This is a genomic window from Flavobacterium frigidum (genome assembly GCF_048286795.2).
On the sequence record NZ_JBLVPT020000008.1, the window covers coordinates 1 to 115343 of the forward strand.

The 115343-nt window shown below is 33.5% G+C and carries 115 protein-coding genes, 1 tRNA gene and 1 pseudogene (1 of these 117 running past the window's edge); 47 read left to right on the plus strand and 70 right to left on the minus strand.

Translation table 11 applies throughout. The features are described from left to right. Positions 1–147: 147 nt before the first annotated feature. The 9 genes from ACNQGB_RS09535 to ACNQGB_RS09575 all read left to right on the plus strand — a co-directional run bounded on the left by ACNQGB_RS09535 (position 148) and on the right by ACNQGB_RS09575 (position 7477). A complete protein-coding gene (locus ACNQGB_RS09535; protein ID WP_417946525.1) occupies positions 148–633 on the plus strand; it encodes a hypothetical protein in 486 nt (161 codons plus the stop codon). 237 nt (positions 634–870) lie between these two features. Then, positions 871–1470 (plus strand): REP-associated tyrosine transposase, encoded by a 600-nt coding sequence (locus ACNQGB_RS09540; RefSeq protein ID WP_417946523.1) that lies wholly within the window; start codon positions 871–873, stop codon positions 1468–1470. Positions 1471–1812: 342 nt separating this feature from the next. Beyond that, on the plus strand, positions 1813–2586 hold the full coding sequence (locus tag ACNQGB_RS09545; protein WP_417946522.1) for a DUF3667 domain-containing protein: 774 nt from the start codon (positions 1813–1815) through the stop codon (positions 2584–2586). 284 nt (positions 2587–2870) lie between these two features. Then, the gene (locus ACNQGB_RS09550) at positions 2871–3425 is read left to right on the plus strand and encodes an REP-associated tyrosine transposase (RefSeq protein ID WP_417946528.1); all 555 of its coding nucleotides are present in this window, start codon (positions 2871–2873) and stop codon (positions 3423–3425) included. Between the two features lie 458 nt (positions 3426–3883). Beyond that, positions 3884–4672 (plus strand): TlpA family protein disulfide reductase, encoded by a 789-nt coding sequence (locus ACNQGB_RS09555; RefSeq protein WP_417946520.1) that lies wholly within the window; start codon positions 3884–3886, stop codon positions 4670–4672. A 248-nt stretch (positions 4673–4920) separates the two neighbouring features. Continuing rightward, the gene (locus ACNQGB_RS09560) at positions 4921–5121 is read left to right on the plus strand and encodes a hypothetical protein (RefSeq protein ID WP_417946518.1); all 201 of its coding nucleotides are present in this window, start codon (positions 4921–4923) and stop codon (positions 5119–5121) included. Further along, on the plus strand, positions 5118–5585 hold the full coding sequence (locus ACNQGB_RS09565) for a DUF6624 domain-containing protein (protein WP_417946516.1): 468 nt from the start codon (positions 5118–5120) through the stop codon (positions 5583–5585). Before ACNQGB_RS09560 ends, ACNQGB_RS09565 begins: the two co-directional genes overlap by 4 nt. Before the next feature lie 200 nt (positions 5586–5785). Then, positions 5786–6244, plus strand: coding sequence for a DUF4440 domain-containing protein (locus tag ACNQGB_RS09570; RefSeq protein WP_417946514.1), 459 nt, complete (start codon positions 5786–5788; stop codon positions 6242–6244). A gap of 252 nt (positions 6245–6496) precedes the next feature. Continuing rightward, complete coding sequence (locus tag ACNQGB_RS09575) at positions 6497–7477, plus strand: endo alpha-1,4 polygalactosaminidase (protein WP_417946512.1); 981 nt, start codon at positions 6497–6499, stop codon at positions 7475–7477. 121 nt (positions 7478–7598) lie between these two features. On the opposite strand, the gene ACNQGB_RS09580 is transcribed toward ACNQGB_RS09575, so the two are convergent. Next, positions 7599–8066: a hypothetical protein gene (locus ACNQGB_RS09580; protein WP_417946511.1), complete on the minus strand. Its 468-nt coding sequence runs from the start codon at positions 8064–8066 to the stop codon at positions 7599–7601. A gap of 298 nt (positions 8067–8364) precedes the next feature. On the opposite strand from ACNQGB_RS09580, the gene ACNQGB_RS09585 reads away from it, so the two are divergent. Then, positions 8365–11616, plus strand: coding sequence for a S41 family peptidase (locus tag ACNQGB_RS09585; protein ID WP_417946510.1), 3252 nt, complete (start codon positions 8365–8367; stop codon positions 11614–11616). A gap of 314 nt (positions 11617–11930) precedes the next feature. Here ACNQGB_RS09585 and ACNQGB_RS09590 read toward each other — a convergent pair whose 3' ends face one another. Then, on the minus strand, positions 11931–12206 hold the full coding sequence (locus ACNQGB_RS09590; protein WP_417946508.1) for a hypothetical protein: 276 nt from the start codon (positions 12204–12206) through the stop codon (positions 11931–11933). Here ACNQGB_RS09590 and ACNQGB_RS09595 point away from each other — a divergent pair. The 3 genes from ACNQGB_RS09595 (at position 12199) to ACNQGB_RS09605 (ending at position 13842) form a co-directional block, all read left to right on the plus strand. Next, a complete protein-coding gene (locus tag ACNQGB_RS09595) occupies positions 12199–12474 on the plus strand; it encodes a hypothetical protein (RefSeq protein WP_417946506.1) in 276 nt (91 codons plus the stop codon). The two genes, ACNQGB_RS09590 and ACNQGB_RS09595, sit on opposite strands and share 8 nt — an antisense overlap. Before the next feature lie 376 nt (positions 12475–12850). Next, positions 12851–13051, plus strand: coding sequence for a DUF4177 domain-containing protein (locus ACNQGB_RS09600; protein ID WP_417946504.1), 201 nt, complete (start codon positions 12851–12853; stop codon positions 13049–13051). Positions 13052–13128: 77 nt separating this feature from the next. Beyond that, entirely contained in the window at positions 13129–13842 is a 714-nt protein-coding gene (locus ACNQGB_RS09605; protein ID WP_417946502.1) for a hypothetical protein, read from the plus strand. Positions 13843–14275: 433 nt separating this feature from the next. Here ACNQGB_RS09605 and ACNQGB_RS09610 read toward each other — a convergent pair whose 3' ends face one another. Continuing rightward, on the minus strand, positions 14276–15820 hold the full coding sequence (locus ACNQGB_RS09610; RefSeq protein ID WP_417946500.1) for a DUF2254 family protein: 1545 nt from the start codon (positions 15818–15820) through the stop codon (positions 14276–14278). A gap of 542 nt (positions 15821–16362) precedes the next feature. Here ACNQGB_RS09610 and ACNQGB_RS09615 point away from each other — a divergent pair. Next, positions 16363–17655, plus strand: a complete 1293-nt coding sequence (locus ACNQGB_RS09615; protein WP_417946498.1) for a M20/M25/M40 family metallo-hydrolase — start codon at positions 16363–16365, stop codon at positions 17653–17655. 185 nt (positions 17656–17840) lie between these two features. Further along, entirely contained in the window at positions 17841–18233 is a 393-nt protein-coding gene (locus tag ACNQGB_RS09620; RefSeq protein ID WP_417946496.1) for a DUF2721 domain-containing protein, read from the plus strand. A gap of 67 nt (positions 18234–18300) precedes the next feature. Here ACNQGB_RS09620 and ACNQGB_RS09625 read toward each other — a convergent pair whose 3' ends face one another. Then, entirely contained in the window at positions 18301–20418 is a 2118-nt protein-coding gene (locus tag ACNQGB_RS09625) for a TonB-dependent receptor domain-containing protein (RefSeq protein WP_417946494.1), read from the minus strand. Positions 20419–20565: 147 nt separating this feature from the next. On the opposite strand from ACNQGB_RS09625, the gene ACNQGB_RS09630 reads away from it, so the two are divergent. The 11 genes from ACNQGB_RS09630 to ACNQGB_RS09680 all read left to right on the plus strand — a co-directional run bounded on the left by ACNQGB_RS09630 (position 20566) and on the right by ACNQGB_RS09680 (position 30600). After that, positions 20566–21954, plus strand: coding sequence for a DUF1800 domain-containing protein (locus ACNQGB_RS09630; protein WP_417946492.1), 1389 nt, complete (start codon positions 20566–20568; stop codon positions 21952–21954). A 10-nt stretch (positions 21955–21964) separates the two neighbouring features. After that, the gene (locus ACNQGB_RS09635) at positions 21965–23134 is read left to right on the plus strand and encodes a DUF1501 domain-containing protein (RefSeq protein WP_417946490.1); all 1170 of its coding nucleotides are present in this window, start codon (positions 21965–21967) and stop codon (positions 23132–23134) included. 56 nt (positions 23135–23190) lie between these two features. Further along, complete coding sequence (locus ACNQGB_RS09640) at positions 23191–24087, plus strand: DMT family transporter (RefSeq protein WP_417983952.1); 897 nt, start codon at positions 23191–23193, stop codon at positions 24085–24087. A 67-nt stretch (positions 24088–24154) separates the two neighbouring features. Next, positions 24155–24508 carry a DoxX family protein gene (locus ACNQGB_RS09645; RefSeq protein WP_417946751.1) on the plus strand — a complete coding sequence of 118 codons (354 nt, stop codon included), beginning with the start codon at positions 24155–24157 and terminating at the stop codon, positions 24506–24508. 4 nt (positions 24509–24512) lie between these two features. Continuing rightward, complete coding sequence (locus ACNQGB_RS09650; RefSeq protein ID WP_417946749.1) at positions 24513–25121, plus strand: alpha-ketoglutarate-dependent dioxygenase AlkB family protein; 609 nt, start codon at positions 24513–24515, stop codon at positions 25119–25121. A gap of 44 nt (positions 25122–25165) precedes the next feature. Then, a complete protein-coding gene (locus tag ACNQGB_RS09655; RefSeq protein WP_417946747.1) occupies positions 25166–25993 on the plus strand; it encodes a sterol desaturase family protein in 828 nt (275 codons plus the stop codon). Positions 25994–26109: 116 nt separating this feature from the next. Beyond that, the gene (locus tag ACNQGB_RS09660; protein WP_417946745.1) at positions 26110–26388 is read left to right on the plus strand and encodes a DUF2805 domain-containing protein; all 279 of its coding nucleotides are present in this window, start codon (positions 26110–26112) and stop codon (positions 26386–26388) included. A 61-nt stretch (positions 26389–26449) separates the two neighbouring features. Next, the gene (locus ACNQGB_RS09665) at positions 26450–26794 is read left to right on the plus strand and encodes a hypothetical protein (protein ID WP_417946744.1); all 345 of its coding nucleotides are present in this window, start codon (positions 26450–26452) and stop codon (positions 26792–26794) included. 1 nt (position 26795) lies between these two features. Further along, on the plus strand, positions 26796–27737 hold the full coding sequence (locus ACNQGB_RS09670) for an alpha/beta hydrolase (RefSeq protein WP_417946743.1): 942 nt from the start codon (positions 26796–26798) through the stop codon (positions 27735–27737). Between the two features lie 53 nt (positions 27738–27790). After that, positions 27791–29659, plus strand: a complete 1869-nt coding sequence (locus tag ACNQGB_RS09675) for a M61 family metallopeptidase (RefSeq protein ID WP_417946742.1) — start codon at positions 27791–27793, stop codon at positions 29657–29659. Positions 29660–29889: 230 nt separating this feature from the next. Then, positions 29890–30600, plus strand: a complete 711-nt coding sequence (locus ACNQGB_RS09680; protein WP_417946740.1) for a DUF4369 domain-containing protein — start codon at positions 29890–29892, stop codon at positions 30598–30600. Positions 30601–30733: 133 nt separating this feature from the next. Here ACNQGB_RS09680 and ACNQGB_RS09685 read toward each other — a convergent pair whose 3' ends face one another. The 7 genes from ACNQGB_RS09685 to idi form a co-directional block, all read right to left on the minus strand. After that, the gene (locus ACNQGB_RS09685) at positions 30734–31198 is read right to left on the minus strand and encodes a hypothetical protein (protein WP_417946738.1); all 465 of its coding nucleotides are present in this window, start codon (positions 31196–31198) and stop codon (positions 30734–30736) included. 125 nt (positions 31199–31323) lie between these two features. Continuing rightward, positions 31324–31397: transfer RNA gene (locus ACNQGB_RS09690), tRNA-Thr, on the minus strand. A 78-nt stretch (positions 31398–31475) separates the two neighbouring features. Further along, the gene (locus ACNQGB_RS09695; protein WP_099713324.1) at positions 31476–31742 is read right to left on the minus strand and encodes a hypothetical protein; all 267 of its coding nucleotides are present in this window, start codon (positions 31740–31742) and stop codon (positions 31476–31478) included. A 68-nt stretch (positions 31743–31810) separates the two neighbouring features. Further along, entirely contained in the window at positions 31811–32773 is a 963-nt protein-coding gene (locus ACNQGB_RS09700) for a type I phosphomannose isomerase catalytic subunit (protein WP_417946736.1), read from the minus strand. Positions 32774–32924: 151 nt separating this feature from the next. Further along, positions 32925–33383 carry a peroxiredoxin gene (locus ACNQGB_RS09705; RefSeq protein ID WP_417946734.1) on the minus strand — a complete coding sequence of 153 codons (459 nt, stop codon included), beginning with the start codon at positions 33381–33383 and terminating at the stop codon, positions 32925–32927. Further along, a complete protein-coding gene (locus ACNQGB_RS09710; protein ID WP_309757837.1) occupies positions 33380–33790 on the minus strand; it encodes a 6-pyruvoyl trahydropterin synthase family protein in 411 nt (136 codons plus the stop codon). The genes ACNQGB_RS09705 and ACNQGB_RS09710 overlap by 4 nt, the downstream gene beginning before the upstream one ends. 75 nt (positions 33791–33865) lie before the next feature. Beyond that, a complete protein-coding gene (idi, locus tag ACNQGB_RS09715; protein WP_417946732.1) occupies positions 33866–34393 on the minus strand; it encodes an isopentenyl-diphosphate Delta-isomerase in 528 nt (175 codons plus the stop codon). A gap of 168 nt (positions 34394–34561) precedes the next feature. Here idi and ACNQGB_RS09720 point away from each other — a divergent pair, with 168 nt between their 5' ends. The 5 genes from ACNQGB_RS09720 (at position 34562) to ACNQGB_RS09740 (ending at position 38581) form a co-directional block, all read left to right on the plus strand. Next, positions 34562–35023 (plus strand): GNAT family N-acetyltransferase, encoded by a 462-nt coding sequence (locus ACNQGB_RS09720; RefSeq protein WP_417946731.1) that lies wholly within the window; start codon positions 34562–34564, stop codon positions 35021–35023. 149 nt (positions 35024–35172) lie between these two features. Next, positions 35173–35733 carry a peptide-methionine (R)-S-oxide reductase MsrB gene (msrB, locus tag ACNQGB_RS09725; RefSeq protein ID WP_417946729.1) on the plus strand — a complete coding sequence of 187 codons (561 nt, stop codon included), beginning with the start codon at positions 35173–35175 and terminating at the stop codon, positions 35731–35733. Position 35734: 1 nt separating this feature from the next. Continuing rightward, the gene (gene msrA / locus ACNQGB_RS09730) at positions 35735–36346 is read left to right on the plus strand and encodes a peptide-methionine (S)-S-oxide reductase MsrA (protein ID WP_417946728.1); all 612 of its coding nucleotides are present in this window, start codon (positions 35735–35737) and stop codon (positions 36344–36346) included. Between the two features lie 200 nt (positions 36347–36546). After that, positions 36547–37854, plus strand: coding sequence for an amidohydrolase (locus ACNQGB_RS09735; protein WP_417946727.1), 1308 nt, complete (start codon positions 36547–36549; stop codon positions 37852–37854). A gap of 238 nt (positions 37855–38092) precedes the next feature. Continuing rightward, positions 38093–38581, plus strand: coding sequence for a nuclear transport factor 2 family protein (locus ACNQGB_RS09740; RefSeq protein ID WP_417946726.1), 489 nt, complete (start codon positions 38093–38095; stop codon positions 38579–38581). A gap of 132 nt (positions 38582–38713) precedes the next feature. Here ACNQGB_RS09740 and ACNQGB_RS09745 read toward each other — a convergent pair whose 3' ends face one another. Beyond that, on the minus strand, positions 38714–40276 hold the full coding sequence (locus ACNQGB_RS09745; RefSeq protein WP_417946724.1) for an NAD(P)/FAD-dependent oxidoreductase: 1563 nt from the start codon (positions 40274–40276) through the stop codon (positions 38714–38716). A gap of 70 nt (positions 40277–40346) precedes the next feature. Between ACNQGB_RS09745 and ACNQGB_RS09750 the strand changes: the two genes are divergently transcribed. Next, entirely contained in the window at positions 40347–40586 is a 240-nt protein-coding gene (locus ACNQGB_RS09750; protein ID WP_417946723.1) for a hypothetical protein, read from the plus strand. Between the two features lie 6 nt (positions 40587–40592). Here ACNQGB_RS09750 and ACNQGB_RS09755 read toward each other — a convergent pair whose 3' ends face one another. Next, positions 40593–41411: a purine-nucleoside phosphorylase gene (locus tag ACNQGB_RS09755; protein WP_417946722.1), complete on the minus strand. Its 819-nt coding sequence runs from the start codon at positions 41409–41411 to the stop codon at positions 40593–40595. Positions 41412–41472: 61 nt separating this feature from the next. Here ACNQGB_RS09755 and ACNQGB_RS09760 point away from each other — a divergent pair, with 61 nt between their 5' ends. From ACNQGB_RS09760 to ACNQGB_RS09785, 6 genes are all read left to right on the plus strand, one after another. Next, on the plus strand, positions 41473–42219 hold the full coding sequence (locus ACNQGB_RS09760) for a DUF547 domain-containing protein (protein WP_417946720.1): 747 nt from the start codon (positions 41473–41475) through the stop codon (positions 42217–42219). Between the two features lie 8 nt (positions 42220–42227). Next, entirely contained in the window at positions 42228–42563 is a 336-nt protein-coding gene (locus tag ACNQGB_RS09765) for an arsenosugar biosynthesis-associated peroxidase-like protein (RefSeq protein WP_309757859.1), read from the plus strand. A 14-nt stretch (positions 42564–42577) separates the two neighbouring features. Then, positions 42578–43627 carry an arsenosugar biosynthesis radical SAM (seleno)protein ArsS gene (gene arsS, locus ACNQGB_RS09770; protein WP_417947306.1) on the plus strand — a complete coding sequence of 350 codons (1050 nt, stop codon included), beginning with the start codon at positions 42578–42580 and terminating at the stop codon, positions 43625–43627. A 108-nt stretch (positions 43628–43735) separates the two neighbouring features. After that, positions 43736–44707 (plus strand): arsenosugar biosynthesis arsenite methyltransferase ArsM, encoded by a 972-nt coding sequence (gene arsM, locus ACNQGB_RS09775; protein WP_417947302.1) that lies wholly within the window; start codon positions 43736–43738, stop codon positions 44705–44707. A gap of 53 nt (positions 44708–44760) precedes the next feature. Next, positions 44761–45354, plus strand: a complete 594-nt coding sequence (locus ACNQGB_RS09780; protein WP_417947303.1) for a TIGR04282 family arsenosugar biosynthesis glycosyltransferase — start codon at positions 44761–44763, stop codon at positions 45352–45354. A gap of 66 nt (positions 45355–45420) precedes the next feature. Beyond that, on the plus strand, positions 45421–46314 hold the full coding sequence (locus ACNQGB_RS09785; protein ID WP_417947304.1) for a 1-acyl-sn-glycerol-3-phosphate acyltransferase: 894 nt from the start codon (positions 45421–45423) through the stop codon (positions 46312–46314). 1 nt (position 46315) lies between these two features. On the opposite strand, the gene ACNQGB_RS09790 is transcribed toward ACNQGB_RS09785, so the two are convergent. Genes ACNQGB_RS09790 through recQ form a run of 4 tightly spaced genes read right to left on the minus strand, consistent with a single transcriptional unit; the run spans position 46316 to position 51087 of the window. Then, positions 46316–47344, minus strand: coding sequence for a VOC family protein (locus ACNQGB_RS09790; RefSeq protein WP_417947305.1), 1029 nt, complete (start codon positions 47342–47344; stop codon positions 46316–46318). A gap of 12 nt (positions 47345–47356) precedes the next feature. Then, positions 47357–48148, minus strand: a complete 792-nt coding sequence (locus ACNQGB_RS09795; RefSeq protein ID WP_417947833.1) for an SDR family oxidoreductase — start codon at positions 48146–48148, stop codon at positions 47357–47359. Then, a complete protein-coding gene (locus ACNQGB_RS09800) occupies positions 48138–48842 on the minus strand; it encodes a TIGR04283 family arsenosugar biosynthesis glycosyltransferase (protein WP_417947832.1) in 705 nt (234 codons plus the stop codon). Before ACNQGB_RS09800 ends, ACNQGB_RS09795 begins: the two co-directional genes overlap by 11 nt. 49 nt (positions 48843–48891) lie before the next feature. Further along, positions 48892–51087: a DNA helicase RecQ gene (gene recQ, locus ACNQGB_RS09805; RefSeq protein ID WP_472777104.1), complete on the minus strand. Its 2196-nt coding sequence runs from the start codon at positions 51085–51087 to the stop codon at positions 48892–48894. 85 nt (positions 51088–51172) lie between these two features. Between recQ and ACNQGB_RS09810 the strand changes: the two genes are divergently transcribed. From ACNQGB_RS09810 to ACNQGB_RS09835, 6 genes and pseudogenes are all read left to right on the plus strand, one after another. Then, positions 51173–52138: a KpsF/GutQ family sugar-phosphate isomerase gene (locus ACNQGB_RS09810; RefSeq protein ID WP_417946578.1), complete on the plus strand. Its 966-nt coding sequence runs from the start codon at positions 51173–51175 to the stop codon at positions 52136–52138. Then, a complete protein-coding gene (gene tatC / locus ACNQGB_RS09815; protein WP_417946576.1) occupies positions 52138–52953 on the plus strand; it encodes a twin-arginine translocase subunit TatC in 816 nt (271 codons plus the stop codon). The genes ACNQGB_RS09810 and tatC overlap by 1 nt, the downstream gene beginning before the upstream one ends. Next, complete coding sequence (locus ACNQGB_RS09820) at positions 52946–53299, plus strand: carboxymuconolactone decarboxylase family protein (protein WP_417946575.1); 354 nt, start codon at positions 52946–52948, stop codon at positions 53297–53299. Before tatC ends, ACNQGB_RS09820 begins: the two co-directional genes overlap by 8 nt. Positions 53300–53403: 104 nt before the next feature. Next, entirely contained in the window at positions 53404–54144 is a 741-nt protein-coding gene (gene lptB, locus ACNQGB_RS09825; protein ID WP_417946574.1) for an LPS export ABC transporter ATP-binding protein, read from the plus strand. A 95-nt stretch (positions 54145–54239) separates the two neighbouring features. Continuing rightward, positions 54240–54539: a nucleotidyltransferase family protein gene (locus ACNQGB_RS09830; protein ID WP_309755252.1), complete on the plus strand. Its 300-nt coding sequence runs from the start codon at positions 54240–54242 to the stop codon at positions 54537–54539. After that, a pseudogene (locus ACNQGB_RS09835) lies at positions 54532–54879 on the plus strand (HepT-like ribonuclease domain-containing protein). The gene ACNQGB_RS09830 and the pseudogene ACNQGB_RS09835 overlap by 8 nt, the downstream one beginning before the upstream one ends. Positions 54880–54883: 4 nt before the next feature. Here the strand turns inward: ACNQGB_RS09835 and ACNQGB_RS09840 are convergent. Continuing rightward, entirely contained in the window at positions 54884–55747 is an 864-nt protein-coding gene (locus ACNQGB_RS09840; RefSeq protein WP_417946572.1) for a glycoside hydrolase family 25 protein, read from the minus strand. A 10-nt stretch (positions 55748–55757) separates the two neighbouring features. After that, positions 55758–56474, minus strand: coding sequence for a CDP-alcohol phosphatidyltransferase family protein (locus ACNQGB_RS09845; RefSeq protein ID WP_417946570.1), 717 nt, complete (start codon positions 56472–56474; stop codon positions 55758–55760). Positions 56475–56758: 284 nt separating this feature from the next. On the opposite strand from ACNQGB_RS09845, the gene ACNQGB_RS09850 reads away from it, so the two are divergent. Together ACNQGB_RS09850 and ACNQGB_RS09855 are read left to right on the plus strand one after the other, a co-directional pair. Then, positions 56759–57829, plus strand: a complete 1071-nt coding sequence (locus ACNQGB_RS09850) for a putative type IX sorting system protein PorV2 (RefSeq protein WP_472777105.1) — start codon at positions 56759–56761, stop codon at positions 57827–57829. Between the two features lie 24 nt (positions 57830–57853). Next, entirely contained in the window at positions 57854–58993 is a 1140-nt protein-coding gene (locus tag ACNQGB_RS09855) for a lipoprotein N-acyltransferase Lnb domain-containing protein (protein ID WP_417946569.1), read from the plus strand. Positions 58994–59090: 97 nt separating this feature from the next. On the opposite strand, the gene ACNQGB_RS09860 is transcribed toward ACNQGB_RS09855, so the two are convergent. From ACNQGB_RS09860 to ACNQGB_RS09990, 27 genes are all read right to left on the minus strand, one after another. Further along, positions 59091–60485, minus strand: a complete 1395-nt coding sequence (locus ACNQGB_RS09860; RefSeq protein ID WP_417946568.1) for an exopolysaccharide biosynthesis polyprenyl glycosylphosphotransferase — start codon at positions 60483–60485, stop codon at positions 59091–59093. Between the two features lie 201 nt (positions 60486–60686). Then, positions 60687–62030, minus strand: coding sequence for an O-antigen ligase family protein (locus ACNQGB_RS09865; protein ID WP_417946566.1), 1344 nt, complete (start codon positions 62028–62030; stop codon positions 60687–60689). A gap of 3 nt (positions 62031–62033) precedes the next feature. After that, positions 62034–63113 (minus strand): glycosyltransferase, encoded by a 1080-nt coding sequence (locus tag ACNQGB_RS09870; RefSeq protein ID WP_417946565.1) that lies wholly within the window; start codon positions 63111–63113, stop codon positions 62034–62036. Next, positions 63113–64228, minus strand: coding sequence for a glycosyltransferase (locus ACNQGB_RS09875; protein WP_417946564.1), 1116 nt, complete (start codon positions 64226–64228; stop codon positions 63113–63115). The genes ACNQGB_RS09870 and ACNQGB_RS09875 overlap by 1 nt, the downstream gene beginning before the upstream one ends. Next, positions 64228–65229, minus strand: coding sequence for a glycosyltransferase family 2 protein (locus ACNQGB_RS09880; RefSeq protein WP_417946580.1), 1002 nt, complete (start codon positions 65227–65229; stop codon positions 64228–64230). The genes ACNQGB_RS09875 and ACNQGB_RS09880 overlap by 1 nt, the downstream gene beginning before the upstream one ends. A 2-nt stretch (positions 65230–65231) precedes the next feature. Beyond that, positions 65232–66776, minus strand: a complete 1545-nt coding sequence (locus ACNQGB_RS09885; RefSeq protein ID WP_417946563.1) for a glycosyltransferase family 2 protein — start codon at positions 66774–66776, stop codon at positions 65232–65234. A 50-nt stretch (positions 66777–66826) separates the two neighbouring features. After that, on the minus strand, positions 66827–67987 hold the full coding sequence (locus ACNQGB_RS09890; RefSeq protein ID WP_417946562.1) for a glycosyltransferase family 4 protein: 1161 nt from the start codon (positions 67985–67987) through the stop codon (positions 66827–66829). 90 nt (positions 67988–68077) lie between these two features. Further along, positions 68078–68956: a hypothetical protein gene (locus ACNQGB_RS09895; protein ID WP_417946561.1), complete on the minus strand. Its 879-nt coding sequence runs from the start codon at positions 68954–68956 to the stop codon at positions 68078–68080. Next, on the minus strand, positions 68956–70389 hold the full coding sequence (locus tag ACNQGB_RS09900) for an MBOAT family O-acyltransferase (RefSeq protein ID WP_417946560.1): 1434 nt from the start codon (positions 70387–70389) through the stop codon (positions 68956–68958). The genes ACNQGB_RS09895 and ACNQGB_RS09900 overlap by 1 nt, the downstream gene beginning before the upstream one ends. A gap of 22 nt (positions 70390–70411) precedes the next feature. Further along, positions 70412–71488 (minus strand): glycosyltransferase family 4 protein, encoded by a 1077-nt coding sequence (locus tag ACNQGB_RS09905; RefSeq protein ID WP_417946558.1) that lies wholly within the window; start codon positions 71486–71488, stop codon positions 70412–70414. Next, positions 71479–72870: a hypothetical protein gene (locus ACNQGB_RS09910; protein WP_417946557.1), complete on the minus strand. Its 1392-nt coding sequence runs from the start codon at positions 72868–72870 to the stop codon at positions 71479–71481. The genes ACNQGB_RS09905 and ACNQGB_RS09910 overlap by 10 nt, the downstream gene beginning before the upstream one ends. 154 nt (positions 72871–73024) lie before the next feature. Further along, on the minus strand, positions 73025–74149 hold the full coding sequence (gene neuC, locus ACNQGB_RS09915; protein WP_472777106.1) for a UDP-N-acetylglucosamine 2-epimerase: 1125 nt from the start codon (positions 74147–74149) through the stop codon (positions 73025–73027). A gap of 760 nt (positions 74150–74909) precedes the next feature. Next, a complete protein-coding gene (locus tag ACNQGB_RS09920; protein WP_417947594.1) occupies positions 74910–75950 on the minus strand; it encodes an N-acetylneuraminate synthase family protein in 1041 nt (346 codons plus the stop codon). Between the two features lie 40 nt (positions 75951–75990). Beyond that, complete coding sequence (locus ACNQGB_RS09925) at positions 75991–76680, minus strand: acylneuraminate cytidylyltransferase family protein (RefSeq protein ID WP_417947592.1); 690 nt, start codon at positions 76678–76680, stop codon at positions 75991–75993. Positions 76681–76688: 8 nt separating this feature from the next. Then, positions 76689–77336, minus strand: coding sequence for a methyltransferase domain-containing protein (locus ACNQGB_RS09930; protein WP_472777107.1), 648 nt, complete (start codon positions 77334–77336; stop codon positions 76689–76691). After that, on the minus strand, positions 77320–78246 hold the full coding sequence (locus ACNQGB_RS09935; protein WP_417945899.1) for a glycosyltransferase family 2 protein: 927 nt from the start codon (positions 78244–78246) through the stop codon (positions 77320–77322). Before ACNQGB_RS09935 ends, ACNQGB_RS09930 begins: the two co-directional genes overlap by 17 nt. After that, positions 78230–79228 (minus strand): glycosyltransferase family A protein, encoded by a 999-nt coding sequence (locus ACNQGB_RS09940; RefSeq protein ID WP_417945897.1) that lies wholly within the window; start codon positions 79226–79228, stop codon positions 78230–78232. The genes ACNQGB_RS09935 and ACNQGB_RS09940 overlap by 17 nt, the downstream gene beginning before the upstream one ends. Before the next feature lie 49 nt (positions 79229–79277). Then, positions 79278–80480 (minus strand): hypothetical protein, encoded by a 1203-nt coding sequence (locus tag ACNQGB_RS09945; RefSeq protein WP_417945896.1) that lies wholly within the window; start codon positions 80478–80480, stop codon positions 79278–79280. Then, positions 80477–81388, minus strand: a complete 912-nt coding sequence (locus ACNQGB_RS09950) for a glycosyltransferase (RefSeq protein WP_417945894.1) — start codon at positions 81386–81388, stop codon at positions 80477–80479. Before ACNQGB_RS09950 ends, ACNQGB_RS09945 begins: the two co-directional genes overlap by 4 nt. A gap of 8 nt (positions 81389–81396) precedes the next feature. Next, positions 81397–82305, minus strand: coding sequence for a glycosyltransferase family 2 protein (locus ACNQGB_RS09955; protein WP_417945892.1), 909 nt, complete (start codon positions 82303–82305; stop codon positions 81397–81399). Positions 82306–82308: 3 nt separating this feature from the next. Then, complete coding sequence (locus ACNQGB_RS09960) at positions 82309–83448, minus strand: glycosyltransferase WbsX family protein (RefSeq protein ID WP_417945890.1); 1140 nt, start codon at positions 83446–83448, stop codon at positions 82309–82311. Beyond that, positions 83441–84313 (minus strand): glycosyltransferase family 2 protein, encoded by an 873-nt coding sequence (locus tag ACNQGB_RS09965; protein WP_417945888.1) that lies wholly within the window; start codon positions 84311–84313, stop codon positions 83441–83443. The genes ACNQGB_RS09960 and ACNQGB_RS09965 overlap by 8 nt, the downstream gene beginning before the upstream one ends. A 3-nt stretch (positions 84314–84316) precedes the next feature. Further along, on the minus strand, positions 84317–85216 hold the full coding sequence (locus ACNQGB_RS09970) for a glycosyltransferase family 2 protein (protein ID WP_417945886.1): 900 nt from the start codon (positions 85214–85216) through the stop codon (positions 84317–84319). Positions 85217–85239: 23 nt separating this feature from the next. Then, positions 85240–86430, minus strand: a complete 1191-nt coding sequence (locus ACNQGB_RS09975) for an ATP-binding protein (RefSeq protein WP_417945884.1) — start codon at positions 86428–86430, stop codon at positions 85240–85242. A gap of 247 nt (positions 86431–86677) precedes the next feature. Next, complete coding sequence (locus ACNQGB_RS09980; RefSeq protein ID WP_417945882.1) at positions 86678–87520, minus strand: class I SAM-dependent methyltransferase; 843 nt, start codon at positions 87518–87520, stop codon at positions 86678–86680. Positions 87521–87524: 4 nt separating this feature from the next. Beyond that, a complete protein-coding gene (locus tag ACNQGB_RS09985) occupies positions 87525–88814 on the minus strand; it encodes an ABC transporter ATP-binding protein (RefSeq protein ID WP_417945880.1) in 1290 nt (429 codons plus the stop codon). Positions 88815–89035: 221 nt separating this feature from the next. Further along, positions 89036–89905 (minus strand): ABC transporter permease, encoded by an 870-nt coding sequence (locus tag ACNQGB_RS09990; RefSeq protein WP_417945878.1) that lies wholly within the window; start codon positions 89903–89905, stop codon positions 89036–89038. 481 nt (positions 89906–90386) lie between these two features. Here ACNQGB_RS09990 and ACNQGB_RS09995 point away from each other — a divergent pair, with 481 nt between their 5' ends. Next, the gene (locus ACNQGB_RS09995) at positions 90387–91124 is read left to right on the plus strand and encodes a tyrosine-protein phosphatase (RefSeq protein ID WP_417945877.1); all 738 of its coding nucleotides are present in this window, start codon (positions 90387–90389) and stop codon (positions 91122–91124) included. A 73-nt stretch (positions 91125–91197) separates the two neighbouring features. Here ACNQGB_RS09995 and ACNQGB_RS10000 read toward each other — a convergent pair whose 3' ends face one another. The 24 genes from ACNQGB_RS10000 to ACNQGB_RS10115 form a co-directional block, all read right to left on the minus strand. Beyond that, positions 91198–93165, minus strand: coding sequence for a polysaccharide biosynthesis protein (locus ACNQGB_RS10000; RefSeq protein WP_417945875.1), 1968 nt, complete (start codon positions 93163–93165; stop codon positions 91198–91200). Between the two features lie 518 nt (positions 93166–93683). Beyond that, on the minus strand, positions 93684–94553 hold the full coding sequence (gene rfbA, locus ACNQGB_RS10005) for a glucose-1-phosphate thymidylyltransferase RfbA (RefSeq protein ID WP_417945874.1): 870 nt from the start codon (positions 94551–94553) through the stop codon (positions 93684–93686). A gap of 121 nt (positions 94554–94674) precedes the next feature. After that, positions 94675–95034 (minus strand): four helix bundle protein, encoded by a 360-nt coding sequence (locus ACNQGB_RS10010; protein WP_417945873.1) that lies wholly within the window; start codon positions 95032–95034, stop codon positions 94675–94677. 217 nt (positions 95035–95251) lie between these two features. Beyond that, positions 95252–96298: a dTDP-glucose 4,6-dehydratase gene (gene rfbB / locus ACNQGB_RS10015; protein ID WP_417945871.1), complete on the minus strand. Its 1047-nt coding sequence runs from the start codon at positions 96296–96298 to the stop codon at positions 95252–95254. Positions 96299–96416: 118 nt separating this feature from the next. Continuing rightward, positions 96417–96812, minus strand: a complete 396-nt coding sequence (locus tag ACNQGB_RS10020; RefSeq protein WP_417945870.1) for an endonuclease domain-containing protein — start codon at positions 96810–96812, stop codon at positions 96417–96419. A gap of 77 nt (positions 96813–96889) precedes the next feature. Beyond that, positions 96890–97744, minus strand: a complete 855-nt coding sequence (rfbD, locus tag ACNQGB_RS10025; protein WP_417945869.1) for a dTDP-4-dehydrorhamnose reductase — start codon at positions 97742–97744, stop codon at positions 96890–96892. 74 nt (positions 97745–97818) lie between these two features. After that, positions 97819–99015: an ATP-binding protein gene (locus ACNQGB_RS10030; RefSeq protein WP_309755982.1), complete on the minus strand. Its 1197-nt coding sequence runs from the start codon at positions 99013–99015 to the stop codon at positions 97819–97821. A 310-nt stretch (positions 99016–99325) separates the two neighbouring features. Next, positions 99326–99640, minus strand: coding sequence for a nucleotidyltransferase domain-containing protein (locus ACNQGB_RS10035; RefSeq protein ID WP_417945867.1), 315 nt, complete (start codon positions 99638–99640; stop codon positions 99326–99328). A 1-nt stretch (position 99641) separates the two neighbouring features. Further along, on the minus strand, positions 99642–100037 hold the full coding sequence (locus tag ACNQGB_RS10040; RefSeq protein WP_417945865.1) for a nucleotidyltransferase substrate binding protein: 396 nt from the start codon (positions 100035–100037) through the stop codon (positions 99642–99644). A gap of 176 nt (positions 100038–100213) precedes the next feature. After that, positions 100214–100762, minus strand: coding sequence for a dTDP-4-dehydrorhamnose 3,5-epimerase (gene rfbC, locus ACNQGB_RS10045; protein WP_417945863.1), 549 nt, complete (start codon positions 100760–100762; stop codon positions 100214–100216). A 53-nt stretch (positions 100763–100815) separates the two neighbouring features. Then, on the minus strand, positions 100816–101964 hold the full coding sequence (locus ACNQGB_RS10050; protein WP_417945861.1) for a DegT/DnrJ/EryC1/StrS family aminotransferase: 1149 nt from the start codon (positions 101962–101964) through the stop codon (positions 100816–100818). Then, positions 101957–102571: an acetyltransferase gene (locus ACNQGB_RS10055; RefSeq protein WP_417945859.1), complete on the minus strand. Its 615-nt coding sequence runs from the start codon at positions 102569–102571 to the stop codon at positions 101957–101959. The genes ACNQGB_RS10050 and ACNQGB_RS10055 overlap by 8 nt, the downstream gene beginning before the upstream one ends. Position 102572: 1 nt before the next feature. Continuing rightward, positions 102573–103175 carry a sugar transferase gene (locus ACNQGB_RS10060; RefSeq protein ID WP_417945857.1) on the minus strand — a complete coding sequence of 201 codons (603 nt, stop codon included), beginning with the start codon at positions 103173–103175 and terminating at the stop codon, positions 102573–102575. Beyond that, positions 103168–104331 carry a glycosyltransferase family 4 protein gene (locus ACNQGB_RS10065; RefSeq protein WP_417945855.1) on the minus strand — a complete coding sequence of 388 codons (1164 nt, stop codon included), beginning with the start codon at positions 104329–104331 and terminating at the stop codon, positions 103168–103170. The genes ACNQGB_RS10060 and ACNQGB_RS10065 overlap by 8 nt, the downstream gene beginning before the upstream one ends. Next, positions 104321–106198, minus strand: a complete 1878-nt coding sequence (gene asnB / locus ACNQGB_RS10070) for an asparagine synthase (glutamine-hydrolyzing) (RefSeq protein WP_417945854.1) — start codon at positions 106196–106198, stop codon at positions 104321–104323. Before asnB ends, ACNQGB_RS10065 begins: the two co-directional genes overlap by 11 nt. Then, positions 106198–107268 carry a glycosyltransferase family 4 protein gene (locus tag ACNQGB_RS10075; protein ID WP_417945853.1) on the minus strand — a complete coding sequence of 357 codons (1071 nt, stop codon included), beginning with the start codon at positions 107266–107268 and terminating at the stop codon, positions 106198–106200. Before ACNQGB_RS10075 ends, asnB begins: the two co-directional genes overlap by 1 nt. Further along, positions 107268–108536: an O-antigen ligase family protein gene (locus ACNQGB_RS10080; RefSeq protein ID WP_417945852.1), complete on the minus strand. Its 1269-nt coding sequence runs from the start codon at positions 108534–108536 to the stop codon at positions 107268–107270. The genes ACNQGB_RS10075 and ACNQGB_RS10080 overlap by 1 nt, the downstream gene beginning before the upstream one ends. A gap of 341 nt (positions 108537–108877) precedes the next feature. Continuing rightward, a complete protein-coding gene (locus ACNQGB_RS10085; protein WP_417945850.1) occupies positions 108878–109774 on the minus strand; it encodes a glycosyltransferase in 897 nt (298 codons plus the stop codon). A gap of 34 nt (positions 109775–109808) precedes the next feature. After that, positions 109809–111074 (minus strand): oligosaccharide flippase family protein, encoded by a 1266-nt coding sequence (locus tag ACNQGB_RS10090; protein ID WP_417945849.1) that lies wholly within the window; start codon positions 111072–111074, stop codon positions 109809–109811. Positions 111075–111112: 38 nt separating this feature from the next. Then, positions 111113–112390 (minus strand): nucleotide sugar dehydrogenase, encoded by a 1278-nt coding sequence (locus ACNQGB_RS10095; protein ID WP_472777108.1) that lies wholly within the window; start codon positions 112388–112390, stop codon positions 111113–111115. A 58-nt stretch (positions 112391–112448) separates the two neighbouring features. Then, positions 112449–113414, minus strand: coding sequence for an SDR family oxidoreductase (locus tag ACNQGB_RS10100; RefSeq protein ID WP_417946946.1), 966 nt, complete (start codon positions 113412–113414; stop codon positions 112449–112451). Between the two features lie 28 nt (positions 113415–113442). Next, on the minus strand, positions 113443–113865 hold the full coding sequence (locus ACNQGB_RS10105) for an adenylyltransferase/cytidyltransferase family protein (protein WP_417946952.1): 423 nt from the start codon (positions 113863–113865) through the stop codon (positions 113443–113445). Positions 113866–113882: 17 nt separating this feature from the next. Next, positions 113883–114947, minus strand: a complete 1065-nt coding sequence (locus ACNQGB_RS10110; RefSeq protein WP_417946944.1) for a Wzz/FepE/Etk N-terminal domain-containing protein — start codon at positions 114945–114947, stop codon at positions 113883–113885. Between the two features lie 154 nt (positions 114948–115101). Next, positions 115102–115343, minus strand: the end of a protein-coding gene (locus tag ACNQGB_RS10115) for an SLBB domain-containing protein (RefSeq protein ID WP_417946942.1). The gene runs 2173 nt beyond the window's last position; only the last 242 of its 2415 coding nucleotides appear in the window; its start codon lies off the right edge, out of view; its stop codon occupies positions 115102–115104.

Here is a 115343-nt window from a genome sequence, read left to right on the forward strand (position 1 = left end):
AAGTACCTATGATGTGTTGCATGCTTAAAAATACGAAAAATCTTCTTTTAATACAAGTTTTTTAGTATATTTGAGCATAATAAAACGGGAGTTTTTTCACAGACTGACGTTATGCCTCAGTTTAGAGAACCGAAATACATTGAATATATGAACCGTAATTTAAAGAAACATAATTTATTGAAATTGCTATCTGAACAATCTAATAAGTTTGATAACAAAACCAGTCTTGAATATAGTGTTTCTTGTGATTTAATCCATAGTAAATTAAATATTGACAAATCAAATCTATATTACTTGATTTCAGAACTAACTTCAAGTAAAGAAATTGATTATTTTTTTTGGAACGACGAAGATAAAAAAGGATTATTTGCAACGCCAGAAGGCGTTTCTTCTTATTCTAAAAATAAATACAAAAATATATTTTACTCAAATTTAAAGAATAATTTAAAGGATTTTGTACAAATAGTAATTCCTGTTTTATCTTTAATTATTGCTTATTTAGCAATTCAACTAAAAATATCAGAAGTCAACAATTACAACCAAAAGCAAATCGATACTTTACGAAAAGAGATAAAAATATTAAAAGCAAATAATCTAAAATCTCAAACACAAACCAAAGCGTCTGAAAAATAAAGTCTATAGTTTTTCTTGAAATAATAAATAATTTTAAAATACTTCCGCCTTTTAAAACGGTGCCGAAGCGAAACTGAAAATTGGAATAAATAAAAACCCAGCTGCTCGAAGTGTTAAAAAAAAATTCTTACAAACTGCAGGCTGCTGTGCGAATGTCTCCGACTTCGCACCCAATCCAATAGTCAACAAACACAATTTTTTACTTGTAAGATAAATAATTATATTTGATATAAAGAAATGTCAGAAGGATATAAAATAAGAGACCACACTTTACCGCATTGTATAACTATTACCGTTGTCGATTGGATTGATATTTTTACAAGACAAACTTATAAAGATGTGATAATTGAAAGTTTAGATTATTGCATCCAGAATAAAGGAATGATTTTGTTCGGATATGTCATAATGAGTAATCATATCCACATGATAATACAATCACAAGAAGCAACACTATCTGACTTGATTAGAGATTTCAAAAAATTTACAGCCAAATCAATTTTAGAAAAAATTCAAAATAGTCCTGAAAGCAGAAGAAAATGGATGTTGGAACGCTTTAAATTGGCAACCGAAAGTCATTCCAGAAACAAAAATTATCATTTTTGGCAATATGGCAATCATCCTGAAGAAGTTTACAGCAACAAGTTTATGTGGACAAAGCTAGATTATATTCATCTGAATCCTGTTAGGGCTGGAATTGTCGAGAAAGCTTCTCATTATGTTTATTCCAGTGCCAGCAATTATGTCTCTGATTCAGGATTGTTGAAAATAGAAAAAGCAGCCACTCCAATTGTTGATGTTATGAATTTGAATAATTTTACCAAATACAATAAATATTGAGTTTGATAAAGTTGGAACGGTAAATAGGAACGGGTGCGAAGTCAGAGACATTCGCACAGCAACTAGTTCTAATAACATTTTGTGCTAAAAAGGAAGACTTCGGGGAGCGGGTTAGAAGTCTATTTCGTTGATTTTTAAATGATTTATTGTTTTGGCAATTACTGCTCTTTGTTGATGATATCCTATAACTGTTCTTTTTATGTCACGCTATTTCAGGACTAGACAAAATAATTTTAATAAAGCTTTCAGATAATATTCTTGAAAGCTTTTTTATTTAGAGACAATAAATTATTACTTTTACTTACAAAATATAACCTATTCTAAAAAGCAAAATAGTAACCCATGGAGAACAAACAATGCCTAAACTGTGAACAAGATGTTTCTGGTAATTATTGTCAGAATTGCGGTCAAAAAAGCAATACACACGCCATAACCTTAAAGCATTTTTTTGCCCACGATATCATACACGGTGTGTTCCATATGGAAAAAGGAATCTTATTTACTTTAAAAGAAACATTTACAAGACCTGGGCAAGCAGCTTTAGATTACATTCATGGCAAAAGAGTAAACTACTATAATGTTTTTGCACTCTCTTTAATAATAATCGCTTTGAATATTCTAACGGTGCATTATTATCATGACCTGAATCCTCCATCAGTTTCTAAAAATACAAATGAGGGAATACAATTAATGAACTTCTTATCGAATAATGTAAAATTAATTCTATTTGGATTAGTTCCGTTATTTGCGGTAAATGCTTTTCTGATTTTCAAAAGATTGAAAATCAACCTAGCGGAGCATTTCATCATTGCCGGAATAAATTTGTTGGGAATCTTGGTTTTGTGTTTATTTGTCAACTTATTGTCACTTTTGAGAGTATTTGAGGAAATTAAATCCTTTTTAGGTATTTTAACAATCATTTATTTCTTCTTGATTGTATTGTTTCCTTTTTGGGTCTATTTTAATGCGACCTATAAAAAGTATTCCATGACAGGGTTTATATGGAGAATAATTGTGTTTTATACACTTCTGTTTTTTGAAATTGTAGTTATAATGTCACTTATTGCAAAAATCGTTACTAATACTACATCCATTAAATTACACTTCAATGCATAAAATTATTTCTGCTCTTGTTCTAAAAAGGAAGTCTTCAAGGAGTGTAGCAGATTTACGTTTATCTTTTGCAATAATATTCTAATAATAGAAAATATCCCAGCTGCTCGAAGTATTATTAAAAAAAACGTTATTTAAATTCTGGGCTGCTATGCGAATGTCTCTGACTTCGCACCTACTCCAATAGGCAACAAACACAATTTTTTACTTATACGATAAATAATTACATTTGATAAAAAGTAATGTCAGAAGGATATAAAATAAGAGCCCAAACTTAACCGCATTTTATTACTTTCACCGTTGTAGATTGGATTGATGTTTTTACAAGACAAACTTATAAAGATGTAATAATTAAAAGTTTAGATTATTGTATCCACAATAAAGGAATGATTTTGTACGGATATGTTATAATGAGTAATCATATCCACATGATAATACAATCACAAGAAGCAACACTATCTGACTTGATTAGAGATTTCAAAAAATTTACAGCGAAATCAATTTTAGAGAAAATTCAAAATAGCCCTGAAAGCAGAAGAGAATGGATGTTGGAACGCTTTAAATTGGCAACCGAAAGTCATTCCAGAAATAAAAATTATCAGTTTTGGCAATATGGCAATCATCCTGAAGAAGTTTACAGCAACAAGTTTATGTGGACAAAGCTAGATTATATTCATCTGAATCCTGTTAGGGCTGGAATTGTCGAGAAAGCTTCGCATTATATTTATTCCAGTGCCAGCAATTATGTTTCTGATTCAGGATTGTTGAAAATAGAAAAAGCAGATACTCCATTTGTTGATGTTATAAATTTGAATAATTTTACCAAATACAATGAATATTGAGTTTGATAAAATTGGAACGGCATATAGGAATTGGTGCGAAGTCAGAGACATTCGCACAGCAAATAGTTCTAATAACATTTTGTGCTAAAAAGGAAGACTTCAGGGAGCGGGGCTATTTGAGACGGATAATTTTTTCGAGATAACACGTATTAAAACTATAACTCTGTTTGGACATCAGCATAAAGCACATATTTAAAAAGCAGAACTAATTTGAGCTACATAAAAAGAATTATTGGGTCATAATAGTAGTAAAACTACCGAAATTTATACCCACGTAAGTACGAAAAGTTTGCAACCAATAAAAAGTCCGTTTGATGATTTATAAAATAAATATACTACATTTGAAAATAAATAAAACTGACTCTTGTCAGACAAAACCACCTAAAATTGGGGTGATAGGTCTGATTTTGTCAGACGTATTTACAAGTTAGCAGATATTTTACCTAAAAACACGAAAAATGAAATCAAAAAACATAATTGTATTTTTTATAATTCTTTTATTTAGTAACATAGTAATTAGTCAAGAAAAGAAATTTACTATTGAAGAATGTAAAAAAATAGACAGAAATGAGTTTATTGAAATTCAGAAAGAAAATCCGAAAATCATAATCAAGTCTATATTCGAAAATGGTAAGCCATACACGAAAAAAGAAAATGATTCTTTAATAAAAAACTCAAAAATTTTTAATTATACGCAAATACTTTTAAAAGATACAATAAGTAATGAACTTGTAATTTTGAATAAAGAATTAAGTAAAGAAGAAATCAAGAATAAAAAGACAGACATTAAAAATAAACTTAAAGCTGAAAAAGATTTTAGAAATGAATTAGATGGTTCAAAAATTGGTGAACTAAATCTTGAAGATTTAAATGGGGAAAAATTTAATCTTGAAAATCTTAAAGGAAAAATAATCGTTTTAAATTTTTGGTTTACTCGATGTAAACCTTGTGTCGCTGAGTTTCCTGAATTGAACAATTTAAAACAAAAATACATAAATCAAGAAGTAGAATTTTTCGCTGTAACTTGGAATAACACAGAAATAATAAACAAATTTTTAATAAATCATAAATTAGATTTTACAATAGTTCCAAACGGAAAAACAATCATTGATCAATTTAAAATTCCGCATTATCCTTATAATATCATAATAGATAAAGATGGAAAAATTGAATATATAAATGACGTTCTGACATTTAACGTACTAAAAAAATTAGAAAATAAAATAAATGAACTACTAAAAAAGTAAAAAAACATCTGCTAACAGATAAGGTTTCGTTGCGGCTGCAAGCCGAACAATGAAACCTGTGTTGAACGGAACCGATTACATGCCGTCAACACTTATGGAGTTATCCCCCGCTGCTCGAAGTGTTAAAAAAAACGTCCTTTAAATCTTGAGCTGCTGTGCGAATGTCTCGAGCTAGACTAGTTAGTGTTTGGGAAGTTTTTTTACTTACATACAATTTATAGACCATGTTACCAAAAAAATCGAAATAGATGAATAAATCATTATTTTTTTTAATTTTAGTTATAATTAGTTGTAATTCAACTAAAGAAATATCGAATTCTGATAAAGAAAAAATAACTTCCGAACTGGATTACATATTTACTATTGACCAAAAATATAGTTTTGCAACTCCTTCTGAAGACCTCATTAAAAATTTGGAAAAAATGAAGCTTGGAAAATTTTTGAAATGAAAAGAGATAGTGTTGGTATTGATAATCAAAAAAAAATTAAAAAAATATATTCAGAATATGGTTATTTGGGATATAATAAGATTGGTCAAGAAAGCTCGAAAAAATTCTGGATTACTATTCAACATGCGGACAATGATATTAAGTTCCAACAGAAAATGCTTAAAGCATTAGAAAAAGAAATCGAGAAAAATAATGCCGAAAAATCTAATTATGCAATGCTTGAGGACAGAATTGCAATTAACCTAAACCAAAAGCAGAGATTTGGTTCGCAAGTTACATACAATAAAGTAGGACAAGCAATTCCAAAAAACGGATTACTTGATTCATTAAATATTGATAATCTGAGATTAAAATATAATTTATCTTCATTTAAAGAATATTATAATGAAATGACGACAAGTCACTTTGAAATGAATAAAAATTATTATGTAAAACAAGGAATGACAGCTCCAAAACTATATTAATAAAACTCACCAGCTAATTTGAAGTGTTTTTGAGAAAACGCTCTTAAAAAATCCCTTTGACTCTCATTTGCTTTAAGTGCTTACTTACTTTATAAAAAATTAATATCACCTTCTTTCTGGCAAACTATAAAAATTGCAGAAACCTGAAAAAACAACTACATTTAAATCATCAACTGATATTTAATTTACTCTCAACAACAATGAAAACACGTAACACCATAATTTTGATGCTGTTTTTTAATTCGATAGCATTCGGTCAAGTTTCAAAAGAAACACACAAAAAACAGATTGAAAAACTAGTACTCAAATCGTTTGATGAAATATGGTCCAAATTAGAACCTAAAAACATTGAGAAATATTACACCAAAGATTTCCTGCTGTTAGAACACGGCGAAGTGTGGAATAACGATATTATTGCAAAGTATTTGAATACAGCCAAACTCAATTTACCCATCCCAAAACGAGTAAACACCATTCAAATTATAGACATCAAAGTTACCAACAAAACCGCTTGGGTTGCCTACCACAACTATGCAACTATTTCTGTTGATGATAAAATTATTAGAAAAGCACATTGGCTAGAAAGCGCCACGGCAATTTTAACCCTTAAAGGTTGGAAGTTTGATATGCTGCATTCTACAAGAGTAAAAAGTGAATAAAAAAAATGCTATTAAACACTATATTTGTAGTTGAACCAAAAATCCTATTAGTGCCTTACTTTATTACAGACCCAAAAGATTGAAAATATAGTTCTGCCAGAAAGTATGGATATAGCAATTAAACGATTTTAGTGATTAATTTGAATTGATAAAGATTATGAGCATGAGCTAAACACATAACGCTACCCATACGTTCAAGACGGCGAGAGTAATTTTACATAACCGCTCGTCCTAAAAAAAGATAAGATACATATGAAATTCAAGACATTTATTTTAGCAACATTAATATTTTCATTTTCATCTTGTAGTAAAGATGATAATAATCTTGACAACGAAACCGAATTCAAACAAAAAATGAGAGAGTTTGTAATCGGGATCAGTCAATACTCGAAAGCAATAAAACCAAATTTCCTTATTGTTCCACAAAACGGAATAGAGTTAGTAAGTAGCAATGGTCAAATATCAGGACAACCTCATACAGATTACCTAAAGGCAATAGATGCTAATGGGCAAGAAGACTTGTTTTATGGTTATGACAATGACGACCAAGCAACCTCTTCAATAGATAATAATTACTTGAGAGAACTATTAAATATTTCAAAAAACGCAGGCAAAACCATTTTAGTAACTGACTATTGTTCTACTCAATCAAAAATGACAAATTCTTATCTTGAAAACTTTAATGCGGGATATATATCTTTTTCAGCAAATCAGAGAGAACTAACTAACATACCATTCTTTCCCAATCCATTATATCAAGAAAACAATGTAGTAGTCAATAATTTATCTCAAGTAAAAAATTTCTTGTATCTAATCAATCCTACAAATTTCACATCAAAAAGTGAATTTATTACAGCTGTTACATCAACCAACTATGATTTACTCATAATGGACTTGTTTTTTAAAGACAATACACAATTTACAAGTTCAGAAATTACACAATTAAAAAACAAAGCTAATGGTGGAAAAAGATTAATCCTTTCTTATATGTCTATTGGCGAAGCAGAAAATTATAGATATTATTGGCAACCGCGTTGGAATACATATAAACCAAGTTGGTTAGATACCGAAAACCCAAATTGGGCAGGAAATTATAAAGTAAAATATTGGAATACAGAATGGCAGAACATTATTTATGGTAACAACAACTCTTACCTAAAAAAAATAATAGATTCAAATTTTGACGGAGTGTATTTAGACATAATTGACGCTTTTGAATACTATGAACAATAAAACTATCATTAACAGCTAGAGTTTTTTGCGTATACAGCACGAACAATAAAAACCTGATGTCAAACAAATAAAGCCGTTCTTCCTCAACGAGAAAAAACGGCTTTTTCTATAGTTCAATATATTAAAAAAGGCCTAATCGTAAGCTATGAGCACGCACTCCTATTTGTGTACGTACTGAAGTAGTGCTTGGTCTTCTTTGATAATTTTTTTGATCGTATTCATAATAATAAAATCCTGCATGTCCATAAAAGGCATCGCTGTGTTGACAATGGGAATCACAATGAGAATGATGCGTTGTGTAAACATCTTCCTTGCTGGCAATATAGGCCTGATACGCTTTTCTATTTTTTTTCTTTAACTCCTTTTCGTACTCTTTTTGCTCTTTCCAGAAAGCCTTTTCTTCGGCTTTAGTTTGAGCCGTAAAGGTCAACTCATAAGTGGCATCTTCTCTGCCCCTTTGCTGATAATACGTAATTTTATCCGTATTGACATTTATGTTTGTTTCACTTTTCACACTAGCTTCTTGTGCATGTGCTGTTGCTATTATTCCCAAAAAAAGTAGGATCAGTAAAGATTTAATTGTTTTCATGATTAGAATTTTTTGTTATAGTTACTATCTTTTTTATTTCTAACTTCAATAGTAAGACAACTAGAAAGTACTTTACCCTACCTAAGAATAATATTATTTCAAAAAATTATTAAAAAACTGCACGGTAATCCATCACTTTTAAGCATATGCTAATTTGCAATGCTTGCCAATGAACGAGACTTGAACATAAAAAAAGTCTTCTCCTTTTTTGCTTTTTCAAATCTCAAAAAAACAAAGTAAACCTGTAACAAAATCTCAAAATAAGCTACTAAATGAAGAACCAAACTCTTAATTAATTATGAATTTAAAATCATCTCTATATTGTGGCTTATTGTTAGTAGCAAGCACAGTATCATTCGCACAAGATGCCCTCTGGTTGCGCCATCCCGCGCTATCGCCTGATGGCAAAAACATTGCTTTTGGCTACAAAGGCGATATCTATGTAGTCAATGCCCGAGGTGGCACTGCAGTTCCTATTACCATTCATGAAGGACACGACATGATGCCTGTGTGGAGTAAAGATGGCAAGCAAATTGCTTTTGCTAGTGACCGCTACGGAAATTTTGATGTGTTTACGCTACCCGTAACCGGAGGAACTCCTACCCGATTAACGTTTAACTCAGCGGCTGATTATCCGTATGATTTTTCACCTGATAGTAAAAATGTATTATTTGGTTCTAGCCGTCAAACGAGCAGCAATAATATTCATTTTTACTCGCCTCGTTTGTTCCAAAACCTTTATACAGTTGCAGCAACTGGCGGAAAACCGGTGTTGGTTACTGAGGGCGGAATAGAATATGCTCGCTACAACGCAGCAGGAAATCAAATTGTTTTTCAAGACCGCAAAGGGTATGAAGATGTCTTACGTAAACACCACACCAGCAGCGTAACGCGTGATATTTGGGTATTTGACGTCAATAAAAAAACCTACACACAATTAAGCACTTACGAAGGTGAAGACCGCGAGCCGGTATACAGCAACGACAACCAACATATTTTCTTTTTGAGCGAAGCAGACGGCAGCAATCAAAACATTTTCAAGCAAAACCTATCTGCTAAAACAGCAACGGCCTTAACTACTTTTAAGAACAACCCAGTAAGACATTTAAGTGTTGCACAAGACAACACCATGTGCTTTTCGCAAGACGGTGAAATTTATACTTTGAAGGAAGGTCAAAGCCCACAAAAAGTAAAAATTACGATCCAAAATGATGGTAAAGGCAATGTAGAGAAAAACGTACCTATTGCAGGTTCCATTTCAGAGTTTGTGCCAAGTCCAAACGGAAAAGAAATTGCAATTGTTTCTAGAGGCGAAATTTTTGTTACCAATGCCGACGGTGGAAGTACTAAAAGAATTACTAACACACCAGAGCAAGAGCGCCATGTGCAATGGTCACCGGACAGTAAAACGCTTATTTATGCTTCAGAGCGAGGAGAAAGTTGGGATCTTTATACCGCTAAAGTAGAACGAAAAGAGGAAGCTTATTTTTACTCAGCTACCTTAATTAAAGAGGAAAAACTAATTCCTTCTGACAAGGAAGAGTTTATGCCTAAATTTAGCCCTGACGGCAAAGAAATAGCTTTTGTTGAAGATCGCAATATTGTTCGTGTGTACAATTTGGCGACCAAAAATACAAGAACCATTTTACCCGAAGGTAGAAATCACAGTTATTCTGATGGCGATTTTGGTTTCAACTGGAGTGATGATAGCAAATGGCTTTTTGTAGATGATAGTATGGGGAATTTTAATGCAACCCATACCGCGATGATCAAAGCTGATGGTTCTGAAACTAAATACCCAATTATGAGTGGTTTTGGCGAAGATGCGGCCAAACAACAAATGAAAGGAAAAGCGCTTGCGTGGTTGAGCAGCAAAGAAGGTCGAAAATCACTAGCCAATCAGGGCAGTAGAGAACTCGATGTGTACGCCGTATTTTTCGATAAAAAAGACTTTGAAAATTTTAAATTATCCAAAGAAGAAGCTGCACTTGCAAAAGAAATAAAAGACAAAGAGAAAGAAGCCGATGACAAAAAAACTGCTGCTAGCACTGATAAAAATAAAAAAGAAACCCCTAAAAAAGAGGAAGTAGTAATTTGGAATCCAGATTTAACCGATCTTGAAACCAGAAAAGTACGTGTAACCATCAACAGCTCTTCTATTGCTGATTTTGTGTTTAATGATGACGGAAGCAAACTGTTCTATTTAGCTTCTTTTGAAAAAGGATTCGACCTTTGGGTAACCGATACCAAAACGAAGGAAACTAAGATTTTAGCCAAACTAGGATCATCCCCAAGTACTTTATTTTTGAGTAAGGACAACAAAACATTGTTTGCACGAAACGAAGGAGGCTTATCTAAAATTGAAACTGAAAGCGGGAAAATTATCGGAATCAGTGTATCGGCAGAGATGGTTTTAAACACCGAAGCAGAGCGCAACTACATTTTCAATCACATGTGGAGACAAACCGCTAAGAAATTTTACGACCCAAAATTACATGGCGTGGATTGGAAAATGTATAAAGAAACTTATGCTAAATTTTTACCACACATCAATAACAACTATGATTTTCAAGAATTATTGAGTGAAATTTTAGGAGAGCTCAACGCATCACACACCGGAGGGCGCTACAGCACTAATTTTCCTAATATGGATGCAACCGCTTGTTTGGGTTTGCTATACGATGAAAAAAATGCCACTGACGGTTTAAAAGTTACTGAGGTTATCGTAGGCGGGCCTTTTGATAAAACAGGCTTAAAGCTTAAAGCAGGCGCCACTATCAACAAAATTGACAATGAGCAAATTACTGCAAATACGGATTGGGCTAAGTTTTTGAACAGAAAAACGGGTAAATTAATCCTAATTTCTGGAGTTGATGCTACTGGTGTGGCGTTTCAAGAATCGGTGAAGCCGATTTCATTTGGTGAAGAATCGGGTTTAATGTACAATCGTTGGATTAGAAAAATGAATCAAATTACTGAAAAATTGAGTAACGGTAAAGTAGGCTACGTGCATGTACAAGGTATGAACGACGGTAGTTTTAGAGAAGTTTTTGACCAAGTAATGGGTAAGAATTTCGAAAAAGAAGCTTTGATTGTAGATACTCGTTTTAATGGTGGTGGCTGGTTACACGATGATTTGAATACGTTATTGAGTGGCAAACGCTACCTTGAATTTGCCCCACAAGGCAACCGATTAAAAGATGCAGAACCATTAGGTAGATGGACCAAACCAAGTTGTGTATTAATGAGCGAAGGCAATTATTCAGATGCATTTATTTTCCCATATGTGTACAAGCAAAACGGGATTGGAAAATTAATTGGAATGGGCGTACCCGGAACAGGAACCGCTGTCTGGTGGGAAACCCAAATTGATCCTACTTTAGTTTTCGGAATTCCAATGGTAGCTACTATCGGAAAAGAAAACAGACCTACTGAAAACTTACAAGTAAATCCAGATATTCCAGTTGCATTAAAATACGAAGATTATTTGAACGGACAAGACAAACAATTAGAAAGAGCTGTTGAAGAAATGCTAAAAACCATTAAATAAGATGCTCATTTTAGATTGCTCAATTAAAATTTAGGCAACGCTGAGTGAACTAAAATAAAAAGAGGCTGTTCCAAATAATTTTGGACAGCCTCTTTTTTTGGTTTACTTATTGTACAATTCTATAAAAACATACGCCAATCGTGCAAATTTACAATCCGTGCTCGCATGGTATATCGGACAAAAGAAATCCTCAATTTAAAATTAAAAAAAAGAGTCCTAAACCATTGACCATTGGAATACGCATGGATTACAAATTCCTCTGACGGTTTCCAAATAACACAAGAATCTTCAATCGCAAACTTGCAGGTTTTTTTTTATGCTATTTCATTTCCAATGTTATAAATAGTTTCGTCTACAGTTTTGAAGGCTTTTAGATATTCAATCGCCTCAATTTCAGCTCTTGTAATTTCGTTATTATCCGAATAATGATTGTTTTCATAGTGTTTCAGAATGCCTTTTAACTCTAAAGTTTTTATTTGTTGTTTCGCCTTCTGATTAAAATTATCCAATTCAACTTCAATAGTATTGAGTTTTTCCTTTGAGATTTTCAGATTCCCGTTTTCATAATTCGATAAATTGTAAATGGTCATCTACCTCGCTCTGAAAGAGCTCGTGTGGCAATATGGCAATCATCCTGAAGTAGTTTACAGCAACAAGTTTATGTGGACAAAGCTAGATTATATTCATCTGAATCCTGTTAGGGCTGGAATTGTCGAGAAAGCTTCTCATTATGTTTATTCCAGTGCCAACAATTATGTTTCAGATTCAGGATTATTGAAAATAGAAAAAGCTGACACTATAATTGTTGATGTTCTGAATTTAAATAATTTTACCAAATACAATGAATATTGGGTTTGATAAAGTTGGAACGGCATATAGGAATGGGTGCGAAGTCAGAGACATTCGCACACCAACTAGTTCTAATAACATTTTGTGCTAAAAAGGAAGACATCGTAGAGCGGGGGACATTCGCACAGCAGCTAGTTCTAATAACATTTTGTTCTAAAAAGGAAGACTTCGGGAAGCAGGGTTCTCACTGCTATCGGGGCTATGTGAGACGGATAATTTTTACAAACTCGTATTTCAAAATTACAATTTGTAAGATTATTTTAATATATTTGAGCAATGCATAAGATGAAATAAAAACGCTTTAATCCGGCTAGATTGGCTGGTGCTAGTTTATTGTGCTTGTTTACAACTTGGCAAAAATTTTAAAAACTAGAACCATAAAACAATGAAAGACTACAAAGTAGAAACCTTAATTTATTATTCAAAATTTTCTTTTGACAAAAATCACATTGTAATAAAATCCAAACAAGAAATTCAAGAAAAACTTAATGAATATTCTAAAAATGGATATAGATTAGTTACAACAAATTCAATAAATTTTGGATTAGCAATTTATATTTTTTTGTATTTTGAAAAAGATGTTTAATATACAATTCTTATTGGCAGAAAGTTTTAAAAACAAAATTTTAAATGTAAATAACTTATTTAAAGTAAAACAATTATATGGAAGTACATCACCACGGACATCATGAAGGAAAAAAAACTTGGAAATCTTATATTCGGGAATTTTTAATGTTATTTTTTGCTGTTTTTTGCGGATTTCTCGCAGAATGGAGACTTGAAGTCATGATAGAAAATCATAGAGAGGATGAGTATATTCATTCTATTGTCGAGGATATCTCTGCTGATGTTAAGCAAACTGAAAATTTACAAATCGATTTAAGAAATAGAATAACTTTAATAAATGCTTTATTAAAAGAAATAACTTCTAAAAACATTCAAGAAAATTCAAATAAAGCTAATAAATTATGGTTATCCACTCTTGGATTTCCTGATTTTGTTCAGAATGACCGAACAATTCAACAACTAAAAAGTAGTGGTTCTTTAAGAATTATAAGAAATAAAAAAGTTTCTGATAAAATTATGGAATACGACCAAACTGTAAGATTGCTCTATATTACTCAAACGAACATGAATACGATTGCTTCAAACAATACTTTATATGGTCAGTTTTTTGATTTAATAAAACTCCAAAACGAAAATTCTATAGCTATTCCTATAACAGAAAACGGGAAAAATTTATTAAATGAAGCTTACTCAAGTAGGTTTTTTTGGAGGATTAACCTACTAAGTTTAAACAAACGTCTGATTACATTAAATAAAAAAGGAAAAGAGGTAAGAGAAATAATTACTGAAGAATATAAATTACGTAAATAAACTAAAACTGCCACTAATAGCTAGCGATTCGTTTCCTGCGCAGCACGAACAATGAAACTTCGGTTGAATAGCTTGTCCCGTTCTTATGGGAGATCCAGTCATTGGCAGGTACTATGGAATTATCAGAAAGTTTTAATAAAGAATATCAATAGGATTGAGTGTTCTCTTTTATTTTGAGAAGCAATTTTGTGTTTGCTATTGTGTTTCCACGCTCATGCGGATTTGACATTTTTTACACAGCCATTACCAATCGTGCAAATTTACAATCCGTGCTCGCATGGTATATCGGACAAAAGAAATCCTCAATTTAAAATTTCAAAAAAGCGTCTTAAGTCATTGACCATTGGAATACGCATAGATTGCAAATCCTCTGACGGTTTCCAAATAAGACAAGAACCTTCAAACGCAAACTTGCAGGTTTTTTTTATGTTATTTAATTTCCATTGTTATAAATAGTTTCGTCTACAGTTTTGAAGGCTTTTAGATATTCAATCGCCTCAATTTCAGCTCTTGTAATTTCGTTATTATCCGAATAATGGTTGTTTTCATAGTGTTTCAGAATGCCTTTTGACTCTAAAGTCTTTATTTGTTGTTTCGCTTTCTGATTAAAATTAGCCAACTCGACTTCAATAGTATTGAGTTTTTCCTTCGAGATTTTTAAATTCCCGTTTTCATAATTCGACAAATTGTAGATGGTCATCAGCTCCATTTCGACTACTTGTTGGATTAAAATCTTTAAATGAAAAGGATTTTGTACTAAAGGCAGTATGATTCTAATTGATCTAAGAATACGCTTGACCACAGTTGGATCACCCTTGCCCCACTGAAAAATTTGGTCGTAGCAAAAATCGATAAACTCTTCAAAACTAAATTCGTTGACTTGTATATTTTTAGACTCGACAGCTCTAGAATCTATTGATGGAAATTCTTTCAGTGCTAATTCTTTGGCTATTTCGCCTATTTGATCAATACAATTCAAACAAGTCGTAGGATCATTAACTGCAGGCGAAATTGCTTTGATGGCAATATCAACCAATTTGCGTACGCCAAAATTTATGTCCTGTGTATGACTCCTAAATTGCTCTACCTTAAACGCATCACGTACAATACTATTTACTTGTTGTCGTAATTCGGCTATTTGGTTGGATGAAATTTCCTGATTAAAAACCAATGCCAAAAGTACGGTTGTGTCTTTCATTATAAATTCGCCAACGATTGGTTTTTGATACGCATTTTCAAAATAAGGCGCCATTGCTGAACGTGAAATATAAGTTGATACTCTTTCTAATTTTTTATAATTTACACTGTCTAAATACCCTGATTCAAACGGACTCACAATCTGGATTTTGAACTTATTAGGATCAATGAGAGAACGTTTGTTCAAGAGATTTTTACCCACACACCAGGTGTCAGGATACAAAATATTGATTTCCTCAACCATATCAATCTTAATGCGATTTGTAATGCTGGCCACGTTCATATTAATGCTCAAATAGGTAATCATCCTAGGATAAGACCAAGCCAAACCATAAAAAGCAAAAAGGGAACCCACATAAAGTGTTAAAAGAAACGGAGTTTGAGGGAAAAACACCGATACTAATTGCGGCAAAACACATAGCGATATGGTACCCACAAATAAGCCCACAAACTTTTGCATTTTAAAATCATTTACTAAAAAATGCCTCAAAATTCTGGGAGAAAATTGCGACGAAGCCAATTGCATTACCACAAATATCACTGAAAATGTAGTAAGTGAAATCCCAATAAGAATAGATATCAAGATATTAGCTACCCCTACTAAGCGCGTGTAAGTTTCTAATTTGTTTATTTGAAACAACGATCCAAAATCAACGTGGTATTCTAGAAACATCAAAGCCGTTCCAATAAAAAGGGCATAAACAGCACTTAAAAAGGTCCCGAGATCTTTCAATCGGTGAATGAATATTTTTTTAAGCGTGTATTTCAGTTTTTGTCTCATGATCTATCTATAAAAAGTAAAACTACTAAAAATCAATTTACAAACGCTGATAAACTTTCGATACAAAAACAACATTCCTTTAAAATGAACATTTCAAAATTATGTCTCCAAGTAGGGCTTTTTACTATAATCTTATTTACTTTTGAAGGCAATAAACCAGCAAAATAGAGTTCTATTTTTTATCTATATTCATGATAAAATGTATTTACCGATCTCGGATTTACAAACCGTGCACACAAAGTTGAGCAAACAATACCAGTAAAAAGTTATAATTCTTAAAACTACGAAAATTATTTTAAGTTAAGATTAGGAGCATTCTTGTTTGGTTAAAACATGGCGTTTTTTTGTTGCCAATTGGAGTGATACAACATAAACAAAAGCGATAGCGAACTGAAGAAGTATTTCTGCGCTACTTGAGTTTTCTTATTTGGAAAATGAAATAGAATTTTTTGATTAGATTTGTTTTAACCTGACGTCTTTGTGGCTGTGAATTGCAAGTTCTCAAAAACAGAAGGATAATTAGAATTTTAAAATGTACCATAATGAAGAAAATACTCCTATCACTTTGTTTTTTAATTGCTTTTATCAATGGCAAAGCACAAAATTTATCTAATACAGAAAAAAAAATCGTTGCCTATGTCAATGAGCATTTGCCAGAAACTAAAGATTTACTTGTAAAAACAGTCAACATCAATAGTGGAACATTAAATATTGAAGGTGTAAAAAAAGTAGGCGCCATTTACAGTGCCGAGCTTGAAAAAGCTGGACTTAAAAGCGAATGGATAAACTTACCAGATAGTTTGCAACGAGCTGGTCATTTAGTGGCCACCAAAAAAGGAACTAAGGGAAAACGTATCTTTATTATTGGGCATTTAGATACGGTTTTTGAACCAAATATGCCTGCCAATAATTGGACAATGTTAAATGACTCAACAGCCACAGGGCAAGGTGCTATTGATATGAAAGGGGGTGATGTAGTAGTTATTGCAGCATTGCAAGCCTTAAAAAATTTAGGCTTATTAGACAACGCATCAATAATAGTTTATTTTACAGGAGATGAAGAAAGAGCTGGTCTACCCATTAGCGTAAGCCGAAAAGATTTTATAACACGAGCTCAGCAATGTGATGTAGCATTAGGTTTTGAAACAGCCATCGGTTTCAACACGGTTACAACAGCTCGTCGTGGAGCTAGCAGCTGGACATTAAATGTGAATGCCAAAACTGGCCACTCTCAGGGTATTTTCAGTAGTAATTCTGGCTATGGTGCTATTTATGAATCTGCAAGAATTCTAAATGATTTTCGTTTGCAATTGAGTCAAGAAAAGTATTTGACCTTTAATCCAGGATTGATAGTTGGCGGCTCAGAAATGAATTATGATGCTGATAAAGCCAAAGGTGATGCAATAGGTAAAACAAATATCATTTCGCCTACAGTTACCGTTGTTGGTGATTTACGTTTCTTGACCGATGAACAAAAAGAAACAGCCAGAGAAAAAATGAAAGCTATTGTAGCCAATAATCTAAATGGCACAAAGGCTACAATTAGTTTTAGCGATGGTATACCTGAAATGGCTCCAAAAGAAGGTAATAATCGCTTACTTGCTACTATTGATAGTATTTCTCAAGACATGGGAATAGGTAAAACAGTTGCCGGAGACCCTGGTTCTAGAGGTGCTGGTGATATTTCGTATATAGCTAAATATGTAGATTGTATAGATGGTTTAGGTTCTTCTGGCAAGGGTGCCCATGCTGCTGTTGAAACTATTAACCTAAAAGAATTTCCGTATTTAATTCAACGAGCTGCGATTTTAATTTACAGATTAACGCAAAATTAAAAGACATTTACAGCTTTCTCCAGGAGTATGAGTTTACAATTGTATGGAATTGAATTCCATTTAAGAATAAACAAGCCTACTTTAGAAAACGCTCAATGTAAAGCAATTAACAACTTTTGTACACAAGAAAGTAGTTATCCCAATTTGTTTATCGAAATTTGCATCTTCAATTCAAACGATCAAAAATGATATTACAAATAGAAACTCCTGCCCTACTTTTTGGTGCTACTTCATTAATATTACTAGCCTACACAAATAGGTTCTTGACAATTGCTACTATTGTACGTGGGCTGAAAAAAACATATAAAGAAAAAGCAAACGACCTGATTTTATTAGAAATCAAAAATCTAAACTTGCGCTTAACCCTTATTCGAAATATGCAATTAGCGGGCGTATTGAGTTTGTTTCTATCTGTTTTTGCGATGCTACTCTTATTTTTGGAGCAACAAACCGCTGGTGTTTATCTTTTTGGGATGAGTTTATTGGGATTATTGATTTCCTTGGGATTATCATTTTGGGAAATCAGTATTTCTGTGAATGCCTTACGTTTGCATTTAAGTGACTTGATGCATAAATAAGCACCTAATTTTACAAAAAAGAGCTGTAAAATAATCTTACAGCTCTTTTAAAAATTATTGTAAAATGTTATTGCGTTATAATTCCTTCTTCTTCTTTCTTCTCTTTGTTTAATAAATTCGGGGTTTCTTTGGCCAATTTATTTTTCGTTGGAATTTTATAATTTAAGCTAAAGCCAAATTTCCTAGTGTCTTGTTTGCTGCTAATTAACAAAGGTGTTTCAAAAGCGTTGAAAGCATTCCTATTGGTATTCAAAACATCATCGGCAAAAACAGAAAGTGTCAATTGGTCTTTCAAAAACTTTTTAGAAAAGGTTAAATCCAATGAATTTCTTAGCGGTTCTACTGCGATAAAATAAAAATAGTTTCCTTTTGGCACAACGTAATTATAGTTGGCTACAAACTTTATCTTTTTTGGAAGTACTATTTGCGACATGAAGTTAAACATCCAAAAACCATTGGTATCAACGTTGGGAATTTGGTGGTATTGATAACCTGTATACACGTATAAAAAGTTCATGGTATCTGGATTCACATTCATTTTCATAGTTTCAGCGAAGCCTTTAGTAAACAACATATACGGAATTGGCATGCCCACACTAAAATTATGAATCTTCACTTCGGGAATATTCTCATTTGTATTGCTCGCTACATCATTATTAAGCGTCACTCTATTGATCACTTGGTTCTTTGCCGAACTGATGTTGTAACTAATAAAAGCATAATCAAAGGCGCTTAACTTTACTTCGTAATTATCAAAAATCGTAGGCTGCAGGTTCGGATTACCAGAATAATCTACATTTGGGTTTTGATAATTGGTATTGTTTGGGTTCAAAGCAGAAGTGCTTGGTAAGGTGATTTTTTTATTATAATTCACATTAAAATTAACGGATGTACTAAAATTGTACTGCGCACTTGCATTAGGAAAAAAGCGAAACTGTTTGAATGAACTCAAAACAGCCACGTCAGTTTTACCTGTTATGTTGTAATCTTCTGCACGACCACCAACAATAAAATTTATTTTGTCAAACTTAGTCTGGAATTCTAGATACGATGCGGTCGTTCTACGTTTGTATTCCAAGTTAGTGGTTTCCATACTCTTTGCATCAAAAAGCAACTCTTCGTATAATGCTCCAAAACTAATTTTCCCTTCATCCGAAAACTTCATAGGTTGAGAATAATCAAACTTAGCGTTGTATAAATTTTGATTTGATGAATTATCTAACGTGGACGTTGAACTTCCCACTGGATTCAATTGAAAATCATTCGTGTTGTTGTTGTAATTGAATTTAAATTCCAACTTTTTAGCAGATTCTTTAAATTTTTTCTGATAGGTCACGACAGCATCTTGGCGCAAGCCCGTACTTTGAGAAGCATCATTGGTGCTAAATCCTGGTCCGCTTCCTAATGTATTGCTATCATTATTGTTGTGCGTCACATCATAATTAAGCAACAAACGATCTTTCCTAATATCAAATGTAAGCGCCGATTTGATAAAATTATTTCTCCCTGTACGATCGGCATCCGTTTTAGAAAGTAAGGAATTCATGCCATTTTCCTGTTTTTGAAGAGAAGACCACACGGCGCTTTCTCTATAATTTTGGCCAAGATTTAACTGCCATCCAAAATATTTATTCTTGGCACTCAACAAAAGACTGTTGTTCATTCTCAACCGCACATCATCATAACTCGTAAAACTTGTACTGTTGGTATAGGTTGCACTCAGGTAGTTTTTTGCATTTTTATTGGTAATAATATTTAAAATTGCACCACCAGAAGTGGCAGGAAACTCTGCTCCTGGTTGTGTAATAATTTCAATTTTTTCAATTGCATTAGCTGGCATCCCTTCTAGAAAAGCGTTCAACTCATTCGTAGAAATATTCAATGGTCGGCCGTCCATAAAAACGTCCAATTGTTTTCCTTGGTACATCATTCCAGCAATATCTGAAGCGATTAAACCAGATAATTTTTTGATCCCTTCTAGCACAGAACCAGTATTTAAATTGGGCTGATCGGCAAAGTTAAATATCGTACGATCTGCTTTTTGCTCTATCGCTTTTTTAGTTTTTATAATAGTAACCTCGTTTAATTCGGTTGTTTTTTCAGGAGCTTTTTCGGGAGTAGTTTGAGCCGAAAGGGTATAAAAACTGGTAAGACTCAACAAGGCAATCAATTGTATTTTTTTCATGATTTTTATATAGATATCCCATAAGTCCACGTTTTAACTGATATGTTACAAAAAGAATGAAAAAATATGAACAGCAAAACACCAATCAAGCTGTGGATTAAACCCTAGAACACGTTTTAAGTCTAACTCGTATAGCACTTTACGATTATGAACAATCACTCCCTTTGGTCTTTACGACTCGGATATTCAGCGCAACAAGCGTCGACCATCAAAAAATTAGGTTTAAAAACCTCCTTGGAGCAATCCTTTGCTACTCCATTTGATGCAAAACTTCCTGATTTTTTAGAAAATAGTCCAAAAACTATCAGTGAATATAAAGAACTCCGAAATAAGCTAAAAAACGCTAGTCCAGAGCAAGTAAAGGAAATTCGCAAACAAGAAGGACAATCTACCCTTGCCATGAAAGCATGGTGGATTGAAAAAATGTATCACAATGAGTTGCCATTGCGTGAAAAAATGACTTGTTTTTGGCACAATCATTTTGTCGCCACCTCCCAAAAAGTAAAAGTGAATTACTGGATTTTTCAGCACAACCAAATTTTACGCGAACATGCTTTTGGCAATTTCAAAACCTTGACCAAAGCGATTATTCAAAGCAATGCAATGGTGTGTTATCTGGATAATGTGGACAATCGAAAAGGAAAACTGAACGAAAATTTAAGTAGGGAATTATTGGAACTTTTTACGCTTGGAATAGGAAATTACTCGGAGGAAGATATAAAAAATGGCGCTAAAGGTTTGGCAGGACCCGGTATTGGTGAAGACAACGCGGTTTATCGTAAATTTTTTGAAGAGCAAGAAAACTTTGTTTACTTGGGCAAGAAAGGAAATTTCAAGCTGAACGAAATGGTGGATATTATTTTTGAACAACCCAATATTCCCTATTTGATTACTCGAAAAATTTTGCAATGGTTTATTTACGATCGTCCAAAAGAAGATTTGGTGCGCTATTATGGGGACTATTTTAAAAAGATGAACTTTGAAATCAAGCCGCTTTTAGAAAAAATTTTTACCGAAGAGTTTGCTAAAAACACTGCTGGTTCTAAAATTAAAAACCCTTTAGAATACAGTTTGCAGATCATGAACGAACTACAAATTGTTAATCCGAATACCAAACTAATTGCCTTTTTCATCAAACAGCAAGGGATGGATTTATTTGATCAACCCAACGTGAAAGGCTGGGACGGTGGGAATTCTTGGTTGACATCACAGATCTTTCTGCAACGAAATAACGCGGCCGATTTACTTTGCAATGGTAAAAGTTTGAACCGTGATGCTAAAAATGAAGACACTATGATGCGACAAAATCCCAAAAAGCTTCTTTCTGTGCAATTAAATTGGAACAAGACTGGCACTAACAAGGAAATCATAAACGAACTTAAAGACCGATTGCTGTTTCAAACAGACGATTACAGTCAAACCGATTTTGAAAAAATATTGAAATATGATTTTGATCCTAAAACAGCAGGTTCCGAAAATGCTGTGATGCGCTTGTTCAATTACATGATTAAAACACCTGAATTCCAACTCATTTAGAACTACAATTATGAACAGAAGACATTTTTTGACACTGACCGGAACCTTTACAGGAGGTTCACTTCTATTGCCTGATTTTCTGTATTCTTTTGGTTCGCAAAACAATCTAGTAATCGGCGAACAATGTGTTGTTTTTGTACAATTAAATGGTGGAAATGACGGATTAAATACATTCATTCCATTTGAAGATGGACTCTATTATGACTTGCGTCCAAAAATTGCACTCACCAAAGATGAAGTACTAAATGCAGCTAAAGGAATGGCGTTTCACCCTGCTTTGAAGGGATTTGCGCGTATGCAGCAAAACGGAGATCTTTCGGTTATTCAAAATGTGGGCTATCCCAATCCTGCACGTTCTCATTTTCGAAGTCAAGAAATTTGGCAAACTGCTCCCACTAATCAAGAGTATTTAAATGATGGTTGGTTGGGTCGCTACTTGGATTTACAATGCAAAGAACACCAATCTACAGCGGGTATAAATATTGACAGTATCGATAATTTGGCACTCAAAGGCGAAGAACCCAACTCGATTACTGTTAAAAATCCCAACCGATTTGTTACTAAAAACAAACTGGAAAATGACAGCCAATTATCGAATAACCCACAGTTAGATTTTGTTCGAAAAATAGCCAATTCTGTTGTCGAAGGCTCGGATGACATTCAGAAAGCCATAACAAAATCAGTACCCTCGGATGTAGTGTATCCAAAAACAGGATTATCAAAAAATCTCGAATGGATTGCCAAACTAATCAAAGGCAACTTAAATTCAAAAGTGTATTATACTTCGTTGGGAGGTTTTGACACGCACGACAACCAACTCGACATTCATAAAAACAAGCTCACAGAACTAAACGATGCTATTTTTAATTTTTATGAAGATTTAAAAAAAGCACAGCTGTTGCAAAATGTAACCATTGTAGTGTTTTCAGAGTTTGGTCGCCGCGTTAGAGATAACGGAAAAGGAACCGATCACGGAACAGCCGCTCCAATGTTCATCATTGGTGGAAACAACCAAGGAAAAATAATAGGTCGAAACCCTGATCTTGCTGATTTAGATCAAAGTGATTTAAAACATGATATTGATTTTAGAAGTGTATATGCCTCTATTTTGAGAAATAAATTGGACTTTGATCCTACTCGAATTGGTATACAAAACCCTATTTTGAAAGGACTTTTTTAAGTTTGCCACGAATCACTTTAAAAACCTATCTTTGCCCGCTTTTTAAAATTGAAAAAATGACAAAGAATAGTGTATTAAAAGGAGTTTTTTTAGTAGGTCTTGGAGCAACCAGTTATGGTATGCTAGCGACTTTTGTAAAAATAGCCTACGGCGAGGGGTTTACTACACCCGAAGTTACGATAGCCCAATTTGTATATGGCATCTTAGGAATGCTGCTCATTAATTTGTTTCAAAAAGCAAAAAAGGGTAATGACGTTGTAAAAGCATCTAAGAAAAACATTTCTCAATTGATGCTTGCAGGTACTTCGCTGGGAATGACGAGTATTTTTTATTATTTGGCTGTTAAGTACATTCCCGTTTCGATTGCTATCGTTTTATTGATGCAAACCGTTTGGATGGGCGTTTTATTCGAAATGATTTTAGAAAAGAAAAGACCTTCTACCCAAAAAATAATTTCTGTTATCATCGTTTTAACAGGAACGGCGTTTGCTACGAATTTGATCCAAAGCAATGTAGAATTGGACTGGCGCGGTATCGTTTTAGGACTTTTGGCGGCAACATCTTTTACCACAACCATGTTTACCGCTAATCGGGTGGCGACAAATATTTCATCGGCACAAAGAAGTTTGTATATGCTCTTGGGCGGTGCTGTGATTGTTACCGGTTTTGCTATTGCTACACAAACAGCTCCTTTTAATTTTGAAATTTTCATGAAATGGGGAATCATCCTAGCATTGTTTGGAACTATAATTCCGCCTTTATTGTTTAATGCGGGTTTCCCACTAACAGGAATTGGCCTTGGGAGTATCGTTTCGGCATTAGAATTACCCGTTTCAGTATTAATGGCTTATTTTTTATTGAATGAAAAGGTAATTCTGATTCAATGGATTGGAATTATTCTAATCATTTTGGCAATTATAATAATGAACGTAAATTTTAAGAAAAAAGGGTAATTTCTATTTAAAACATTTGTGCTAATTTCATTTAAATTTTTATAAATTCGTGATAAATAACTTTATTATGAATTTACCTTGGCATTTGTATGTGATGGCTTTTATTTACTTTATTGCGGGCTTGAATCATTTTAGAAACCCTAGATTGTATCTGAAAATCATTCCGCCTTATTTCCCGAATCCAAAATTACTAAATCACATCAGCGGTTTAGCCGAAATCATTTTGGCCATTGCCTTATGTATTCCTGCGCTGTCTCACTATGGCGCTTGGGGAGTAATTGCTTTGCTGATTGCTATTTTTCCAACTCATTTATATATGTATTTTAATGAAAAGGCGCGTATGGGCTTGCCAAAATGGGTGTTACTCTTGCGCATGCCGTTGCAATTATTACTAATTTTTTGGGCGTACCAATATACATAATCCCGTGCAATCACTTTTTGAATCCCGATCAGAACCACTCATTCTTGACTTGCCAGACGCTGAGATAATTTATTATTCTCAATTTTTTGATACAGAATTGGCTGACAGTATTTTTGCTCAACTCACCCATGATATTCCTTGGCAGCAAGATGATATTAGAGTATTTGGAAAAATTCATCCGCAACCTCGTTTGACCGCTTTATTTGGAAATGAAGGAAAACCGTATTCGTATTCAAATATTACGATGCAACCGCATCCATGGAATTTGCTGTTGCAAAAGCTAAAAACACAAATAGAAGCTGTCGCACAAACTACTTTTACAACCGTATTACTTAATCAATATCGCGACGGGAAAGACAGCAATGGTTGGCATGCTGACAACGAAAAAGAATTAGGTATAAATCCAATAATTGCCTCCGTAAGTTTTGGTGCAGAGCGAACGTTTCAACTAAAGCATAATACTATAAAGGACCTAAAAAAAAGCATTGTACTGCAACACGGAAGTTTACTATTAATGAAAGGTACTACACAGCATTTCTGGAAACACCAAATACCAAAAACCGCAAAGCCTATTGGTCACAGAATTAATGGTACTTTTCGGGTAATCAAATAATTATCTTAATAAAAAGCATTAAATTTGAAATAAATATTTTTTTTATGAATGACATCATAGCTTATTTTTCCACTATTCCCTCTTCCCATAGAAGCTTAATTTTAGTAGGTGGTATCACTTTTTTTTGGTTGATTGAAAATGCGTATCCACTTTTTAATTTCACGTATAAAAAATGGCATCATGCAAGCATTAACATCTTCATGACGATTACCACCATTATTGTCAACTTTTGTTTGGCTTTTATATTATTACAAACCGCTGATTGGACGATTGCTCATAATTTTGGAATTTTGCAGTGGCTGCCAGCGGTCCCCATTTGGTTGTACGCTTTAATTGGGTTGTTATTGTTGGATTTAATTGGAGCCTATTTAGTGCATTTAGTCGAGCATAAAACCAAAGTCTTGTGGCGTTTTCATTTGATTCATCATACAGATACTTGGATTGATACCACAACTGCTAACAGACATCATCCTGGAGAAAGTGTTATTCGGTTTACATTTACCGCATTAGGAGTTTTACTTATTGGAAGTCCGATGTGGTTGGTTTTCCTCTATCAAACGCTATCAGTAGTGGCTACACAATTTAACCATGCTAATATTTCACTTCCAAAAAAAGTAGATACTATTTTGAGTTATTTCATTGTCTCACCAGACATGCACAAAGTGCACCATCATTATGTATTGCCGTATACCGATAGTAATTATGGCAATATATTCTCTATTTGGGATAGGCTTTTTGGAACTTTTATGACTCTTCCAAAAGAGAAAATTATCTATGGAATAGATACCCATCAGAATCCAGAAGAGCACAACGAGCTTAAAAATTTATTAAAAATACCGTTTCAAAAACAAACTCCTAAAAAAGTGAATTAAACAATAAAAAAAAGTGTATTTTACTGATAAAGTAAAACTTATTTTTCTTAATATTGAAAGTAATTAAAATGCAATTTATTAATCAATAACAACATACTAGAATTAATTTTCACCCGATGAAAAAGAGTAACCGAAAAGAATTGAACTGGGAACAAACAGAAAAACTTGTTACGATGGCTTTAGAAGAAAAAAATCCTTTTGAAATCATCAAAAAAGAATATGGTTTAGCCGAGAAGGAAGTTCTCGAAATTATGAAAAAGAAAATGCCCGCAGAAAAATTTGAAATGTGGAAGAAAAAAGCAACAGCGAATAAACCCAAACCAAAACCCGTTAAGATTGATAATTTTGATGAAGATTTAGATGGGAAATATTATATAAAAAACAAATTAGATTAAGCACAAAACTCCTGATATTTAGGAGTTTTTTCGTTTTTTTAAAATAAATATCAAATTTATTATGGTTTCAATAATAGATACCGAAAACAAATTTATTTTTGACATCTTGGGCAGTCATAAATTTTGGGCTTTCGAAAATACAATTAGAGTACCCAAAAATAAAGTCGTCAAAGCGTACCAAAACCCTAATGAGTTTACTTTTTGGATAGGTTGGAAAATACCGGGAACTCAAGTGCCTTGGGTGATTACAGCAGGAACGTATATAAAAAAAGGAAAACGCAATTTTTGGGACGTTTGCAATAAAAAAAATGCAATTATTGTTGAACTAACTGATTCCTATTACCACAAATTGATTATTGAAGTTGAAAATCCAGAACTCGTGATACAACAGCTTAACGCTAAATAATATGAAAAAAATACTAATCCTTTTACCGCTACTTTTTGTAACAGTAGGATATTCACAAACCAATACTGAAATTTTCAAAAAGGAAGAAATTAGCATCAGTACATTACTGAAAGGCTCGTTGTACACTCCTTTAAAAAATTCGAAAAAAGAAACTCTAGTCATTTTGATTGCAGGTTCCGGACCAACTGATAGAGATGGAAATCAAAAGAATTTAATCAACAACTCGCTAAAATACCTTTGTGAAGGCTTAACGCAAAATGATATTGCTGCATTTAGTTACGATAAACGTATGTTTGCTCAATTCTCCCAAGGAACTCTTAACGAGGCTACACTTTCATTTGAAGATTTTATCAATGATGCAAAAGAGGTCTTTACTTATTTCAAAAACCAAAAAAAATACAATAAAATAATCATTGCTGGTCATAGCGAAGGATCACTTCTAGGAATGGTTGCTGCCAATAACAATGCTGATGCCTTTATTTCTATTGCAGGAGCAGGAAGATCGATTGACGCTGTAATTGTCGAACAAATAGAGAAACAAGCTCCCTTTTTAAAGGAAGAGGTTCTGAAAAATTTTGAAATTCTAAAAAGCGGTAAAACTTTTGAATTGAAAAATGAAATGCTTGCTTCGCTTTTTAGAACAAGTGTGCAGCCTTATATGATTTCATGGCTCAAATACAATCCACAAGACGAAATCAAAAAACTTAAAATTCCAACTTTACTTCTTAATGGAACGAAAGATTTGCAAGTAAGCGTTAGTGACGCCGAACTTTTAAAAAAAGCGCTTCCTTCTGCCGAGCTGATGATCATAGAATCAATGAATCACGTTTTCAAAGAAATCAAAGGCGATACCACTGAAAATATGAAATCATACAACGATCCTAATCTACCAATTTCGGCTCAATTACTAAATACAATAACGCGTTTTATAAAAGCGTTATAACTGTAACAAATTAGCGCGTTGTGCGACTTATTTTCGAAATAAAACAAATTAAAATGAAAAGAATATTTTTAACACTTGCATTTGCTACAGTACTGTGGAGTTGCAAAACGGCTAGTGCTGCGACGAATGACTCTAAAACTGACACTAATCTAGTACGAGTTTCCATCAATTTGAATGATGTAACAGAAGACAGAGTATTGGTTACAATTACTGCCCCAAAAATAACCACCGATGAAGTAACGTATAGCATTCCTAAGATTGTCCCTGGAACGTATTCTATTGATGATTACGGGAAATATATCGAAGAATTTAAAGCATTTGATAGTAAAGGGATAGCATTAATAGTAACCAAAACAGATGACAATACCTGGAATATCAAGAATGCAAAATCATTGGCAAAAATTACCTACCTAGTAAACGATACCTTTGATACAGAAAAAGGTGGAGGATTTGGTCAAAATGATATTTTTTCACCAGCAGGAACCAACATTGATGCCGGAAAAAACTTCATGTTGAATATGCATGGTTTTGCTGGTTATTTTCAAGATAAAAAAGATCTTCCGTACCGCGTGACTGTCCTGCATCCAGACACATTATGGGGCGCGACTTCCATGACAGATCTAGATGCCAGCGCAACAATGGATGTGTTTACCACCCCTCGATACGCTGCGTTAGTAGAAAATCCAATCATGTATTCAAAACCAGACTATACCACTTTTACTGTTGATGGAATGGAAATTTTGATTGGTGTTTACTCTCCGTCTGGAAAAGTGACAGCTGAAAGTATCACTCCAGAAATGAAAACAATGATGATCGCCCAAAAAACCTTTTTAGGAAAAATAAATGCGACTAAAAAATATACCGTGTTACTCTACCTTTCAAGCATGTCGCCAACCGATGCGAAAGGATTTGGTGCCTTAGAACACCCAACGGCAACTACGGTGGTTTTACCTGAAATGATGCCTCGAGAGGAATTAGTTAAATCAATGAAGGATGTCGTATCACATGAATTTTTTCATATCGTTACACCATTGACCATTCATTCTAAAGAAATACATTATTTTGATTACAATTCACCAAAAATGTCAGAACATTTATGGATGTACGAAGGTGTAACAGAATATTTTGCCAATCTTTTTCAAATCAATCAAGGGTTAATCCCTGAAGAAGAATTCTATTCGCGCCTAGCAGAAAAAATTGAAAATGCAAATGCGATGAATGATACAATGCCATTCACGACGATGAGTGCTAATGTATTGACAGAACCGTGTAAAGCACAATACTTGAATGTCTACGAAAAAGGCGCACTTATTGGTATGTGTATCGATATCATTATCCGAGAAAAAAGTAATGGTACAAGAGGAATATTAGATTTGATGCAAAAATTATCAAATGAGTATGGAGTAGCTAAACCATTTGATGATGCTGACCTTTTTGCAAAAATAACTTCCTTTACCTATCCTGAAGTAGGTGTGTTTTTGGCCACTTATGTATCCGGATCAACTCCAATTCCGTACCAAACCTATTTGTCTAAAGTTGGTGTTACAAAATCAATCGAAAAAGTACCTGGAAATGTATTTCTAAAAGGACAAACACCATATATTACAGTCAATCAAGCGACCAAAGAAATTATCGTTCTTCCAAATATAGAGTTGAATGTTTTCTATACCAACCTAGGATTGAAAGGTGGAGATATTGTAGTATCCATCAATGAAAAACCGTATTCATTAGATACTATCTATGAAATGATCACGGAAAGCACCAATTGGAAAGAAAATGATGCGATTACTGTGAAAATAAAACGCGATGGTAAAGAACAAATTATTACTGGAACAGTTAAGTTCCCGTATGAGGAGAAAGAAGGTCTCAAGGCTACAGATGCAACCAAAAAAACTTTAAAAGAAGCTTGGTTGAAATCTTAATTTCAAAAATTGTTTAAAGAAATACCAATTTTAGACTGCCCCCAAAAAGTTAGACACTATTTGGGGGTATTTTTTTTGAAAATTGAACGCATTAGCAAAATCATTCCAACAATTTTCTTTATTTTGCACCACAATATGAATTACTAAGAAATAATAGCGATGGAATCGCAAAATTTAAATTAATCAAAAAAAATAGCGAAACCTTTGCTTCACAAACAAATTAACTTCACATGAAAAAATCGATTATTGCATTTGTCACACTTATTATTCTGGCCTCTTGCAACAACAATACATCAAAAACCAACTTACTTATTACTGGAAATATTAAAGGTCTAAAAAAAGGTACTTTGTATATCCAGAGAATTCTTGATAATAAATTAGTAGCGATTGACACTATTAAAATGGATGGCAACTCCTCTTTTGAAAGCAGTTTAGACCTTAAATCTCCAGAAATGCTCTATTTATTTTTAGATAGAGGCGTAACCAATTCCTTAGACAATAACTTACCATTTTTTGCTGAACCAGGGAACATTACTATTGAAACCAGTTTAGACCGGTATTTATCTGATGCAAAAATCAAAGGATCAAAAAATCAGGAAATATACGAAGAGTATAAAAAAATCAATTCCCGTTACACAGACGAAAATCTTTCTTTAATTGAGCAAAAATTCAATGCCATAAAAAGTAAAAACACGAAAAAAATTGATAGTATCATCATAAGACAAGATTCAAACATTAGAAGAAAGTATCTATTTGCCACTAATTTTGCGCTAAATAATAGGAAGTTCGAAGTAGCACCTTTTATAGCACTTTCAGAAATATACGATATCAATATCAAATATTTAGATACAATACAAAAATCAATGTCTCCTGAAGTAGCAAAATCATTATATGGAAAAAAGCTAACACAATATATTGCAACTATTAAAAGTCAAAAATAGAAAGCGCTGTCTGACTATTACTTTTCCTTATTTAAAACAAAAAATCATCTTGATTTCACAAGATGATTTTTTTTGTTTTAAAACCCAAGCAATACTTAAAGCACAATAAAACAGAATTAGATATAAATACAAATTACATGCTACCCATTGCTAAACCACCAATTAAAGCAACAATCATCATTAAAAAGTATAAAGAAAAAATAACTATGGTCATGATGCCAATAAACTTGTAATGTGATTTTAAGTATTGAAATGAAAGCGTCAATTTTTCGGAATCGTTTGTTGCACATGCGATTTTAGCATTTGAAGCAAACTTGTTTAAATAATATACTGGAAAAAAATAAAGAGCGGCTATGAGTACATAAACGACAGCCATTATTATTCCAAAAGAGCTACCCATATTACTCATGGTAAGATTTATTTTCCCCATGGCAGAGAATAGTGTACCTGCAAATAAACCTGCAAGAACTATGAAACCAATTCCTACATACCCCAAAATGGATAAAAAATAAGCCCATTTCGCGGTCTCTTTCAAAAAGTCTTTTGCAGACTCGTTTAGTTTCATTTCTAAATTCTCAGTAATTGAATGCTCTTCCATAATTTCTTTTTTTAGTTAGTCAACAAATTTAACATAAAAAATAGGACATCCAAATAAAAAGAATTTTATTCATGTAGTGCTAAAAACAAAAAACCATCCCGGATGAAAGGGATGGTTTTATTAAGAGCCGGCGGAGGGACTCGAACCCACGACCTGCTGATTACAAATCAGCTGCTCTAGCCAACTGAGCTACGCTGGCGACTCATTACGGGTGCAAATATAAGTCTGAATTTCTATTTTGCAAAACAAATTCAAACTTTTTTTGCTTTTTTTTTGACTACAATTCGTTGATTTTAGCAATCAATTGATTAGCAGTTTGTTCCAATTCAACATTGATTTGTTTGAAATGTGCTTTTTTATTTTCAACTTTTTTTGCATTCACTTTTGTGATTAAAGCATCAAAAGCAGCGATAGCTTCATCAATTAAATCATTAGTTTCAGTTGTTGGTTTTCCTGTTGTAGAAATTTCGAACAAGTAAACTGCTTCAATAATATCTCCTAAAACGTAGTTGATGTCTTTTTTTAAATTTTTAACGTTTGCCATTTTTATTTTTTTAAAATTTGAATTTTAATTTGCGTCTGCAAAAGTACACATAATCTTTCTATTACCGACTATGAAATGTAAATTTCTAAAATGGAAGCTTTTCCACTGAGAATGAACGCATTCATTGCCGCAGGAATCAAAACAGTATCTCCTTTTTTATATTGCGTTTTTGAGTTACTATATTCCAGTTCAAATGCCCCTTCTGTACACATATAAACCGTAAAGGATTTAGCAGATTTAGAAATAGAAATCTGTCCGTCTAACGGAATAAAATTAGTCGTAAAATAAGGACACTCAACAATTTCGTTTGAACTATTTATTTTCTTAGTATACTCTCTCTTCGTTTCGACTTTATCATAATTGATAGCTTCCAAAGCTAAATCAACATGTAATTCCCTTGTATTACCATTGGCATCTAGCCTGTCAAAATCATAGAGACGGTATGTAATATCCGAAGTTTGTTGTATTTCAGCAACCACTAATCCAGCACCAATAGCGTGAACGGTTCCCGTTTCTAAGAAGAAAACATCACCTGATTTCACTTTTATATCGTCCAGAATAGAAAGTAAGGTTTTGTTTTTTAGATTTTCTAAATACTCACTGGCATTCGATTTTTCTTTGAAGCCCACAATTATTCGGGCTTCATCATCAGCTTGCATAATGTACCACATTTCTGTTTTACCAAAAGAATGATGTCTTTTTTTAGCCAACTCATCATTTGGATGTACTTGTATGGACAAATCTTCGCGAGCATCTAGATATTTGAAAAGCAACGGAAATTGTTTTCCAAATCTAGTATAAACTTCTGTTCCTAAAATTTCGATCGGTGCATCATCAATAATAGCAGTCAATGATTTGCCTTTCCATGCTCCGTTTGCTACAACACTTACATCACCTTCAACAGTAGACAACTCCCAACTTTCTCCGGTAATTGTTGATGATATTGGTTTTTTAAGTATTGTTTTTAATTTTTCGCCGCCCCAAATTCTTTCTTTAAAAATGGGATCAAATTGTAAAGGATAAAGTTTCATTCAGATGATTATTTTGAATTTGTAAGATACAAAAAATCCATATTAACTGCGAGAATATAGATTCTCTTTTTACAGAAATCAATAAATGACCAAAAACACGGCATAAATTGAAATCCATCAGAATAGCCTTCAAGTAGATTTTTACTATAAATTACACTAATTTTTTAATAGCTTCCAGCGCTTTGGGAATATGTTTTGTAGCCAGCATACTGTCAAAGATCATTTGAACCACTCCATTTTTATCAGTGACATAGGTAACTCTTCCCGGCAGTAAACCGAACATTCCCGTGGGAACACCAAAAAGTTTTCTAATTTTTTTATCTGAATCTGACAAAAGAATAAAAGGTAGTTTGAATTGTTTAGCAAATTTTTGATGTGAGCTAACACTATCACTGCTAATTCCTATCACTTCCGCGCCAAAATCCTTAAAATCTTCATATGAATCTCTAAAACTACAGGCTTCAGTAGTACATCCTGATGTATTATCTTTTGGATAAAAATAAATCACAAGCGGCTTTGTACCTACTAGAGTTTTACTATCAAATTCATTCCCTGCAGCATCTGTAGCAATAAAATGGGGAATGGTATCCCCTACTTTTAGTTCTTTCATTCTCCTTTATACGTTACAAAATTTCTAGGGGTTTCATATAGAACCACTTCTAGTTCAAATTCTGGTTTGATTCTTTTTCTGATTTTATTCCAAATAACGACTACTATATTTTCGGCAGTTGGATTCAAATCCTGAAACTCTGGCACATCCAAATTTAGATTTTTATGATCAAATTGATTCTCTACATCTTCTTTGATAATATCGCTTAAAAACTTTACATCCATAACATATCCTGTTTCAGGATCAATCTGGCCCGTTACACTAACTATAAGTTCATAGTTATGACCATGAAAATTGGGATTATTACACTTCCCAAAAATCGCATCGTTTTGTTCCCATGTCCAATCCTTGCGGTGTAATCTGTGAGCCGCATTAAAATGGGCTTTGCGCGAAATAGTAACTTTCATGATATATAATTTAAGATTGCGATGCGTTAGAAAATCTATTTGTAATGTTCTGTTATTGATTTTTTAGCGACAGCGCTATATTTTGTGGTCTTCTAGAAAATGATAAAACTCATCGAAAATAATTTTGAACCAAACCGTATACAAAGCCGGATGCATTTCCATGTCTGATTTTACATCTTCAATTTTCATCCATTTCCAGTCTTCTACTTCCTCCCAATTTATATTTGGTGCATCGTCATAATACCCAATCATAACGTGATCAAGCTCATGCTCTGTTAAACCATTATCAAAAGGAGCTTTATAAATAAAATGAAAAAGCTCTTTGAGTTCTGTATTAAAACCCATTTCTTCAAATAAACGACGACTTCCTGCTTGAATATTAGTTTCTCCATCGCGCTGGTGACTGCAACAGGTGTTGGTCCATAGCAATGGCGAATGGTATTTTTGACTGGCGCGCTGCTGCAACATAATTTCATTTTTGCTGTTTAAAACAAAAACTGAAAAAGCACGATGTAAAACTGCTTTTTCATGTGCTTCAAGTTTAGGCATCAATCCGATTTGCTCATCGTTGTGATTAACTAATATTACGTTTTCTTCTACCATAGTATTCTTTTGCTGATCAAAAATACAAAAAAGATTATTAGAGACGGGGGCTTTAACGTTCTGTTTCGAATTGTTGAAGTGAATTTATTTTGTTGCTAATCTAAGCAAATTCAATGTTTACTTTCAAAAGTTTTTTTTGTAATTTTAAATACTATAACAATCAATAAGATGCACCAAATAATCATTCGAAAAGCACATCCAAACGATTTAGAAAAACTCCTTGAATTTGAACAAGCAATTATTACTGCCGAACGTCCTTTTGACCCCACTCTAAAAGCAGAAAAGATACATTATTATGATATCGAAAAAATGATTTCAGCACCACATATAGAAGTATTGGTAGCCGAAATTGATTTGGAAATCATAGGATCAGGATATGCGCGAATAGAGGTAGCGAAGCCTTATTTGAATCATCTGAACTATGCCTATTTTGGATTTATGTACACAGTTGCTAATCACAGAGGAAAAGGAGTAAACGCTAAAATTATTGAAGCGCTCAAAAATTGGCGCATCCTTCAGGATGTATTCGAAATGAGACTGGATGTATACAACGACAATACCTCAGCAATAAAAGCCTATGAGAAAGTAGGCTTCAAAAAACACCTTATCAACATGCGAATGATTGTATAATTATAATGCTTTGTTAATTCTAAATCCAGAACTGTATTTTACCCGTAACTAACGTTAGTCAAAACTTACTTAAATAACTATTAATTTGCAAAGTAGGCGACATTTTTTGTTTCAAAATCGCTTTACATTTGTAGTATAAAAAGAAAATTATGAAAACAGCAAGATATTTTTTAAGCCTATTATTTTTACTTCCTTTATTCATGTTCACTGCCTGTGGACAAACGAAAAATAAAAAGGACAGTACAGAAAAATCGATAGCAATGGGAAATTCAATCAACAAACCAGGGAATCCATATTATTCTAATACAGACACTAAAAAAATAAAGGTTAGTGATGCCGAGTGGAAAAAGATTTTACCCGAAGATGTTTATGAAGTATCCCGTAACGCAGATACCGAAAGACCTTTTACAGGAAAATATTGGGACACCGATGAAAAAGGAACGTATTACTGCGCCGCTTGTGGAAATAAACTTTTTCGCTCAGGGGCAAAATTTTCGAGCAATTGCGGCTGGCCAAGTTTTTTTGAACAAGACAGTAAAAGCAGCGTGGTGTACAAAACGGATAACTCTCTTGGAATGGAAAGAATCGAAGCCCTTTGCGGAAGATGCGATGGGCATCTAGGACATCTTTTTGATGATGGACCTGCGCCAACTGGCAAAAGATACTGCATGAATTCTATCGCACTTGACTTTATACCAGATACCAAATAAAATGAAAAAAGTATTCCTACTGTGTATAATAGCCGCTACTAGTTTATTTGCACAAAAACCTGCAAACAAACAACCCAATTTTGAAACCATTACGCTAGCGGGAGGTTGCTATTGGTGTGTTGAAGCCGTTTATGAAAATTTAATTGGAGTAAAATCAGCCGTGTCTGGTTACGCTGGAGGTAAAAATGCTAATCCTAGTTACGAAGATGTTTCTACAGGAAGATCGGGCTATGCCGAAGTAGTGCAAATAACCTATGATAAAAACGTCACAAATCTTGATGAAATTTTTAAAGTGTTTTTCACAGTACATGATCCAACTACACTAAACCGACAAGGTGCTGATGTTGGAACACAATACCGTTCTGCTATTTTTTTTAAAAATGAGATTCAAAAAAAAGCTGCTCAATCGGTAATTACCGCGATGAAAAAAGCAAAAATTTATGACAATGCAATCGTAACCACATTAGAACCACTTACTAAATTTTACAAAGCGGAAGACTACCATCAAAATTACTATGTAAACAATAAAAGTCAACCGTATTGCCAAATGGTAATCCAACCTAAAATGGAAAAGTTTGAAAAACTTTTTAAAAGCCGATTGAAAAAAAAATAAAACACCAAACCAACGCCTTGTCCTTTAAAACATGGCGTTTTTTTTTGCTCATAAAAAAATTAAATTACAGTAATCTTTCATGCGACTGAAAACTTTAAAATTTTGTTATATTTGTTTAAATCGAAGTCAATTGACAGCCCTTCAAACTGAATTTCAGTAATGTAAATTGACATTAACCAACCAAAACCACCTTTCAATTCATGAAAAAAATCATTCTTTTCACAAGCATATCGTTATTCTCCGTTATTGCATCTGCGCAAAACACAGCGCTCAAATCTAAAATTGACACAAAAGCAGCATCATTAGAATCCAAAGTTATTTCTTGGAGAAGAGACTTTCATCAAAATCCTGAATTAGGAAATCGCGAATTTAAAACGGCCGAAAAAATTGCTGCACATTTGCGCAGTTTAGGTATCGAAGTACAAACCGGAATCGCAAAAACAGGCGTTGTAGGTATTTTAAGAGGAAGCAAACCAGGACCTATTATTGCTCTTCGAGCAGATATTGATGCGTTGCCCGTAAAAGAGCGAACAGCAATTCCATTCGCTTCCAAAGTAGAAGGAGAATACAACGGAAAAACAGTTCCTGTAATGCATGCTTGTGGTCATGATACCCATACTGCAATACTCATGGGAACTGCAGAAATTTTAGCTTCTATAAAAAGCGAATTAAAAGGGACTGTGAAATTTATTTTTCAACCAGCCGAAGAAGGTCCTCCCGAAGGTGAAGAAGGAGGAGCAAAATTGATGGTTAAAGAAGGCGTTTTGGAAAACCCTAAAGTCGAGGCCATTTTTGGTTTGCACATTAACGCTCAAACCGAAGTAGGCAAAATAAAATACCGTTCACGTGGTACTATGGCGGCTTCGGACTGGTTTACCATAAAAATAAATGGAAAACAAACGCATGGCGCCTATCCATGGTTGGGTATTGACCCTATTGCTACAGCAGCACAAATCATCATGGGAATTCAAACTATTGTTAGCCGAAATATAAATCTTGCAGAATCTCCAGCAGTGATCAGTGTCGGACAAATAAACGCTGGAGTAAGAAGTAATGTGATTCCCGAAGAACTAATTATGACTGGAACCATTCGTTCTCTTGATGTTAAAGTTCAGGAAATGTTGCATTCTAGATTAAAAAAAGTAGTAACGTCTATCGCTGAAAGTGCGGGAGCAACTGCCGAAGTTAACATAACAAACCAAACACTTATTACATACAATGATCCCACATTGACGGAAAAAATGATCCCTACACTTGAAGCTACAGCCGGAAAGGAAAATGTTTCAATTACTCCTGCTGTAACTGGTGCTGAGGACTTTTCTTATTATCAGGAAAAAATTCCAGGTTTGTACTTTTTTCTTGGTGGTGCCCCAAAAGGCAAACCAATATCAGAGACAGCACCGCATCATACACCTGATTTTTACATCGATGAAAGCGGTTTTCTGTTAGGAATGAAAGTATTATCCAACTTAACAATTGACTATATGGAAATGCAATCCAAAAAATAACAACTAGCAATATTTAGAACTATTGATATTAAAAACAAAATAGTTACATCGACATTTCGAGCGTAATAGAGAACGATGAATCTATCTAGACTTATCTTAGATTTAGCACAGCCAAAAACTAGTTTTAAATATTTTTAAATACAAAGGAGTAAAATTATTTGATAATATGTTACTCTCAATTGGTACTTTTTGAACCTTATATTTTTTGCCATCTACCATTTTCATAAAAAAGTGAACTATGACACAGATTAGATCTTTCTTTAAACACAAAATACTTTTTACACTAGCGTTACTTTTCATTCAAAGTATAGCAACCGCTCAAGAAAAGAAAGTTGCCCCTACATCTAATGAACTGTATCGAGAAATAGAAAAAATGGACGAGATTATGTTCAATGCCTTTAATGAAAAAGATTTTGAAAAATTTAAATCTTTATTCACCAATGACTTAGAGTGGTTTCAAGACAATGGCGGATTATTAAACTATGAAAAAGTTTTTACTAATTTTTCCAATATGTTTAAAAATGAAAATAGACTAACGCGAAAACTTGTCAAAGGAACACTCGAAGTGCATCCAATAAAAGACTACGGCGCAATTGAAACAGGAATACACGAGTTCCGTCATATGGAAAACGGAAAGGAAGAAATTGGAACCTTCAAATTTCTTATGATTTGGCAAAAAAAAGACAACAAATGGAAGATTTCTAGAGTGGTGAGTTACGATCATTAGCGTAAAAACCAACTTATTATGCAACTCTCAAACTGAGGTTTTAATATTCAAAAATACTTGGGAAATCAATCCATAAGCGTTACAAAACAGGATATTTTGCAAGTTAATTTAAATTAGTTGCAACAAACTTTTTTATTGATTCAAAATGGCGCCAATCATCAGTGCACATTTTTCTCCATCAATAGCAGCCGAAATTATTCCACCTGCATAACCCGCTCCTTCTCCACAGGGATAAAGCCCTTTTATTTGAACATGTTCATACGTTAATGGATCTCTTGGAATTCGCACCGGTGATGAAGTTCTAGATTCTGGTGCATGAAGTATGGCTTCATTTGTCAAATAGCCACGCATGGATTTCCCGAATTCTGTAAAACCTTCACGTAATATGTTTGTTAAAAATTCGGGGAAAACCGCTCCCATTTCAACTGAAGTGGTTCCGGGCACGTAAGACGTTTTAGGAATATCTGAGGAAACTCTCTTTTGTGTAAAATCGATCATACGCTGTGCTGGCACTTTTTGACTTTCCCCAGCCAAATGCCATGCATTTTGTTCAATACTTTTTTGAAATTCCATTCCAGCCAAAGCACCAAATTTGGCAAAAGGTTTGAAATCTTCTAACTGTAGCTCAATGACGATTCCAGAATTAGCGGTAGCCTGATCCCTTTTAGACGGTGACCAACCATTGGTCACCACTTCTCCGGGACTTGTTGCACAAGGTGCAATCACGCCGCCTGGACACATACAAAACGAATACATTCCCCTACCTCCTACTTGCTTCACGATTGAATATGGTGCTGGTGGCAAATAATCGCCCCGATAATCACAACTGTACTGAATGCTATCTATCAACGTTTGTGGATGCTCTGCTCGTACGCCCAAGGCAAAAGGTTTGGCCTCAATAAAAATTTGTTTTCGATCTAATAATTCAAAAATATCACGAGCTGAATGTCCAGTGGCTAAAATCAGTTTATTGGCCAGAATTGTTTCTCCTTTATGCGTAACAATACCCTGTACCTCATTGTTTTTTACTAAAATATCGGTCAAACGTGTTTCAAATAAAACCTGTCCGCCACATTCAATAATTTTCTCTCGAATATCTTGAATGATTTGTGGTAATTTATTGGTTCCAATATGCGGATGTGCCTCAATCAAGATATCTGGCGAAGCGCCAAAAGCAACAAACAGTTCTAAAACCCGCGTAACATCGCCTCTTTTTTTAGAACGTGTGTATAATTTTCCATCAGAATACGTTCCTGCGCCGCCTTCGCCAAAACAATAATTAGAATCTTCGTTTACAAGATGATCTACGTTAATCGCTTTCAAATCTCTACGACGTCCACGTACGTCCTTTCCACGTTCAACCACAATTGGTTTTAAACCCAATTCGATCAATTGTAAGGCTGCAAATAATCCTGCAGGACCAGCGCCTACAACAAGTACTTCTTGCGCATTTGATACGTTTTTATACTCTGGTATATTTATTTTTTCTTGAATTACTGCTTCTCCAATAAAATATACATCTGCTTTTATATTGAACTTTATCGCTTTTTGACGGGCATCAATAGAGCGTTTTAAAACTATAACTTTTTGAATTTCCTGTACAGAGGTATTGAAAAACTTTGCAACGTGATCATTCAATAATGATTCATTATGAGCTACTTCTGGTGATACTTGAGTTTGGATTTCGCGAGGCATAGTAAGATTTTTTGCAAAAATAGTAATTTGGAAATTGTTATTGTAATTTTGCTATTCAACACCAACAATTATGTCCAGAAAGATTAAATTAATTTGGGATTTCCGTGGACCAGCCTCGGCGAAAACAGCAGAACACCACGAAATTCATTTGAAAGAATATATTTCCATTGAAAAATTGCCATTGAACATCACCGGTTTTGAAACGCAAGGAGAAATGCAGGCCATTGCTTTCATGGTGGTAACTGATGATCATATGATTCAAGTTCGCGATGCCTTAAAACCACATCGGGGCGAATTGTATCAGGAATAAATTGTTTTATAGCTTTTGAATAGTTTCAAAAAACAATTGACTCAATTTGGCATCAGCCATCCCAGCAACTTTTATTATTTCAGGGATATTAACGGGTTTTAAATTATCTGGATCACATTCATCTGTAATCACACTTATCGCTGCACATGGCAATCCTAGTTGATTCGCCACAATAACCTCTGGTGTGGTACTCATTCCTACCATATCTGCGCCTATAAAACCCAAATACCTGTATTCTGCTCTAGTTTCTAATTGAGGTCCAAAAACAGAAGCATACACTCCTTTTTTAAGATTTACGTCTAAGTTTACTGCTTGCTCTATCAAAATACCATTCAATCGGGCATTGTATGGCGCACTCATATCTGGAAAAATACCACCGTATTCAAAACTATTCAAGCCAGAAAGCGGACTGCCTCCTTGTAAATTGATGTGATCATCTAGCAATATTAAATCTCCTTTTTTGAAGCTTTTATTGATTCCACCAGCCGCATTACTCAAAAATAATTGCTGAATTCCTAATTTTTGCAAAACGCGAATAGGAAACGTTATTTGTTGCAAACTGTACCCTTCGTAAAGATGGAATCTACCTTGCATCACAATAACTTTTTTAGAATCTATCGTTCCAAATAATAATTTCCCCTTATGAAATTCTACTGTAGAAACTGGAAAGTGTGGGATTTCAGCATAATCAATGGTCTGTTCTACTTCTAAATAATCTAAAAATTTACCTAGCCCTGTACCCAAAACGAGACCTACTTCTGGATTTAATATTCCTTTTGAAACCAGATAATCAGCCGACTGCGAAATTTGTTCTAAATATGTCATACTTTAAAAAACTATTGTTGGTAAATTTCGTAAATATTAATAGATTTACAAAAAACATTCTATGAAACATCTAGTAATATTATTTTTTTTCACACAAATGGGTTGGTCTCAAACCACAGATTATGTTAGAATTTCACAAAAACTTATAGAATCTTTAAAGTCTAAAGAAACTAATACGAAGGAATATATAGACATTATTGCTAATGCAAATGAGGAGGAGTTAATCAAACAATTAAAAACTGATGATTTAAAAAAGACTTTTTTTATTAATGTTTACAATGGTTTTACTAATTATTCTTTAAGAAAAAATCCAAAACAATATAAAGACAGAGGAGCTTTTTTTAAATCGGAACAGTTTACTATAGCAAAAAATAAAGTGAGCTTAGATCTTATTGAACATGGGTTCTTGAGAAAATCGAGTGTTAAATTGAGTTTGGGTAAATTGAGTAAAATTTTCCCGCCCCAAATAGAAAAAAAATATCGAGTCGACAAAATCGATTACAGAATTCATTTTGCTTTAAACTGTGGGGCAAAAAGCTGTCCACCCGTTTCTGCATATGACCCAAAAAACATAAATGAGCAATTAGACAAGTCAACAAAAAGTTATTTATTGACAGATGCTAAATACGACAAGAAAAAAAATGTTTTGTTTGTGACTTCATTGATGAGCTGGTTTAGAGGTGACTTTGGAAATAAAAAAGGAATTTTAAAAATTTGTAGTGACCTAAAAATCATTCCAAAAGAGGCAGATCCAAAGTTAGAATACAATGATTACGATTGGACTTTATATTTAGAAAATTTTAAATAATAATACTTATGGACAAGAATTATTACAATTCAGACGATTTAAAAAAATTTGGTAACATAGTCGATTTTCAAAAGGAAATGGGCGAAAAATTCTTTGGGTATTACGGTGAAGTTTTCAAAGAAGGCGCCTTGACAGCCAGAGAAAAATCATTGATTGCTTTGGCAGTATCCCATGCTGTTCAATGCCCGTATTGTATAGATGCTTACAGCTCTGATGCTTATGAAAAAGGATATAGTGAGGCTCAAATGATGGAAGCAGTTCATGTTGCAGCAGCTATACGTGGCGGTGCAAGTTTAGTTCACGGAGTTCAAATGATGAATAAAGTTAAGAAAATTAGTTTATGAGCGAGTTCAAGAGAATCAAACTAAAATCATTAAAATCCAATGCCAATTCTTTGTCAAAGGCAGCCAATCAAATCAACCTTTTAGAACAAAATCCAGAGGAGTTCACTCCATTTAGAACGAAATTAAAGGAAATCAATTTGAATCCCTTGCCACCGACCGCCTTGGAAGTGTTTCAAATCAATCTAGGTAAAATGTGCAACCAAGTTTGTACGCATTGCCATGTAGATGCGGGTCCCGATCGTAAAGAGATCATGACCAAAGAAACCATGGAGATAATTTTAGAAATTTTGAAATTAAATCCTAATTACAAAGTGGTTGATATGACGGGAGGCGCACCAGAGATGAATCCAAATTTTAGATGGTTTGTCGAGGAAATTAGTGCACTAGGCATTCAAATGTATGTACGATGCAATCTAACGATCATCACTGCCAATAAAAAATACAATAACTTACCGGAATTCTTTAAAAAACACAAAGTAGAAGTAATATCCTCTTTGCCCTCTTACTCTAAAGATAGAACGGATAAACAACGAGGCAATGGTGTTTTTGAAAGCTCCATAAAAGCATTAAAAATGCTGAATGAAGTAGGATACGGGAAAGAGGCTTCTGGCTTAACATTAAATTTAGTTTACAATCCTGCAGGTGCCTTTTTACCTCCAGATCAAAATGCCCTCGAAAAAGAATACAAACTTGCACTTGAAAAAGATTTTGGTATTGTGTTCAATAATTTATTTGCGATAACAAATTTACCAGTATCTCGTTATTTGGATTACTTAGTCTCCTCTGGAAATTTTGAATACTATATGAGTAAACTTATTGATGCGTTTAACCCAACAGCTGCATTGAATGTGATGTGTAGAAATACCATTTCTATTGGTTGGGATGGCTATATTTATGATTGTGATTTCAATCAAATGCTTGAGTTAAAAGTGGCTTGCAGAGATTCACAACACATATCTGAGTACAATTCCGATTCACTATTAAATAGAAATATCATTGTTAGCAATCATTGTTATGGTTGTACGGCTGGCTCTGGAAGTAGCTGTGGCGGTGCAGTTGCTTAATTAATAGCAACTAAAAAAATATAAGTCAACCTAAATTATATCAAACAAAAATAAACTTTAGAAGTTCAATAACAAAAGAACAAACTTTAAAAAAAACTACTTACTAAAATGGAAAATTATTTAGACGCAACCGTCAACTTATACCGAGATGCAGCACTAACCCCAGACGTAGGATTATGTTGTACAACCACACCTATTTGGAAATTCCCAGGCCTTGAAATTCCAAAAATAATGCAAGAAATGAATTATGGTTGCGGAAGCACAATTTCGGCTCAAGACTTGATTAACAATCCAAAAATTTTATATGTAGGAGTTGGCGGTGGAATGGAGTTATTGCAATTCTCCTACTTTTCTCGTCAAAAAGGGGGTGTTGTAGGTGTAGATGTTGTTGACGAAATGCTAGAAGCTTCACGCCAAAATTTTATAATCGCAGAGCAAGAAAATGATTGGTTCAAAAGCGAATTTGTAGAACTTAAAAAAGGTGATGCTTTAAACTTGCCTATTGAAGATGAAAGCATTGATATTGCAGCACAGAATTGCTTGTTCAATATTTTTAAGACGGAAGATTTGAAAAAAGCATTGCAAGAAATGTATCGTGTGCTAAAACCACGCGGACGATTAGTAATGAGCGATCCTACCTGTGAACAAGAAATGAATGAAACCTTGAGAAACGATGACCACCTGAGAGCACTTTGCCTAAGCGGAAGCATCCCAATTAAGGAATACATACAAATGCTGACTGATGTTGGTTTTGGAACTATCGAAATTAGAGGCAGAAGACCGTACCGAATTTTAGATACGGAGAACTATGCTACTGATGAGCTTATCTTTATCGAAAGTATCGAAGTGTGCGCTATAAAAGACCCAATGCCAGAGGATGGAGCATGTGTATTTACTGGTAAAGCCGCTATTTATTATGGTAAAGATGCCTATTTTGATGATAAAAAAGGACACACATTATTGAAAAATCAACCTTTAGCAGTGTGCGATAAGACCGCACAAGCACTTGCTGATTTGAACAGAGACGATATTTACATTAGCGAATCAACCTTTCACTATAACGGTGGAGGCTGTTGCTAAAACAACAAAAGCTGCAACTAATATTTTAGTTACAGCTTTTTATTATACTTTTTATGCAAAATAAAAATGCCATACTACTCTTTACCAAAAATCCGGAACTTGGGAAAGTAAAAACGCGCCTAGCAAAAACTATTGGTAACGAAAGAGCACTTGAAATTTATAAAAAACTTTTGACCCACACCCAATCTATTGCAAGTCCAATTGATGCTGATAAATTTGTCTTTTATTCGGATTCCATCAATAATGACGATCAATGGAGCGCTACTGATTATTATAAAAAACTACAGTTTAACGGAGACTTAGGCCAACGTATGGCTGCTGCATTTGAAGAAGTTTTTAGCCTTGGTTATCAATCGGTTTGTATAATCGGAAGCGATTGTTTTGAATTGACCTCAGCAATAATTTCTGACGCTTTTTCAAAATTAGAGAATCATGATGTTGTTATCGGACCTACTTATGATGGAGGTTATTATTTATTGGGAATGAAACTTTTGAATGAACCTCTTTTTCAAAATAAAAACTGGAGCACAGATACTGTTTTTTCAGATACCATAAATGATTTTGAAAAACTAGCGTTGACTGCATATCATTTGGAAAAATTATCAGATATAGACGAAGAAAAAGATTTACCTGAACATTGGAAATAAACTAAGTTGTATCATCTTTTTAAAATAGCGGCTTCCCTCGCAATAAAAATCTATTGCCGCAAAACTGTGGCTTATTTTGATCCAAATTTTGTTTTGGATGGACCAAAAATCATAGCGTGCAATCATCCTAACTCCTTTTTTGATGCAATAAATATTGCAGTTCAGTGCCCCAAACCCATTTATTTCCTGGCTCGTGGAGATGCTTTTAAGAAACCATTAGTTGCCTTCTTTTTAAAAAACTTGCATTTAATTCCCATTTACAGACTAAGTGAAGGGAAAGAAAATTTAAGTAAAAATATAGAGACTTTCGAAATGTGTCTGACGCTGCTGAAACAGAATCAAACTATTTTAATTTTTTCTGAAGGAATTTGTGTCAACGAATGGAATCTAAGACCTTTGAAAAAAGGGACCGCTCGACTTGCTTTACTCGCTTTAAAAGAAGGTATAACAAACTTAGAAATAGTGCCTACCAACATCAATTATTCTTCATTTTCAAAAAAGCCAAAAGACAGTATTCTTAATTTTAACGCGAGTTTCAAACCTGAAACTTTAACTAAAAACCCAGAAGCTACATTCTACAATTCGTTTACCGAGTTGCTAAAAGTTGGTATTTTACAAAAAATGATTGTGAAAAACGACCTTTCAGATGTTACTTTATTTCCTAAGTCAAATACAATAGCAACCAAAATTAAGAGGATTTTGCTGGCTATTCCGGCATTAATTGGCTTTTTAGGGAATTATTGGATCTATCACATTTTTAAAAGAATGGCTTTGAAGAAAACAAAAAATACGGTGTTTTACGATTCTGTGTTATTTGGAATGTTACTGCTTTTTTACCCTATTATCATTGTACTGTTTTCTATAGTAATTACAATACTTCTCAATTTTAAAATTGGACTTTTATTTTTCATGACAATGCCCGTGAGTGCTTGGTGCTACAAACTGTACAAGAGTTTGTAAATTACTTTACTTTACTTAAAGCCAACATTTTTATCATCCATTTGGGTAATGGTTTTTCCTGATTTCGCTTTCTTAAATCTAAATACCAACCCATTTTTTTCAGGATAGGCACTCTATGTGTTTCAACGAGTTCAATTAAGGTACCATCAGGATCTTCTATGTAACAAAAGCGTCCAGACGCATTATCCATTGCAAAGGTATTATTGCTGTCAACAGTAAAATCTAATCCCCGACTTTGCACGTGTGTTTTTAAATCGTCCATGGCTATTACGTCAAAACAAAGATGAATAAAACCACAATCACCCCAATACCTATTTCTGTAAATTTTGGGTGCCTGTTGATCTAAATTTTGAATCAATTCAATCGTAACATTTCCTAATAATTTATTAAAAGCACCTTTACCAGTAGCGCTTTTATGGAGTCCAACTTTTCTGAAATTATGATTATTTTCATTGATTTTGATATCATAAAGTATGGTATCTAGCCCCAGGATAGTTTGGTAAAACTCGATCGACTTTTCTATATTTGACACTCCAATTACAGCACCAATCACACCTCCCAAATCATGTTTATCTTTTTGAAACCAATCCTCGGATGGAACTATTTTGAAGGTATTGCCTTGGGCATCTGTTACATAAAAATAGTGGATACCACTTTCACAACTATTCAATTTTGAAGTATTTAGTCCCGAAATATTGGAAAGCCTTTGATGTGATTTACAAATATCAGCCGATTTAATAATGGCAGCAAAAATTCCGATATCACCCAAATTGACCGTCTTTACTTTACTCGGAACTCGATCCAAAAACTGCCATAGCTCAAAACCGCCTCCACCTTGTAAATTCATCGTTAAGATTGCTCTTCTATTGAATTCTTGGCCGCCAGTATATTGTGTCATTAAACTGGCTTTAGCTTCATCATCAAAAATTAAAACATCCATTCCAAATAAATGTTTGTACGTATGTTTAGCCGTTTCGGCATCACATACTCCAATTCCGATTTGTTGAATTCCTGATAAAAATTGATGCATAACCTACTTAAATTATTTTTGTAAACCTTTTGAATGTGCGATTTTATAGTACAGCGAAGGAACAAACCACCACAACCATAACAAGAGTCGCTCCGCTTGACCAATAATAACCGTTTTTTTATTGGATTTTATACCACTAATTATTTTTTTGGCACAAACATCGACTTTCATGCCAACTTCATTGTTCGCATCCGTCTCGCCAAATTGCTGACCATCACCTAATAAGGCATTTTTAGATATATTGGTGTCGATCCTTCCTGGATATACGATAGAAACAGTAATATTGGTTTTATACAATTCGCATTGTAGCGTTTCTAAATACCCCTTAATGGCGTGTTTCGATGCGGAATAACCCGAACGAAGTGGGAAACCAATTAAACCAGCAATACTACTAATTACGGTAATATTGCCTTTATTGTGTTTTTTAAAATGAGGTAATATGGCTTGTGTAATTGCAACTGGAGCAAAATAATTGAGGTCCATTAATTTTTTATAAACAGCAATACCCGTTTCTGATGCTTCGGCACGCTGACTAATTCCCGCGCTTTGGATCACGCAGTCAATAGTACCTTCTAGTGTTAAAGCACGAGATACAAGATCGGGTAAACCATCAATATTCAATAAATCATATGGTAAAATATAGACTTTTGAATAGTTCAATTCGGCAGCTACATCCTTCAAAAGTGATTTATTAGAAGAGGTTAGAATAAGTGTTGCACCTTGTCGAGACAATTGAATGGCTAATTCTTTGCCAATGCCAGATGAAGCACCAGTAATCCAGACCACTTTATCTTTAAAATGCATTTTTTCGATAGCTTAAAAGTTCTTTATATTCATTGATCATATCCGATTGCGAAGCACCTTTTTTATACATATTAACTATTTTTAAATTAGCCAGCTGAACGGTTAACCAGGAGTTTTCCTCATATTTTCTTGCAGAAACTAATGTTGGTTTTGGAATAAGTTTGAAAGTAGCATTTTTCCAAAGTCGCTCCAAGTAGTCATAGTCTTCCATAATAAACATTTCCTCATTGTATGAGCCCACTTGATCCCACACTTTTTTGGTTACAAAAATGCCTTGGTCACCACCTCTAAAGAAAAGGTAATTGAATTGAGTAAAAAAAGAATTTATTCGGAGCAACAAATTAGAACTATCAAATCGTGTTCTAAAACTACCACAATCGAAATTGTTTTGAATTGCATTTTCTATCAGATCAAAAAAAGTAGGTGGTGGTAAACAATCTGCATGAACAAAAAAGTAAACTGTTCCAGTAGCATTCTGTGCACCATAATTCATTTGTCCGGCACGCCCTTTGAGTGGTGAGTGCAATGCTTTTATGCCTAAACTTTGCGCTATTGCAATGGTATTATCGGTACTACCAGCATCTGAAATAATTATTTCATACGCTTTGCCCAACAGATTATTTTGCAAATACGTGATTGTTTTTCCAATTATTGCTGCTTCATTAAATGTTGGGATAATAATGCTTAAAATCATACAGAGAATTTTAATAGTATTCTAATGCCTTTTTTAAAGTGAGAGCCTGTTAATTTGCTACTTCACTTATGAATTTGATGCGCATCAATCGCAGTTCATCAATATCATAATCTCCATCAAATTCTCTGAGTGCATTTTCTATATTATCCGATTCCGATTCCATGAAATAGTCATGAATTTCTTCCTGTTGCTCATCGTCAAGCATATCATCAATCCAATATTTAATATTCAGTTTGGTTCCTGAATACACTATTTGTTCCATTTCTTTTATCAAATCATCCATCTTCAACCCTTTAGCGGAAGCGATATCATCAAGCGATAATTTTCTGTCGATGTTTTGAATAATATATAGCTTATTGACTGAGTTGACTCCAGTTGACTTTACTACCAAATCTTCTGGGCGAATAATATCATTATCAGCGACATAACGACTTATTAATTCTAAGAACGCTGCACCATATTTTTTAGCTTTACCCTCTCCTACTCCATGGGCGTTTATTAATTCCTCTTGTGAAATAGGATATTTCAAAGCCATATCTTCAAGCGAAGGATCTTGAAATACCACAAATGGAGGTACGCCTAATTTTTTAGCTACTTTTTTACGCAAATCACGCAACATACCCATTAATACTTCATCGGCGGTACCACCAGCTTTGGCGGCAGTGACAATGGCTTCATCTTCTGACTCGTTGTATTCATGATCTTCAGACATCATAAAGGATTCCTTATTCTTGATAAAATCCAATCCCTTTTCAGTAATTTTTACAATACCATACGTCTCAATGTCTTTGGATAAAAATCCAGCTACAAGAACCTGCCTCAGTAAAGCCATCCAATATTTTTCATCAAACTCAGAACCGCAACCAAAAAACGATTGCGTATCTGTTCGATGTGCCTTTATGACCGCATTGACTCGTCCAATAAGCGTAAAAACAACTTCTTTCGATTTGTATAAATGTTTGGTATCGCGAACTACTTCTAGTAATTTCACCACTTGATCGCAAGCTTCTACTTTTGTTTTTGGGTTGCGAACATTGTCATCCATATCAGCACCATCTCCTGTCACTTCGTCAAATTCCTCTCCGAAATAATGCAACAAGAACCTCCTTCTAGACATTGATGTTTCGGCGTAAGCCACAACCTCCTGCAATAAAGCAAATCCAATCTCTTGTTCTGCTATAGGTTTGCCCGACATGAATTTTTCTAATTTTTCTACATCTTTATACGAGTAATACGCTAAACAATGCCCTTCGCCACCGTCACGACCTGCGCGACCCGTTTCCTGGTAATAACTCTCCAGTGATTTAGGGATGTCATGGTGAATGACAAAACGCACATCTGGTTTGTCAATTCCCATCCCAAAAGCAATGGTGGCAACTACAACATCCACATCTTCCATCAGGAACATATCTTGATGTCTGGCGCGAGTTTTGGCATCTAATCCAGCATGATACGGCACGGCACTAATTCCGTTTACTTGAAGCACTTCAGCGATAGCTTCTACTTTTTTGCGGCTCAAGCAATAAATAATTCCTGATTTTCCTTTATGTTGTTTGATAAAACGAATAATATCCGATTCTATATTTTTTGTTTTGGTGCGTACTTCGTAATATAAATTTGGTCTGTTAAAGGATGCTTTAAAAGTAGTCGCATCAGACATGTCTAAGTTTTTGAGAATATCTTCTTGTACTTTGGGTGTAGCTGTAGCGGTAAGACCAATAATAGGAACATCACCTAATTGCTTAATGATATGCTTTAGATTTCGATATTCCGGTCTAAAATCATGGCCCCATTCAGAAATACAATGCGCTTCGTCTATAGCTACAAAAGAAATAGTTACATTTTTTAGAAAGTTAATATTCTCCTCCTTTGTCAAGGATTCAGGAGCCACATAAAGCAACTTTGTCAATCCAGAAGTAATGTCTTTTTTTACTTGTGTAATTTCAGTTTTGTTAAGAGATGAATTTAATACATGAGCCACCCCGTTTTCTGAGGATAAACTTCGAATGGCATCCACTTGATTTTTCATTAAAGCAATTAGAGGCGAAACTACTATAGCAGTACCTTCTTGAATCAAAGCAGGCAATTGATAACACAGTGATTTTCCTCCTCCTGTAGGCATGATCACAAAGGTATTCTCTTGGTTTAAGATACATTTTATGACTTGTTCCTGCAGCCCCTTAAATTGGCTAAAGCCAAAATATTTCTTTAATTCTTTATGTATGTCAATTTCGTTTGAATTCATTCTTTATTATGTGGTATTTTGTTTAAATTTGCGATACCTAAAGGTACAAATTTCTTTTACACACACAAATTTTAATTATTCTGTTTTGATATCTAAAGAAAATATATTGGCTAGCGCCAAAAAAACTATTTTATCGGAAAGCGAATCTATTGCCAAACTAACTGATTTTCTTGATGAAAACTTTATTAAAGCAACACAAAATATCTACAATTCTAAAGGACGATTAATTGTAACAGGAATAGGAAAAAGTGCTATTATTGCTCAAAAAATGGTCGCAACATTTAACTCCACTGGAACTCCATCACTATTTCTTCATGCCTCAGAGGCAATACACGGGGATTTAGGGATGATTCAAAATGGCGATAGTATCATTTGTATCTCTAAAAGCGGGAACAGTCCAGAAATTAAAGTTCTGGTACCACTTTTAAAACGATTTGGAAATACAGTAATAGCCATAACAGGAAACACAGGTTCTTTTCTGGCAAAAGGTGCCGATTTTGTTTTGAACACCACAGTAGATTCTGAAGCTTGTCCTAATAATTTAGCGCCAACAAACAGCACAACTGCGCAATTAGTTATGGGCGATGCACTTGCCGTTTGCTTAATGGAAATGCGTGATTTTAAGCCGGAAGATTTTGCTGTTTACCATCCTGGTGGCGCATTAGGCAAAAAATTATTGTTGCGCGTAAAAGATTTATTAGAACATACTCTAAAACCTATGGTTTCACCTGATGCGTCAATTAAAAAGGTTATTTTCGAAATATCTGAAAAACGCTTGGGTGTTACAGCAGTGGTCGATGCAGAAAGAGTAGTAGGAATTATCACAGATGGAGACATAAGACGCATGTTGAACGACAGAGATTCATTTAGCGATTTGACTGCAAAAGACATTATGACCAAAAATCCAAAATTAATTCCATCTACCGCTATGGTCGTAGATGCATTGAATATCTTGGAAGATTTTTCAATCACACAATTAGTTGTGGTCGATGAAGGTGTGTACCAAGGAGTGTTACATTTACATGATATTTTAAAAGAAGGAATACTATAATGGCAAAAAAAAACTTAAATGAAATGTCGTTTTTAGATCATCTTGAAGAATTAAGATGGTTGTTGGTTCGAAGTACTATTGCAATTTTAATCCTTGCAACCGTTACTTTTTTTGTGAGTGATTACATCTTTGACGTGATCATTTTTGGTCCAACTAATGCTAATTTCGTTACCTATCGGTTTTTTTGCGACCTGTCTAATCAATTGGGTTTCGCAGAGAGTATTTGTGTGACAGACATGCCTTTCATCATCCAAAACACCAATATGGAGGGCCAAATTAACGTGTTGATTTGGACTTGTATTACTGCCGGATTTATTCTAGGTTTTCCATTCATCCTATGGGAAGTATGGAAATTCATCAGTCCTGCCTTGTATGAAAAAGAGAAAAAACACGCAAGACTTTTTATCATCTCATCATCATTACTGTTCTTTTTGGGCGTACTTTTTGGTTATTATGTCATTGTACCCATGTCTGTTAACTTTTTTGCTACGTTCACCGTTAGTACGGTTGTTAAAAATCAGTTTAGTATCGACTCGTACATCGGAATGGTAAAAACAAGTGTAATCGCTTGCGGATTATTTTTTGAATTACCCATAATTATCTATTTCCTAACTAAACTAGGATTAGTAACGCCGGAATTCTTACGAAAATACTGGAAATATGCAGTTATTATAATTTTAATTGTAGCAGCAATTGTAACTCCTCCAGACGTTGTGAGTCAAATTATTGTAACCATTCCGATGTTGTTAATATACGAAGCTAGCATCTTCATTTCAAAAATAGTAGTAAAAAATCAAAAAAAAGTAAATGGCTGATATCATAGAAGAATTCAACGAGTACCGTTCTAAAATGAACGAAAAATTATTGGCAGACAATAATAAAATTGTAAAACGCATTTTTAATCTAGACACCAATGCCTATGCTGCGGGAGCACTAGATGTAAAAACAAAAGAACTTTTGGGATTAGTAGCTTCGGCAGTTTTAAGATGCGATGACTGCGTAAAATACCATTTGGAAACCAGCCACAAGGAAGGGGTTACCAAAGAAGAAATGATGGAAGCTATGGGAATTGCAACTCTTGTGGGAGGAACAATCGTAGTGCCACATTTACGAAGAGCATATGAATTTTGGGAAGCATTAGAAGAAGCAACTACCAAATAAATTGTTAAGAAGTTAAATCGTTTAATTGTTTATTCGTTTATTTATACGATTAAAAAATTAAACGAATAAATAGTTAACCCGTTTAAACGATCAAACTAAAAAAAATGAAATTAAGAGCCGAAAATTTAATCAAAACTTACAAAGGAAGAAGTGTAGTAAAAGGCATTTCGGTAGAAGTGAATCAAGGCGAAATCGTGGGACTTCTTGGTCCTAACGGTGCCGGAAAAACAACTTCATTTTATATGATTGTAGGATTGGTTAAACCAAATTCAGGGAATATATTTCTGGACGATTTGAACATCACTGATTACCCAATGTACAAGAGAGCACAACAGGGAATTGGTTATTTAGCGCAGGAAGCTTCTGTTTTTAGAAAATTAAGCATCGAAGACAACATATTAAGCGTACTGCAATTGACCAAACTTTCCAAAGCAGAACAAGTTGCAAAAATGGAAAGTCTAATTGAAGAATTCAGTTTAGAACACATTCGCACCAACCGTGGGGATTTACTATCTGGAGGCGAACGCCGTCGTACCGAAATTGCACGTTGTTTGGCTACTGATCCAAAATTCATATTATTGGATGAACCTTTTGCGGGTGTCGATCCTGTAGCTGTTGAAGATATTCAAAGAATTGTAGCCCAATTGAAAAATAAAAATATCGGAATTCTTATTACGGATCACAATGTTCAGGAAACCTTGGCTATTACTGACAAAACCTACTTGATGTTTGAAGGCGGAATTCTTAAAGCTGGTATTCCCGAAGAATTAGTAGAAGATGAAATGGTACGCCGCGTGTATTTAGGGCAAAATTTTGAATTGAGAAAAAAGAAATTGGAATTTTAGGAAAGCTCGAAATAATTTTTTTGTACTTGCTATATCCTAATTAGAAAATAATCATTTCAAAAAACACACATCTAAAAAAACTATACCTTTGAAAGATGAATATAATTAACCAAAATAAAGAAACAATTAAAAATTTATGTGAAACACATAATGTAGAAAAGTTATATCTTTTTGGTTCTGCAACGAATTCTTCTTTTAATGAAAAAAGTGACATTGATTTTTTAGTAAAATTTAAATCTTTTGATTTAAAACTATACTTCATAAACTACATCGACCTTAAAAACAAACTTAAAAGTTTACTACACAGAGAAATTGATTTAGTGGAAGAACAAACTTTAAAAAACCCTTACTTAATCAGTTCAATTGAAGAAAATAAAGAATTGATTTATGGATAAAAAAATCCTAAAATGGCTCTATGATGTCAAAGTATCTATTGATGAGATAAATAGTTATTTTAATGATGAAAAGATGGATTTTTTTGAATATAGAAAAAACTTGATGAGAAAAAGAGCCGTAGAACGGAATCTTGAAATCATTGGAGAAGCCATAAATAGAATATTAAAGACCGACAGTTCTTACACTTCAAAAATTACTGATGCAACCGCAATCGTTGGATTGAGAAACTAGGTTATTCATGCTTATGATAACATATCTGATGAAACTATTTGGGCTATACTCACTAATCACTTGCCAAAATTAAAAATCGAAGTAGATAAATTATTGAAAGGCAACTAAAAAACTACTCCACAGTAATAAACCGCAACTGTTGCAAATCTCCATTGTAAATATTGACATCGACATTCCCTTTAATTCCAGGAATGGAAGCCTTTTCGGTAAATTGCCAAAACAACCAATCTTCGGCTATTTCTTCTCTGTAAAAATTATAATTGGCTATCCAAAAAAGATAATCGCTGAACTCTTCTTTCAAAAAATCATCGTAATACCGTTCACCAGTATAAATGATAGGTTTTACACCATAATGCGCTTCTACAGCATTTAACCATCTTTTCAATCCTAATTTAAGATTTTCAATCGACTGGTTTTTAGGCAATTTTTCAATATCTAAAACGGGAGGCAAATCACCTTTTTGGAGTTGTACTGTTTTAATAAAAAGTGCCGCTTGTTCGAGTGAATTTTCATTGGGACGATAGTAATGATAGGCACCTCGAATCATTTTGTTTTCTTTGGCGCCAAGCCAATTTCTATTAAACTGAAGATCTTTCCTGTCTTTTCCAACAGTAGCCCGAATAAACACAAAATGCAATGGGTATTTTTTTTCTAAAGTGTCAACATAACTCCAACGAATCCTTCCTTGGTATTCGGATACATCCAAGCCGATACTTTTTCCCTCATGTTTTTCCAAAACCTGATAGTTTCGAACATCAGAAATACGTTTAGCCTCGCTTTCTTCCCGCAGTACTTTATCTGATTTAAAACTAAAATAGTACGCTAAACCACCCCTGTAATGATAAACTGTGACAGCAAAAAGCATTAAAAAAACGGCAACAATACAGTAACGTAAAAGCTTTCCGGATAAAACAGTTCCTTTCTTTTTAGGTTTACGAACTACCGTAGTTTTTCTTATGATCGTTTTTCTTTTCATCCAAAAAAAACTACTTTTTAAGCACTTTATTATTCACTACAGACAACACGACATAAAAAATAATCACTAACGGAATTCCTAAATAGCGCAAGAATATCAATAGTAAGAGGGATAAAGTTAAAAAGACAATTTGAAGTGCATTTTCTTTAAAACTAAATTTCTTGATCTTCAAAGAAAATAACGGAATTTCAGCATTCAACATATAAACACTCAAAACAGATATCACTAATAAAAACCAAGGATTTGTCAATAGTTCGATGAGAATTAGAGAATCAGTATACTTCAACACCAAAGGCAAACTTAAAATAAACAAGGTATTTGCTGGCGTTGGCAAACCTATAAAAGAGTCGGTTTGACGGGTATCGATATTAAAATTCGCTAAGCGGTAACAAGAACCCAATGTAATTAAAAAACCCAAATAAGGAAACCATTGCATATGGGCGACCACTGCAGTAGACGAATGATCAATCATCATTTGAAACATTACTAAGCCTGGCACCACACCACTGGTAACCATATCTGCCAAAGAATCCAACTGTAAACCAAGCGGACTCGAAACGTGGAACAACCGTGCAAAAAAGCCATCAAAAAAATCTAAGAAAATACCCAAGCAAACAAAATAAAATGCAATTTCAAAATCTTGGTTAAATGCAAAAATAAGAGCAATGCAACCGCAGAAAAGGTTGAGTAAAGTAATCGTGTTGGGTATGTGTTTTTTGATTGTCATATGTATACTATTTGGTAAACCACAGTTGGCAAATTTAGTATAATATGTGGATCGAAAATACGTTTTGTAAGGAAGATTTGAAAGAAACTCTCCGGGCATTATTATTAACAGCACCAGAATTTAGAAACTTCTGAATTTCTAAAGAGACAAAAGATGTACTAACAATATTCTATTGCAGCTCATTCATTCTTAAATTTATTTGTTGAAAAGGAGAAATAAGCTCGCTAAAAAATTATATTTTTGATAAAAATTAAACAGTCCTATCGATTGTAAAAAAGACCCCATTGAAAACAAGCTTCCTAATAGCCGCGGTATTGGTCAGTACACTTCATTATAGCCAAACCGTACGTAAATACTCGAATGAGTTTATGAATATCGGCGTGGATGCCAAAGCATTAGGCATGTCTAACACGATGGTGGCTGCGACTAGCGACGTGAATTCTGGGTATTGGAATCCATCGGGATTAATCAATCTTGAGGACCAACAAGTGGCCGCCATGCATGCTAATTATTTTGCCAATATAGCCCAATACGATTATTTGGCTTATGCTAGCCCTATTGATGATAGAAGTGCTTGGGGAATTTCCTTAATTCGTTTTGGTGTTGACGATATTTTAAATACAACAGAATTAATCGACAGTCAAGGCAATATTGATTACAATCGCATCAGTCTTTTTTCAACGGCTGACTATGGCTTTACTTTTTCGTACGCACGCAAACTGCCTGTTCCTGGATTTCAATATGGTGTAAACGCGAAAGTGATCCGAAGAATTATAGGTAAATTTGCCAACTCCTGGGGTTTTGGTTTTGATGTAGGAGTACAATTCGAAAAAAATAATTGGCAATTTGGATTAATGCTCCGCGATATAACGACAACCTATAACGTTTGGAATATAGACGAAGACGAATATAAGAAAATCGCAAATGCCATACCTGGAGAGAATCAAGAATTACCAGAGAGTACTGAAATTACAGCCCCAAAAGCACAATTGGGAATCGCTAAAAAATTCATTATTCGATACGACTATAGCATTCTGGCTGCTGCCAATATGAACATGCGGTTTGCTAAAACCAACGACCTTATCGCTACTAATTTTGTAAGTGTAGATCCAGCTTTAGGATTAGAATTTGGCTATACTGATTTGGTTTTCGTTCGTGCTGGTGTAGGTAATTTTCAAAATGTACAACAACTTGACAATTCTGAAAAAGTAGGTTTTCAACCTAATATTGGACTGGGATTCAAATACAAAGGCATTCAAATTGATTATGCACTTACTGATCTAGGCAATCAAAGTACAGCGTTGTATTCTAATATATTTTCTATTAAGGTGGACTTAGGCATGTTCCGAAATTAATTTAAAATTCAAACATTTAAAAAAATGAACCTACCTTCTTTCAAAAAAACAGTACTACTTTTTCTTTTGATTTTTACAGCTAGTTATAGTTTTGGACAAACCATTTCCTTATCAAATGCCGCAAAAGTCAGCATTATTACTTGTGGAACAGGAAATGAATCCTACTCTCTTTTTGGACATACAGCTATTCGCGTAAGTGATGCGGTTCTAGGTGTTGATGTGGTATACAATTATGGTGCTTTTGATTTTAGTACTCCAAATTTTGTTATGAAATTCGTGAAAGGTGATTTGCAATATTTTGCAGTTGCACATTCCTATCTGGAATTTATTAATCAATATGGATACGAACAACGATCGGTTTATGAGCAGGAACTTAATATTTCACTCGCCATGAAACAAAAATTATTTGATAACCTGAATACCTCGTTAGCATCGGGCGATAGTCATTACACCTATAAATTTATAGACAAAAACTGCACTTCGATGGTTGTTGATATTATCAATAAAACACTAAACACATCCGCTATTGTCAAAAATTCAGATACTGATCGTACCTACAGAACCATTTTATTTCCCTATTTTGATGGTCATTTTTATGAAAAACTAGGAACCAGCATTATTTTTGGCACAAAAGTAGATGAAATGGGAACCAAAATTTTCCTACCCTTTGAACTGCTTAAAAACTTACAAAAAGTTTCTTATGAAGGTCATTTACTAGCCTCAGAAAATAAAACTTTGATTGAATTCAAAAAAGAAACACCGATTTCGTGGTGGAATAATCACTACACCTATATTCTCTTCCTTGCGTTTATTGTGTTATTAAACAAGAAACCCATCAATCTATTTTACCTCAGCGTAATGGGATCATTAGGAATCTTTTTTACGTGGATTGGTCTGTATTCGTCACATTTAGAACTAGGATACAATTACAATATATTGCTTTTTAATCCTACATTATTAGGGTTGCTTTATTTTTATTGGACCAAAAACAAAAAAGGTATTTACAATCTGGCGGTGGTAAATGTGTTCTTTTTAATTATTTACATTTTTGTACTGATCAACAAATCACATTTTCTGATAGTATTACCTTTAGTAGTATGCAACGGATTTATTTTAGTGAGAATAGCAATTCAAAATAAAAAACGCATTCCAATTATCATTTAAAATTGCACTAAAATCTTATGCAATTGAGTAACACCTATTTTTATTACAAAAAGCAAAGGCACTATCAGAATTTGAAATAATAATTTAAGAATTTGAATTACTGTCCTCTGTAAAATAAAACAGTAGTAATTGTTTTGAAAGCAATGCTTAAATCCAGAAAAATACTTCGGTGTTTTATATAATACAAGTCGTATTGTAATTTTATCAAACTCTCATCTATAGTGGCACCATACGAATAATTCACTTGCGCCCATCCTGTGAGACCTGGTTTTATAATATGCCGTGTTTCATAAAAAGGCATAATTTTAGCAATTTCTTTAACAAAAAAAGGACGCTCAGGTCGGGGACCAATCACTGCCATATCGCCTTTTAAAATATTTATGAATTGAGGAAATTCATCAATTCGAGTTTTTCTTAAAAATTTTCCAAATACCGTCACTCGCTCATCATTTGTAGTTGTAAAAACAGCACCATTCGTTTCGGCATTGCTAACCATAGTCCTAAATTTCAAAATTTCAAAAACAACGCCATCTTTACCCACACGCTCTTGGGTATAAAACAACTTCCCGCGATTTCCTATTGTATTTCCCATAACTACAAATGGAGTTACTATAATGCCAATGCTTGCACCTAGCAATGAAAGTAAAACTTCAAAAATCCGAACACTCATGAGGTAGAGTTTGTTTTGGTTGCTTCGGCTAAAAGGAAAGAAACAATAAAAATCCCGAGACATATGCTGTACCGGAATGCGTTGTGTTTTACTTTCATATACCTGAGTATATTCTCTAATGATGATGCTTGATTCTAATAAACGAAGTAATTGCTGATATAAATCAGGAGTCATTCCTTCCGTTTTTTGGGATGCAATCACCACTTCGGATATGTTGTTTTGTTTCACAAAAGAAAATAAAGAATCTCTTTTTATATTTTTACAATAGGGATAATCTGTTGTGGCATCTTCAGCCGTATCGGAATTAACGAATGCTATTATTTTATAATTTGGGTCAATATTCTCTAATCCTGCAATCAATTCTTGAACCTGCTCGGTATCACAAATTAAAACTGCATTTTGAAAAAAACGATTAGTAGCTAAAAACGAAACATAAAACATGCGCCACATCAATAGAGCAAAAAAAACAACCAGATAAAATAAAACAATCTGAATTCTTTTCGAAGGAAGTTCGGGAGAATAAATCGGTGTTAATAAGTACACGAAAACAGTTGTCGATGCGGTAAGGATTAAACTCCTGAATACTTGAAAGTGATTGCTGGCAACTTGAAGATTATACATTTCGAAAATAGTACCAAAAAAATTAAGGTAGACACCAAGAAATAACATCCAATACCAAGTATTTGTAACTCGAACTAAATAATCTACATCAAAATAATTTCCAATTAAAATTAAAAAAACAAAAACAAAAAACACATCGAAAACTCGAAGGATCATCTTTCGCTCTGATATTTCAAAATGTATTTTGTGATCTAAAAACATAGTTTATATAGCTTTACAATTGCAATTTAACGCTTTTGATTTTAAATAAATTTAAGAAATGTTACTGTTTTTAACAATTTTTTAAATAATTGGCAATTTTGTTTATTATCTGTCAATTTTGAAGTCCAAACTTGAAAAGTAGTTTTACAAAAGAAGCATTAAAAAGTTAAAGATTTATGATAAAATTTGTGTGTACCACTATCAATCGTCTCCCTTTTTGCGAGGAAATCCCAACTGGATATTTAATAGTGATAAGGAATAAACAAAAGCAGGCGCTGCGGTTCGCATGGCGGCATGATTAATAGTCAAAAACCAAAAAGCAACAAAACACAACAAAAACATATTAAACTTGTTCTCTAAGTACAATACTAAAGGGGTGAAAAATAAAATCAATAATCCTAAGATTCCAAGCGTTCCGTGTTCGGCCAGCATGCGCGTAATTTCATCATGAGACAAGACTTTAACTCCTGTTTCGTCCTCTCTAATTTCGGCTCCTTTGCCCACTCCTACCCCAAAAATTGGGTTTTTCAAGAAGCTGACAATCTCGTTTTGAGCAACATCTTCCCTTCCTGTAAATTGACTCTCTTTAGCCCTTCCTACGGCATCTTGATTGGCGTATCGTTTGTCAATAAGTCCGCCCGTTTGATAAGACGTATAGGTCCAAGTAGCTATTATCCCGATTATCATAAAAACAATAATGTAGTTGAGTTTGACCCTGCCACTAAAATTAGATTTAAAATATAAAAAAGCCAACAACAAAATAATCATCAAAAAACCCGTAATCATACCTCCTCTAGAAAACGTAACCATCCCCCGATACGTGATATTTAAAACTAGTATAAGGTTAAGAATGGTTTGGAATTTTGTTTTTGAATCTAAGATGATTCTAGAAAAAAAAATAAACATTCCCAATCCTAAAATAGTAGCCACTTGGTTGGGCCCGTAACCACCTGAAGTCTCAAAATTAGACTGCGTACTGGTGATCACATCGCGAATATTAGGAGTGTACAACGTTAAATAAACCATACAAGAAACAATGGGCAATCCCATACTTAACAAAACCGTATTAATCTCTTCTAATGTCATCTTACGTCTAAAAGTGTACAAAGATGCTAAACCCAAACAAACTGGACCTGAAATATTAAATGCGATCGCCTTTCTAATATTCGTATCAAAATTTAAAGTAAAAGTTGAAATAATTACACTTGGAATTAATAACAGAAGAAAAATCCAATAGGGGGCAGCCCCTTTCGCAAAACCATTATAATACATTCCTATAAAAATATAAACAATAACCCCATACTTAGAAATCTCATACAAAGGATTGCCATCGGTCATTCTCAAAAAAACTTCACTCCCTACAACATAAGCCGCTGCAATTAGTGCTTCATTATTTCTATTTTGTTTTTTAATAATGTAGTATGCCCCAAAAATAAAAATGCCATATCCAAATATTTTTGAAGTCAAGGGTACATAGAAAGCCAATGCTCCAATAAGGACATGGAACAAAATTAAATAGAGATAGGATTGGTCTTCTTTTTTCATTTTTTACACTAGAATTGCCGCATACTTTTGTACTACTGCTTGAATAATCTTTTCTCTCGAATAGTTCTCGATCACTTCAAGCCTCAAATTTACAGCAATATGATTTCGAAAATCCGAATTACTTATCAATATTTTTAATTGATTTTGAAGTTCTTGAATATCATTCGGATTGAAAAGCAAACCACTAAAATTTGGCTTAATAAGACTCGAACAATAGCCGACATTAGTAGATAAAACTGCCAGTTGCGCTAATCCATATTCGAGTAAAACTAATGGAAATCCTTCAGCTGTTGATGCAAGTATTCCAATGGTTGCTTGAGATAAAATATGCTGAATGTCATCTTGAGCATCATAGATAAAAACACTAGTATTCAAATCAAAATTGTTAACATACTCTTTCAAAGCAGTTGAATAATCATCCTGAAAATCCTTGCCTACAAAATGCAAACTCCATCCCAAATCGCACAATTGTAATTGATGAAAGGCACAAAGTAACGCCATATGATTTTTAGGATTTTTTAAATTTGCAATACATACAATTCGTTTTCCCACCTGTCCTTTCAAAATAGTTGACTCCAGATTCACATTTGAAACCTCAACAAAATTGGGAATAAAAAATACCTTTTTAGCAAATAAATTACTGGTAGCCCATTCTTTCATTTTTGGGTTTACGACGAAAATAGCAGAAAACGTAAATGAAGACAATATAAGCGAAAGATTTTGCATCTGACTCTGCTTTTCTCGTATCCCTAAATGATCATGCCAAACCAATTTTATAGATGGCAAAACTAACTTTAACAAAAACGCAAAGAAAAACGAGGTGCCGTGTGCGTGAATAATTTCAATATTATTTTTTAAAATGAATTTTCGTAATTGGAGTAACGCAATACTATCCAACGTACTCCTTTTATTTAGAAACAAATACGGAACATTAGTGTTGATCTGATTTCGCAAATTACCTTCCTTTCGAGTAGCCACCAGTCCCGAAAAATCAATTTCATTAGACAACGCATTAGCATAATTTACTGCCATTCGCTCAGCACCTGCAGCCTCAAGTGAATCTATAATTTGAAGAACGCGCATTATTTTAAAATCTTTAGTATTTCTGATTCAAAAAGCTCTGTAGTATATTTTTGGGACCAAGTCGCCGCTTGATGTTGCATGTTGTCATAAAGAAGTTGATTTTTTATGATTTTTTCTATTTGTAAACAATCATTGGCTAAATCCATGGTCAGTAGTAACCCCCGATTTCCAAAGTCTAGCATAAAAGGAATACAAGAAACTTGGGTGGCAAGAGGAACACAACCCCAAAACATACCTTCTGCAATAGCTTTGGGCCAGCCTTCGCTAGCGGATGGCAAAATCACAAAATGACTTTCTTGATACGCTCTTTGAATTATTTCTGTACTTTGATTTCCTTTTAAAAAAACTACTGAGTCTAGCTGCATTGTTTCGATATAATTTTCGAGTAGTGTTCGTTCAATACCTTCTCCATAAATACACAAGCGCACCTGATGGCCTTTGCGATGTAAATCCTCTATCATTTTAATGGCGTATAAAGGATTCTTTCCTTTGACTAAAACTCCAACAAACGCAAAATCAATCGGTGTTTGTAATTTTTTTGGAACTAATCGCACTTTGACAATCTCAGAATAGCTCACCGTAAAAAAAGGATATATATTTTGAGACTGACCATCCCAAACTCCGTATACTAAAACTTTCATATTTCTGGTTAAGAAAGTATTGCTTAAAATCCAATGTTGCAATTGATACGACCAAGGCGTTTTAGATTTAGGATCCCAATTTCCAGCATATTTAGCGGACTTAGGCTTTTTAGGAAAAAGAATTTGAACCAAGCAACCCAATAACCCAACATTACCAGGGCAACGCAAATGAATGTGATCTGCAACTCGCATGGCTTTGTATAGGGTCCAAAACAAAATAGGAAGTTTAAAAAAAGTACGCAGAATAGCGTTAACAGTTAACAAATCAAAACTTGGAACCGAAATAAACTGCATGTTTTGATGGCTATAGGAAGCATCAATAACCGATAGCTCTTTACTTACTAAAGGAGCAACAACTACAAATTCATCTACATGTTTTGCCCAAATATTCATTTCGCTAACATAAGGCGAATACGCAAAGTACAGGTTGTCAACTTGATGATGCGGAACATTTGTGAAGAGTACAAACTTCATTACGATTTTAGTATTGGTTTATTGAACCACAAACTCCACCAACCTACAGTGCGCCCCAAAGCCTCAGTAAAAGCTTGCTTTTTTGTGGCAGTTGTAAATGCATTTGTAAATCTAATAGCCGTTAACAATACAGTAATGGCATGCCACTTGAACCAGTCTCTCCATTTTGGATCTGGATTTTTCACTCGCCAAACATACCAGCCATTTCGCACTACCATTTTCCCGTATTGGTATTGATTGGGTCTTCCCTCAACATCATGATAATGGTACAGTTGCGCTGCTGTATTCAAATATAGTTTTCCCATTTTTGCTATCCGTAAAGCAAAATCAGCATCTTCATACAAGCCATACCCTTCAAAATAATTTGAAAATTGTTGTTTTTCGAATACCTCTTTTCGATACGAAGAAACTCCTCCCATCAACAGCTCTACTTCATAAATTTTACCGCTTGGAGGCAGGAAACCCACACTTCTACCATGTGAATATAATGAGGAATAGCCAGGCGGACAATCACTATCTAATCCCAATTTCTTTCTTAAAATAAAACGGCTTCCATCGTTTCTTGTCCATCCATCAAAATAATATTCCGTTACTTTTGGCTGATAATCTACACCTACAAATTCGGTTTTAGACTCATTAATAATATAACCACCTGCACCCAAAGCTTCGGGATGGATTTCGTATGTTTTTAATAATTGTTCAAAATAATCCCGTTCTAAAACGGTATCGTCGTCTAGAAAACAAATTACCTCAGCATCAACATTTACTCTGGCGATACCATAGTTCCTTTGTTTGGTGAGTCCGCGTGTTTCCGGCGGTACGTTATAGTACTGCAAATTCACAAAAGTGCTTTCTGCAATTACTTTTTGAGTCGTTTCGTCTGTTGAACCATCTATAATTAAAATTTGATTGGGATAACACGTCTGTTTCGCAACCGATTGCAATAAGTTAAGCAAGGGCTGTGGGCGCATGTACGTGCATACAATTAAAGAGAAATTTATCATTACTTAGTTCTTTTTCCTAGTATTAACAATTTTCTAGCATAAAATAGGGATTTGGCAAATTGCCTATTTTTATAAGGTATTCGGATGAGACGCCATAAAAATCTGATTTTCGAACCTTTGAAAAGATACAGAAAAAAATGCTTTTTTTTGTATTCTAAAACTTGTTTTGCGCTGTAATGTTTAAGAATACCATACAAAACGGTTGGGCTAGGAACGGGCCTTATTCCGCTTACAGGCACATCCAGTTCCCAAGGTTGTTTTTTTCTTAGTTTTCCACTAATCTTTGCTTGGTTTCCCCAAAAACGATAACCGCCTGTTGCTGGTTTGAGGTGCAAGTTTACAGAAAAAGGATTATGCAAGACTACAACTCCAATTTGCGATAAGGACATCCCAAAATCACTATCCTCTCCGTATCCTCCGTCAAAATTAATATCGTTTCCTACTAATTGATTGACAAACATTCTTTTTACACAGGAATTAGCATTACTAAACATTTGTGTTGCGCCAACTATCCATCTTTTGGATTCATAATCCAATACATTTTTTTGTAAATCTTCCAAATCTTGAGTCTGATTATCGGCTCGGATATCCAAGCCATTGCAAGCACCGGCATTATAGGTTTGCAATAAACGAATATGATTCTCTATAAAATCTGGCGGAATACGAATATCGTCGTCCCCAAAAACAATATAATCCCCTTTACACAAAGCTATTGCTTCATTACGGGCGCGACAACTTCCCTGCGTATTTTGATGCTGAAACTGCACATCAAAAGGATAGTTATCAGGATTGTACAAACTGAAATTAAGTTGGTCGATTGGTGTTGCGTCTACAACAATTACTTGCGTTGGCAGATAGGATTGGTTCTTCAAATCATTCAATAAATTCACTGTAAAATCCTGCCGCATCATGGTTGGAATAATATAACTAACAGTTGGTTTACCTTGAATTGCATTCAATTTTCTTGGAGCTATTCTCGGACCTATCGGTCTTTTTTGAAAATTTTTTATCACATACAAAAAACCTTTCCATTCTTCTATTCTCCAAAAACCTTGACGGTACAACATGTAAAAAGAATGTTCTATTTTAAAATTTTTTCTAAAAAAAACATACCGGTCTCTGGCACTAATTTTAATTTTTTCATGAGTTGATAGCACAAACAAACCTTTAACATATAACGGAATTGCGCCTCCATTTCGCAAGGCATTATACCCAAAATCGAGCGCCATTAGTTGCTTATTTTGATACTCTTCATCAAATCCATTTAAGATATCCCAAACTGATTTCCGAATTACAAATGCGTTTGGATTAATTCTCCAGCTCACACATTGGTCTAAACCATCAAAATCATTTAAATACCAGAAAAAAACTGCCGTTTGATATACCAATTCTGAGAACGCATTTTTGTAACCTTGTTCAAAACTACTATGCCAAATATCTCCCGATTCGAGTACTAAAAATTCTAATTTTTCAAAATCAGGAGCTCCACAGTACAACAGTATCTCTCCTGATTTTGTTTGGTACTGCTTTAAATCGACTTTCATAAACTGTTATTTTTAGATGCTAGTCAGCATAGACACAAGCAATATTGCTGCTACTGATTTAATTTAGTGGTGACCACAGTTTGGTAAAATGATACACTTTGTTGCGCCACTGTTGTTGTACTGAATTTTTCAATAACACTTTTACGGGCTGATAAACCAAATTGATTTCGCAAATCAGGACTTTCAAGCAAAGTTACAATGCGATTAGCATACGCTTTATGCTGCGTTGGATGAACCAAATATCCATTGACCCCATCATCAATTACTTCACTAGCCCAGCCAATATTGGAAGCGACAATTGCTTTTTCCATCGCCATTGCTTCGATCCAGGAAACAGGTAAAGCTTCTGCAAATGTTGGAAACACACATACCGTTGTTTCTATAATGTGTCTTTTTATTTCTTGGTAAGGAACAACTCTTAAATAAGTAACATTAGCAATTGCCTCAGGTGTAAATAATTGCTGCATCATTTTCCAAGTCGACACATTCCCCGATTCAATATCTCGGACATCTTTACCCACTAAAATCAATTTGGTATCTGGACTTTTTCGAATGACTTCATTAAAAATCAATGGCAACTCCAACAATCCTTTTTTTCGAATTAAACTCCCAAAGTACAAGATAGAATTATCATTACTAATACTATCAACATCATTACTAAAGAGATTAGTATCAATACAATTTGGAATAATAGAAAAATTTTTATCTAAATGAAACACCGTATTGGTGGTATCAGCAGTAAACTGACTTACAGAGAGCAAAGCGTCAGCAGTATTAAGCGCTCGCTTTTCATGAAATTTATTAATCCATTTTACGGGACGCTGGTCTAAATGACAAAAATAAGCATCTGATCCGTTCAATTTCAGTACAATAGGACATTTTTTTGGACGTATAAACGAGGTGATTCCGGTCCAATCGGGAGCTTCAACCAAATCGATTTCCTTTTTTTGGTATAGGCTATCAATGATCCGCTGGAGTTTTTTTCTGGTAAGGTACCACGATAACCCTTTAAGTTTTACATTTTTTATCTGTTGAATGCAAATACCGGCATCATCAAAAATACTGTCTTCCTTTTGACCATATACCAAAACGCGAACAGTACAACCAGATGCCAATAGTCCGACTGCTAAATTTTTGATACTCGTTCCCAGTCCGCCAGAACTGCCAGTAAAAGCATGTGGATATTCAGGCGTTAGAAAAGCTATTTTCATCCAATTTTTTGATTTTTGAGTAACGATTTTTGGTTTCAGGCGTAATAAACTTGAAGTGATGCTTCGTATTTTTTTTAAAGTAGTATATGGTTATTTTTTTTTTAAAAAATCCTTAATAATTCTCATCGTAAACAATCTTGCTCCCGCATCATTCATGTGCCCACAAGAAGAGAAATACTGGTCGCCTTCTACTGCGTTTTCATAATTATGGATTTCAGGATAGATTTTATTTACTTTTTCAAAATAATCCAACCCCTTTGTATTGGCGCACATTGGCGTCATAACAGCAATTAAATTGATGTTATTTGCTTTACAAATTTTCTTTATTTCTTCGTAATATTTATTTCGTATTGGCTTTAAAGCGCTAATATCATTTTTCATATTCCCTTTTTTGTTTACCAAAGGATAATATCCCAAATTTTGAAGATGTGAGGTTTTTTTATGTATAAAATTGAAAAACATTTCTCGAAAACCAATTTGAGCATCGAAAACAATGTACCGGTAAAAAGGAATATAAAACAACTTTGAAAAATCCTTTTCCTGACTAAAATGTTTCTCTACTACACTCGAGTTATGAATGTAAGGTAAAAACTTAGAAGCAATTCCTTCTGCTCTTTTTTCATTAGACAAATTGAGATCTGTTTCAATAATCACGTTTTGAATTTTATATTTTCTCTCAATCATTAATTTCAAAATTAAAGATGCTTCGAATAAATGACCTCCGCTCATTCCGTAATTAAAAGTTTTCAAACCGTTTTTTTCAAACATAGGTGCTACGAAATGATTGTTCGCACGGGATGAGCCAAGAATAACAACATCATAATTCTTTGCAGTGGAGTTGTATACGTGTTCAATTTTTCCTCTCGAGGAAGATTGCAAATACACAGTGGTATATAAAAAGTCTAAAACAAAAGTAGTTACTACAGTTAAGACTACTATTTTTAAAGAGAATAATAAAAAATTTTTCATTAAAACTGGAAATATATAAATTCTTTATAATCAGAATAGGTTCCTAATGCTACAATTGCCGCCAGACATAATGTTAATTTCAGCCACGAATACTTTCCTGAAATAGGTTCAATTTGGGTTCTGCTGTTCCACTCCACCAGTACAAAAGCCAAAATCAGCAATAGCAATTCATAATTATAACGTTCGTTCTCCAGATATTGCGAATCAAAGCTAAGATCTAAAAACATTCGTTTAATGTAATCAAAAGCATCTCCAATTGATTTAGCTCTAAAAAATATCCATGCTAAACAGGTCAGTGCAAATGTGCTTAAAATGTTTAAAAACACTCGAACCGAACTAAAATCCCACTGCAATGAAACGGTTTCCATGTTGGATCGGTTTGTATTCAAAAGTAACAATGGCAAAAAATAAAGTGCATTGATAAAGCCCCAAGCGATAAAGGTCCAATTGGCTCCATGCCAAAAACCACTTACCAAAAAAATGATAAACGTGTTCCTTATTTTCATGCCAATGCCTCCACTGCTACCGCCCAAAGGAATGTACACATAATCCCGAAACCAGGACGACAATGAAATATGCCATTTGCGCCAGAATTCAGCAATATCTCTAGAGAAGTATGGATAATTAAAATTTCGCAACAAATCAATCCCAAAAAGCTTTGACATTCCCAATGCCATATCTGAGTACCCTGAAAAATCGCCATAAATCTGGAAAGCAAAATACACGGCTCCCAAAAGCAACGAAAGCGAATTCATAGATTCATAATGATCAAAAATAGCATTGGCATAGGTAGCGCATGTATCAGCAATGACTACTTTTTTTAATAAACCCCAAATAAATTGGTAGATTCCTTCTTTTGCTTTTTGATAATTAAAACTGCGTTTTACTTTTACCTGAGGCAGCAAGTGGGTCGCTCGTTCTATAGGACCTGCTACTAGCAAAGGGAAATAACTAACAAACAACGAATAATCGACAAAGTTATATTCGGCCCTTATTCTTTTTAAATAGATGTCAATTACATAAGATAGACCATGAAAAGTATAGAAAGAAATACCAACAGGGAGAACAACATTTAATAGTAGCGGACTCGTTTGCAGTCCAAAACCATTCAAAAGTTGAGAAAAAGAATCTGCAAAAAAGTTGTAATATTTAAAAATCCCCAAAAAACCAAGGTTCATACTAATACTCAACCAAAACCAAAATTTCCTGCTATTTTCAGATTTAGCTTTCTCAATTTGGATTCCAGTATAGTAATCTAAAAAAGTGGAAAAAACCAGCAAGAATAAGAAACGCCAGTCCCAGCAAGAGTAGAAGTAATAACTCGCAAGTATTAAAATAGCATTTTGAGTGCTTTTATTTTTATTGAAAACGAACCAATATAATACAAATACAAGTGGCAAAAAAAGAGCAAAAGAAAGGGAGTTGAAGAACATAATATCGTATTGTAGGGCTGTGCTAAATTAATTTCAAATAATTATCCACCATCGAATCTAATGAAAAACGAGTTTCAATTAATGCTCTGGTATTTTGAGTGCTTTTAAAATCGCCCAAATATACTTTTTTAATTACATGTTGTAGCGCCGAAATATCTTTTGCAGCAGTAATAAAACCATTTTTATTGTTTGTTATCACTTCCTCGTTACCGCCAACATTAGTTGTAATTACAGGGACATTTGCCGCTAAACTCTCCAGAATAGACAAGCTAAAACACTCCATGTGTGTGGGCTGCAACATATAATCATACTGACAATAAAGCTCTTTTAAGTTCGAAACACTGCCTTTAAAAATAAAATTAACCTCCAATTGTTTGTCCCGTATTTTATTTAAAAGGAAAGCTTTATAAGGACCGTCACCATAAATATCGATTACCAATTTAGATTTTATAGCAACAGGTAAACGTGCAACAGCCTCGATTAAATCTTGAATCCCTTTTGACTCTCTTAAGTGTGACGTTACTAAAAATGTAGGGTTTGTATAATTCCTTTGAGGTCTTACTTTTATGTCGTCAATAATAACGCCGTTGTAAATGGTTTTTATCTTATGCTGTAAGTGATTACCAAAATCATATACTAATGCATTTACCGTATATTGAGAAACGCCAACAAACAAATCAATATATCTTGAAAAGAGTATTCCTTTTAATCTTTTTTCTATTTTCTTCTTTACCGAATAGCCGTTTAAAGGTCTAGGATTATGATCAACTGCAATAACTTTTGCATTAGAAAACCTTTTAATTTTATAAAAAAATGGCGTACACAATTCTACAAAATGAGTAATCACATGAGTATAGCTTGGATTATTTTGAAAACAAAAATCAAGAAAAAAAGACTCCACATTTTGATTATTACTATCAAAAATTGTCAGATTCCCATATTCTCCATGCTCAGATCGATTCGGAAAAAACCAATGTACTTCTATATTATTCTGCTTACACTTAGCGTCAAATTGCCAAAAAAAATAATCCATTCCACCTACTCGTTCAGGGAGCAATTCATAATTGCATAGAATCGCTATTTTTTTATTTACACCCATTTTAATAGTGTTGCTGCAATTCGGTTTCCTGTGTTTGAAACTGGTTTACTCACTTGTAACTGCAATAATTTTTTTCGATTTACGGAATCTAAATATGGATTTTCTAGGTATACTTGTATGGCATTGACCAGTTCGTCTTGAGTTTTTACAATTTTAGTAGCGTTACTGTTCACTACATTGACAATATGGGCGTAGTTTAAAAATCGTTGGTCATCGTACAATCCGTTTGTAGCAGTGCCAAAAACAGTATTAATTACTGGCTTATCAAATTGAATAAAATCCAAACTCATTGTAGACAACATATTGATATTCAAATCAGAAAACTCCAGTAAGCTTCTCAAATCTTTGATGTCTTCAATAGTCGGTATGCGTTGTGACCAAGCTTCTTGGTGTCCTTGACGCGATAAATCCCATTGGGGATAATTCCATTTTATAAAAGGATATCGTGCTACATAGGCAGCAAAACGTATCGGATCTTCAGCCGGTGATGTTCGCACAATAAAATTTATATTTCTAATTTTTTTGGCGATAATCGCATCTGCAATAGTTTCAATATACAATTCATCATTTTTACTCGTTGAAATATCCCCACAACTAAAACAAATCGTTTTCAAAGTATCATCTAAACTGAACTTCTCTACAAATTCGGCTTTAGTTACTTGGTACCTTTCTAACACATAAGGTTCAAATTGTGGCGTTCCAACCACCTGAATATTTCCTCCTTCAACTGAAGTGTAAAACTGTTGCAATTCGGTTTTCATTAATTCACTCCAAACCAAATAAAAATCAAAATTGGCTGCCATTCTTCCTTTGGAAGCCAAATTATCCCAAGAAAAAATAAATGTAGCGGTCTTCACTTTTAATTGCGCTGCCTGAAAAACCAGAGGGGCAATATAAGGCGGTCGCTGGTGAGTAAAAAACAATAAATCAAAATTCTCGTTTTCTAAAATTGTTTTATATTGAGTAGTTATCGAATTACTTTTAAATGATTTATGTTGCCAAAAATTAAAGCGTTGAATCCATTTTTCAGAATGCAGAAAGGCGGTAAGTTTAAAAATAAAACGGGTTGCATAACCTCTCGGTGATTTAGATGCGGTAGTGTTGACTCTTAAACTATCTTGAATTCCAAAATTATTATTTTTATACAATTGCAAATGCGCTATTTCTTTGGCTTTTCGAAAAAACCATGTTTTGAACCTTTCTTCAAAAACATCCAGTTCAATAATTCTTGATTGCGTAACAAAGCCTCTATAGATGTGGTCTGGCAAACAAGAGAGTATGACTACCTCATCGAATAATTTCTCGGCTTCTGCCAAAAAATCGCTCAATATAAAATTCCGGAACCCTACTCCATCAGTAATTACAACTCCAAGTTTTTTCATTTGGTCAATTTTCTATAGATTTTCTCGTAAAATTTTAGCACGAGCTGCTCTAGTGCAAAAGTACTTTTTTTGTAAAGCTTTGTTTGAATTGACAATGAGTTTTTTGGAACTGTAGTTATTAACGCTATTGAAGAAGTATCCAAATCCTTAAATATTAAAAATTATCTTTGAACTGTTTCTGATGATTGATCTCCCAAAAACTGCTCATTTGAAGGGTTTTTAGAAATAATTGAGCACTATTTCCTGCTCCAAAATGAGCTGTATCAGTACTAACTTTATGTGAAACTACACTTTTTAAAGCATGTTTGATATTGTTTATATCATAATCCACATTTATAATATCCGAATTTAGCACTCTATTTTGTTGGCGTGTGCCAATGTTTATAATCGGAATTCCGTAATACGGTGCTTCCCGAATTCCGGCACTACTGTTCCCGATAATAAATTGTGCATTTTTTAATAAGGTTAAAAAATATTCAAATCGAAGGGATGGAATAATACGAAATCTAACATTGCCTTTTAATTTTTGATATTCATCAATTATACATTGGCTTCCTAAATCGTTGTTGGGATAAATAACGATATAATTATGGACATCGGTTTGTAAGGCAGCTACAAAATTTTGAACGTAGGCTTTCATCGCAATAGCTTCGGTTGTCACAGGATGAAACATTACAATAGCAAAATTCTCAAAAGGAATTTCGTAATATTTTTTTACGTCGTCAATATTTGGTAAGTCATCGGAAAACATAATATCAATATCGGGAGAGCCAATAGTATGTATTGAAGATTCCATTTCTCCCATTTGTTTTAAGCGCCTTGCAGCGTCATCGTTTGAAACAAAATGAATGTGACTGAGTTTAGAAACACTATGTCGAATTAGCTCGTCTACTGTTCCCGAGAGTTCGCCACCTTCTATATGAGCGACTAGAATATTGTTGAGTGAACCCACAATAGCGCCCGCTAAAGTTTCTACTCGATCTCCATGAACTACAATTAAATCAGGATCTACTTTTTTGCAATAGCTAGACAATCCTTCGATGGTTTTAGCCAAAGTCAAATCCATGGTGGTTTCGTGAGTACTATTTTCAAACGTATGCACGTTGGTAAAATTACAGCGTTCAATTTCAATCAATGTATATCCGTAGGTTTCTTGTAAATGCATGCCTGTAACAAAAACAAATACTTCAAATTCTGGATCATTATCTAGTATCGAAATGAGTGATTTTATTTTACCAAAATCAGCTCTTGTTCCCGTTAAGAAAACTACTTTTTTCATTTTCAAATTTTAATCTTATTGAATCACAGCCAATCTCGACTGTGCTCGATTTAATATTGTGTGATTGAGATTGTTTTTTTTCTATTCAGAACTGTTTATTATATATTTCTTTAAATAAACTCTTGAAAGTACATGTTCCACATAACACACCCATAGCCCCTCTCAAGAGGGGAATTCAATTATTGCTACTATTGTTATTTCTCAACAGTTTTGTCAATTAAAAATCTTTCTTCATTTACGTTTCTCACTCCCCTCAAGAGGGGAATTCGAATATTGCTACTATTGATATTCTATTTGTTAACGAATTTACTTTAGGAAAACTTGTCTAATTACACACCCCTAGCCCCTCTCAAGAGGGAAATTCGAATATTGCTACTATTGTTATTCAATTTGTCAACAGGTTTGATTTTAGGAGAACTTGTTTAAGTACGCACTTCTAGCCTCTCTCAAGAGGGGAATTCGAATATTGCTACTATTGTTATTTAATTTGTCAACAGGTTTGATTTTAGGAGAACTTGTTTAAGTACGCGCTTCTAGCCTCTCTCAAGAGGGGAATTCGAATATTGCTACTATTGTTATTCAATTTGTAAACAGGTTTGATTTTAGGAGAACTTGTTTAAGTGCGTGCTTCTAGCCTCTCTCAAGAGGGGAATTCGAATATTGCTACTATTGTTATTCAATTTGTCAACAGGTACGTCAATTAAAAATCTTTCTTCATTTACGTTCCTCGCTCTACTCTTGAGAGGGGTTGGGGGTGTTTTCATTCAAAATCAGAAAAGTCTAACTGTTCGTCATTCTCAATATCACGTATTGCAATTTTCCCCAATACTTCATTAAAATGTTCTGCTAAAATTTTCCCTGTTCCTGGACGTTTTACCCAAATATTTTCTTTGGTTAATACCTCCCCTGTCTTTATAGTAGCAATAGTGCAAACAGTTGCAAAAGCAAAGTCTATTGTAACTTGTTCTTCTAAAGCTGGTTCCTTAGTCCCGCCGCGCATTTGCCATATTTCATTGGAAGAAACAATCAATTCAGATGTGGTTTTTTCATCCATACTGCACACAATATCTGGTCCTGTACGTTGCATGTGATCTGTAAAATGACGTTCTAAAATGCTCGCACCCAAAGCGACTGCTCCCAAACAAGCATTGTTGTTCAAGGTATGATCAGAAAGTCCAAATACCTTGTCAGGAAAGGCTCCGTGCAATTGTGTCATAGCGCCATAACGCACCAAATGAATGGGTGTAGGGTATAAATTTGTCGTATGTAAAAGTGCTACTGGAATGTTGAGTTTGTCAAAAATAGCAACCGCTTTTCTAACACTTTCAATTGTATTCATTCCAGTGCTTAGAATTACAGGTTTTCCAAAAGTAGCAATGTGCTCCAATAGTGGGTAATTATTGCATTCACCAGAACCTATTTTGTAGGCATGAAGATCCATTTTTTTCAACCTTTCAGCTGCAGCACGAGAGAAGGGCGTTGATATAAAAATCATTCCCTTGCTTTCAACATAATTTTTCAATTCCAGTTCGTCACTTTCGTTCAATGAACAGCGTTCCATAATTTCATAAATAGATACGCTTGCATTACCTGGAATTACTTTTTTGGCAGCGCCACTCATTTCATCTGCAACGATATGCGTTTGGTGTTTCACAATTTCTACTCCTGCACGTTTTGCTGCATCGACCATTTGTTTAGCAATTTGCAAAGAACCTTCATGATTGATACCTATTTCGGCAATAACTAAAGGCGGGAAATCTTGGCCTATTTTTCTACCAGCAATTTCTATATAAGGATTCATAATACCAGTTAGGAGTTATATCGCTCGAGGTGACAATTATTTAAGTTTTATCCGAGCGCTGTCGAGACACTTTTTTTATTAAATATTCAGCGTAATCGAAATCTTCTTGTGTGTCAATATCAACTTGGGCAAAAACATGATTTACAAGGTAAGGAAATGCTTGTTCTGAGATGATACGATTCTCCAAAATAAGTGCAGCTTTTGTGATATAAAGCATTCCATTCTCAAAATAAAGCGGCTTTAGATCTTGGCTGCGTTGACCTATTTCGTAATTGAACGGAACAAAGATCCCTGATTTAATTTCTCCAAATTTCTGATGGTTTTGAGTAACGGTAAACAAACTATCGACTTTTTCATTTTGGAATTTCTCAAAGCACTCTTTTAACAAATTTAGTGGGCGCAACGGATTAGTGGGTTGCAATACTATTACGTTTTCAACTTCATCATGAATCGATTGCAGTACGTGTCGCAAAACAGAAACCGTAGGTTCTAAATCACCCGAGAGTAAGGCTGGTCGATCAATCACTTGGGCTCCAAAAGCCAGAGCAATTGCTTTGATTGTTGAATCATCAGTTGAAACATAAACCGCATCAATGATGTCGCTATTGGCTTGCGCATATAAAATACTGTGCACCAGTAACGGATAATCGCCAAGCAAAAGCCTATTTTTATTAGGCAATCTTTTAGACCCTCCACGAGCTGGAATTATGGCAATGGTTTTACTTTTCATTTTCAAAATTATTTTTTTCTTGCAACTATACCATAACTCATTCCTATTGCTTTTGGATTTCTTTTTTCGAGAATTGTTTCTATTTTTCTTTTAAACATATCTTTAAAATTAGAATTTCTATTTTTTGAATTAGATATATCTATACAAGCATACTCTAAAATTTCAAATCCACATTCTTCAAGAAAAAAGCGAACGATATGCTCCCAAGGAGTAAAAACATGATGCTCAACGAGGTGTTTTTCTTGAAAGGAAAAAAGTCTTCCTTTTAAAAACAAGTTGACAGTGTTTTGGCTTGAGCTAGGATTTGGAGTAGTTAAAATTAAAATCCCTCCTACTTCCATATGATTAGTTATATTTTGCAACCCTAATTGTGGATTTCCTAAGTGTTCTAAAACCTCTAAAAAAACGACTGCTCCTGCATTTTTAGCTTCAATTGGGCACGATTTGTTTAAATTCCAAATTATGGCTTTGTCAATTTTTCTAACATAATCAAAAGGTTGCCAAGTTGCTCCAAGCGATTCAATTTTGTTTTGCATGTGTCCAAAACCAGATCCTACATCACTAATAATAGTATTGGGGAAAGTTTGATAATATTTATCAAGCATTTCATTTGCAAAAATTGCTCGGTCTTTATATATTTTAATTTTTTCTTTCATCTTTTGGTGACCAATATATTTTTGTGTCCGGCAACTTTCGATAAGATTTTAGTTCATCGTATTGTAGTCGGTTAGAATTTTTTAAAAGTTTTGGAATATGAATGATAACATCGCCTAAAGCTTGCACTATTGCAAGAGCTGCCATTACATCTCCCTTTAAAACTTTGTTTCTAATTTGCATCCACAGCGAATAAAAAAACAATCTTGGAATAGTTTTCAAAGGGTAAAACATAAGATACAGATACCATCCCGATCGCAAAGATCGTCTTAACCGCAACCGGTAATCGATTGCTTTTTTTCGTAATTTAATATCTACCCGATGATGCACCAGAACGCTTGGTAGGTAGTGAATTTCGACGTTTTTTTTAAATGAATGATATCCTGCAAAGTCCTCTTCACCATAAAAAACAAACCACTCTGGATAATTCGGAACTTTGCGCCATGCATCCATTTTCCAAACATGACCACAACCGACATATCCTTTTACACGACTGGGCATTTGATTCGTGCATGTAATCGCTGGTTCGGTAACTCCCCAAAAAATGCGGAATCCTAAAACCCCACAATTAGGATTGTTTTGAAAATAGTTTTGTACTACATCGAGAGGATTTTCAGTCAAAAAATGAGCATCGTCATCTAGAGAAATAGCATATTGGGCAGTTGTTGTTGCTAATAATAAATTCCTACTAAAAATTAATCCTTTTGAAATCTCATTTCTTAAAATACTTATCTTAGGATAATTTTCTTTAATAAATGCTATGGTTCCATCTGTAGATCCATCATCGCAAATAATACATTCTAGATCACCTCTGTCTAATAGATTTTGAATTTTTAGTAAAGTATATTTTAAATCAAGCAAACGATTTTTAGTGGTAATGAGTATAGAGACTTTTTTAATAAACTTTTCCATATACAAGAGCAAATATTTTTTTAATAATCATTTTACGCAAACTATACACCTTACCTTCAAATTTGGAATTGAATACATCTTTCAAAATACTTGTTTTCAATTCAAATTGTTGCGTTTTTTTGTTTGACGAATTATTTATTATAATATCAGTCATCCATTCATCCATTTCATTTCCGATATGATATGCGAAATTTTTATAAGTAGCCAATCTTAACTTTCCTGCTTTATCAATGGGAACATCAATATAATTATGTTCCGAATTCGATCCGACTAGTGTCAATGACGGATTCGATGGAGTTGTCATAAATAAAATATTTCTATCAATAGTTAGCACCTGATGAGCACTACCTATAATAGCCTTTACACCTTTATTTTCTACAACCGGCCATTTTTTATTACTATCAGTGTCTAAATCCCAATTAATGCTTGATAAGAATCTATTGTAATCCTTCATGTTTTTAGGTAGAGCAATAAATCTAAACTTTAATTTTCTTAATAAAATTTGTTTTAATACCGAGCTAGTTCCCGCATACATACCTGTCCGAACCGGAATAGGGGAAACCGATCCAACGTTTGGAAATGTAGAAAAGATCTCTTCAACATTTTCCTGCCAACCATTACAAAACAAAATATCAGAATCCGTTAATGTAATAATTTCTTCTCTTGATGCTCTCGCCGCACCAATTTGAGCATCAATTTTTCCAATATTATATGCATGAGTAATTAAGGTATCTATCTTATTTTGTTCTGAATAAAAGTTTAGTAAATCCCCAACCTTTCTGAAAGATCCGTTATTAACTACTGTAATAGCGGCGTGGCAATTTATTGTTTCAAACAATGACTCCAAACATGATTTAAGAACAGTTATAGCATTTTCATAAAATCCTTCTTCATTAGGAATATAAACCACAACTACAATTCTATGATAGGTGGACATATTTAATTTTTGCACGTCTTTAAAAGGATTTATTCCGATTCGCATAGTTACAGTGTTGGTAAAAATTAAAAATTTTAAAACTATTTATAAAAAATTAAAGAGAAATAATTTCATCAATGCTTTTTTTAAAATTATCATCACTAAAATAATCTCCAAATGGGTGAACGACTTCATTTGACTGCAGCCTATTTTCTATTAATAATGCTAATTTTTCTTTAATCTCTTGCTTATCATTCATATTAGCAATGTAGGACTTGTCTTTTATGATATTCCTGAGTTCGCTTCGCAACGGAGACAAACACAATACTGGTTTATTGTAAGCCGCTAAAAAAGGGGCTTTGCCTACTAGAATATTACAATATAACGGTCCATTTTCTAAAATAATAGTTATATCCGTTTCATGAATTTGCTCATTGGATGAATTAGAAAAATTCAAGCAATCCAAGATCTTTATATTTTGAATCTGCTCATATTTTTTTGCAAGACGGGCGTTATCTTGACCTCGAAGTCTTAAAATAAATTCTGTATTTTTCTTATAATTACTATTTTCAGAAATTAATTCTTGGTAAGCGTCTAAAAGATTGTCTGCGTTGCGACCAAATTGAATGGCTCCATGATACGAAATAGCAATTTTTTTAGTTTTTTTGACTACACCACTTTGGTCTGAAAAATCAAAAGCTTCAAGGGAAAACTGATGTGGCAAAGTATAGAATTTTTTTCTTGATCCATATAAATATTGCATATCTTGTGATAATAATTCCGTCGCCATGCACGATTTAGACTGAAAAATTACTCGTTGCATTTCTTTCAATCTAAACAGGTCTAAGTTATTCAAACTATTTTGAGAACCTGTACACCAAAAATTAGGATATGGCTCATTAAATGTTAATATCGATTGTTTTAAAATAGGTAAGTCTTTTGCACCAAGTATAGTTTCGCAGTCAAGACCCGCACTTCGAATAAAAATATGGTTGTATTTCCGGTAATCTATATTTGCAATGTAAGAGCCATAAACTTTATGAATGTGTCTTTCATTTAAAGAGATATGAAATAATCGCCAATAAAACCGGTTCTTAAATTTTGTGAAAAAAGGTATTTTTAAATTTAAAACATGTGTTTCAATATTATTTATTGGTAATAAATGCAATTGATCATCGCTAGGATGATTTTTTAAGTATACTACATCAATAATAGAATCAGGATAAGACTTTCGCAATTTGACTAGAAAAGACCTCGAAATAATTCCTTGACTTGTTCCTGAAATTCTCAAATCTTGTTCTATAATTAAAAACTTCATTGAATAATTTTTTTAAAAACCATCCGACCCATTTTTAAAATAAAGATCAAATATCTTGTTATATAAAATTGAGAGAAATATAGTCTGGTGAATGTTATCCAAAAATGCAAATAACGCTTATTATCTATAAAAGTGTTTTCAAGTCTTGATAGTAAAAACTGCTGTTGCAAAGCATTAAAGTATTGAGATTTTTTATCAATTAAGTAATAATAAAATGCATAAGTAGCGATATTTTTATTGACTAGATTATCGTTTTTACTTGTTATGTTTTGACCACTTAATCTAAAATAGACTAAAGCCTCATTTATTGTGAAAATATTTTTAAAATCTGAAAATTCTAAAACTCCTAATAAATCACTGTACCAAGCAAGTGGAAAATCTATGAATTGTGTAGTTATCAATGTGTTTTTATGAAAAATATATTCACTTAATGAGCTTCTTGTATGACCTTGTAATTTCCGCATTACAAAATCTACACTGTTTTCTATTTTTGGATGGTAATAAATATCTGAAATTAGTTTGTTATCTTGATTAATAACTTGTGTTGCAAATCGTACTACTTTATAGTCATTTGAATTTATTTCACTTAAATTTGCGTAAAAAGATGCTACACAATTTTCTTGTAGGACATCATCATCACCTAAAATCATGATCCATTTCTCATCATGAGTCTTCGTAATACAGCGCTCCCATTGCCGAACTAAGGAAATTCCACCAAGATTGTCTTGAAACCTAGAATATTCAAAATCAAACTTTCCGTTGTACTTTTTTAATAAATCATTTGGATTTTCAGGACTAGCATCATCACCTATATACACTTTAAAATGCATATTGGTTTGAATTGACAAGGATGCTAAGGTGGCGTCAAAAAAAGAGTGTTTGTAGTATGGAATTACTATTGCGAGCAAATTAATGTTTATTTATTTAGTTGTAGAGAATGAAATATTTTTTTTGCGATTACCAACAAACCGACTGTTTTTACTACTTTTTTACATAGTAACCCAAATTGAAATGTATTGGATTTTTTTAAAGCATCAGTCCTATTTCGCCAATACAAAATACTATTATTAGACCTAATTAGAGCTGATTCATATAATAACTGAAAATCACTATCCTTTAAAAAAGGTTTTAAATAGCGTATCGCTAATAATGTTTCATCAAAAAATCCTTCTGCATTGGTTCGCCCAAAAGGATTTCTGCGATACAAAGCCAATGGTTTTTGTAGATAAAATATTTTGGGTTTCTGTTGAAAAATTAACAACCACATTACCCAATCTTCTTGGGCTGTTAAATCTTGTGGGAAAGAGATATTTTGGAATAGACTGGCCTTAAAAAACCAACAATGACATGGAACAGTAAAGCCATCATTCCAATATCTCGCAAGATTATAAAAATTAAATTCAAAATGATCCAAATTTGAAAAAGGTGGTTCAGCTACTTTTACTTTTGCAGAAAACACCAGATAATTGGAGCAAACTATATCTACTTTATATTTTTGTAAAGCATCAATCGATAGTATTAATTTATCAGCTGCTAATAAATCATCCCCATCAAGAAATTGTACATATTCTCCTTGTGCAATTCGCAATCCATAGTTTCTTGCAGCACTAACACCCAAATTTGTGGTTTTACAATATTGAAATCTTTTGTCTCTTTGTACCCAATCAAGTATAATTGATTCACTGTTATCTGTACTCCCATCATTAATTAAAAGACATTCCCAGTTTTGATATTGTTGTTGGTAAACAGACTGTAGGGTCTCTTCTATAAACGAGGCTTGATTGTAGCACGGGATTATAATTGAAATAAGTGGATTGTGTTCCAAAATTTAGTTTTTATGTTCTAATTGTTCTTTAACTTCCTTTAAAGCTTGTAACCATTTCAAACCAAATTTAGCATCAGGTTCTAAATGATTCCCTTCTGCCCATTCATTCCATGATTTTATGACTACAATTTTAGATTGGTTAGCTTTCTTTAACAAGTCGCATACTGTACTTTCTAAGTGTACTTTCCATGTTTCTGGAGTAGCATTTCTAAAAATCATTGCTTTATTGCCGCTTCGTGCAGTATTATCCCAGTTTGGAAAAACGCATGGAATATGCTTTTCATTGTTAAAAGTCATATTCATTTTTTCCACACCCCTTTTATAATCAAAAATTAAGGGTTTAGAACGGCTGTCAATATGATTATTGGGCTTTAAATAATCTCTTACAACTTTTTTTATTTTTCGTTCTATTTTCGCGAAAATTCCTTTCTTAAAAAATAAAATTTCTTGGCCATATCGCATCCGCATAAAAACATCGACACCAACTTTTCCAAAAATAAATTTATTATTCAAAACAATATCTGAACAAATTGTTGCTATAAAATGAATGCCATCAAATCCATTAGCGATGGCTAAATCGTTAAAAATAGTTATAAATTCTTCATGATTTGGTATATCATCAAACCTATACACATGAAACATTGGCCTATTATCAATCTTGATATACCGTTCATCTTGAAAAAAGGGAAGTAAATAATTGAAATAATCTATGTAATCTTGATCCCCTTGATACGTTTGCTCTATTAAGGTATCTGGATTATCTAAACCATGCCAAATTCCTTTCCATGTTTCATTTGCCCAACAAAAACAAAAAGGCAATACGATATTTTTATTTTTCAACATCGCTTCAGCAGGTTTTTCAAGCAACATTTTACCATTTCCAAACCAATATTGATAATAAATAAAACCATCAACACCATATTCTGTAGCCAACAGAGCTTGTTGAGCTTGAATTTCGGGCACACGTAAATCATAAAATCCTAAATCTGCAGGTAAAATAGGTTGATGATGCCCTTTAAAAAGTGGTTTTGCTTTGGTTACATTTGTCCACTCTGTAAAACCTTTACCCCACCATAAATCGTTTTCAGGAATAGGATGATATTGAGGTAAATAATAGGCTAGAAATTGAATTTTATTATCCATAGATTATATTTTTCAATTTATTGACAAGAATTACAATAATTGGGGGTACACATAAAAATATGATAGATTTTACTATCTTTTTATAGGATTTTTTTTTTGCTGGCAACAAAGGGAACTGATCAGTATACATTTTATTCTTACTTCTTTTTTCTTTGTAGACTAAATAAGCATTATTCATTTTCACTTGATTGCTCATCATACTTTCAGAGTGTAATCTAATTAATGCAAATGAATTTAAAAAGTAACCAATATGTTGAAATTTCAATTTATGCAAAGCACATCTAGTATGGAAATCCCAATCCTCTAATGCAGATAAATCCGTGTCAAATAAACCTATAATATTAAAAACATTTCTTTTATAAAGTGGTGCGCTAATAACCATCGGATTTCTAAGATTTAAAACATTTATTATATCAATATCGTGTTCCATAATTGCAATTTCAGGTAAAAAATTGTTCCTCCCGAGTATTAGCTTCTCATTTTGATTTTTGCCAAAGTATCTATAACCAGAAACAGATATGTCTATTGTGGGATGGTCAAGCATAAAAGCTAACTGGTATTCCAACTTACTTTTTTCGATTAAATCATCTGAATCTAAAAACTGAATAAACTCCCCCACAGCAACAGCTAAACCTGCATTTCTCGCACTACTCAATCCACCGTTTTCTTTATAAATATATTTAAATCTTAAGTCTTTTTCTACCCATTTTTGTGCTATTTGTTTTGTATCATCTGGACTTCCATCATTAACAATAATACATTCCCAATTAGTATAAGTTTGATCTAATACTGATTGCAACGCCTCATGTAGATACTGCGCTTGATTATAACAAGGGACGATTATTGAAATTGAGATGTTATTCATTGATCAATAATAGAATGATTTTAAAAATCGTTTTATCAACTTTATAGTGTTTTGAGAACCTAAATACATAATAGTCACGTTTAGTAATGAAATCCACTCGCGAATGCTTAAATTTCTTTCTTTTAGAATTTCGAATTCATATGTACGTGCAACATTATGTAGTTGCTCAGTATTAAATAATCTAGTCTTCTTAAAAAGTATATACTTGCAAAACAAAAGTTGTGATTCATTTTTTAATTTCAAGTTATCACTTTTACCTGAAATGTTTAGAGAAGACATTCTAATATAAACTATACTTTCATTAATAGTAAATATAGGTTTTTCACCAGAAAAATCAATCCATGCAGTATCGTCACTATTCCATGCCAAAGGATATTCTTTAAATCTATGTTCTTCATACATAGATTTCGAAAAAACATATTCTGACAAGGAACTTCTACTCAAGTTTCTATATTTCCTCCAATATGATTGAGGGGCAAGTTCCCAAACAGGGTGCTCAAAAATAGCCGATATTCCTCCTAAAGATTCATCTTTAATTTTTGTTGCAAATCGTATTACGTATGAATTAGTCGAAAAGTGATTGAAATTTTTATACCATGATGCTACAACGTTTTCTCCCAAATAATCATCATCACCCAAAATCATTATCCACTCTTCATTATCCGATAATGCAATACATCTCTCCCATTGTTGTGTAAGTGAAGTTCCTCCTAAATTATCTTTAAATCTATGATATAAAAAATCAAACTGTCCTTTATACTTTTCTATTAAATTGGATGGATCTTCTGGACTCGCATCATCCCCAATGTAAACTTTGAAATCTTGGCACGTTTGTGCTGCCAAGGAAGCCAAAGTAGCCTCAAGGAAAGTGAGTTTGAAATAAGGAATTATAATAGCGAGCATTTAGTTTAAAATTAAATCATTTTCTAATATAAAAAACCAAACAACCATAACGGAATTGTTGTAATAGATCCTATTTCGATGCCATCTTTTACAACAAAAGAATTTGGCAAACCCTCGATTTGTTTTTGTTTCTTGTTTTTGCCTCCCAGTTCAAATTCGTAAATACCATCTACCTTAAAATCGACAGTTGAAGAGGCAAAAACAGTATGCTTGCGTTGTACCTGATTAAAAAAAAATGTTTCTCGCAAGTTCCCTACATTAACATTGGCACTTATGTTGTGCATTAAATTAGGATTATTTAGAAAAATTTTTTCGGGTTTACCCAAACTATTAATTCCTTTTTCTTCCACATACAAAAGTTGCAAAAGTTGTGCATCGTTCAGCAATTTTAAATAATTTTTCATGGTATTGAGACTTATTCCTGTTCGCTCACTAATAGAGTTCATATTGGGTTTAAAGGGGACTGAACCGCTTATTACGGCCAATAATTTTTTCAGTAGCAAAGCATTCGATACTGGAATGGAAGCATATTGCGGAATATCGACTTCCAGAACCGTGAGAATCACTTCGCTCAATTTTTGATGAAATGAATTTTTGTTTTCCATATAAAATGGATAATAACCATAGAGTAAATAATTCTCAAAATAGTGTAAAGGTTTTATTTTTTGAACCATTTGCATGGCGATGGTAATATGATTGTCTAGTATATCTTGAAGCGAATAACTATCTAATTTAATTTGGGTTTCAAACTGGATAAATTCTCTTAAGGATAAACCTGGCATAGTATAGATGACTACTCGCCTACTCAAATCGGCCTTTGCTTGATGAATGTGCAATAAGGATGAACCCGTAAAAACCAATCTTAGGTGAGGCATATCGTCATAAATATTTTTAATTTCGATAGCCCAGTTGGGGTATTTATGAACCTCATCAATGGCAATAAATAAACCTCCCTTTTTGTAAAAATCATCTACAAAATCATACATTGTGTTTTCAAGAAAATACAAGTGGTCTAAACTAATGTACAAAACCTTGTGAGTAGGCTCAAAATTGAGACGAATGTATTGCAATAATAGCGTAGTCTTGCCCACACCACGGCTCCCTTTTATGCCTACAAAACGGTTATCCCAATCAATTGAATGAATAAAATCTCTTACGTGATGCGTTTGTACCCGTGCATATTTTTCATAAAACTGACTGATTAATTTTTCCATAGCCCTTATTTTAAACAAAAATACACAAAAACATCAGTGCACTGATGTTTTTTATGCTATTTAATATCAATAGATTGATGTTTTAAAAAAACTTGCTTTTATACATTCCTAACAAATAAATTGGATCTTCTGCACTATCATCCTTACCAATGTTGACTTTAAAATCGCCAATTTGTTTGTTAAGTTAATGATTTCTGAGTTTCATCAAGAAAATTAAGCTTATAGCATTGAATGATAATTGCTAGCATTATTTGAATATCCTTTTCAAAATTTTAAATGGTAATAAAATTAAATGCCCAAGTTTATAAGTAGTACTTGAATAGATTTTGTTAACTTTATTTTTAACTGTATTACTTATTGTAATATTAAATTGAGCATCTATAATTTGACTTCCTTCAAAAATTGACTGTATTTGTTCTTCAAAATTATTATCTGAAACTATTGCTATAAGAAACAAGGGGTCGACAAGTAAATCTGAAACATCTGAATAATTACCTGAAAAAATCTGTAGCTCATTGTGGAATTTCTCATCTTGTATAATGGAATTACCATTACAATACTTTTGAGTTAATAATTGTATTTTATTAAAACTTTTAGACAATAGGTCAATAAATTCTTGTTTGTAAAGCTCTTTAATATGAAATTGATTATTGAAATTTCTTTGGTCAGAATAATATAATTTATCTGGTGTCGAAATAATCAATAACCCATCGGGCTTTAAAACTCTTTTTATTTCATTCATCATTTTATCATGCTCATCGTGATGTTCGATAGTCTCAAAACTTACAACTACATCAATTGTATTATCATCAATAGGAATATGACTGGTGCTTCCTGTTAGAAATTCTAGATTTTCATTTTTGTACTTTAATTTTGCTTCTTGAACGGTAGTGTCATCTATATCTATACCATATACAAAAGTTGCCTTGTTACTCATTATATTACCACCATATCCTTCACCACTAGCAATATCTAATACTATTTTATCTTTAATATAACTAGTAACCATGGCATATCGGTGTAAATGCTCTATGGTATCTCTACTTAGTATAAACGTTTCTAATCTTTCTCCTGACCATTTTTTTTTCATCTTTTTAATTTATCCATTCTAACTCTGGTCTAATCAATCCGGGGTAGTGTCCAGAATAATTGCCTCTTACCGACTTATCCCCAAACTCATCAATAACATTAAATCCAAGCACATTCATTTCATGAAATTCAATGTGAAATGGACTGTACCTCATAATTGCAAAACTGCACGAATAGCTCCCTTCTGCAAGCAAATTTCCAGGTATCGTAATAGATTTTATGAATTTACCAACTGGTAATGATTCTTTTAAAGTAGATGAGTTTTTATCATGAGAACTAAGAATATGGACATTTTCAACATTAAATAAATTAAATCCATGAGTAAAAAACTCACCTTCTCTGAAAATTTCATATGTGAATTCAATTTTAATTTCATCAAAAATACTATGACTTACAGCTACTTTATTATCTTTATTTACAACTTTTGCTTCAATTAATTCTATAAAACTACCTTTAGGTTTATTAGAACTAGAAGCATCCCACGTACGATGAGCTGTAGAATTTTTATCTTCAAGATATTTCTCAATACTCTCCTCAATTCCCCCCTCAAAAACCACTTTCCCGTTTTCTAAAACAATACCTCGAGTACACAAACTCTTCACCGCCGCCATATTGTGACTCACAAACAACACCGTTCTTCCTTCGCCTTTAGAAATATCTTTCATTTTACCAATGGCTTTTTTCTGAAACTCGGCGTCTCCTGCAGCTAATACCTCATCTATGACTAGTATTTCGGGCTCTAAAAATGCCGCTACTGCAAAAGCCAATCGCACCGTCATTCCAGAGCTGTAACGCTTTACAGGCGTATCAATATAACGGGCGCAACCCGAGAAATCAATTATTTCATCTAGTTTTGAGGTAATTTCTTTTTTGGTCATTCCGAGTATAGCACCGTTCAAGAAAATGTTTTCTCTACCCGTCATTTCGCCATTAAATCCTGTCCCTACCTCCAATAATGAAGCAATGCGACCTCTCGATTTTATGCTTCCGGTTGTAGGTGCTGTAACTTTGGATAATATCTTGAGCAAAGTAGACTTCCCCGCTCCATTTTTGCCAATAATACCCAAAACTTCGCCTCGTTCTACTTCAAAATTGATGTCTTGTAGCGCCCATACGTACTCGCTTGTGCCTTTAGTAGCGCGGTCATTGCTATCTCCAATCTTTAAATATGGATTTTCTTTGCCCCGAATTTCATGCCACCAGCGGTTCAAGTCATGCGTCAATGTGCCTGTACCTACTTGACCCAAGCGGTATTGTTTCGAAATGTTTTCGGCTTTGAGAATGATGTCTTTCATAATTTGTGAGAAGTGAATAATGAATGGTGAATAGAGAACAACTTCTTACAATTCACAATTCCTCTTCGTTTTACTCGTTTTTTAGCTTTATGATATTTTCTTTTTTATTTGTTTTGCAAAGGAATATTGTATCTCACTCTACTCTTCTCACTCCCCACTATTCTCACTCCTCACTTTCAACTTCTAACACTTTCCACTTCTAACTCCTCACCATTAAAAAATTAAACCGTATCTATAAAACTTTTCTCGGTTTTATTAAAAATCAATATACCTATTAATAAAAAAACAAAGGTCACAATTGTTGTGTACGTCAATCCTAAAATAGAAATCTCACCCACATCAAGCAACATATAGCGCGTGGTTTCTATAATATAAGCAAGCGGATTGTACTGAACTAGCCAAACATAGTCTGGCATTTTTTGTTGTACTAATGCAATAGGGTAAACTACAGCGGAAACATACATTAACAATTGCACTCCAAAACCTATCAAATAACTAAAGTCTCTATATTTTGTGACTAACGATGAAATAATCATTCCCAATCCTAATCCCAATACGCCCATTAAAACAATTAAAAAAGGCAATAAGAAAGTCCACTTATTCAAACTAATCGCTGCACCTTGAAAATAGAAATAAAGGTAAAAAGTGATAAAAATAAAAAATTGGATTCCAAACTTAATTAAAGTAGAGATCACAATGCTAAGGGGTACAATAATTCGAGGAAAATAAACCTTTCCAAAAATTCCGGCATTGGCACCAAAAGTATTAGAAGTACCTGTTAAACAAGCCGTGAAATAATTCCATACTGTAATTCCTGCAAGATTAAACAAAAATGGAGGAACAGTTCCAGTATCTATTCCTGCTAAACTATTAAAAATAATAGTAAATGTGACTGAGGTAAACAAGGGTTGAATTAAATACCATAACGGACCTAAAACTGTTTGTTTGTACACTGTTACCACATCCCGCTTTACAAAAAGCAAAAGCAAATCACGGTATTGCCAAACCTCTTTTAGATTTAAAGAGAAAAATTTATTTTTGGGCTTTATTTCAAAAAGCCATTTAGACTCTATTGGTTCTGTCGAATTCATTGCTTAACAAAAATCAATACATTCATATTTCTTATGCTTTTTAAAATACTAAACCATGCCAAGGCTTCGCCCTCTTAACCCCCAATGGAGTAAGAGGACTGCACCAAATATAATAATTTAATGATGAAAAGTGCTTGTACAAGAATCCTTTTTTGACCGTTGCAAAACATAACTCAAAATGAATAGCAAACACATTAATTCCTTTTAATTTATAAAGTTCCATGATCCTAAAAATAGTCCTAAATAAGATTCAATACGTACTAATTTACGGCTTTAGAATTGTAAAGAAATTACATTTATAAAAATCAAACTAATACTTTCTTTAAAAATATCTATCGAAACAAAGAACCAAACTTTTAATGAAAAAAGCGAATTAAAACAAACCACAACATTTCGCCCCCTAGCTATAAGGACAAAAATTCCGTTAACCAAAACACATTAGAGCAACTAAAATAACAAACCTTTTGACTAATTTTGTATCATGTTTACATTTTTTAAATCAAAACCAATACTCAAAGATCTAATTCCAGAAGGTCATATTGACATTCACTCTCATTTGTTACCCGGTATCGATGACGGAGCCAAAACTTTTGAATATACACTGCTATTAACCAGAGCCTTACAAAAAATTGGAGTTTCAGAGTTCATTACTACCCCGCATATAATTCAACATGTTTGGGACAACACGCACGAACAAATTTTAGAGAATCGATCGATTACTGTTTCAGCATTAGAGAAGAATACTATTACGGCACCGTTTCATGCTGCAGCAGAGTATTTGATGGATGATCAATTTGTACAGTTGTTTCAATCCCATACCTTATTGACGCTTAAAGACAATTACGTTTTAGTCGAAATGTCATACATCAACCCGCCCATTCAGTTGTACACCATACTTTTTGATTTGCAGGTAGCAGGCTACATTCCCGTTCTAGCGCACCCCGAGCGGTATTTATTTTACCATAATAACTTTAATGAATACCAGAAACTGAAACGCGCTGGCTGTTTATTTCAATTGAATTTACTTGCTGTAGTTGGCTATTATGGTGCTGGAATTGCTAAGGTCGCTGAGGAACTACTCCAAAAAGGCATGTATACTTATGTAGGCTCAGATGTACACCATGACAAGCATATTGAGGCCTTCAGTCAAAAAATAAGTCTGAAAGACACCACTCCACTTCAAGAAATTATTGCTAATAATCAATTTTTCAAAAGGTAAAACTATCTTTTTCTAAACAAAAAAAGACCCAAAGGCTATACTTTGGGTCTTTTTTGATTTTTAAAACGGCTTACTACTTGTCTAACAGTTCAAAAGTGGAATTCATACTTTTAAACTCCGGTACAATCTGCTTCATTTTTGCTACAATTTGATCGTCGTCAAAGTGATTAGCAATACGAATTAGCTCTATAATATCAACATTCAAACCATCAAAATCATCTAATATTTCTTCAGCAATCATAATTTTTTCGTGATAAGTCGGAAGTGTTTTTGAGGTATCATTCAATAATTCTTCATACAATTTCTCACCTGGTCGCAAGCCTACAATTTGTATTTTGATATCCCTCTCAGGAATAAATCCGGCCAACTTGATCATTTTTCTGGCTAAATCCACAATTTTCACTGGCTTACCCATATCAAAAATATAAATTTCTCCTCCATTCCCCATAGCGCCAGCTTCTAAAACCAATTGGCAGGCCTCGGGAATGGTCATAAAATACCGAATAATATCGGGATGTGTAATCGTTATGGGTCCACCATTTGCAATTTGTTTGGTAAACAAGGGAACAACAGAACCATTCGATCCTAAAACGTTTCCAAAACGGGTCGTAATAAATTTAGTATAGTTTTTTTCGCTGGTGATTTTATTTTTAAATTGCAAAGATTGCACGTATTTTTCGGCAATTCTTTTACTAGCTCCCATCACATTACTAGGATTTACCGCCTTGTCGGTAGATACCATCACAAATTTTTTGACTTTATACTCACAAGATAAATCAGCCAAAATTTTAGTACCTTCTATATTGGTCAAAATAGCTTGCGATGGATTTTCTTCCATCAGCGGGACATGCTTGTATGCGGCTGCATGAAAAACAACTTGAGGTTCGTATTTTTGAAAAACATTTTGCATGGCTTCCTTATTACGAACATCACCAATTACTGAAAAAATTTTCGAATTTAGATCTAGTTCATTCATCTCTAAACACATATGGTGTAATGGAGTTTCGGATTGATCTAAAATAACAACTACTTTCGGATTAAAACCCAATACTTGACGCACTATTTCACTCCCAATTGAACCCGCTGCACCAGTAATTAAAATCGTTTTATCTTTTAATTGCTTGGAAATGGATTTGTTGTCTAATACAATCGGTTTACGTTCTAGCAAATCTTCAATTTGAATGCTCTTTACTTTTTGAGAAATCTCTTTCTGGTTTTCCCAGTCAGAAATTAACGGAACCGTGAACACATTGTAATTAAATTCTAAACATTGGTCCACGATGATCAGTTGCTCTTCTTTAGACAAACTTTTATCGGCAATAATAATCGCTTGGGCATTAACCGAACGCATTAAAGGTGGTATTTTTTTCTTTTTAATCAATATGGGCAAATCTAGCATTCGCTTAGTTGCATTTTGATTGTTTTTATCCACAAAACCAACAATTTTAAATCGCGATGGAGTTTCAAATTTTAAAGCGTTTGCAACAGATATGGCATTCGCATCAGTCCCATAAATAATAGTTCTGATTAATTTGTTCGTTCCTTGTTCTGAAAAGTACATCTCAAAAGTTTGCTTGATAATTACGCGATACAAAAACAAGCCACAGAAGGAAAGTACGATATTAATAAAAAAAGCGGTGTTTAAAAATGCTTTCTCACCATGCATTAAGTCATAGACAAAATTAAAAAAAAGAAAAAGCACTAAAACTGACAGTTGAGAGAACAAAAGCTTTACCGCATCTATATAAGAGGAGTGCCTGATGATTCCCGAATACGTTCTGAATAACCAGAAAAAGAAAACGTTGACGCAAAACAAACTGATAATAAAACTAAAATTATAGGGCGTAATAATATAGTCTAATCCAGTTCCTTTAAAAATAAGAATGGTAAAAAAAAACGATACTACCAAGACCGAAACATCCATCATTACAATGATCCATCTGGGTAAATAACGTAAATTATGAATATTGAATTTCAAATTTTCTCTTGAAAAAAAATCTGGTTTTTCCGGCTGTGAATCTATATTTTTAGTCGTATTCAAAATAGCTTACTATATAAGATTATTTATTTTATTAGTGCAAAAATAACAATTAATAAATGGTTATTGAAACAAATTGAAAGAACAGTAACTTCCTTTTAACAACTGAACTACTATAAACTTGAAATCCATTGATTTAGTTTGACAGACGTAAAGCTGCAAGGTTAAGCTTTTTACTTTGGCACAGATTAATCCGTGATAATACATTTAGTCTGTGGCCAAAAATTTCTGGGAAGCTAAAGCAAAATGTACAAAAATTTATATTTTTAACTTTTCATAGAGCCAATAAAAGTGCTGGGACCAACTACGCCATAAACTACTTTTGGCTTATTGATCCTATGCTGAGTATCGGGTGTTTACAACAAGGAGGTGATAGAATCATACAATATATATTATGTTTTAAAAAATTCTATTCTGATTTCAGAATAAATAATAATAATAATAATAATAATAATATTATTAATAATGGTACTAATTTCGAGCGTTTCCACCCATTCACTTCTCACTCTTTACTTCTCACTTTAAACCTTTTGCTTCAACAAGCCCAAAAGATATTCTCCATAACCCGATTTTTTCAAAGGTGTCGCTAATACAGCTAGTTCTTCATCTGAAATAAAACCTTGTCGCCAAGCAATTTCTTCGATGCAACCTATTTTCAATCCTTGGCGCTCTTCAATAACCTGAACAAATTGTCCCGCTTGCATCAAACTGTTAAATGTTCCAGTATCCAACCAGGCCGTTCCTCGGCTTAAAATACCTACCTTTAAAGCTCCTTTGTCCAAATACACTTTGTTAACATCTGTAATTTCATATTCGCCACGCGCACTGGGCTTGATATTTTTGGCAATTTCGACTACTGAATTATCATAAAAGTACAAACCTGGCACTGCATAATTGGACTTAGGTTCCAATGGTTTTTCCTCAATAGAAAGGGCCTTAAAATTAGCATCAAACTCCACTACACCATAGCGCTCTGGATCCGATACGTGGTAAGCAAATACAACACCACCTTGCGGATTGGAATTTGATCGCAACAATTCATCCATATTGGCACCAAAGAAAATATTATCTCCTAAAACCAATGCAACACTATCATCGCCAATAAAATCTTCCCCAATAACAAAAGCTTGTGCCAACCCATTAGGAATAGCCTGCTCTGCATAACTGAACCTACAGCCTATAGATGCACCGTCGCCCAACAGTTTTTTGAAATTAGGCAAATCATGCGGAGTCGAAATAATTAATATTTCATGAATTCCAGCCATCATCAAAGTGGATAATGGATAATAAATCATGGGCTTATCATACACTGGCATCATTTGCTTGCTCATCGCCAAAGTCAGTGGATGCAAACGCGTTCCTGAACCTCCCGCTAATATTATTCCTTTCATTTTTTTATTATTTGTTATTTGTGAGGCGTGAGTCGTGAGGCGTGAAGCGTGAAGCGTGATTAACATCTCGAAATTTGTAATTATTAATTATGCTTACTGTTCACGAGTAACCAATCACGACTCACGCTTCACTTCTATTTTTAACGAACCTAATTAACCCTGATAACATTTGCTTTATTTTCTCCATCTTTTTTATGTATTCTTCTACTGAATCAACAAATTGTAATCGTTGAGACAAAATTACCTGAGTTTCTAACTCTGCTATCGAGCCAAGTGCTATATATAGAAATTGTATAAATTCCCTATCCCCTTTCCGTCCTGCACCTTCAGCTATATTACTCGGTATAGACACAGCAGCGCGCTTCATTTGACTTGATAAACCATACCGCTCCTCTGCAGGAAAGTTTTTAGTAAGTAGATAAATATCCTCTACTAAAACCATCGCTTGTTTCCAAACATCTAAATCTTTATGGTCTTTCATTATTTATTTCGTGATTAGAAATTCGAAATGCGCAATTCGAATCAATTCTTATTTAACATTTAGATATTGTATAAGTCCACAAATTTGTATTGGTTTTCAAACTACGGTTGCTCACATTTTACACAGTTACAATGTATACAACATAATCCAGTAATACCAATTCACCTTAAACATTTCACGGTTCACGATTCACGGTTCACGAATCACGCCCATTAATCTAATTATACTGTTTCTCGTAATAATTCGAATACTCCCCACTTGTAATATTATTCAACCAAGTCTGATTTTCTAAATACCAATTTACGGTTCGTTCTAATCCCTGCTCAAAAGTAACCGAGGGCTTCCATCCCAACTCTTTATTTATCTTACTTGCGTCAATGGCATAGCGCAAATCATGTCCGGGACGGTCTTTTACATAAGCAATCAATTGTTCTGATGTTCCAGTTGCTCTTCCTAACTTGTCATCCATTATTTTGCAAAGCAATTTAACTAAATCAATGTTCTGCCATTCGTTAAAACCTCCAATATTATACGTATCGTGGTTTTTTCCTCCGTGAAAAACCAGATCAATGGCTACAGCATGATCTTCTACAAATAACCAATCACGCGTATATTTCCCATCACCATAAACGGGTAAAGGTTTATTTTGAATAATATTATTAATAAACAACGGAATCAATTTTTCTGGAAAGTGAAAAGGTCCGTAGTTATTAGAGCAGTTGGTCAGTACATACGGCAAGCCATAGGTTTCGCCGTAGGCACGTACAAAATGATCTGAACTCGCTTTTGAGGCAGAATACGGAGAGTTGGGGTCATAAGCCGTAGTCTCTGTAAACAATCCTTCGGCACCCAAACTTCCATACACTTCATCGGTACTGATGTGATAGAATCGCTTGCCTTCCATGCTATCTTTCCAAATGGTTTTGGCTGCATTCAACAAATTCATCGTACCAATAACATTCGTTTTCACAAAAGCCAACGGATCTGTGATAGAACGATCTACATGAGATTCTGCGGCCAAATGCAATACGCCATCAAATTGATGCTTAGCAAACAACGCATCAATAAAATCGGCGTCCACTATATCCCCTTTAATAAAAGTATAGTTAGGCGCTTTTTCGATATCAACAATATTTTCTAGATTCCCAGCATATGTCAGCGCATCCAAATTAAATATCTGATACTGCGGATACTTCTTCACAAAAAGCCTTACAACGTGTGACCCAATAAAACCGGCCCCACCGGTGATTAGTATTTTTTTCATTTATTTTTAGTTTTTGGAATTAAAACAAATTTTACAAATTAGTTTATATTGTCTATTCTTTTTTGTTTTCTCCTATCCTAAAGGGAGCAAAAAAGAAGCAAGACAACTATCATACATATCATAATTCTTCTAATTCTATATATTCTTTTAACTTATTGAGAACATTTTTGATATCCTGCATAACTTCTTCATTAGTAAATCGAATGACTTTTAATCCCTGAAATTCAATCGCAGCAGTTCTTGTAGCATCTAACACCTTTTGTTCAGCTGTTTGATGGTAACCACCATCTATTTCAATAACTAGTTTTAATTTATGACAATAAAAATCTGCAATATAGATATTCAACGGATGTTGCCTTCTAAATTTATATCCTTCTAAGTTATTATTTCTCAACTCCAACCACATGCTCTCTTCTGCTTTTGTGGCTTTATCTCTTAAATCTTTTGCATTAGAAAATATCTTAGGACTAGCACCTTTCCACATATCATCAGGTTTGAACGGATTCTTCTTCATTTTAAATTATGTAATTAAAACACTCAATTTTTTTTAAATTTCTCCCTTTAGGGCTGGGGTAAAAAATTTAAAAAAAATCATTTAAGCAACCCCATACATTTCCTTAAACTTTCCTTATAATCTGGAACAAGTACTCCAAAACTAGCTTTAATTTTACTTTTATCCAATAAAGAATACTCCGGACGTTGAGCTGGAGTTGGATAATCCGAAGCTGGAATTCCGCTAATTTCACAATCAAAACCACCAATTTCCTGAATAGCTAAAGCAAATTCGTACCAACTGATTTCCCCTTCATTCGAAAAATGATATATTCCTGGCTGCCAATTAGCATGATTTATAATCGTCACAATCGCTTGTGCCAAATCGGCTGCATACGTAGGAGAACCTATTTGATCATTAACAACGTTCAAAGTAGCTCTTTCTTGCATCAGCTTCGACATCGTTTTTACAAAATTAGCACCAAAACTAGAATACACCCAAGAAGTCCTGATTATAATTGAATCTGGATTTTCTTCTAAACAAGCCTTTTCACCAGCTAATTTGGTCACCCCATAAACATTGATAGGATTTGTTGCAGCAGTCTCCGTCAATGCAATGGCTGCGGTACCGTCAAAAACATAATCGGTAGAAACATGCAGCAGTTTACAGTTGTTATTCTGACTCCATTTTGCCAGTACTGCAACAGCTTGATGGTTCAAAATATCCGACAACTCCAATTCTGTTTCTGCACGATCAACAGCAGTGTGAGCAGCGCAATTAATAATAAATTGTGGATTAATTCTAGCTACTTCAAATGCTAATTGTTCTAGATCACACAAATCCAATTCCTCCCTATCCGTAAAAACCCATTCAAACTGACTGTAGTCTTTTGACAACACCTGTAATTCAGAACCCAATTGTCCTTTCGCTCCTGTGACTAATATTTTATTCATTTATCTTTTTAATCTTTTCATTTTTCAAGCGTCACTTCTAAACTTCTCACTCCTAACTTCTCACCACTCACGTATTAATACAAAAAACCAAACAACCACAAGGGAATTTTGTTTTGAAAACCATACTCAATATCGTCGGCTGCGATGAAAGCGTTTTCAATACCTTCAATTTGTTTTCTGGATTTATCTTTTCCGCCTATTTCGAAAACGTACTTCGCATTTATCAAAAAATCACCTTTGTCAGAATACATTATTTTATGAGTATACCCGAGCTGATTTGCGAAAAATGTTTCTCTTATATTCCCAGTATTAGCAGCACTCGAAGTTAAAGCATACATCAAATTTGAGTTTTCCAAATACACTTTAAGCGGTTTCTGTAGTTTACTAATACCACCAGACTCTTTAAACAAGTTGATAGTAAGACCAATTTCAGCCAAATAATGAAAATACAAGAGCAAAGTACTTCTGGCAATTCCAATTTTTTCACTCAATTTACTCACATTAGGGATAAAAGGTACTGATTCGGAAATAATAAGCAATAATTGCTTTATTTTATGAACATAAGCCAAATCTAAACCTCGCAACAAAGGCAACTCAATTTCAAGCATCATATTAATAACCGCTTCCAAACGAGGTACGTACAAATCTAATTCTTCTTTATAAAAAGGATAGTACCCTTGCTTGATATACCTATCAAAATAGTACAAAGGTTTTACCTTGGCATTAATCAAAGTCGCTTCTTTTGCGTGATTACTCAAAATAGATTCTAAAGTCAATCTGTCAAAATGTTGTCCAGTTTCAATACTAAGATATTCTCGAAACGAAAGCCCTTGCATAGTATAAGTAATTGCCCTGCGACTCAAATCAGCTCTAGCGTTCAATATTTGCAACAAAGAAGACCCTGTAAACACGACTTTTAGCATCGGGTAATCGTCATAGATATTTTTCAACTCCTGCGACCAGTTGTCATATCTATGTACCTCATCTAAGAAAAGATACTCCCCTCCTTTTTTTACAAAATCATCCGCTAAATCGACCAGTGTGTTATTGGTAAACCAAATAGAATCCAAAGACACATACAACGTCTTATCTAACACCTTCGTCAGATTCATTTTAATATGCTGCAAGAGCATTGTAGTTTTCCCAACACCTCTTGCCCCTTTGATTCCTATTAATCGTGCGTTCCAATTAATATCGCTCCCTAAACTCCTAACGAAATCCGTTGAAGTACGGCTTAATTTAAAACGAAATTTCTCAACTAACTCTTCCATATTGCTTTGTTCACAATACAAAAATATTCATTTTTGTTCGATAGACAATACAAAACAATAAGTTATTGTTCATTGCATCTAACAAAAATAGTTCCATATTGCGTTCAATACAAAATAAAACCATACGTACTGCGCAACACTAATGTATCTGTTTTAAAAAAAACTAAAAAAAGCACTTATTCTTGTATGCCTAATTACAGCAGTAAACCCTAAAATTGAGCGTAGTCGAGAAACAAAACAAGTTGACAATTGTCTACTTCCTTAAGGTTGAGACAAAACGAAAATTTCAAACCCAAAACCAATCGGCAACCTAAACTATGTCTCTTTTGTAAAACCATTTTCCAACTCTGTCAATATGCGAAATCAAATCAATATTGGTTATTTTTCGTTTTAGGGACAAATCTATTTTGTAAGGCAATAATAAATCATCTAATGCATTCTCTATTTCCAAAAACTTTGGAAAAGATATTGAATTCTCGATAATAGTTAAATCAATATCAGAACCTACTTTAAAATTTCCTTTCGCTCTAGAGCCATAAATGATCACGCTATCAATATCATTATATATAGCAAAGACTGAATTTATTTTGTCTATATCCTCTTTTTTTAAGCCAAATTGTATCATGCTAAAATGCTTCCATTTTGTCTTTAAAAGAAACAAACAAATCGTAATAATAATTCAATATCCTATCTCTAATCTCGTTTGCTATACTTTCGTTATACGTATGTGTAGATTGGTTTCTACTTTTTATCATTTCCATCCATTGTGCCCCGTCCTGAATCAATCCTTTCTGAAATGCTTCTCGAGTTGCATCTCGAGATCCGGTTATAGTTGTATTTCCTTGGTATTCAAAATAATCCTTCATTACATTCCATGCCAATTCGTGTGTAAATTCAAAAGCTTGAATAAGTCCCTGCTCTTCTAGTTCATTCAAATTACCCTTCGCTATAAATTTCTGCAACTGTCCTAGTGCTTTAAGATAATTCTCAAAACGTTGTTTCCATCGAATATCTTCTTCCATAATTCAATTAAAATTTATTTTATTTATTAGCTAAAAATATTTTAATTCTTAGCAGAAAATTTCAGGAGTACTATGTTCGGGCTAAATCAACAACCAAGATATTCTTTCCTTGTTTTTTGCGAACCTATCACTCCTAACACCTCACTCCTCAGTTCATACTCTTCACTCCTCACCATCTAAAACTCCCAATCGATAGCATTAAAACTAGGTAATACCAAATCCTTTTCAGAAACAATAACTTCATCAGGACGCAACTGCCAGTCAATAGCCAAAGTAGGATCATCAAATCGGATGCCGCCTTCGCTCTCTTTATTGTAATATTGATCACATTTGTATAGCACCACAGCGGTTTCGCTAAGTACTGAAAAACCATGAGCAAATCCTTGTGGAACGAGCAACTGTTTTTTATTCTCAGCCGATAGCAAAACAGAAAAATGCTTCCCAAAGGTAGGCGAATCTTTACGTAAATCAACGGCTACATCTATGATTTCGCCTTGTAGCACCCGCACGAGTTTGGTTTGAGCAAAAGGAGGATTTTGATAATGTAAACCACGTAGCGTCCCTTTTTGTGAAAAAGACTGATTGTCTTGCACAAAATCGATACTAATACCTAAATCACTAAATTTACTTTTGTTATACGCCTCAAAAAAATAACCTCTTGCATCTTCAAAAACACTAGGGGAAATCAGTACTAAATCTTGTATAAAAGTTTTTTCTATATTCATTTGGTTAAAAAATAATGATGAGCTTTGCCCGCCGTACTATTTGAAATTTTATTTTATTTATGTTTGCAAAAAAAATCTCGAACTACAACCGCTATTCTTTCCCTCTCGACATCCGTAAGATTAGATCCTGAAGGAAGACACAACCCATTTTCAAATAAGGTTTCAGCAACTGTGGTGCCATAGTATGTGTACTTCTCAAAAATAGGCTGTAAATGCATCGGTTTCCACAAAGGACGGCATTCAATATTGGCTGCTTCAAAAGCCAATCGCAAGACTTCTCGATTAATTCCTTGCACTGCATTGGGTTCTACCACAATGGCACTCAACCAGTAATTAGCAAAATAATCACTGTTAGGCACCGTAAAAACGGTTACTGCTTCAATATCACTGAATAAATCAACATAAAAAGCATTCATTTTTCTGCGCAGCGCCACATGGTCGTCTAAAACTTCCATTTGACCGCGGCCGATACCAGCACAAATATTACTCATTCTATAATTATACCCTATTTCACTGTGTTGGTAATGAGGAGCGTTGTCTCTGGATTGAGTCGCAAAAAACAAAGCTCTATCTTTCAACTCCTTCGTACGAGTAACAATAGCCCCACCACCAGAAGTAGTAATAATTTTGTTCCCGTTAAAAGACAATACCCCAATATCCCCAAAAGTACCGCACTTTTGTCCTTTGTAGGAACTCCCTAAAGCCTCCGCACTATCCTCTAGAATTGGGATTTGGTAGGCATCGGCTACTGCTCGAACTGCCTCAATTTGATACGGAACCCCATACAAATGAACGGCGATTATCACTTTTGGTTTTTTGCCTTTGGCTATTTCACTTACTATAGCTTGCTCTAAAGCTACGGGACACAAGTTCCAAGTTTGTGATTCACTATCAATAAAAACAGGTATAGCGCCTTGGTACAAAATAGGATTTGCTGATGCCGAAAAAGTCATGCTTTGACACAAAACTACGTCCCCTGCTTGTACCCCTAACAAAACTAAACCCAAATGAATTGCCGCTGTCCCAGAACTTAGAGCTCCAACAGCAGCATCTTGTCCTAGATACGATTCTAAATCTTGTTCTAAACCATTTACATTAGGACCCAAGGGTGCTACCCAGTTGGTGTCAAAAGCCTCGTTTACATAGTTTTGCTCGTTGCCGCCCATGTGGGGTGAGGAAAGCCATATTTTTGCGTTAATCATTTTCTATTAAATTATATTTTATTATTTTACCTGGATTACCTACGACAACTGCAAAATCAGGCACATCATTTATAATTATAGTTCCTGCACCTATTGTAACCCATTTACCTATTTTAATGCCTTGTATAATGCAAGCTCCTATTCCTATTTGAGTTCCTTCTCCTACAAAGACATTTCCTGCTAGAGACGCCTTTGGGGAAATATGAACAAAATCATTTATAGTACAATCATGGTCAATTACAGCTCCCGTATTTACAATACAATGCTTTCCTATGTTTACTGAAGCATTCAAAATTACTCCAGCCATGATAACGGTACCTTCATTAATATTTACATCGTATGAAACTATCGCATTAGGATGAATTGCTTTTACATATAGTGCAGAAATTTTTTTAGAAATTTTTTTTCTGATTTTATTATTCCCAATTGATATAATTAATTGCTTGTCTATAAAAAAATCTAAAGCTTTAGTTTTAAAAACTGGTATATCCAAAATCATATTAAATTTAGGATTATCATCAAACACTCCTTCAATTGGATACTCCTTTGATTTTTTAATAATATCAACGATTACTTTACAATGACCATTTCCTCCAAATAAATACATATTAATTCCCTTTAAAAACTTCGGTTGTTACTGATCCCTTAGCATTTATACCCTCCGACTTAAATACTTTTTTTACAGTCAAAAATAATATCTTAATATCTAAAAAAAAATTTAAATTTTCTACATACCAAACATCATATTCAAACTTTTGTTGCCAAGAAATTGTATTCCTCCCATTTACTTGTGCCCAACCTGTTATGCCTGGTTTTACTTCATGACGTCTTTTTTGTACATCATCATACAGTGGCAAATATTCCGGTAACAAAGGACGTGGTCCTATTAAACTCATATCGCCTTTTACTATATTGAGCAATTGAGGAATTTCATCTAAAGATGTTTTTCGAACGAATGTTCCAATTTTTGTAAGTCGTTCCCCGTCTGACAGTAGTTTACCAGTTCCATCCTTTTTATCATTCATAGTTTTAAACTTGATGATTTTAAAAATACGCTCTTCTTTACCTGGACGAGATTGAAAGAAAAAAGGTTTGCCTTGATTAGCAAAATACAAGCCGATAGTTGCAATGATAAATAAAGGGCTTAATAGCAGCAATCCCATTATGGCACAACTAAAATCAATTACTCTTTTTAAAAAAAAATTATACATTCTGTTCCAAACTTTTATATTCCGCCAAAATCGCCTCCCAAACTATTCGTTGCTCATATCGTGAAACAATCATTGGTCTAGCTTTTTTTTGCAAATGAATTCTATAAGCATCATTAGAGACTATTTTTAGCATAGCCTTAAAAATCGCATCACTATCTTTTACAGGAATAATAGTTCCGTTTTTCCCTTCTATTACAATCTCATTACATCCATTAATATTGGTTACAATACATGGTAATCCCATCGCTCCAGCTTGCATCACAACATTAGGAAAACCTTCCCTATAACTTGGAAAAACCAATGCGTCTGAAATCGCAAAATAGGATCTGACGTCGTTTTGATAACCTACAGAAATAATATTTTTATTGTCAACAATTACTTGTAGCGTTTCTGGTGTTAATGGATCTAGATCTGATTCTAAAGGACCTACTAAAAGCAATTTTACATTATCCACTTTTAACGAGAGTTTTTTAAAAGCAAGTATTAACTCATTAATTCCTTTATCAGCTACAATACGTCCCACAAAAATAAAAACAAAATCTTCTAGAGTAATCCCTAAATTGGTTTGTGATGTCTTTATATCATTATCAGAAAACAACTTTGGATCAAAATAGCTAGTATTAATTCCATTAGAACTACCATTTGAAATCACTTTTAATTTCTCCTTTTTCGTGAAATTATTCTTTAAAATAAAATCACACAACCCATTCGAATTAGGAAACACTTTTGTTGAACACTTATACGTTAGTTGTTCTACAAAATCTAATAATTTTCTTTTAACACCTGTTGCTTCCATCAATGGCAAACCCGCAACCGTATGCAAACGACATGGTACTCCTGCTAACTTTGCAGCTAACATCGCAACAACCCCAGCCTTTGGAGTATGGGAGTGCACAATTAATGGCCTTTCTTTTTTAAGAATTTTAAATAATTCCCATAATGATTTTAAATCTTTTAACGGAGAAATGATTCGGGTCATATGTAAAGGAATCACACGAATACCCTCCAGATTTTGAACATCTCTCAACTCTTTCCCTTCAGATGAAATTCCAATAACTTCATAATGTTTTGACATAAACTGATGCTGTCCTTTCAATAAAGTTTTTAATGAAACTGGAACGGTGGTAATGCGAATAAGTTTGTTTTTATTTTTCATAAGTTTGCTTATACCATTTTTGAAAACAATAAAATGTCCAAACTCTGAAAGTATTATCAATTTTACCCTGCAGATGATTATTTACTAAATTTGAAACCGTTTCAAAATAAAAAATATTTTGATTTTCAATAAACGATTTATCAATATAGGAAAGTAATTCATTTTTTAAATTTGATCTCAACCAATCACCAACAGGAACACCAAAGCCTTTCTTTGATTTATTCAGGAAATCTTTTGGAAAGTATCTTTTAAATGATTCTTTTAAAATGTGTTTTTTATCCCAACCCTTTATTAAAAAATCTTCGGGTAGTTGACTTGTAAAATTCCAAATCTCTTTATTCAAAAAGGGAGCCCGACATTCTAAAGAAGCCAACATGCTGGTTCTGTCAACTTTAACCAACATATCTCCTTCCAGACTTAATATGCGGTCAATATTTCTAAAATTCGTTAAGGATTTATTCTGATTTCCAATTTTTTCCTTGAAGTAAGATAATGGATTTTCTTTATAATAGTTTTCTTTTAAAAATTCTCCGACTTCATTATCATTGAATCCTAACGAAATAATATTGAAATAAAAATCCCCATCATAATTTATTGCTTCCAACAATCGATTCATTTTAAATCGATTACCTCTCTTGTCATCTTTAGTCTTGAGTAAATTACCAAAACTTGAAGTTAATTTATTATGCAAAGAATGAGGAATCAAGTCTGTGTATTTCTCATTCAATTTCCCCATGTAGTACTTATTGTAACCTCCAAAAACTTCATCACCACCATCACCAGTGAGAGCTACTGTTACATATTCTTTGGTTTTGCTCGCAACTACATAACTCGCCAAAGCCGAAGAATCAGCAAATGGCTCATCAAAATTTAGAATAATTTCATCAATGTTTTTTGTTAAATCTTTCTCAGAAATAATAAATTCATGATGATTACTGTTGATAAGTTTGGCCACAGTTCTAGATTTATCTGTTTCATCAAAAGATTTTTCATCAAAACCTATCGAAAAAGTCTCGATTTTAGTCGCCGATTGTTGTGCTAAACACAAAGAAACAATCGAAGAATCAACACCGCCTGAAAGAAACGTTCCTAAAGACACATCAGAAATTGATCTGGAAACTACGCTTTCTTGGACTAAATCATGTGTAATTTTTGTAACCTCAGGTTTTGAAAGTTTTGGATAGGTTTTAAATTCATGTCCAATTTCATGAATTTTGAAACTAAAACCCGTACAATCAAATTCGAGATAATGATTTGCCTCTAATTTATGTATGTTTTCATAAATTGTATATGGTGCAGGGATATACGTTAATTGCAAAAAAAGATTCAAACTCGTTGTGTTAATATTTGGTTTTGTTGGTAATGCTTTAATAATCGATTTTAACTCCGATGCCCACATAAAAGTGTCGTTGCTTTTAGTATAAAAAAGGGGTTTCTCGCCAAAAAAATCTCTAGCAATTATGACCTTATTTACAGTTTTATCATAAATACTAAATACAAACATTCCATCCAACTCATTCAAAAAATCTATCCCGTAAAACTCATACATTCTTAAAACTACTTCTGTATCAGAATTCGTTTTAAAAGAAACTCCCTTGGAAATTAGCTTTTTACGCAACTCAATATAATTATAAATTTCTCCATTAAAAACAATCGTTATCGTACCCTCGTCATTAGAAATGGGTTGTTTACCACTGCTCAAATCAATAATAGAAAGCCTTCGCATTGCCATCAAAATACGATCTTCATAATTAAAAAAACCATCATCATCAGGACCTCTATGAATGATTAAATCATTCATTTTCGAAAGATCATTGACTAATTGTTTATTTTGTTTAGAACTTATAATACCATTAATGCCACACATTACATAACTGATTTAAATAATTTAATATATACCTTTGAGTTTACTTCCACAGAATAATGTTTCTTAATGATATCTATGTTTGCTAAACCAATATCTCTATATTTTTCATAATCAACAATCATGCTTTGCAAAGCATCATGCCATTCATGAGGTGTCGTTGCAAATAAATTTTTATTATTTCTGTTTATTTTAATATTGGTTTCGAGTGGTGAAGAAATAGTGGGCTTACCTATAGCCATATATTGAATTAACTTAAAACCACATTTACCCCTATTAAACAAATTATCTTCAAGCGGCATTATTCCAATATCTATTTCATTCAAAAATTTAATTTCATTTAACTCACTCCATTTAATAAATTCCACATTTTCACTATTAAAATGCTTTAATAATAAATCGTTAAATCCACAAAAACGAAAAACAATTTCTGGAAATGTCTTTTTTAAACTATTGATAACACTTGTGAGAATTAATAAATTTTTTGAAGTAGTAGTGGATCCTAACCAACCAATTACTACTTTATCATTTTTGATGTATTCTTTGTTTTTACTATATTTTTCAACATCAACACTTGTAGGTATTTCTGTAATATTTTCATTAAACTGAGTTAAAAACTGAGTTAAGTAGGGACTCCCCGTAATAATATGTGCTGCATTTTTTGAAATAATGTTAATTTTGCTCCCTAATAAAAATGTAACTAATTTATTTTTACTATTATCGTAATTATGAAAAATAGCATCATCAAAATCAAGTACATATTTAACTCCCGATATTTTGAATAGATATTCAAACACGGCAGGAAAGTAAGGTATAAGCTCGTATTCAATTACGATTAAATCCTTACTCCCTATTAAATTTAATATCTGAACAATTCTTTTTATGGAAAACTTAATTAACTGAAGTGTACTTACCGTCTTATTGCTGAAAATTTTATCAATGTAGTTGTCATCAAAAAAGGGTAGATATTCTGTTTCGAAATGCTCATCAAAAAAAAATTTATATTGGTAGGTTCTATATCTGCTACTAGGGCCTTTAGAAGTATATTTAGTAAAAAAAACTATTTTTCTCATTAATTTTCAATTGCATTAAATTTATTTGAATCTAATTTTATAGCATTTATAGTCGCTAGAGGTAAAAATATAGTCCATAAATAATCAAATTTTGCTAAATATGGATTTGTGGCATTAGCTAACAAAAAACAAATCAACGCAGCAATTTGCGGTAACAAATAGAAAACATAATAACTATTTTTTCTACAAATAATTATAGATTTATAGATTATCCATAAAACTGAACTTAAATATATAATGACACCAACAATTCCTGTTTGAAACAATAGCGCAACATAAGATAATTCATAGGCCCAAGGCGCATCTACATCTCTAATACTTCCTTTTGCAGAAGCACCCAAACCAGCACCAAAAAACCGATTTTCTTCCCAGCCATTAATCAAAGCATCATATTGTTCCTTTCTGATAAAATTAGACTCTGCCTCTGGGTTGTCAAACTCGAATGATGATTTAAGTTCTATAATTAAATTATCATTATCCAGAGCTAGGTATCCAACGAAAACAAATACTATAGAAAAAAACAATATTGCCGGTATAATAAATCGTTTAATTCTCAAATTTATTTTAGACAATTTTAATAAAGCAAAGATAATTACAGGGCTAATAGCACACACAACCCAAAATGCCCTTCTTGCTGAAATAAATAGCAAAATTGTAGATATTAAAAATGTAAAAACAATTGTATGTTTTTTAAAATTTAAAAAATTTAATTTTGAAGGCATTAGCAGTATAGTCAGAATGAATACAAAAACATATAATACTGTAGCTAGATTCATTGAATTCATTTCAACAGCACCTGAGCCCCAATAAAATCCAAAATCCTGAGATTTAACTAAGTAAGAAATATCGATTGGAAATCCCAAAAAATTATTAAGTACAAAAATTAAAATCAAAGCAACTGAACCAAGACCTCCGTAAATAATAGTATTTAAGATTGGGCGCAGTGTTAAAACTTTGTCGGATAATCCTATAAAATAAAAATATAAAATCGGCCAGATCAGAAAAACAGTACTTACCCTAATTGCTCCAGGAGTTGATCTAACAAAACCATTTAAAATAAACAAAAATGAAAAAAATATATTTATTAACCCTATAATTAATATTGTTTTATCATATCGGAAAGCAGTTGAAGAAATATTTTGTACCGTAAGAAATAGAATTATCATTAATAGCACACCCCTAAAAATCTGAAATGAAGCCGGAAGAGTTAACATTAAAAAGAAGAACACACAAATTAGATAAGTCCCTGTTTTTTTTTTTGAATACATACCTGATATTTAACCTGTTTTTTAATTACATTTCTAAAATAAAAAAGCAATTTATAGAATTTAATGACCAATTATAACCAGATACCTTTTTAGTTTAAGTCAAAAAAAACAATCCTGCCGCTTAATTTTAATAATAACTAAAGGAAATTATAAATAATTTCTAATATATGACCCTCTGAATTTATTGCTAACTTCAAAGCGTATATCTATTTAAACATTCATTTACTACCTTATAATAAGCTCCTTTACTAAAATTTAAAAATTTGTCCTACTATTTGATGTAATGATGAAATTTTATTGAGATTTGCAAAATAACTTAATACTACACTATATGATGAAATCTAACATTTAAGAATCATTATTATAAACTCTTTAAACCTCATACTAATTTTATATTTTTTTAAAAGTCTCAATTTTTCAAATACGGACAAATCTCTTGATGTTATCCTAAGATAATTTCCTAAAAATTTATTATCTGGGTACTTTTCATCATATAATGATTTGATAAGATTTCGATCCTTGTTTTGGAAATAATTAAAGTTTTTTAATATCAAAGTATTTTTGATCTTATTAAATAAACTAGAACTCCCTACAAGGTTTTTAGAATGTTGCCTATAATACATTAATGGCGCATTAATGTATGATCTGCTACCTACAATTTCAACAACTAAATGAGTGTATCTGTCGTGTAGATAAACATTGGAAATGAAAGGGTAAATTTCATTTTTTAGCGATAAATTAAAAATTACAGATGCCCCTTGAACATAAAACTTAAACAAAGAGTTTCTTAAACCATATTGCAAAGGCTTACTTCCTTTGAACAAATCTCTACCATTTAAATACTCGTCTGTTACAAAACAATCCGAGTGGCTAAGTATAGGTGTATTTTTGTTTAATTCACTTTCCATTCTCTGCAACTCATTTAAAAGAACTTCTACTTTATTTACAAACCAAACATCATCTTGATCACAAAACATAATATAATTAGAATTGCTTATACCTAGCAAATAATTAATATTCCCAACCAATCCTAAATTCTTTTTTATTCCAATATTTATTATTACTCTTGAATCCTTTTTTGCGACTTCCTGGATAATTTCATTTGTTTTATCAGTACTCCCATCATCTCTAATAATGATCTTAATGTTTGTATAAGTCTGATTTAGTAATGAATTTATCTGTTCCTCAATATATGCTTCACCATTATATGTGGGCAATAAAATGTCGACTGTATGCATACTTGAATAAATATTAATTTTAGATTAAAACAATTCATACTTGATTTAAACTCCTTATTTTAAAAGCACTTAATCCCAGATAAACTGTCGCAGAAAAAAGAGTTGAGTAAGCTGCAAATAAAATTCCAAAATGAGGTATAAATAAAAAATTTAATCCAACATTAAATAACAAAGCTATAGAGATAAATAGTAACATAGTCACAGTTTTCAACTCAAACTCAAGAGGCTTATGTACTAACATTGCTAATTGCCATATGAAAGCTCCTGTAACTATAGGCAATACTAAGCCGACAGAACTAGACGTTAATGGTATACAGACAATTTGGTCTATGAAAAATGATTTATAAAAATAAGAAACTACAATTATAAAAGCAAAAATTAGGATTTCAAATAAAATAAGTTTCTTTAAAAATCGAAAAGCATCTTTTTTAAAACCTTGATTAAATTTTTGAGCCATAATAGGATAACCTGCTACTAAAACAGGAGAATATACAAGTGTAACTCCTTTGTACAACAAATCATAAATGGCCGAATAAGTCCCTAAATCATTATCAGTTAGATAATAGGAAATAATATATCTATCTGAAATATTTAATATTGCCGATATAGTAAACCATAACGCGATTGGCCATCCGTAACTAATTAAATGATTATTTTCATTTATTAGATTAGATATTTTTTTAAGGTTTAATTGTTTTAAAAATATTTTTATTGAAACAACTATAAAACGATAATCAATTCTGAGTAGAAATAAAAACGAAATTAAATAACTTAAAAAAAAACTACCAATTAATAAAGATAAACTGTCGACCTCTTTAAATAAATAACTCAACCCATAAATACAAAATACAAAACTAAATATCCTAATAAAATCAAAAAAAATTGATTTTTTAGCGTTAGATTTTGATTGATAAAAAGTAATTAACAAAACGGATATACTTCCAAAAATTAATGTTAAGACTCCGATTAGACTTATCCAGAAATTGTTTCCTATTAATTTGATTATTCCGAAACAAATTAAACTCAATGGTATTAATATGATAAAACTAAGTTGAAAAATACCAATTTTAAATTTATAGCTGAAATTATTAAAACGTAATACGCACTGATTGAGCCACCCTCCACCAAAAGAAATAAGTATCAAAATTACATTTTGTACCAAAGAGAAATCCCCATATTTTTCTACTCCATAAATCTTAACAATAAGTGGAATCGTCATAAAACTGATTAATCCACTCAAAAACAAGCCTAGAAAATATATTGAAAAATTTTTAAAAAATAATTGGTTCGATTTAAACATAGAATATCAATGGAAGAGTAATTTTGATCTAGTTATTATTAAAGTGAACCATCAACATTATCTCCATAAAGAACACCTTTAATGTCATACAAAATACTTAGTTTTTTTCTAAAAGTAGTAAATTCCATGTTTAAAAATTCTTTATGTGCAACTCCTAAAACAATTGTATCAAATTTATCATTAGATATTTGTTGTGAAGTAATTAAATTATATTCATGTTTAACTTCCTCTGGATTAGCCATTGGGTCATATATAGTAACTTGAATTCCATAGTCCTTTAGTCCTTTTATTACATCCACAATTTTTGTATTACGCACATCAGGACAATTTTCTTTGAAAGTAATCCCTAACATCAATAAATGAGCCCCTTTTATAGCAATCCCTTTTTTAATCATCAACTTAACCACTTGCGAGGCTACATATTCGCCCATACTATCATTTAACCTTCTACCTGCTAAAATGATTTCTGGATGATAGCCAAATTCTTGAGCACGCTGCGCCAAGTAATAAGGATCAACGCCTATACAATGACCTCCAACCAATCCTGGCTTGAATGGTAGAAAATTCCATTTCGTACCCGCTGCCTCTAATACAGCATGGGTATCTATATCCATTAAATTAAATATTTTAGCCAACTCATTTACAAAAGCGATATTGATATCCCGTTGCGAATTTTCAATTACTTTGGCAGCTTCAGCAACTTTAATACTTGGAGCTAAGTGAGTTCCAGCAGTAATTACACTTTTGTACAATTCATCAACAACTACTCCTATTTCTGGAGTAGAACCTGCAGTAACTTTTAAGATTTTTTCTACTGTGTGTTCTTTGTCTCCCGGATTTATCCTTTCTGGTGAATAGCCTGCAAAGAAGTCAACGTTAAATTTCAATCCTGAAACTCTTTCAAGAACAGGCACACATTCTTCCTCTGTTACACCTGGATATACAGTTGATTCATAAATAACAATATCACCCTTCTTTAAAACGGAACCTACAGTTTCACTTGCTTTATATAAAGGCGTTAAATCGGGACGATTATTTCTATCAACTGGTGTTGGTACAGTAATTATAAAAACGTTACATCCTTTTAGGACTTCCAAATTATGGGTACAATAAAGCCCATTTTCATCAGAAAGTTGATTTACTAAAACTGCTTGTAAAACGACGTCTTCCACTTCAAGAGTACTATCATGACCCATATTTAAGGCAGAAATTCTAGCTTTATTTATATCAAATCCAACAGTTGGATATTTAGTAGCGAATAATCTGGCCAAAGGAAGCCCAACGTAACCCAATCCAATAATGGCAATTTTTTTCATGCTAAACCAAATTTTTAATATTAAAACCAACTATTTAATAGATTGATTCTTACCTTTTTTATTTTAAATTATTATAATACCAATCTACAGCTTCTTTTAAGCCATTTTGAATAGAAAACTGTGGTTTGTAACCCAGTAAATTTTCTGCCTTAGCAGTACTAGCTAAAGAATGAGGAATATCACCAGCTCTATTAGGACCATGTATTACTTCAACATTACCTATTTTAGCATCAAAAACAGATAAGTATTCTTTCAACAAACTTACTAATTGTGTCAAAGTAGTTCTGTCTCCATATGCGGTATTATAAACCGTATTTATTGCCTCTGGATTTTGAGCAGTCATAGCTAATTCATTCATTTGAATTACATTGTCGACATAGGTAAAATCCCTGGAATAATTACCATCTCCATTAATCACAGGAGTTTCATACTTCATAAATTGCATAACAAACTTTGGTATTACAGCGGCATAAGCTCCAGTAGGATCCTGTTTCCTCCCAAATACATTAAAATAACGTAATCCAATAGTTTCCAAACCATAAGTTTTGCTGAAAATTTCAGCATACAATTCGTTCACATATTTGGTTATGGCATAAGGCGAAAGTGGTTTCCCTATTACATCCTCTACTTTAGGTAAACCTTGTGAATCTCCATAAGCGGAGGAACTTGCCGCATATACAAACCGCTTAACCTTGGCATCGCGCGAAGCACTGAGCATATTTAAAAAACCCGAGACATTGACATCATTGGTTGTAATGGAATCATTGATAGAACGCGGTACAGAACCTAATGCGGCTTGATGCAAAACATAATCAACCCCTTCTACAGCCTTCTGACAATCTGATAAATTACGAATATCCCCTTCTATCAAAGTATAACCAGGGTTTTCAATAAATGCGAAAATATTATGTCTATGTCCAGTAGCAAAATTATCCAAGCAAACCACTTGATATCCTTTATTCAAAAAGTATTCTGATAAATTGGAGCCAATAAATCCTGCGCCTCCTGTAATAAGTATTTTCATTTTCTCAAAATTCTAGTAACTAATAACATCATTTTTTTTTCAATTCTTTCTCATGAACCTCTTTCCTCAACCCTGAACTCGAAAACCTATGGTCACGTGTATTAAAATACAATTCAATTCCTTTGGCTTCACAATACAGTCGCCCCGTAAAATCTTTCTCTTTGTATTCATCTCCTACAATACGCACATCAATTTTAAACGAACGTAAAATATCTTCTAAATCCTGTTCGGTAGCATAAGGCACAATCTCATCCACAAACTTACAACCTTTCAATTGGATGTATCGTTCTACCACTATTTGTGCGGGTTGGTTTTTACCCGGTCGATCCAGCGTAGGATCAGTTTGCAAACCAACAATCAAATAATCACATTGTCGTTTCGCTTCTTCTAGCATTTTCACATGACCGGCATGAAACAAATCAAAAGCACTAAAAGTTATTCCAACTTGTATTGTATTACTGTCCATATTTACACTAATTGTTTCAAAATACGTCTAACTAAAAGAAATATAACAGTCAAAAAACCCGCTAAAAAACCTCCCATAACGATCCCTTTGGCTTTCCCAAATTTCTCTTTCTTCAAAGGCAAAATGGGTTGGTCGATAACTTGTATTAATGGTGTTTCTTTGCGCAACGTTACTTTTGCTAATTCGGTCTGTTTGACCAGCTCGGTTAATATCGCCGTATTCGCCTGCACATCGACCTGTCTGCGGGCAGATGGCGCTCGACGTACGTTCATCGCGGGATTCAAGCCAAAAGTATTGTCATTGGCAACAGCCACACCGGTAATGGCACCGTTTAACTCACGACGAATAGAATCTGTTTGCCGTTCCAATATATCCATATTTAGTCTTGCCTTCTTGCTCTTGGTCGTCACATAAAAATCCGACACTTCTTTTACCAAAGCTTCCGTAAAATATTTAGAGAACATTTCATTTGTAGAACTAACATCAATAGTAATTATCGCAATTTTTTTATCTTTTTGCCCCACAACTAGTCCCGTTTTAGACAAATCTTGATACATAACCCCTAAAATACTATCATGCACTCGGGTAAAATACTTTCTCTTAGTAACTGGCAAAAATTGGATCTTTTCGTACTGCTGTTTCCCTTTCCATTTATCTCTCCACCCATTATTCTGAATATACATCTCCGCCAAGGATATAGACTTTCCGTCAACCACAACGGCACTCAACAACGTTTGTTCCACCATAGCACGGGACTTAAACAACTCTGTTAAATTAGAGCCGGTAAAAATGCTCCCGCCGCCGCCGCCAAGATCTAAACCTAGCGAACTGGCCAAACCAAGGGCACTCCCCAAACCGCCGCCACCTTTTTCATCTTCTAAAGCAAAAGACAAACTGGCCGTGTACACTGGTTTTTTAGTGAAAGAATAGGCAAGACCCAACCCCGCGCCTACAATCCCCGCCAAAACAATAATCTTCCATTGCGACAGCAAATAAGAAAACCATTCCCTTCCTTTTTCTATTAATTCTTTTAACGATATTTCATCGTTAGGTATTTCTTTATTCATTGTTTCAAGATTTTACGCTTGTATTTTGTTTAATTGTATTGAAATATTTATTTTAAATGGGCTCCTGTTATCTGAGACTGCAACCTGAACACTGAACACTGTAACCTGATCACTGATCACTGCAACCTGAACACTGATCACTGAATACTGACCACTACCTCAATATAGCAATAATGACTCCTGCCAAACTCGCTAAAACTCCTGCTATACTTACAAATTCTCCTGTACTCATCTTTTTTCTCTCTGGTTTTTCAGGAACAATAATTTGAGATCCGGGTATTACTTTAGGATGGTTTCTTATGAATAAGAACTGACGTGTAACTGAAGCTTGTCCGTTTGGGTAAATGATGTATGACTTTCTCTTCCAGCCTTTGTTATCAACGCCTCCCACAGCAT

Excerpts from the sequence above, each read along its gene's own strand:
- ACNQGB_RS09535 (WP_417946525.1), top strand. The coding sequence starts at position 148 with ATGAACCGTAATTTAAAGAAACATAATTTATTGAAATTGCTATCTGAA.
- ACNQGB_RS09540 (WP_417946523.1), top strand. The coding sequence starts at position 871 with ATGTCAGAAGGATATAAAATAAGAGACCACACTTTACCGCATTGTATA.
- ACNQGB_RS09545 (WP_417946522.1), top strand. The coding sequence starts at position 1,813 with ATGGAGAACAAACAATGCCTAAACTGTGAACAAGATGTTTCTGGTAAT.
- ACNQGB_RS09555 (WP_417946520.1), top strand. The coding sequence starts at position 3,884 with ATGAAATCAAAAAACATAATTGTATTTTTTATAATTCTTTTATTTAGT.
- ACNQGB_RS09560 (WP_417946518.1), top strand. The coding sequence starts at position 4,921 with ATGAATAAATCATTATTTTTTTTAATTTTAGTTATAATTAGTTGTAAT.
- ACNQGB_RS09565 (WP_417946516.1), top strand. The coding sequence starts at position 5,118 with ATGAAAAGAGATAGTGTTGGTATTGATAATCAAAAAAAAATTAAAAAA.
- ACNQGB_RS09570 (WP_417946514.1), top strand. The coding sequence starts at position 5,786 with ATGAAAACACGTAACACCATAATTTTGATGCTGTTTTTTAATTCGATA.
- ACNQGB_RS09575 (WP_417946512.1), top strand. The coding sequence starts at position 6,497 with ATGAAATTCAAGACATTTATTTTAGCAACATTAATATTTTCATTTTCA.
- ACNQGB_RS09580 (WP_417946511.1), bottom strand. The coding sequence starts at position 8,066 with ATGAAAACAATTAAATCTTTACTGATCCTACTTTTTTTGGGAATAATA.
- ACNQGB_RS09585 (WP_417946510.1), top strand. The coding sequence starts at position 8,365 with ATGAATTTAAAATCATCTCTATATTGTGGCTTATTGTTAGTAGCAAGC.
- ACNQGB_RS09595 (WP_417946506.1), top strand. The coding sequence starts at position 12,199 with ATGGTCATCTACCTCGCTCTGAAAGAGCTCGTGTGGCAATATGGCAAT.
- ACNQGB_RS09590 (WP_417946508.1), bottom strand. The coding sequence starts at position 12,206 with ATGACCATTTACAATTTATCGAATTATGAAAACGGGAATCTGAAAATC.
- ACNQGB_RS09600 (WP_417946504.1), top strand. The coding sequence starts at position 12,851 with ATGAAAGACTACAAAGTAGAAACCTTAATTTATTATTCAAAATTTTCT.
- ACNQGB_RS09605 (WP_417946502.1), top strand. The coding sequence starts at position 13,129 with ATGGAAGTACATCACCACGGACATCATGAAGGAAAAAAAACTTGGAAA.
- ACNQGB_RS09610 (WP_417946500.1), bottom strand. The coding sequence starts at position 15,820 with ATGAGACAAAAACTGAAATACACGCTTAAAAAAATATTCATTCACCGA.
- ACNQGB_RS09615 (WP_417946498.1), top strand. The coding sequence starts at position 16,363 with ATGAAGAAAATACTCCTATCACTTTGTTTTTTAATTGCTTTTATCAAT.
- ACNQGB_RS09620 (WP_417946496.1), top strand. The coding sequence starts at position 17,841 with ATGATATTACAAATAGAAACTCCTGCCCTACTTTTTGGTGCTACTTCA.
- ACNQGB_RS09625 (WP_417946494.1), bottom strand. The coding sequence starts at position 20,418 with ATGAAAAAAATACAATTGATTGCCTTGTTGAGTCTTACCAGTTTTTAT.
- ACNQGB_RS09630 (WP_417946492.1), top strand. The coding sequence starts at position 20,566 with ATGAACAATCACTCCCTTTGGTCTTTACGACTCGGATATTCAGCGCAA.
- ACNQGB_RS09635 (WP_417946490.1), top strand. The coding sequence starts at position 21,965 with ATGAACAGAAGACATTTTTTGACACTGACCGGAACCTTTACAGGAGGT.
- ACNQGB_RS09640 (WP_417983952.1), top strand. The coding sequence starts at position 23,191 with ATGACAAAGAATAGTGTATTAAAAGGAGTTTTTTTAGTAGGTCTTGGA.
- ACNQGB_RS09645 (WP_417946751.1), top strand. The coding sequence starts at position 24,155 with ATGAATTTACCTTGGCATTTGTATGTGATGGCTTTTATTTACTTTATT.
- ACNQGB_RS09655 (WP_417946747.1), top strand. The coding sequence starts at position 25,166 with ATGAATGACATCATAGCTTATTTTTCCACTATTCCCTCTTCCCATAGA.
- ACNQGB_RS09660 (WP_417946745.1), top strand. The coding sequence starts at position 26,110 with ATGAAAAAGAGTAACCGAAAAGAATTGAACTGGGAACAAACAGAAAAA.
- ACNQGB_RS09665 (WP_417946744.1), top strand. The coding sequence starts at position 26,450 with ATGGTTTCAATAATAGATACCGAAAACAAATTTATTTTTGACATCTTG.
- ACNQGB_RS09670 (WP_417946743.1), top strand. The coding sequence starts at position 26,796 with ATGAAAAAAATACTAATCCTTTTACCGCTACTTTTTGTAACAGTAGGA.
- ACNQGB_RS09675 (WP_417946742.1), top strand. The coding sequence starts at position 27,791 with ATGAAAAGAATATTTTTAACACTTGCATTTGCTACAGTACTGTGGAGT.
- ACNQGB_RS09680 (WP_417946740.1), top strand. The coding sequence starts at position 29,890 with ATGAAAAAATCGATTATTGCATTTGTCACACTTATTATTCTGGCCTCT.
- ACNQGB_RS09685 (WP_417946738.1), bottom strand. The coding sequence starts at position 31,198 with ATGGAAGAGCATTCAATTACTGAGAATTTAGAAATGAAACTAAACGAG.
- ACNQGB_RS09695 (WP_099713324.1), bottom strand. The coding sequence starts at position 31,742 with ATGGCAAACGTTAAAAATTTAAAAAAAGACATCAACTACGTTTTAGGA.
- ACNQGB_RS09700 (WP_417946736.1), bottom strand. The coding sequence starts at position 32,773 with ATGAAACTTTATCCTTTACAATTTGATCCCATTTTTAAAGAAAGAATT.
- ACNQGB_RS09705 (WP_417946734.1), bottom strand. The coding sequence starts at position 33,383 with ATGAAAGAACTAAAAGTAGGGGATACCATTCCCCATTTTATTGCTACA.
- ACNQGB_RS09710 (WP_309757837.1), bottom strand. The coding sequence starts at position 33,790 with ATGAAAGTTACTATTTCGCGCAAAGCCCATTTTAATGCGGCTCACAGA.
- idi (WP_417946732.1), bottom strand. The coding sequence starts at position 34,393 with ATGGTAGAAGAAAACGTAATATTAGTTAATCACAACGATGAGCAAATC.
- ACNQGB_RS09720 (WP_417946731.1), top strand. The coding sequence starts at position 34,562 with ATGCACCAAATAATCATTCGAAAAGCACATCCAAACGATTTAGAAAAA.
- msrB (WP_417946729.1), top strand. The coding sequence starts at position 35,173 with ATGAAAACAGCAAGATATTTTTTAAGCCTATTATTTTTACTTCCTTTA.
- msrA (WP_417946728.1), top strand. The coding sequence starts at position 35,735 with ATGAAAAAAGTATTCCTACTGTGTATAATAGCCGCTACTAGTTTATTT.
- ACNQGB_RS09735 (WP_417946727.1), top strand. The coding sequence starts at position 36,547 with ATGAAAAAAATCATTCTTTTCACAAGCATATCGTTATTCTCCGTTATT.
- ACNQGB_RS09740 (WP_417946726.1), top strand. The coding sequence starts at position 38,093 with ATGACACAGATTAGATCTTTCTTTAAACACAAAATACTTTTTACACTA.
- ACNQGB_RS09745 (WP_417946724.1), bottom strand. The coding sequence starts at position 40,276 with ATGCCTCGCGAAATCCAAACTCAAGTATCACCAGAAGTAGCTCATAAT.
- ACNQGB_RS09750 (WP_417946723.1), top strand. The coding sequence starts at position 40,347 with ATGTCCAGAAAGATTAAATTAATTTGGGATTTCCGTGGACCAGCCTCG.
- ACNQGB_RS09755 (WP_417946722.1), bottom strand. The coding sequence starts at position 41,411 with ATGACATATTTAGAACAAATTTCGCAGTCGGCTGATTATCTGGTTTCA.
- ACNQGB_RS09760 (WP_417946720.1), top strand. The coding sequence starts at position 41,473 with ATGAAACATCTAGTAATATTATTTTTTTTCACACAAATGGGTTGGTCT.
- ACNQGB_RS09765 (WP_309757859.1), top strand. The coding sequence starts at position 42,228 with ATGGACAAGAATTATTACAATTCAGACGATTTAAAAAAATTTGGTAAC.
- arsM (WP_417947302.1), top strand. The coding sequence starts at position 43,736 with ATGGAAAATTATTTAGACGCAACCGTCAACTTATACCGAGATGCAGCA.
- ACNQGB_RS09780 (WP_417947303.1), top strand. The coding sequence starts at position 44,761 with ATGCAAAATAAAAATGCCATACTACTCTTTACCAAAAATCCGGAACTT.
- ACNQGB_RS09790 (WP_417947305.1), bottom strand. The coding sequence starts at position 47,344 with ATGCATCAATTTTTATCAGGAATTCAACAAATCGGAATTGGAGTATGT.
- ACNQGB_RS09795 (WP_417947833.1), bottom strand. The coding sequence starts at position 48,148 with ATGCATTTTAAAGATAAAGTGGTCTGGATTACTGGTGCTTCATCTGGC.
- ACNQGB_RS09800 (WP_417947832.1), bottom strand. The coding sequence starts at position 48,842 with ATGATTTTAAGCATTATTATCCCAACATTTAATGAAGCAGCAATAATT.
- recQ (WP_472777104.1), bottom strand. The coding sequence starts at position 51,087 with ATGAATTCAAACGAAATTGACATACATAAAGAATTAAAGAAATATTTT.
- tatC (WP_417946576.1), top strand. The coding sequence starts at position 52,138 with ATGGCAAAAAAAAACTTAAATGAAATGTCGTTTTTAGATCATCTTGAA.
- ACNQGB_RS09820 (WP_417946575.1), top strand. The coding sequence starts at position 52,946 with ATGGCTGATATCATAGAAGAATTCAACGAGTACCGTTCTAAAATGAAC.
- lptB (WP_417946574.1), top strand. The coding sequence starts at position 53,404 with ATGAAATTAAGAGCCGAAAATTTAATCAAAACTTACAAAGGAAGAAGT.
- ACNQGB_RS09830 (WP_309755252.1), top strand. The coding sequence starts at position 54,240 with ATGAATATAATTAACCAAAATAAAGAAACAATTAAAAATTTATGTGAA.
- ACNQGB_RS09840 (WP_417946572.1), bottom strand. The coding sequence starts at position 55,747 with ATGAAAAGAAAAACGATCATAAGAAAAACTACGGTAGTTCGTAAACCT.
- ACNQGB_RS09845 (WP_417946570.1), bottom strand. The coding sequence starts at position 56,474 with ATGACAATCAAAAAACACATACCCAACACGATTACTTTACTCAACCTT.
- ACNQGB_RS09855 (WP_417946569.1), top strand. The coding sequence starts at position 57,854 with ATGAACCTACCTTCTTTCAAAAAAACAGTACTACTTTTTCTTTTGATT.
- ACNQGB_RS09860 (WP_417946568.1), bottom strand. The coding sequence starts at position 60,485 with ATGTTTTTAGATCACAAAATACATTTTGAAATATCAGAGCGAAAGATG.
- ACNQGB_RS09865 (WP_417946566.1), bottom strand. The coding sequence starts at position 62,030 with ATGAAAAAAGAAGACCAATCCTATCTCTATTTAATTTTGTTCCATGTC.
- ACNQGB_RS09870 (WP_417946565.1), bottom strand. The coding sequence starts at position 63,113 with ATGCGCGTTCTTCAAATTATAGATTCACTTGAGGCTGCAGGTGCTGAG.
- ACNQGB_RS09875 (WP_417946564.1), bottom strand. The coding sequence starts at position 64,228 with ATGAAGTTTGTACTCTTCACAAATGTTCCGCATCATCAAGTTGACAAC.
- ACNQGB_RS09885 (WP_417946563.1), bottom strand. The coding sequence starts at position 66,776 with ATGAAAGTCGATTTAAAGCAGTACCAAACAAAATCAGGAGAGATACTG.
- ACNQGB_RS09890 (WP_417946562.1), bottom strand. The coding sequence starts at position 67,987 with ATGAAAATAGCTTTTCTAACGCCTGAATATCCACATGCTTTTACTGGC.
- ACNQGB_RS09895 (WP_417946561.1), bottom strand. The coding sequence starts at position 68,956 with ATGAAAAATTTTTTATTATTCTCTTTAAAAATAGTAGTCTTAACTGTA.
- ACNQGB_RS09900 (WP_417946560.1), bottom strand. The coding sequence starts at position 70,389 with ATGTTCTTCAACTCCCTTTCTTTTGCTCTTTTTTTGCCACTTGTATTT.
- ACNQGB_RS09905 (WP_417946558.1), bottom strand. The coding sequence starts at position 71,488 with ATGGGTGTAAATAAAAAAATAGCGATTCTATGCAATTATGAATTGCTC.
- ACNQGB_RS09910 (WP_417946557.1), bottom strand. The coding sequence starts at position 72,870 with ATGAAAAAACTTGGAGTTGTAATTACTGATGGAGTAGGGTTCCGGAAT.
- neuC (WP_472777106.1), bottom strand. The coding sequence starts at position 74,149 with ATGAAAAAAGTAGTTTTCTTAACGGGAACAAGAGCTGATTTTGGTAAA.
- ACNQGB_RS09920 (WP_417947594.1), bottom strand. The coding sequence starts at position 75,950 with ATGAATCCTTATATAGAAATTGCTGGTAGAAAAATAGGCCAAGATTTC.
- ACNQGB_RS09925 (WP_417947592.1), bottom strand. The coding sequence starts at position 76,680 with ATGAAAAGTAAAACCATTGCCATAATTCCAGCTCGTGGAGGGTCTAAA.
- ACNQGB_RS09930 (WP_472777107.1), bottom strand. The coding sequence starts at position 77,336 with ATGAAAGAAAAAATTAAAATATATAAAGACCGAGCAATTTTTGCAAAT.
- ACNQGB_RS09935 (WP_417945899.1), bottom strand. The coding sequence starts at position 78,246 with ATGGAAAAGTTTATTAAAAAAGTCTCTATACTCATTACCACTAAAAAT.
- ACNQGB_RS09940 (WP_417945897.1), bottom strand. The coding sequence starts at position 79,228 with ATGCGAATCGGAATAAATCCTTTTAAAGACGTGCAAAAATTAAATATG.
- ACNQGB_RS09945 (WP_417945896.1), bottom strand. The coding sequence starts at position 80,480 with ATGAAGTTTTTAATTATAGAACAAGATTTGAGAATTTCAGGAACAAGT.
- ACNQGB_RS09960 (WP_417945890.1), bottom strand. The coding sequence starts at position 83,448 with ATGGATAATAAAATTCAATTTCTAGCCTATTATTTACCTCAATATCAT.
- ACNQGB_RS09965 (WP_417945888.1), bottom strand. The coding sequence starts at position 84,313 with ATGAATAACATCTCAATTTCAATAATCGTCCCTTGTTATAATCAAGCG.
- ACNQGB_RS09970 (WP_417945886.1), bottom strand. The coding sequence starts at position 85,216 with ATGCTCGCTATTATAATTCCTTATTTCAAACTCACTTTCCTTGAGGCT.
- ACNQGB_RS09975 (WP_417945884.1), bottom strand. The coding sequence starts at position 86,430 with ATGGAAAAATTAATCAGTCAGTTTTATGAAAAATATGCACGGGTACAA.
- ACNQGB_RS09980 (WP_417945882.1), bottom strand. The coding sequence starts at position 87,520 with ATGAAAAAAAAATGGTCAGGAGAAAGATTAGAAACGTTTATACTAAGT.
- ACNQGB_RS09985 (WP_417945880.1), bottom strand. The coding sequence starts at position 88,814 with ATGAAAGACATCATTCTCAAAGCCGAAAACATTTCGAAACAATACCGC.
- ACNQGB_RS09990 (WP_417945878.1), bottom strand. The coding sequence starts at position 89,905 with ATGAATTCGACAGAACCAATAGAGTCTAAATGGCTTTTTGAAATAAAG.
- ACNQGB_RS09995 (WP_417945877.1), top strand. The coding sequence starts at position 90,387 with ATGTTTACATTTTTTAAATCAAAACCAATACTCAAAGATCTAATTCCA.
- rfbA (WP_417945874.1), bottom strand. The coding sequence starts at position 94,553 with ATGAAAGGAATAATATTAGCGGGAGGTTCAGGAACGCGTTTGCATCCA.
- ACNQGB_RS10010 (WP_417945873.1), bottom strand. The coding sequence starts at position 95,034 with ATGAAAGACCATAAAGATTTAGATGTTTGGAAACAAGCGATGGTTTTA.
- rfbB (WP_417945871.1), bottom strand. The coding sequence starts at position 96,298 with ATGAAAAAAATACTAATCACCGGTGGGGCCGGTTTTATTGGGTCACAC.
- ACNQGB_RS10020 (WP_417945870.1), bottom strand. The coding sequence starts at position 96,812 with ATGAAGAAGAATCCGTTCAAACCTGATGATATGTGGAAAGGTGCTAGT.
- rfbD (WP_417945869.1), bottom strand. The coding sequence starts at position 97,744 with ATGAATAAAATATTAGTCACAGGAGCGAAAGGACAATTGGGTTCTGAA.
- ACNQGB_RS10030 (WP_309755982.1), bottom strand. The coding sequence starts at position 99,015 with ATGGAAGAGTTAGTTGAGAAATTTCGTTTTAAATTAAGCCGTACTTCA.
- ACNQGB_RS10035 (WP_417945867.1), bottom strand. The coding sequence starts at position 99,640 with ATGATACAATTTGGCTTAAAAAAAGAGGATATAGACAAAATAAATTCA.
- ACNQGB_RS10040 (WP_417945865.1), bottom strand. The coding sequence starts at position 100,037 with ATGGAAGAAGATATTCGATGGAAACAACGTTTTGAGAATTATCTTAAA.
- rfbC (WP_417945863.1), bottom strand. The coding sequence starts at position 100,762 with ATGAATATAGAAAAAACTTTTATACAAGATTTAGTACTGATTTCCCCT.
- ACNQGB_RS10050 (WP_417945861.1), bottom strand. The coding sequence starts at position 101,964 with ATGATTAACGCAAAAATATGGCTTTCCTCACCCCACATGGGCGGCAAC.
- ACNQGB_RS10055 (WP_417945859.1), bottom strand. The coding sequence starts at position 102,571 with ATGTATTTATTTGGAGGAAATGGTCATTGTAAAGTAATCGTTGATATT.
- ACNQGB_RS10060 (WP_417945857.1), bottom strand. The coding sequence starts at position 103,175 with ATGTATAATTTTTTTTTAAAAAGAGTAATTGATTTTAGTTGTGCCATA.
- ACNQGB_RS10065 (WP_417945855.1), bottom strand. The coding sequence starts at position 104,331 with ATGAAAAATAAAAACAAACTTATTCGCATTACCACCGTTCCAGTTTCA.
- asnB (WP_417945854.1), bottom strand. The coding sequence starts at position 106,198 with ATGTGTGGCATTAATGGTATTATAAGTTCTAAACAAAATAAACAATTA.
- ACNQGB_RS10075 (WP_417945853.1), bottom strand. The coding sequence starts at position 107,268 with ATGAGAAAAATAGTTTTTTTTACTAAATATACTTCTAAAGGCCCTAGT.
- ACNQGB_RS10080 (WP_417945852.1), bottom strand. The coding sequence starts at position 108,536 with ATGTATTCAAAAAAAAAAACAGGGACTTATCTAATTTGTGTGTTCTTC.
- ACNQGB_RS10085 (WP_417945850.1), bottom strand. The coding sequence starts at position 109,774 with ATGCATACAGTCGACATTTTATTGCCCACATATAATGGTGAAGCATAT.
- ACNQGB_RS10090 (WP_417945849.1), bottom strand. The coding sequence starts at position 111,074 with ATGTTTAAATCGAACCAATTATTTTTTAAAAATTTTTCAATATATTTT.
- ACNQGB_RS10095 (WP_472777108.1), bottom strand. The coding sequence starts at position 112,390 with ATGAAAAAAATTGCCATTATTGGATTGGGTTACGTTGGGCTTCCTTTG.
- ACNQGB_RS10100 (WP_417946946.1), bottom strand. The coding sequence starts at position 113,414 with ATGAAAATACTTATTACAGGAGGCGCAGGATTTATTGGCTCCAATTTA.
- ACNQGB_RS10110 (WP_417946944.1), bottom strand. The coding sequence starts at position 114,947 with ATGAATAAAGAAATACCTAACGATGAAATATCGTTAAAAGAATTAATA.